Annotated in this window: 108 protein-coding genes (1 of these 108 running past the window's edge); 46 read left to right on the plus strand and 62 right to left on the minus strand. The window is 63.9% G+C overall.

From position 1 onward, the window contains the following. The 5 genes in view from CBY09_RS00715 to CBY09_RS00735 are tightly spaced (at most 14 nt apart) and all read right to left on the minus strand, a layout consistent with a single transcriptional unit that may run on beyond the window. Positions 1-209: the start of an FAD/NAD(P)-dependent oxidoreductase gene (locus CBY09_RS00715; protein WP_094285454.1), read on the minus strand. Its footprint begins 1,195 nt before the window's first position; 209 of the gene's 1,404 nt are visible here — the first part of the coding sequence; the start codon lies at positions 207-209; the stop codon falls past the left edge of the window. Beyond that, complete coding sequence (locus tag CBY09_RS00720; protein ID WP_094285881.1) at positions 206-502, minus strand: (2Fe-2S)-binding protein; 297 nt, start codon at positions 500-502, stop codon at positions 206-208. The genes CBY09_RS00715 and CBY09_RS00720 overlap by 4 nt, the downstream gene beginning before the upstream one ends. A 14-nt stretch (positions 503-516) precedes the next feature. Then, on the minus strand, positions 517-1,311 hold the full coding sequence (locus tag CBY09_RS00725; RefSeq protein ID WP_094285455.1) for an ABC transporter permease: 795 nt from the start codon (positions 1,309-1,311) through the stop codon (positions 517-519). Between the two features lie 5 nt (positions 1,312-1,316). Then, positions 1,317-2,216 (minus strand): ABC transporter permease, encoded by a 900-nt coding sequence (locus tag CBY09_RS00730; RefSeq protein WP_094285456.1) that lies wholly within the window; start codon positions 2,214-2,216, stop codon positions 1,317-1,319. Continuing rightward, the gene (locus CBY09_RS00735) at positions 2,213-3,301 is read right to left on the minus strand and encodes an ABC transporter ATP-binding protein (protein WP_094285457.1); all 1,089 of its coding nucleotides are present in this window, start codon (positions 3,299-3,301) and stop codon (positions 2,213-2,215) included. Before CBY09_RS00735 ends, CBY09_RS00730 begins: the two co-directional genes overlap by 4 nt. 321 nt (positions 3,302-3,622) lie before the next feature. Here CBY09_RS00735 and CBY09_RS00740 point away from each other — a divergent pair, with 321 nt between their 5' ends. The 3 genes from CBY09_RS00740 (at position 3,623) to CBY09_RS00750 (ending at position 5,786) form a co-directional block, all read left to right on the plus strand. Further along, positions 3,623-4,483: an IclR family transcriptional regulator gene (locus CBY09_RS00740; RefSeq protein ID WP_094285458.1), complete on the plus strand. Its 861-nt coding sequence runs from the start codon at positions 3,623-3,625 to the stop codon at positions 4,481-4,483. 258 nt (positions 4,484-4,741) lie between these two features. Then, positions 4,742-5,128, plus strand: coding sequence for a TipAS antibiotic-recognition domain-containing protein (locus CBY09_RS00745; RefSeq protein ID WP_094285459.1), 387 nt, complete (start codon positions 4,742-4,744; stop codon positions 5,126-5,128). 76 nt (positions 5,129-5,204) lie between these two features. Beyond that, positions 5,205-5,786, plus strand: coding sequence for a GNAT family N-acetyltransferase (locus CBY09_RS00750; RefSeq protein WP_165773854.1), 582 nt, complete (start codon positions 5,205-5,207; stop codon positions 5,784-5,786). A gap of 9 nt (positions 5,787-5,795) precedes the next feature. Here the strand turns inward: CBY09_RS00750 and CBY09_RS00755 are convergent, their stop codons facing one another. The 3 genes from CBY09_RS00755 to CBY09_RS00765 form a co-directional block, all read right to left on the minus strand. After that, positions 5,796-6,482 (minus strand): DUF4336 domain-containing protein, encoded by a 687-nt coding sequence (locus CBY09_RS00755; protein ID WP_094285461.1) that lies wholly within the window; start codon positions 6,480-6,482, stop codon positions 5,796-5,798. A gap of 91 nt (positions 6,483-6,573) precedes the next feature. Beyond that, positions 6,574-6,834 carry a hypothetical protein gene (locus CBY09_RS00760; RefSeq protein ID WP_094285462.1) on the minus strand — a complete coding sequence of 87 codons (261 nt, stop codon included), beginning with the start codon at positions 6,832-6,834 and terminating at the stop codon, positions 6,574-6,576. 212 nt (positions 6,835-7,046) lie between these two features. Continuing rightward, complete coding sequence (locus CBY09_RS00765) at positions 7,047-7,958, minus strand: LysR family transcriptional regulator (RefSeq protein WP_205734072.1); 912 nt, start codon at positions 7,956-7,958, stop codon at positions 7,047-7,049. A gap of 244 nt (positions 7,959-8,202) precedes the next feature. On the opposite strand from CBY09_RS00765, the gene amaB reads away from it, so the two are divergent. The 10 genes from amaB to CBY09_RS00815 all read left to right on the plus strand — a co-directional run bounded on the left by amaB (position 8,203) and on the right by CBY09_RS00815 (position 18,897). Next, positions 8,203-9,738 (plus strand): L-piperidine-6-carboxylate dehydrogenase, encoded by a 1,536-nt coding sequence (gene amaB, locus CBY09_RS00770; protein ID WP_094285463.1) that lies wholly within the window; start codon positions 8,203-8,205, stop codon positions 9,736-9,738. A 23-nt stretch (positions 9,739-9,761) separates the two neighbouring features. Next, a complete protein-coding gene (locus CBY09_RS00775) occupies positions 9,762-10,958 on the plus strand; it encodes an NAD(P)/FAD-dependent oxidoreductase (protein WP_094285464.1) in 1,197 nt (398 codons plus the stop codon). 74 nt (positions 10,959-11,032) lie between these two features. Further along, positions 11,033-11,950 (plus strand): amino acid ABC transporter substrate-binding protein, encoded by a 918-nt coding sequence (locus CBY09_RS00780; protein ID WP_094285465.1) that lies wholly within the window; start codon positions 11,033-11,035, stop codon positions 11,948-11,950. Continuing rightward, positions 11,947-13,173: a pyridoxal phosphate-dependent aminotransferase gene (locus CBY09_RS00785; protein ID WP_094285466.1), complete on the plus strand. Its 1,227-nt coding sequence runs from the start codon at positions 11,947-11,949 to the stop codon at positions 13,171-13,173. Before CBY09_RS00780 ends, CBY09_RS00785 begins: the two co-directional genes overlap by 4 nt. 23 nt (positions 13,174-13,196) lie before the next feature. Then, positions 13,197-14,882, plus strand: a complete 1,686-nt coding sequence (locus CBY09_RS00790; RefSeq protein WP_094285467.1) for a thiamine pyrophosphate-binding protein — start codon at positions 13,197-13,199, stop codon at positions 14,880-14,882. A gap of 161 nt (positions 14,883-15,043) precedes the next feature. Next, the gene (locus CBY09_RS00795) at positions 15,044-16,273 is read left to right on the plus strand and encodes a Y-family DNA polymerase (protein ID WP_094285885.1); all 1,230 of its coding nucleotides are present in this window, start codon (positions 15,044-15,046) and stop codon (positions 16,271-16,273) included. A gap of 115 nt (positions 16,274-16,388) precedes the next feature. Continuing rightward, positions 16,389-17,024, plus strand: a complete 636-nt coding sequence (locus CBY09_RS00800) for an RNA polymerase sigma factor (RefSeq protein WP_094285468.1) — start codon at positions 16,389-16,391, stop codon at positions 17,022-17,024. Continuing rightward, positions 17,021-17,809 (plus strand): anti-sigma factor, encoded by a 789-nt coding sequence (locus CBY09_RS00805; RefSeq protein ID WP_094285469.1) that lies wholly within the window; start codon positions 17,021-17,023, stop codon positions 17,807-17,809. The genes CBY09_RS00800 and CBY09_RS00805 overlap by 4 nt, the downstream gene beginning before the upstream one ends. Positions 17,810-17,973: 164 nt before the next feature. Beyond that, a complete protein-coding gene (locus tag CBY09_RS00810) occupies positions 17,974-18,462 on the plus strand; it encodes a tetratricopeptide repeat protein (RefSeq protein WP_094285470.1) in 489 nt (162 codons plus the stop codon). A gap of 168 nt (positions 18,463-18,630) precedes the next feature. After that, complete coding sequence (locus CBY09_RS00815) at positions 18,631-18,897, plus strand: hypothetical protein (RefSeq protein ID WP_094285471.1); 267 nt, start codon at positions 18,631-18,633, stop codon at positions 18,895-18,897. Positions 18,898-18,905: 8 nt separating this feature from the next. On the opposite strand, the gene queF is transcribed toward CBY09_RS00815, so the two are convergent. The 4 genes from queF to CBY09_RS00835 form a co-directional block, all read right to left on the minus strand. Continuing rightward, positions 18,906-19,751, minus strand: coding sequence for an NADPH-dependent 7-cyano-7-deazaguanine reductase QueF (gene queF / locus CBY09_RS00820; protein ID WP_094285472.1), 846 nt, complete (start codon positions 19,749-19,751; stop codon positions 18,906-18,908). Between the two features lie 77 nt (positions 19,752-19,828). Beyond that, positions 19,829-20,737 (minus strand): 2OG-Fe(II) oxygenase, encoded by a 909-nt coding sequence (locus CBY09_RS00825; protein WP_205734073.1) that lies wholly within the window; start codon positions 20,735-20,737, stop codon positions 19,829-19,831. Between the two features lie 45 nt (positions 20,738-20,782). Continuing rightward, positions 20,783-21,568, minus strand: a complete 786-nt coding sequence (gene yaaA / locus CBY09_RS00830; protein WP_094285473.1) for a peroxide stress protein YaaA — start codon at positions 21,566-21,568, stop codon at positions 20,783-20,785. Positions 21,569-21,820: 252 nt separating this feature from the next. Continuing rightward, the gene (locus CBY09_RS00835; protein WP_094285474.1) at positions 21,821-24,940 is read right to left on the minus strand and encodes an Rne/Rng family ribonuclease; all 3,120 of its coding nucleotides are present in this window, start codon (positions 24,938-24,940) and stop codon (positions 21,821-21,823) included. Between the two features lie 599 nt (positions 24,941-25,539). Between CBY09_RS00835 and CBY09_RS00840 the strand changes: the two genes are divergently transcribed. The 4 genes from CBY09_RS00840 to CBY09_RS00855 all read left to right on the plus strand — a co-directional run bounded on the left by CBY09_RS00840 (position 25,540) and on the right by CBY09_RS00855 (position 28,784). Then, on the plus strand, positions 25,540-26,541 hold the full coding sequence (locus CBY09_RS00840; RefSeq protein WP_094285475.1) for an RluA family pseudouridine synthase: 1,002 nt from the start codon (positions 25,540-25,542) through the stop codon (positions 26,539-26,541). A 27-nt stretch (positions 26,542-26,568) separates the two neighbouring features. Then, the gene (locus CBY09_RS00845; RefSeq protein WP_094285476.1) at positions 26,569-27,243 is read left to right on the plus strand and encodes an HAD family hydrolase; all 675 of its coding nucleotides are present in this window, start codon (positions 26,569-26,571) and stop codon (positions 27,241-27,243) included. A 21-nt stretch (positions 27,244-27,264) separates the two neighbouring features. Continuing rightward, positions 27,265-27,642 carry a Rieske (2Fe-2S) protein gene (locus CBY09_RS00850; protein ID WP_094285889.1) on the plus strand — a complete coding sequence of 126 codons (378 nt, stop codon included), beginning with the start codon at positions 27,265-27,267 and terminating at the stop codon, positions 27,640-27,642. A gap of 95 nt (positions 27,643-27,737) precedes the next feature. Further along, a complete protein-coding gene (locus tag CBY09_RS00855; protein ID WP_094285477.1) occupies positions 27,738-28,784 on the plus strand; it encodes a S49 family peptidase in 1,047 nt (348 codons plus the stop codon). Between the two features lie 111 nt (positions 28,785-28,895). Here the strand turns inward: CBY09_RS00855 and CBY09_RS00860 are convergent, their stop codons facing one another. The 3 genes from CBY09_RS00860 to CBY09_RS00870 form a co-directional block, all read right to left on the minus strand. Further along, positions 28,896-30,083: a toxin-antitoxin system YwqK family antitoxin gene (locus tag CBY09_RS00860; protein ID WP_240515525.1), complete on the minus strand. Its 1,188-nt coding sequence runs from the start codon at positions 30,081-30,083 to the stop codon at positions 28,896-28,898. Position 30,084: 1 nt separating this feature from the next. Continuing rightward, positions 30,085-30,861 (minus strand): SAM-dependent methyltransferase, encoded by a 777-nt coding sequence (locus CBY09_RS00865; protein ID WP_094285479.1) that lies wholly within the window; start codon positions 30,859-30,861, stop codon positions 30,085-30,087. Between the two features lie 154 nt (positions 30,862-31,015). Then, the gene (locus CBY09_RS00870; RefSeq protein ID WP_094285480.1) at positions 31,016-31,615 is read right to left on the minus strand and encodes a Maf family nucleotide pyrophosphatase; all 600 of its coding nucleotides are present in this window, start codon (positions 31,613-31,615) and stop codon (positions 31,016-31,018) included. 25 nt (positions 31,616-31,640) lie between these two features. Here CBY09_RS00870 and CBY09_RS00875 point away from each other — a divergent pair, with 25 nt between their 5' ends. From CBY09_RS00875 to nagZ, 21 genes are all read left to right on the plus strand, one after another. Next, positions 31,641-32,189 (plus strand): YceD family protein, encoded by a 549-nt coding sequence (locus CBY09_RS00875; protein WP_094285481.1) that lies wholly within the window; start codon positions 31,641-31,643, stop codon positions 32,187-32,189. A 110-nt stretch (positions 32,190-32,299) separates the two neighbouring features. Continuing rightward, complete coding sequence (gene rpmF, locus CBY09_RS00880; RefSeq protein ID WP_005794249.1) at positions 32,300-32,482, plus strand: 50S ribosomal protein L32; 183 nt, start codon at positions 32,300-32,302, stop codon at positions 32,480-32,482. A 104-nt stretch (positions 32,483-32,586) separates the two neighbouring features. Then, a complete protein-coding gene (plsX, locus tag CBY09_RS00885; protein ID WP_094285482.1) occupies positions 32,587-33,639 on the plus strand; it encodes a phosphate acyltransferase PlsX in 1,053 nt (350 codons plus the stop codon). Further along, positions 33,639-34,616, plus strand: coding sequence for a beta-ketoacyl-ACP synthase III (locus tag CBY09_RS00890; protein WP_094285483.1), 978 nt, complete (start codon positions 33,639-33,641; stop codon positions 34,614-34,616). The genes plsX and CBY09_RS00890 overlap by 1 nt, the downstream gene beginning before the upstream one ends. A gap of 61 nt (positions 34,617-34,677) precedes the next feature. Next, positions 34,678-35,628 (plus strand): ACP S-malonyltransferase, encoded by a 951-nt coding sequence (gene fabD / locus CBY09_RS00895; RefSeq protein WP_094285484.1) that lies wholly within the window; start codon positions 34,678-34,680, stop codon positions 35,626-35,628. Then, the gene (gene fabG / locus CBY09_RS00900) at positions 35,625-36,383 is read left to right on the plus strand and encodes a 3-oxoacyl-ACP reductase FabG (protein ID WP_094285485.1); all 759 of its coding nucleotides are present in this window, start codon (positions 35,625-35,627) and stop codon (positions 36,381-36,383) included. The genes fabD and fabG overlap by 4 nt, the downstream gene beginning before the upstream one ends. Before the next feature lie 103 nt (positions 36,384-36,486). Then, positions 36,487-36,726 carry an acyl carrier protein gene (acpP, locus tag CBY09_RS00905; RefSeq protein WP_003058049.1) on the plus strand — a complete coding sequence of 80 codons (240 nt, stop codon included), beginning with the start codon at positions 36,487-36,489 and terminating at the stop codon, positions 36,724-36,726. 47 nt (positions 36,727-36,773) lie between these two features. Beyond that, on the plus strand, positions 36,774-38,018 hold the full coding sequence (gene fabF, locus CBY09_RS00910) for a beta-ketoacyl-ACP synthase II (protein WP_094285486.1): 1,245 nt from the start codon (positions 36,774-36,776) through the stop codon (positions 38,016-38,018). A gap of 651 nt (positions 38,019-38,669) precedes the next feature. After that, complete coding sequence (gene rpoE / locus CBY09_RS00920) at positions 38,670-39,296, plus strand: RNA polymerase sigma factor RpoE (protein ID WP_094285487.1); 627 nt, start codon at positions 38,670-38,672, stop codon at positions 39,294-39,296. 9 nt (positions 39,297-39,305) lie between these two features. Further along, complete coding sequence (locus CBY09_RS00925) at positions 39,306-39,974, plus strand: sigma-E factor negative regulatory protein (RefSeq protein ID WP_094285488.1); 669 nt, start codon at positions 39,306-39,308, stop codon at positions 39,972-39,974. Between the two features lie 39 nt (positions 39,975-40,013). Further along, positions 40,014-41,096: a MucB/RseB C-terminal domain-containing protein gene (locus CBY09_RS00930; protein WP_276208239.1), complete on the plus strand. Its 1,083-nt coding sequence runs from the start codon at positions 40,014-40,016 to the stop codon at positions 41,094-41,096. A gap of 161 nt (positions 41,097-41,257) precedes the next feature. Continuing rightward, positions 41,258-42,727 (plus strand): Do family serine endopeptidase, encoded by a 1,470-nt coding sequence (locus CBY09_RS00935; protein ID WP_094285490.1) that lies wholly within the window; start codon positions 41,258-41,260, stop codon positions 42,725-42,727. 510 nt (positions 42,728-43,237) lie between these two features. Beyond that, complete coding sequence (gene lepA / locus CBY09_RS00940) at positions 43,238-45,046, plus strand: translation elongation factor 4 (protein WP_094285491.1); 1,809 nt, start codon at positions 43,238-43,240, stop codon at positions 45,044-45,046. Beyond that, on the plus strand, positions 45,046-46,020 hold the full coding sequence (gene lepB / locus CBY09_RS00945) for a signal peptidase I (protein ID WP_094285492.1): 975 nt from the start codon (positions 45,046-45,048) through the stop codon (positions 46,018-46,020). Before lepA ends, lepB begins: the two co-directional genes overlap by 1 nt. A 39-nt stretch (positions 46,021-46,059) precedes the next feature. Beyond that, positions 46,060-46,422: a DUF4845 domain-containing protein gene (locus tag CBY09_RS00950; protein ID WP_094285493.1), complete on the plus strand. Its 363-nt coding sequence runs from the start codon at positions 46,060-46,062 to the stop codon at positions 46,420-46,422. Beyond that, entirely contained in the window at positions 46,423-47,106 is a 684-nt protein-coding gene (gene rnc, locus CBY09_RS00955) for a ribonuclease III (RefSeq protein WP_094285494.1), read from the plus strand. Further along, entirely contained in the window at positions 47,103-48,107 is a 1,005-nt protein-coding gene (gene era / locus CBY09_RS00960; protein WP_094285495.1) for a GTPase Era, read from the plus strand. The genes rnc and era overlap by 4 nt, the downstream gene beginning before the upstream one ends. A gap of 83 nt (positions 48,108-48,190) precedes the next feature. Further along, complete coding sequence (gene recO / locus CBY09_RS00965; protein WP_094285496.1) at positions 48,191-48,958, plus strand: DNA repair protein RecO; 768 nt, start codon at positions 48,191-48,193, stop codon at positions 48,956-48,958. Next, positions 48,955-49,743 carry a pyridoxine 5'-phosphate synthase gene (locus CBY09_RS00970; RefSeq protein WP_094285497.1) on the plus strand — a complete coding sequence of 263 codons (789 nt, stop codon included), beginning with the start codon at positions 48,955-48,957 and terminating at the stop codon, positions 49,741-49,743. The genes recO and CBY09_RS00970 overlap by 4 nt, the downstream gene beginning before the upstream one ends. A 61-nt stretch (positions 49,744-49,804) precedes the next feature. Next, positions 49,805-50,197, plus strand: coding sequence for a holo-ACP synthase (gene acpS / locus CBY09_RS00975; RefSeq protein ID WP_094285498.1), 393 nt, complete (start codon positions 49,805-49,807; stop codon positions 50,195-50,197). A 75-nt stretch (positions 50,198-50,272) separates the two neighbouring features. Beyond that, positions 50,273-51,364, plus strand: a complete 1,092-nt coding sequence (gene nagZ / locus CBY09_RS00980) for a beta-N-acetylhexosaminidase (RefSeq protein ID WP_094285499.1) — start codon at positions 50,273-50,275, stop codon at positions 51,362-51,364. 102 nt (positions 51,365-51,466) lie between these two features. Here the strand turns inward: nagZ and pdxA are convergent, their stop codons facing one another. Both pdxA and CBY09_RS00990 read right to left on the minus strand, forming a co-directional pair. Next, positions 51,467-53,281 carry a 4-hydroxythreonine-4-phosphate dehydrogenase PdxA gene (gene pdxA, locus CBY09_RS00985; RefSeq protein ID WP_240515527.1) on the minus strand — a complete coding sequence of 605 codons (1,815 nt, stop codon included), beginning with the start codon at positions 53,279-53,281 and terminating at the stop codon, positions 51,467-51,469. Next, a complete protein-coding gene (locus CBY09_RS00990) occupies positions 53,278-54,480 on the minus strand; it encodes a four-carbon acid sugar kinase family protein (protein WP_094285501.1) in 1,203 nt (400 codons plus the stop codon). Before CBY09_RS00990 ends, pdxA begins: the two co-directional genes overlap by 4 nt. A 113-nt stretch (positions 54,481-54,593) precedes the next feature. Here CBY09_RS00990 and CBY09_RS00995 point away from each other — a divergent pair, with 113 nt between their 5' ends. After that, on the plus strand, positions 54,594-55,499 hold the full coding sequence (locus tag CBY09_RS00995) for a LysR family transcriptional regulator (protein WP_094285894.1): 906 nt from the start codon (positions 54,594-54,596) through the stop codon (positions 55,497-55,499). On the opposite strand, the gene CBY09_RS01000 is transcribed toward CBY09_RS00995, so the two are convergent. From CBY09_RS01000 to CBY09_RS01135, 28 genes are all read right to left on the minus strand, one after another. Further along, positions 55,490-56,188: a mechanosensitive ion channel family protein gene (locus CBY09_RS01000; RefSeq protein WP_240515545.1), complete on the minus strand. Its 699-nt coding sequence runs from the start codon at positions 56,186-56,188 to the stop codon at positions 55,490-55,492. The genes CBY09_RS00995 and CBY09_RS01000 overlap by 10 nt on opposite strands. A 62-nt stretch (positions 56,189-56,250) precedes the next feature. Further along, positions 56,251-57,285 carry a GGDEF domain-containing response regulator gene (locus CBY09_RS01005; RefSeq protein ID WP_094285896.1) on the minus strand — a complete coding sequence of 345 codons (1,035 nt, stop codon included), beginning with the start codon at positions 57,283-57,285 and terminating at the stop codon, positions 56,251-56,253. 79 nt (positions 57,286-57,364) lie between these two features. After that, positions 57,365-58,912 (minus strand): lysine--tRNA ligase, encoded by a 1,548-nt coding sequence (lysS, locus tag CBY09_RS01010; RefSeq protein WP_094285502.1) that lies wholly within the window; start codon positions 58,910-58,912, stop codon positions 57,365-57,367. A gap of 37 nt (positions 58,913-58,949) precedes the next feature. Beyond that, positions 58,950-60,194: a DegT/DnrJ/EryC1/StrS family aminotransferase gene (locus CBY09_RS01015; RefSeq protein ID WP_094285503.1), complete on the minus strand. Its 1,245-nt coding sequence runs from the start codon at positions 60,192-60,194 to the stop codon at positions 58,950-58,952. A 19-nt stretch (positions 60,195-60,213) separates the two neighbouring features. Continuing rightward, positions 60,214-60,846 carry an acetyltransferase gene (locus tag CBY09_RS01020; protein ID WP_094285504.1) on the minus strand — a complete coding sequence of 211 codons (633 nt, stop codon included), beginning with the start codon at positions 60,844-60,846 and terminating at the stop codon, positions 60,214-60,216. Then, the gene (locus CBY09_RS01025; RefSeq protein ID WP_094285505.1) at positions 60,843-61,436 is read right to left on the minus strand and encodes a sugar transferase; all 594 of its coding nucleotides are present in this window, start codon (positions 61,434-61,436) and stop codon (positions 60,843-60,845) included. The genes CBY09_RS01020 and CBY09_RS01025 overlap by 4 nt, the downstream gene beginning before the upstream one ends. Next, positions 61,433-62,674 (minus strand): glycosyltransferase family 4 protein, encoded by a 1,242-nt coding sequence (locus CBY09_RS01030; protein WP_094285506.1) that lies wholly within the window; start codon positions 62,672-62,674, stop codon positions 61,433-61,435. Before CBY09_RS01030 ends, CBY09_RS01025 begins: the two co-directional genes overlap by 4 nt. 7 nt (positions 62,675-62,681) lie before the next feature. After that, complete coding sequence (locus CBY09_RS01035; RefSeq protein WP_240515528.1) at positions 62,682-64,442, minus strand: glucosamine 6-phosphate synthetase; 1,761 nt, start codon at positions 64,440-64,442, stop codon at positions 62,682-62,684. Positions 64,443-64,535: 93 nt separating this feature from the next. Continuing rightward, a complete protein-coding gene (locus CBY09_RS01040) occupies positions 64,536-65,642 on the minus strand; it encodes a glycosyltransferase family 4 protein (protein WP_094285508.1) in 1,107 nt (368 codons plus the stop codon). A 61-nt stretch (positions 65,643-65,703) separates the two neighbouring features. After that, positions 65,704-66,465: an AglZ/HisF2 family acetamidino modification protein gene (locus CBY09_RS01045; protein ID WP_094285509.1), complete on the minus strand. Its 762-nt coding sequence runs from the start codon at positions 66,463-66,465 to the stop codon at positions 65,704-65,706. Next, on the minus strand, positions 66,458-67,075 hold the full coding sequence (hisH, locus tag CBY09_RS01050; protein WP_094285510.1) for an imidazole glycerol phosphate synthase subunit HisH: 618 nt from the start codon (positions 67,073-67,075) through the stop codon (positions 66,458-66,460). Before hisH ends, CBY09_RS01045 begins: the two co-directional genes overlap by 8 nt. 9 nt (positions 67,076-67,084) lie before the next feature. After that, on the minus strand, positions 67,085-68,917 hold the full coding sequence (gene asnB, locus CBY09_RS01055) for an asparagine synthase (glutamine-hydrolyzing) (protein ID WP_094285511.1): 1,833 nt from the start codon (positions 68,915-68,917) through the stop codon (positions 67,085-67,087). 5 nt (positions 68,918-68,922) lie between these two features. Next, complete coding sequence (locus CBY09_RS01060) at positions 68,923-70,059, minus strand: N-acetyl sugar amidotransferase (protein WP_094285512.1); 1,137 nt, start codon at positions 70,057-70,059, stop codon at positions 68,923-68,925. Between the two features lie 30 nt (positions 70,060-70,089). Then, entirely contained in the window at positions 70,090-71,211 is a 1,122-nt protein-coding gene (locus CBY09_RS01065; RefSeq protein WP_094285513.1) for a hypothetical protein, read from the minus strand. Between the two features lies 1 nt (position 71,212). Beyond that, entirely contained in the window at positions 71,213-72,472 is a 1,260-nt protein-coding gene (locus CBY09_RS01070; RefSeq protein ID WP_094285514.1) for a lipopolysaccharide biosynthesis protein, read from the minus strand. A gap of 17 nt (positions 72,473-72,489) precedes the next feature. After that, positions 72,490-73,302: a formyl transferase gene (locus CBY09_RS01075; protein WP_133066216.1), complete on the minus strand. Its 813-nt coding sequence runs from the start codon at positions 73,300-73,302 to the stop codon at positions 72,490-72,492. An 11-nt stretch (positions 73,303-73,313) separates the two neighbouring features. Then, complete coding sequence (locus CBY09_RS01080) at positions 73,314-73,733, minus strand: hypothetical protein (RefSeq protein ID WP_133066217.1); 420 nt, start codon at positions 73,731-73,733, stop codon at positions 73,314-73,316. Positions 73,734-73,804: 71 nt separating this feature from the next. After that, the gene (locus CBY09_RS01085; protein ID WP_094285520.1) at positions 73,805-74,764 is read right to left on the minus strand and encodes a class I SAM-dependent methyltransferase; all 960 of its coding nucleotides are present in this window, start codon (positions 74,762-74,764) and stop codon (positions 73,805-73,807) included. Next, complete coding sequence (locus tag CBY09_RS01090; protein ID WP_094285522.1) at positions 74,761-75,546, minus strand: phosphocholine cytidylyltransferase family protein; 786 nt, start codon at positions 75,544-75,546, stop codon at positions 74,761-74,763. The genes CBY09_RS01085 and CBY09_RS01090 overlap by 4 nt, the downstream gene beginning before the upstream one ends. A 45-nt stretch (positions 75,547-75,591) precedes the next feature. Further along, positions 75,592-76,425: an SAM-dependent methyltransferase gene (locus CBY09_RS01095; RefSeq protein WP_094285524.1), complete on the minus strand. Its 834-nt coding sequence runs from the start codon at positions 76,423-76,425 to the stop codon at positions 75,592-75,594. 23 nt (positions 76,426-76,448) lie between these two features. Further along, on the minus strand, positions 76,449-77,096 hold the full coding sequence (locus tag CBY09_RS01100) for a gamma-glutamyl-gamma-aminobutyrate hydrolase family protein (RefSeq protein WP_094285526.1): 648 nt from the start codon (positions 77,094-77,096) through the stop codon (positions 76,449-76,451). Between the two features lie 2 nt (positions 77,097-77,098). Further along, positions 77,099-80,155 (minus strand): PEP/pyruvate-binding domain-containing protein, encoded by a 3,057-nt coding sequence (locus tag CBY09_RS01105; RefSeq protein ID WP_133066218.1) that lies wholly within the window; start codon positions 80,153-80,155, stop codon positions 77,099-77,101. Between the two features lie 19 nt (positions 80,156-80,174). Then, positions 80,175-81,266 carry a DegT/DnrJ/EryC1/StrS family aminotransferase gene (locus CBY09_RS01110; protein WP_094285530.1) on the minus strand — a complete coding sequence of 364 codons (1,092 nt, stop codon included), beginning with the start codon at positions 81,264-81,266 and terminating at the stop codon, positions 80,175-80,177. A gap of 18 nt (positions 81,267-81,284) precedes the next feature. Beyond that, complete coding sequence (locus CBY09_RS01115) at positions 81,285-81,869, minus strand: acyltransferase (protein WP_094285532.1); 585 nt, start codon at positions 81,867-81,869, stop codon at positions 81,285-81,287. Continuing rightward, complete coding sequence (locus tag CBY09_RS01120) at positions 81,869-82,927, minus strand: Gfo/Idh/MocA family protein (RefSeq protein ID WP_094285534.1); 1,059 nt, start codon at positions 82,925-82,927, stop codon at positions 81,869-81,871. The genes CBY09_RS01115 and CBY09_RS01120 overlap by 1 nt, the downstream gene beginning before the upstream one ends. A gap of 8 nt (positions 82,928-82,935) precedes the next feature. Next, a complete protein-coding gene (locus CBY09_RS01125; protein ID WP_094285536.1) occupies positions 82,936-84,231 on the minus strand; it encodes a nucleotide sugar dehydrogenase in 1,296 nt (431 codons plus the stop codon). After that, entirely contained in the window at positions 84,228-86,177 is a 1,950-nt protein-coding gene (locus tag CBY09_RS01130; RefSeq protein ID WP_094285538.1) for a polysaccharide biosynthesis protein, read from the minus strand. Before CBY09_RS01130 ends, CBY09_RS01125 begins: the two co-directional genes overlap by 4 nt. A 13-nt stretch (positions 86,178-86,190) precedes the next feature. Further along, positions 86,191-86,832, minus strand: coding sequence for an LON peptidase substrate-binding domain-containing protein (locus CBY09_RS01135; protein WP_094285540.1), 642 nt, complete (start codon positions 86,830-86,832; stop codon positions 86,191-86,193). Positions 86,833-86,929: 97 nt separating this feature from the next. Here CBY09_RS01135 and CBY09_RS01140 point away from each other — a divergent pair, with 97 nt between their 5' ends. Continuing rightward, the gene (locus CBY09_RS01140) at positions 86,930-87,478 is read left to right on the plus strand and encodes a YggT family protein (RefSeq protein ID WP_094285542.1); all 549 of its coding nucleotides are present in this window, start codon (positions 86,930-86,932) and stop codon (positions 87,476-87,478) included. Between the two features lie 119 nt (positions 87,479-87,597). Here CBY09_RS01140 and accD read toward each other — a convergent pair whose 3' ends face one another. From accD to CBY09_RS01205, 13 genes are all read right to left on the minus strand, one after another. Continuing rightward, positions 87,598-88,470, minus strand: a complete 873-nt coding sequence (gene accD, locus CBY09_RS01145; RefSeq protein ID WP_094285898.1) for an acetyl-CoA carboxylase, carboxyltransferase subunit beta — start codon at positions 88,468-88,470, stop codon at positions 87,598-87,600. Positions 88,471-88,599: 129 nt separating this feature from the next. Further along, a complete protein-coding gene (gene trpA / locus CBY09_RS01150) occupies positions 88,600-89,409 on the minus strand; it encodes a tryptophan synthase subunit alpha (protein ID WP_094285544.1) in 810 nt (269 codons plus the stop codon). After that, positions 89,406-90,683, minus strand: a complete 1,278-nt coding sequence (trpB, locus tag CBY09_RS01155) for a tryptophan synthase subunit beta (protein ID WP_094285546.1) — start codon at positions 90,681-90,683, stop codon at positions 89,406-89,408. Before trpB ends, trpA begins: the two co-directional genes overlap by 4 nt. Beyond that, positions 90,661-91,422: a phosphoribosylanthranilate isomerase gene (locus CBY09_RS01160; protein WP_094285548.1), complete on the minus strand. Its 762-nt coding sequence runs from the start codon at positions 91,420-91,422 to the stop codon at positions 90,661-90,663. The genes trpB and CBY09_RS01160 overlap by 23 nt, the downstream gene beginning before the upstream one ends. Next, positions 91,419-92,240 carry a tRNA pseudouridine(38-40) synthase TruA gene (truA, locus tag CBY09_RS01165; protein ID WP_094285550.1) on the minus strand — a complete coding sequence of 274 codons (822 nt, stop codon included), beginning with the start codon at positions 92,238-92,240 and terminating at the stop codon, positions 91,419-91,421. Before truA ends, CBY09_RS01160 begins: the two co-directional genes overlap by 4 nt. Positions 92,241-92,293: 53 nt before the next feature. Further along, positions 92,294-94,924, minus strand: a complete 2,631-nt coding sequence (locus CBY09_RS01170; protein ID WP_240515531.1) for a motility hub landmark protein FimV — start codon at positions 94,922-94,924, stop codon at positions 92,294-92,296. Positions 94,925-95,222: 298 nt separating this feature from the next. After that, positions 95,223-96,353, minus strand: coding sequence for an aspartate-semialdehyde dehydrogenase (gene asd / locus CBY09_RS01175; RefSeq protein WP_094285554.1), 1,131 nt, complete (start codon positions 96,351-96,353; stop codon positions 95,223-95,225). A gap of 373 nt (positions 96,354-96,726) precedes the next feature. Next, positions 96,727-97,803 carry a 3-isopropylmalate dehydrogenase gene (gene leuB / locus CBY09_RS01180; protein ID WP_094285556.1) on the minus strand — a complete coding sequence of 359 codons (1,077 nt, stop codon included), beginning with the start codon at positions 97,801-97,803 and terminating at the stop codon, positions 96,727-96,729. 77 nt (positions 97,804-97,880) lie between these two features. Continuing rightward, positions 97,881-98,531, minus strand: a complete 651-nt coding sequence (leuD, locus tag CBY09_RS01185) for a 3-isopropylmalate dehydratase small subunit (protein ID WP_094285558.1) — start codon at positions 98,529-98,531, stop codon at positions 97,881-97,883. Between the two features lie 14 nt (positions 98,532-98,545). After that, positions 98,546-98,671 (minus strand): entericidin A/B family lipoprotein, encoded by a 126-nt coding sequence (locus tag CBY09_RS01190; protein ID WP_094285560.1) that lies wholly within the window; start codon positions 98,669-98,671, stop codon positions 98,546-98,548. Between the two features lie 12 nt (positions 98,672-98,683). Further along, complete coding sequence (leuC, locus tag CBY09_RS01195; protein ID WP_094285562.1) at positions 98,684-100,105, minus strand: 3-isopropylmalate dehydratase large subunit; 1,422 nt, start codon at positions 100,103-100,105, stop codon at positions 98,684-98,686. 17 nt (positions 100,106-100,122) lie between these two features. After that, positions 100,123-101,100: a LysR family transcriptional regulator gene (locus tag CBY09_RS01200; protein WP_094285564.1), complete on the minus strand. Its 978-nt coding sequence runs from the start codon at positions 101,098-101,100 to the stop codon at positions 100,123-100,125. 139 nt (positions 101,101-101,239) lie between these two features. Then, complete coding sequence (locus CBY09_RS01205) at positions 101,240-102,604, minus strand: MBL fold metallo-hydrolase (RefSeq protein ID WP_094285566.1); 1,365 nt, start codon at positions 102,602-102,604, stop codon at positions 101,240-101,242. A 289-nt stretch (positions 102,605-102,893) separates the two neighbouring features. Here CBY09_RS01205 and CBY09_RS01210 point away from each other — a divergent pair, with 289 nt between their 5' ends. Continuing rightward, entirely contained in the window at positions 102,894-103,793 is a 900-nt protein-coding gene (locus CBY09_RS01210; protein WP_240515532.1) for a lytic transglycosylase domain-containing protein, read from the plus strand. Positions 103,794-103,830: 37 nt separating this feature from the next. Here CBY09_RS01210 and dnaJ read toward each other — a convergent pair whose 3' ends face one another. The 3 genes from dnaJ to grpE all read right to left on the minus strand — a co-directional run bounded on the left by dnaJ (position 103,831) and on the right by grpE (position 107,658). Then, positions 103,831-104,976 (minus strand): molecular chaperone DnaJ, encoded by a 1,146-nt coding sequence (gene dnaJ, locus CBY09_RS01215; RefSeq protein WP_055399485.1) that lies wholly within the window; start codon positions 104,974-104,976, stop codon positions 103,831-103,833. A gap of 83 nt (positions 104,977-105,059) precedes the next feature. After that, the gene (gene dnaK, locus CBY09_RS01220; protein ID WP_094285571.1) at positions 105,060-107,012 is read right to left on the minus strand and encodes a molecular chaperone DnaK; all 1,953 of its coding nucleotides are present in this window, start codon (positions 107,010-107,012) and stop codon (positions 105,060-105,062) included. Positions 107,013-107,106: 94 nt separating this feature from the next. Beyond that, positions 107,107-107,658 (minus strand): nucleotide exchange factor GrpE, encoded by a 552-nt coding sequence (gene grpE / locus CBY09_RS01225; protein WP_094285573.1) that lies wholly within the window; start codon positions 107,656-107,658, stop codon positions 107,107-107,109. Between the two features lie 329 nt (positions 107,659-107,987). Between grpE and rpsF the strand changes: the two genes are divergently transcribed. From rpsF to dnaB, 5 genes are all read left to right on the plus strand, one after another. After that, positions 107,988-108,377: a 30S ribosomal protein S6 gene (rpsF, locus tag CBY09_RS01230; RefSeq protein ID WP_094285575.1), complete on the plus strand. Its 390-nt coding sequence runs from the start codon at positions 107,988-107,990 to the stop codon at positions 108,375-108,377. Positions 108,378-108,392: 15 nt separating this feature from the next. Continuing rightward, positions 108,393-108,683 (plus strand): primosomal replication protein N, encoded by a 291-nt coding sequence (gene priB / locus CBY09_RS01235; RefSeq protein WP_094285578.1) that lies wholly within the window; start codon positions 108,393-108,395, stop codon positions 108,681-108,683. A 17-nt stretch (positions 108,684-108,700) separates the two neighbouring features. After that, positions 108,701-108,982, plus strand: coding sequence for a 30S ribosomal protein S18 (gene rpsR, locus CBY09_RS01240; protein WP_005795932.1), 282 nt, complete (start codon positions 108,701-108,703; stop codon positions 108,980-108,982). A gap of 12 nt (positions 108,983-108,994) precedes the next feature. Then, the gene (gene rplI / locus CBY09_RS01245; protein WP_094285580.1) at positions 108,995-109,447 is read left to right on the plus strand and encodes a 50S ribosomal protein L9; all 453 of its coding nucleotides are present in this window, start codon (positions 108,995-108,997) and stop codon (positions 109,445-109,447) included. 194 nt (positions 109,448-109,641) lie between these two features. After that, the gene (gene dnaB / locus CBY09_RS01250) at positions 109,642-111,063 is read left to right on the plus strand and encodes a replicative DNA helicase (protein ID WP_094285582.1); all 1,422 of its coding nucleotides are present in this window, start codon (positions 109,642-109,644) and stop codon (positions 111,061-111,063) included. Positions 111,064-111,134: 71 nt separating this feature from the next. Here the strand turns inward: dnaB and CBY09_RS01255 are convergent, their stop codons facing one another. Continuing rightward, entirely contained in the window at positions 111,135-112,895 is a 1,761-nt protein-coding gene (locus tag CBY09_RS01255) for a PhoH family protein (protein WP_094285584.1), read from the minus strand. Between the last annotated feature and the right edge of the window lie 166 nt (positions 112,896-113,061).

Consider the following 113,061-nt stretch of genomic DNA (forward strand, 5'->3'; position numbering starts at 1 on the left):
ACGGCGGTGGCGCGCGCGGCCTCGGTGCCATACAGCGTGGCTGCGGCGCGTGTGAAATGTGCGGGTGGTCGGCGATAGATCTGCCCGCCGCCGCGCGCGGCTTCGTCGATCAGCACGGGACGCACGCTGTGGGCGGCCAGCGTCTGCGCGGCGCGGATTCCGGCAGGGCCTGCGCCCACGATCACGGGTTGCAAGGTGGGGAGCGTCATGCTGGTCCTCCGGTCGTGAGGTCCATGCCCTCCGTCACGAAGGTGGTGCAGGCACGCAGCCGTTCGCCACTTGCCGCCATCACCCAGCAGTCCTGGCAAGCGCCCATCAAACAGAAGCCTGCGCGGGGCTCGTGGCTGAATTCATTGCGGCGCAGCTGCGCGCGCTGGGTCAGGATGGCGGTCAGCACCGTGTCGCCTTCCAGCGCAAGGGCAGGCTGACCGTCAATGGCGAAATGCACGGGCGCTCGGTTCTTTTCAGCCATGCGGTGCAGCAAGGCGGGGCTTGAATTCATGGTTTCAAAGGGCATCATTTCCGTCCCACCAGCACACGATCGAGCCCGTAGACGCGGTCCAGCAGCACCATGGCAAAGGCCGTGACTGCCACCATCAGCGCCGACACGGCGGCCATCAGCGGGTCGATGGACTCGGTGGCATACATGTACATGCGAACCGGCAGCGTCACCGTGCTGGGCGAGGTGACGAAGATCGACATGGTCACTTCGTCAAAGCTGTTGATGAAGGCCAGCATCCACCCGCCTGTGACGCCGGGCAGGATCATCGGTAGCGTGATGCGTGTGAACACCGTGGCCTGACTGGCACCCAGTGACAGGGCGGCATGCTCGGCACTGCGATCGAACCCCACCAGCGCCGCCACCACCAGCCGCAGCGTGTACGGCGTGACGATGAGCGCATGCGCAAACACCAGCCAGCCAAAGCTGCCCGTGCCGCCGATCAGCGCAAACAGCCGCAGCAGGGCCACGCCCAGCACCAGATGCGGAATGATGAGCGGCGACAAGAACAAGCCGTTGAGGAAGCCGCGCCCCGGAAAGTCGTAGCGCGTGATCGCGATGCCCGCTGGCACGGCCAGCACTGTGGCCAGCGTGGCCGATGCCAGCGCCAGCCACAGGCTGTTCCAGAAAGACTGAACGAAATCCGAATGTTCGAACACTGCCTTGAACCAGCGCAGCGAGAACTCGGTAGTGGGCAGGGTCAGCGTGTTGTGCGGCGTGAAGGCCACTATGCACACCACCAGCAAGGGGGCGAGCATGAAGGCGATGACGAGCGCGTTGAACGCGAGGGCGATGGGGCCGTTTTTTTGCATCTTGGTTATCCCAAAGATTTCTTGTAGCGGCCTTCGACCAGCCGGTTGTAGCTCAGCATGACAACGAGGTTGGCCACCAGCAGCGTGAGCGCGATGGCGGCGCCCAGCGGCCAGTTCAGCTCATGCAGGTACTCGTCGTACACCACCGTGGCCACCATCTTCAGGCGCCGACCGCCCAGCAGGCCGGGGATCGCGAACGAGCTGGCTGCGAGGCCGAACACGATAAGGCTGCCGGACAGGATGCCGGGCAGCACCTGCGGCAACACGATGCGCCGCAGCGTGGTGAAGGGTGTGGCCTGCAGCGACAGGGCGGCGTTCTCCACGCCCGGGTCCAGCTTCTGCAGCGAGGTCCACACGGGGATCACCATGAAGGGCAGCATCACGTGCACCAGCGCAATCACCACCGCAATCTCGGTGTAGAGCATCTTCACCGGGCCGATGCCCACCAGGCCAAAGGCCGCGTTCACCAATCCTTCAGGGCCCAGCAGCATGCTCCAGCCAAAGGCGCGCACCACCACCGACACCAGCAGCGGCGCCAGCACCACCAGCAGCAAGATGGAGCGCCACGGGTTGCGCATGCGGCTGAGTACATAGGCCTCAGGTGCGCCTATAAGCACGCAGATCAGCGTGACCAACCCAGCAATCCAGAACGTGCGCCAGAAGATGGCGTGGTAGTACGAGTCAGCAAACACATGGCCGTAGTGCTCCAGCGTGAACTCGCCCGCCTTCACGCCCGTGGCCGGGTCAAAAGCGTTGAACGAGAGCACGGCCGTGAGGCCCAGCGGCACCAGCAGCAGCACCGTGAACAGCAGCAGCGCCGGGCCGGACAGCCACCAGGGCAGGGCCTTCTTGCCCAGCAGCGGGTGGTGCGTTACTGCCGCCGTTGTTGTCGTGGCGCTTGTCATGGCGTGGCCTCGGCGTCGGCCAGGGCGGCCTCTTGGGCGGGCAGCAGGCGCATGCAGTGGTCAGGCCAGTCCAGGCCTGTGCGCTCGCCTTCTTCCAGTGCGCTGCGGCCATCGTTGGGGGCCAGCACCATCAGATCGCCCATGCCCGTGCCCACGCGGTACAGCCACTGGCTGCCCAGGAAGAAGCGCTCGCACACCTCGCCGTCAATACGGCCTTGCACTGCGGGCACCAGCTGCAGCTTTTCGGGGCGCACGCTCAGCAGCACGGCCGCACCGGGGCGAAACTGTGCGCCCTCCACCCGCACTTCAATAGGCCCCGCGCCCACATGCGTGTGGGTGGCGCTGGCCGTGGTTACCTGGCCCGGCACCAGGTTGGCCTTGCCCACAAAGGTGGAGATGAATCGTGTGCGCGGATGCTCGTACACCCGGTGCGGGTGGTCAATCTGGGTGGCGCGGCCCGCCTCCATCACCACCACACGGTCGCTGATGGACATGGCCTCGCTCTGGTCGTGGGTCACCATCACCGTGGTAGTGCCCACCTTGCGCTGGATCTGGCGCAGCTCGAACTGCATCTCCTCGCGCAGCTTGGCGTCGAGGTTGGACAGGGGTTCGTCCAGCAGCAGCACGGGCGGCTCGATGACCAGCGCACGCGCCAGGGCCACGCGCTGGCGCTGCCCGCCCGACAGCTCGCGCGGGTAGCGGCCCGCGTGTTTCTCCAGGTGCACCAGACCCAAGGCCTGAGCGACGCGCTCCTTGCGCTCGGACTTGGGCACCTTGCGCATCTCCAGCCCAAAACTCACGTTGTCGGCCACCGTCATGTGCGGGAAGAGCGCGTAGCTCTGGAACACGATGCCCAGCCCGCGCGTGTTGGCCTTGGCGTGGGTGATGTCGCGCCCGGCCAGTGCGATGCGGCCACTGCTCACCGCCTCGAAGCCCGCCACCATCTGCAAGGTGGTGGTCTTGCCGCAGCCCGAGGGGCCGAGCAGGGAGACGAACTCGCCTTTTTCCACCGAAAGGTTCATGGACTGCACCGCACAGGTGCTGCCATAGAACTTGGTCACATCCGTGAGCTGGAGGAAGGACATGCGTGGGCCTTTCTTTCTGCCTGTTTGTCTATCGATCTGTTCTTGCGGGCCAGCCGCCCGTCTTCTGTAAAAAAAGCGCGGGCCACTGCGGTGTATCGGAACGCCGGGCGCCTTGTATTCCAGTGCGTGGGGCCGGGTGCACCGCTGTGGTGCGCCTGCTTGCATGAAATAGAACGTAACCGGCTTTGTTAATTCACTCTATTGCAATATGCGAACCAGGTTGAGTCGGGTATTCCATTAATCAGAATTTTTCTTCAATTTATTCCGATAAATGGAATATGAAGATTAGAATACAAGCCATCTATTCCGCAGGAGTGACGCATGGAAGCAGCATCCGCAGGCACGGGCGGCGTACCCCGGGTCTTTGCCCTCATCCGCGCCCTGGTGGCCGTGCAGGCCGAGGGCGGCCGAGTCACCCAATTGGCGCGTGCCATTGGCCTGACGCAGGGCACCACGCACCGTTTGCTGCAATCGCTGGTTGCCGAGGGCATGGTCGAGCAGGATGAGCGCAGCAAGCTCTACCGCCTGTCCACCGAGTTCTTTGCGCTGGCCGCCAAGGCGGGCAACCCCGGCGACCTGCGCAGCATCTGCCGGCCCGCGCTGCTGCGCCTGAGCGCCAGCCTGGGCGACAGCATCTTCCTTTTGGTGCGCAGCGGGTTCGATGCGATCTGCCTGGACCGCAGCGAAGGGCCGTTTCCCATCCGCTCGTTCACCGGCGACATCGGCGGCCGCGTGGCGCTGGGGGTGGGGCAGGGCGCGCTGTCCATCCTGGCCTTTTTGCCCGAGGCCGAGCGTGAAGAAGTGATCCGCTTCAACCTCTCGCGCGTGCGCGAGTACGGCGTGTACGACGAGGTCTACCTGCGCACCGAGATCGAGCGTGTGCGCCAGACCGGCTATGCGGCTCGCAATACTGGCCTGCTCGAAGGCATGGCTGGCGTGGGCGTGCCCGTGCTCGACCGCGAGGGCCGCGCCGTGGCCGCGCTGAGCGTGGGCACCATCTCCGCCCGCCTCAACGAAGACCGCCTGCCCACGGTGGTGGAGCTGCTCAAGCGCGAAGCGGCCGCCATCGGCCCGCGCATCCACCCCTTCGACGCCACCCTGCGCCGCCCCGCACAAAGCCTGGCCGGGCAGCCGTCCGAGCAACTGCTGGCGCCGCCCGGCGCCGCCAACCCTTCGGTGTGAGGGCGCGTGCGTGCTGCATCTGACGTGCGTTTTACTGCGGTGATGGATGGGATGTGACCTGCTGTTCCATTGCGCAGACTGCCCGCCCAGCCGCCACACAAAAGCGCCAACGCCGTGAGGTGTGGTGCCGATAAAACGCTGCACTACCAAGGTGGCTTTGCGTCGCTATAGTCCGCGCTTTCCTGTGCGCAGGCAGCTCCACCCGCAGGTGGAGCACATTGCGGCACTGCCACCCTTGCATCGAGCCAACGCGACACCATGAGCCTGCAGCAAACCACCCCCGAGTACCTCGACCAATGCCGCGCCGCACAGCGTGCCGAACAAGAGCGATCCCTGGCCACCACCGACAACTGGGCGCATGTGGACAAACCGAAGGTGCATGCCGACTTCGACGCCTTCTACAAAGAGCTGGCGCCGCTGATCGACGCCAATGCCCCCGAGTCCGAGGTGATTCAGGCGCTGATGGACAAGCACTTTGCCATCGTTGCGCGGTTCTACGTGCCATCGCGCGATGCTTATGTGGGTACCGCGCTGTTCTATGCCGACAACGCCGATATGAAGGCGTTTCACAACACCTACCACCCGCGCATGGTGGAGTTTCTGGGTGACGCCGCGTACACCTACGCACTGCAGAACCTGCAATAGAGCTCTTTGGCTGCCCATGCAACCACACCCCACTCCCTCGCGGCCCCTTACCTGCGCCCTTGAATCATTTCCGCCTGTGTGCGGCGCACTGGCCGAAGCGCTGAAGGACGACGCGTTCTACCAGGCAGTCACCATCGACCATGTGGGCGACCCCGCTCTGCGGCACCGCGTGTTGGCCCACTACTTTGTGCTGGCGCTGGACGAAGCCCGCGCGGTGGGTGAGGTGCATCTGGCCGGTGATGATGGCGCGGCCCTGTGGCTCACCCCCGATGCCCCAGCCAGCCACCGCGCCTTGCACAGCGAGCGCCGTACCCAGGCGCTGTCGCGCCTGCTCGGGCCCGCCGGGTTCGGCCACTACCAGCACATCGGCACCACCATGGAGGCGCAGGTGCCCGCCGACCTGCACGGCGCGTGGTACCTCTCCATCCTGGGCGTGCGCCCAGCTGCGCAGGGCCAGGGGCTGGCGCAGCGGCTGCTGCAGCCAACGCTGGCGCGCGCAGACCAGGCGCGTGCCACCTGCTATCTGGAAACCTTCAACCCGCTCAGCCTGCCGTTTTACCGGCGCCTGGGGTTTGTGCGTGTGGTCGGGTGTGTGGAGCCCGTCTCTGGTCGCCCCTACTGGCTGATGGCGCGCGAGGCCGTGCAGTCGCGGTCCTGACGCCTGCGGTCAGAACACCGCCAGCGCCCGGGCCACCTGCGCGCGCGCATCGGTGTCGATGATGCAGTTGTGGGCCACCACCACCCGCGCAAAGGGCCAGCGCAGCAAACGCTCAGCACTGCGGGCCGCCGCAGCCCGGTCCCGCACCAGCGCGCGCACCGTGAGCGGCACGGCCAGCTGGCTGCGCGCCCCCGTCAGCGCGGCATACACCCGCGTGGGCCAGGGCAGATCACCTGCCATCCACTGCAGCAGGTCCGTCACGATCAGCGTGGCTGACGGCCGGTGAAACCAGACCGACTCATTGCCCGCCGGAATGCCCTCGAATGCAAAGTGCTCCAGGTCTGGTAGCCACTCGGGGAGGTCGCCTGCAGGGAGCGTACGCAATGTTGCGGCCAGGCCTGGTCGCTTCTGTGCAAGCCCTTGCGGGCCGTAGACCGCCGCGCCCGGGAAGGCCGCCGCGCAGGGCGCCAGAAACAGGTGGTGCATCTTGTTCGGCGCCACGATATAGGTCACGCTGCCGAGGTCTTGCACCTGGCGCAACAACGCGCTGCCGGGCGGCATCGGAATGGGCGAGTGGATCAAAAGCTTGTGCCCTGGCAGCCGCACCACCGTCATGCGCGTGGTGATGGGAAGGCCGTTGGCCTTGAAGGCGTGGGTGGCGTGCCAGAGGTGGGTGTCGAGGGGTTCAAGTTGCATGGCGCGGGATGGTGCCCGGGCGAGGAGGTGGGGTCTTGAACGAAATCGACATGGGGCGGAGTTCTGCTTTGGGCCCATACCTGCCGCTGCATCAAACATCCGAGCCTTCGTTTTTGAGCAGATGTAGCCGCTCTGCAAAATTGATGGTCCAACTGAGTCCGAACAGGAACAGTCGAATAGTGACCGTGAATGTGGCGAGCATGCTGAGTGGCGCGCTTATCAATGCCAGTCCCAAGCTTGGTGTGCTCAACCTACCCACGAGCCAATAAAGACCAAAGTAGCCGTACCAAAAAACGGCGCAGAGAATCAATATCTGCAACACGGCGACCGTCGCGACAAGAAGGATTCGCATGCTGGATTTGTTCCGATAGGACTAGGCGGCGAAGTTCCGCTTTTGGCCGTTAGCTGCCGCACAAGCTCCCGGTATGGGCATGAAGTATCAGGTGTTTTGTGTCAATCTTGATGAGCTGTGGCCGCTTTGCAATATGGCGCTACAGGCCATTTTGATTCCTGCCCCATTCTCTTGGCGATACGCCCCGGTCGCTTGGTATGAGCGCTCGGCCCTCACCCTTGCCGCTGCCCCGAACACTCCCCCACCACCCAGTCCCTGAACGCCTTCACCAGCGGCGTCTGCGCCCGTGCCTCCGGGTACACCAGGTAGTACGCATCGGTGCTCGTCAGCACTTGGTCTGACAGCTCCACCAAACTCCCGGCCGCCAGCTCTTGCTCAATCAAAAAGCGCGGCAGCAGCGCCGCCCCCAGGTGGGAGACCGCAGCCTGCGCAATCATGGCGAAGTGTTCGGACTGCGGGCCGCGCAGCGCCAGTGCCGTGGGCACGCCCGCCAGCTCGAACCACTCGGCCCACTGTGTGGGGCGGGTGCTTTGCTGCAGCAGCACCACACGGGTCAAATCCTGTGGGGTGCGGATGCCGTGGCGGTCGCGGTAGGTGGGGCTGCACACGGGCACGGTTTCTTCGTGCATCAGGTATTCGCACACGGCGCCCGCCCAGTGCGGGGTGCCGAAGTGGATGGCGGCGTCGAACGGTGTGCCCGCAAAGTCAAACGGCTCGGTGCGGGCCGAGAAGTTGACCATGGCCTCGGGGTGCAGCGCCATGAAGCCGCCCAGGCGTGGGATGAGCCAGCGGGTGCCCAGCGTGGGCAGCACGGCCAGGTTGAGCAGGCCGTCGGTGCTGGAAAACGCCATGGCTTTTTGCGTGCTGGCCGACAGTTGCTGCAGCACGTTTTGCACGTCGGCCGCGTAGACCCGGCCCGCGTCGGTCAGCACCACGCGCTGGCGCACGCGGTGAAAGAGGGCGGTGCCGATTTGCTCTTCCAACTGGCGGATCTGGCGCGACACGGCACTTTGGGTGAGGTGCAGCTCTTCGGCCGCGCGCGACACGCTCTGGTGACGGGCGGCGGCCTCAAAGGCCAGCAGGTCGGCGGTGGAGGGCAGGAAGGCGCGGCGCAGCAGGGTCATAGCGGGTTATGCATTGGGGGAATGATGATGGATGCCAAAAATTGAGCCTTTTGAGCCTCTTCCGCGCATTGGGTATGGGGTAGAAGTCCTGATATTTTCAGGCACTTCATTCTGATTTGTGATCAAGTAGTTCCATTTTTTTGCTATCCAGCACGGCGTGATTGGCGGATATTGGCGCATTCATTGCGTGTGTTCTCCCACGCTGTTTCCCTTTCTCTGCCTCCACCCACGCTAGCGAGCCGCCATGTCCGCCACCCCTGCCGCCACACCCCTTGTGTCCGAAGTCGATCAACTGCTGCAAAGCCTGGGCGTGCCCCGCGCTGCGTACAACGGAGGCACGCTGGCGGCGCGTTCGCCCATCACGGGCGAGGTGCTGGCCCAGGTGCCACAGCAAAGCGCGGCCGACGCCACGGCCGCCATCGGCCGCGCGCATGCGGCATTCACCGCGTGGCGCAATGTGCCCGCGCCGCGCCGGGGCGAGCTGGTGCGCCTGCTGGGCGAAGAGCTGCGTGCCGCCAAGGCCGACCTGGGCCTGCTGGTGACCATCGAGGCGGGCAAGATCCCGTCCGAAGGCCTGGGCGAGGTGCAGGAGATGATCGACATCTGCGACTTTGCCGTGGGCCTGTCGCGCCAACTGTACGGCCTGACGATTGCCACCGAGCGCCCCGGCCACCGCATGATGGAAACCTGGCACCCGCTGGGCGTGTGTGGTGTGATTTCTGCCTTCAACTTCCCCGTGGCCGTGTGGTCGTGGAACGCCGCGCTGGCGCTGGTGTGCGGTGACTCGGTGGTGTGGAAGCCGTCGGAAAAGACCCCGCTCACCGCTCTGGCCACGCACGCGATTGCGCAGCGCGCCATCGCACGCTTTGGCGCCGATGCACCCGAAGGCTTGCTGGAGCTGATCGTGGGCCAGCGCGACATTGGCGAGGTGCTGGTGGATGATGCCCGCGTGCCGGTGTTGTCAGCCACCGGCTCCACCGCCATGGGCCGCGCCGTGGGCCCGCGCCTGGCAGCGCGTTTTGCGCGCGGCATTCTGGAGCTGGGCGGCAACAACGCGGCCATCGTGGCGCCTACGGCGGACCTGAACCTGGCACTGCGCGGCATCGCGTTTGCCGCCATGGGCACGGCCGGCCAGCGCTGTACCACGCTGCGCCGCCTGTTTGTGCACGAAAGCATTTACGACCAGCTGGTGCCCCAGCTGGCCAAGGTGTACGCCAACGTGCAGGTGGGCGACCCGCGCACCGCTGGCACGCTGGTGGGCCCGCTGATCGACCGCATGGCCTTTGACGGCATGCAAAAGGCGCTGGAGCAAAGCCGCGCGCTGGGCGCCACGGTGCATGGCGGTGGCCGTGTGGAAGGCGTGGGCGGTGCGGATGCGTATTACGTGCGCCCTGCGCTGGTCGAACTGCAAAAACACGAAGGCCCCGCGCTGCACGAAACCTTTGCGCCCATCCTGTACGTGGTGCGCTACAGCAGCATTGATGAAGCCATCGCCATGAACAACGCCGTGGGCGCGGGCCTGTCGTCGTCGATCTTCACACTCAACGTGCGCGAGGCCGAGTTGTTCATGTCGGCCGCAGGTTCGGACTGCGGCATTGCCAACGTGAACATCGGCCCCAGCGGCGCCGAAATTGGCGGCGCGTTTGGCGGCGAGAAGGAAACCGGCGGTGGCCGCGAGGCGGGATCGGACAGCTGGAAGGCCTACATGCGCCGTGCGACAAACACCATCAACTACTCCACCGCACTGCCGCTGGCGCAGGGCGTGACGTTCGACGTGTAACCCACGCGCTGGTTGCCCCGTTCATGTTGATTGCTAAGGACTCACACCCCATCGTCATCATTGGCGGTGGTGTCATCGGCAGTGCGATTGCGTACTTCCTCACGCTGCAGCAACCGGGCTGCGAGGTGGTGGTGATCGAGCGCGATCCGACCTACGCGCGTGCCTCGTCGGCCCTGTCGGCCAGCTCCATCCGCCAGCAGTTTTCTACCGACATCAACATCCAGATCTCGGCGTTCGGCATCGGCTTTCTGCGGAACGTGGGCCAGCTGTTGGCGTGCCATGGTGATGCGCCCGACATCGGTCTGCACGAAGGCGGCTATCTGTACCTGGCCACCCAGGCGGGCGAGGCCACGCTGCGCGAGAACCATGCACTGCAGAAGCAGCACGGCGCCGATGTGGCGCTGCTGAACCCGCAGCAACTGTCCGAGCGTTTTCCGTGGCTGGCGCTGCAGGATGTGGCGCTGGGCTCGCTGGGCCTGTCGGGCGAGGGCTGGTTTGATGGCTACCTGCTGCTGACGGCCTTGCGCAAGAAGGCGCAGAGCCAGGGCGTGCGCTATGTGGCCGATGAGGCGGTGGGGCTGGACACTGCGGCCAGCGACGGCGTGTTGCATGTGAACGCAGTACGCCTGCAAAGCGGCGCCGTGCTGCCTTGCCGCTACGCCGTGAATGCGGGCGGCCCGTGGGCGGCTGCCATTGCGGGCTGGGCTGGCATTGATTTGCCCGTGGTGGGCAAGCGCCGCACGGTCTTCAATCTGGCCAGCCCCGCAGCGCTGCCGGGCTGCCCACTGCTCATCGACACCAGCGGCATCTGGCTGCGGCCCGAGGGCAAAGGCTTCATCTGCGGCTTTGCGCCTGATGCCGACAACGACGCCGACTTTGCCCCGCTGGAGCCGGAGTACGCCGCGTTTGACAACCTCATCTGGCCCACGCTGGCCGAGCGCATCCCGGGCTTTGAGGCACTGCGCATGCAGGGCGCCTGGGCGGGCTACTACGAGATGAACACCTTCGACCACAACGCCATCGTGGGCCTACACCCGGCGTGCGACAACCTGGTGTTTGCCAACGGCTTTTCGGGCCATGGCCTGCAGCAGTGCCCTGCGGTGGGGCGCGGCCTGGCGGAGTGGATGTTGACGGGCGGCTACCAGAGCCTGGACCTGTCGCCGCTGTCCATCGAACGCATTGCGCGCAACGCGCCGCTGCTTGAAAAGAACGTGATCTGAGCACCATCGTTACTGCCAGTTTTTCCTCACCCCTTTCTCAACCTGCCAACCACAAAACATACGGAGACAACGACATGGCAATTTCCCGCAAGACCTTCACAGCGCTCGCTGCAGGCCTGACCCTGGCCTGCATGGCCACGGCCCCCGCGCTGGCGCAGACGGTCACCCAGCCCACGCTGGAGAAGATCAAGTCCAGCGGCAAGGCCGTGCTTGGCGTGCGCGAGACTTCGCCACCCATGGCCTACGCACTCGGCGCCAACGAAAAATACGTGGGCTACCACGTGGAGCTGTGCGAGCGGGTACTGAAAGAAATCGCGCCCGACGCCAAGCTTGAATACATGGCCGTGACGGCGCAGAACACGCTGCCGCTGGTGCAGAACGGCACGCTGGACATCGGCTGCGGCCCCACCACCAACAACACCGCGCGCCAGCAGCAGGTGGCGTTTGCGGTGACCACCTATGTGAGCGAAGTACGCATGGCGGTGCGCAAGGATTCGGACCTGAAGTCCATCAACCAGCTCGCGGGCCGCACCATTGCGGCATCCACCGGCACCACGGCCGTGCAACTGCTGCGCAAGCAAGAACGCGCGCTGGGCGGCGCCCCCATCAAGACCGTGCTGGGCAAGGACCACCACGAGAGTTTTCTGCTGCTCGAATCGGGTCGCGCCGATGCCTTTGTGCTCGACGACAACCTGCTGGCCGGGATGATCTCCAACTCCAAGGACCCCTCGGCCTACCGTATCGTGGGCGAGCCGCTGGGCGCCGAGCCGATTGCACTGCTGTTCCGCAAGGACGACCCCACCTTCAAGGCGGCGGTGGACGGTGTGCTCACCAAGCTCATGCAGTCCGGTGAGATGGAAAAGATCTACACCAAGTGGTTTGTGAACCCCATTCCGCCCAAGAACGCGAGCCTGAGCCTGCCACTGGGCACCACGCTGCGCCAGCTGTTCGCCACCCCCAACGACAAGCCCCTGGAGACTTACCAGCAATGAACGCTCCCATCCCCGCCACCGCCTTCCGCGCGGCCGACCGCCTGGGCGCCATCGGTGTCTCGGAGATCGTGCGCCTGACGCAAGAGGCCAACCAGCTCAAGCGCCAGGGTCAGCCCGTGATCGTTCTGGGCCTGGGCGAGCCCGACTTCGACACGCCCGCGCACATCCTGGAGGCCGCGCAGCAGGCCATGGCACGGGGGGAGACGCACTACACGGTGCTGGACGGCACGGCCGAACTCAAGGCCGCCATCCAGCACAAGTTCAAGCACGACAACGGGCTGGACTTTCAGCTCAACGAGATCACCGCAGGCGCGGGTGCCAAGCAGATCCTCTACAACGCGCTGATGGCCTCGGTGAACCCTGGCGACGAGGTGATCCTGCCCGCCCCGTACTGGACGTCATACGCCGACATGGTGTTGATTGCGGGCGGCGTGCCGGTGGTGGTGCCCTGCACCGAGGCCAACGGCTTTCGCATCACACCCGAGCAGTTGGAGGCCGCCATCACCCCGCGCACGCGCTGGGTGTTCATCAACTCGCCCTCCAACCCCAGCGGGGCCGCCTACAGTGCCGAGCAGCTGCTCCCCGTGCTGGACGTGGTGGAGCGCCACCCGCAGGTGTGGCTGCTGGCGGACGACATCTACGAACACATCCTGTACGACGGTCGGGCTTTTGCCACGCCCGCCGCCGTGTTGCCCTCGCTGCGCGATCGCACGCTGACGGTGAACGGTGTCTCCAAGGCCTATGCCATGACGGGCTGGCGCCTGGGCTACGGCGCAGGCCCCAAGGCGCTGATTGCCGCCATGGCGGTGGTGCAGAGCCAGGCCACGTCCTGCCCCTCGTCCATCAGCCAGGCGGCGGCCGTGGCGGCGCTGACGGGGCCGCAAGACGTGGTGCGCGAGCGCTGCCAAGCGTTCCAGGACCGGCGTGACCTGGTGGTGGCGTCGCTCAATGCCTCGCCGGGCTTGCGCTGCCGCGTGCCTGAGGGCGCGTTCTATACCTTTGCCAGCTGCGAAGGTGTGTTGGGCCGCACCACGCCGGGCGGCATGCTGCTGCGCACCGATGCCGACTTCTGCGCCTACCTGCTGCGCGAGCACCATGTGGCCGTGGTGCCCGGCGGGGTGCTGGGGCTGGCGCCATACTTCCGCATCTCGTACGCAGCCTCTACCGCCGATTTGCAAGAGGCCTGCGCACGCATCCAGCGCGCCTGCCAAGCCCTGTTCTGAATTTCTGACCCGATACCGTTGATATGACCACGACCTCCCTCACCCCCCGCACCGGCGGCCAGATCCTGGTGCAGCAGCTCATCACCCATGGTGTGAAGCAGCTCTTTTGTGTGCCCGGCGAAAGCTACCTGGCCGTGCTTGACGCGCTGCACGATGCCGACATCGGCGTGACGGTATGCCGCCAGGAGGGCGGGGCGGCCATGATGGCCGAGGCGCAGGGCAAGCTTACCGGCCAGCCCGGCATCTGCTTTGTGACGCGTGGACCCGGTGCTACCAATGCATCGGCAGGCATTCACATCGCGCACCAGGACTCGACCCCCATGATCCTGTTCGTAGGCCAGGTGGCGCGCGGCGCCATGGGGCGCGAGGCGTTTCAGGAACTGGACTACAGCGCTGTGTTCGGCACCATGGCCAAGTGGGTGGTGCAGATTGACGACCCGGCGCGTGTGCCTGAGCTGATCTCGCGCGCATTCCATGTCGCCACCTCGGGCCGCCCTGGCCCCGTGGTGGTGGCGCTGCCCGAAGACATGCTGACCGAGGCCGCCACTGTGGCCGATGCGCTGCCCTACCAGGTGACGGAGACCCACCCTGGCACTGCGCAGATGGCCGAGCTGGCGCAGCGCCTGCAAGCCGCCAAAAATCCCGTTGCCATCCTGGGCGGCAGCCGCTGGTCTGAGCAGGGGGTGCGCGAGTTCACCGCGTTTGCCGAAGCGTGGTCCATTCCGGTGTACTGCTCGTTCCGCCGCCAGATGCTGTTCCCGGCCACACATGCTTGCTACGGCGGTGACCTGGGCCTGGGCGTCAACCCCAAGCTGCTGGCGCGCATCAAGGCCTCCGACCTGGTGCTGGTGGTGGGCGGGCGCCTGTCCGAAGTGCCGTCGCAGGGCTACGAGCTGTTCAACATCCCCACGCCCGCGCAGCCGCTGGTGCACGTGCATGCCGATGCGGATGAGCTGGGCAAGCTCTACCGCCCCACGCAGGCCATCCACGCCACGCCACAGGCGTTTGCTGCAGCGCTCAATACGGTGCGCCCCACGACCGCTGTACCCTGGAATGCGCACGCCGAGGCCGCTCATGCCGAGTACCTGGCCTGGAGCGACACGGCGCCCATCCGCATCCCCGGCAACCTGCAAATGGGCCAGGTGATGCAGCACCTCAAGGAAGTGCTGCCCGCTGACACCATCTTCTGCAATGGCGCGGGCAACTTTGCCACCTGGGTCCACCGCTTCTGGCCCTTCACCACCTACGCGAGCCAGCTAGCGCCCACCAGCGGGTCGATGGGCTACGGCCTGCCCGCAGGCGTCGGTGGTAAGCGCCTGTGGCCCCAGCGTGAGGTAGTGGTCTTTGCGGGCGACGGCGACTTCCTGATGCACGGCCAGGAATTTGCGACTGCTGTGCAATACGGCCTGCCCATCATCGTGGTGCTGCTGGACAACGCCATGTACGGCACCATCCGCATGCACCAGGAGCGTGAGTACCCCGGCCGCATCAGCGCCACGCAGCTCAAGAACCCCGACTTCAAGGCCTACGCGCAGGCCTTTGGCGGCCATGGCGAGCGCGTGGAACGCACCGAGGACTTCGCCCCGGCCCTCGCCCGCGCGCGCGCCAGCGGGCTGCCCAGCGTGCTGCATTGCCTGATCGACCCCGAGGCGATCACGCCCACCGGCACGCTGCAGGGCATTCGCAAAGCCGCCCTGGAAAAACAGTGATGGTGACCCGGCGATAGCGCTAAAGTGCGGGATGGCAGCAGGCTGCCACCCCGCCGCGCACAATAGCGGGCGTGACCGTTCCCGCATCTGAATTTGCTGAAAGCGACCCGGCAACCCCGGCCCAGACCGGGGGCAAGCTGCGCCGCATTGCGCACCTCGACATGGACGCCTTTTTCGCGTCCGTCGAGTTGCTGCGCTACCCGCAGCTCAAGGGCCTGCCCGTGGTCATTGGCGGCGGGCGGCGCAAGGTGGACGAGCTGCTGCTGCGCGGGCCCGACGGCACGGCCGAGCGCGAGCGGCGCTTCATCCCGGTAGAGGATTTCCCGCTGCTCAAGGACTATGTGGGCCGGGGCGTGATCACCACCGCTACCTATGCCGCGCGGAAGTTTGGTGTGGGCTCGGCCATGGGCATGATGAAGGCGGCCAGGCTGTGCCCGCAGGCCATCGTGCTGCCGGTGGATTTTGACGAGGTGCGGCGTTATTCGCGCACCTTCAAGGCCGCCATCACCGAGATCGCGCCGGTGATGCAGGACCGGGGTGTGGACGAGGTGTACATTGACTTCACCGACGTGCCCGGCGGCCAGCGCGAGGGCGGGCGGGTGCTGGCGCGGCTCATCCAGAAAAGCATCTTCGACAAGACGGGGCTGACCTGCTCCATCGGCGTTGCGCCCAACCGGCTGCTGGCCAAGATGGCGAGCGAGTTCAACAAGCCCAATGGCATCTCCATCGTTTACGAGGAAGACCTGCAGGAAAAAATCTGGCCGCTGAACGTGCGAAAGATCAACGGCATCGGCCCTAAGGCGGGAGAGAAGCTGGCGCGGTTGGGCATCGAGACCATCGGCCAGCTGGCGGCGCAGGATCCGCAGTGGCTCATCGGCCATTTCGGCAAGTCCACCGGCGCCTGGATGCACCGCGTGGCCTGGGGCCGCGACGACAGCCCCGTGGTGACCGAAAGCGAACCCGTGAGCATGAGCCGCGAGACCACCTTTGACCGCGACCTGCACGCCGTGCGCGACAAGGCGGAATTGGGCGCGATCTTCACCGACCTGTGTGTGCGTCTGGCCGAGGACCTGCAGCGCAAGGGCTATGTGGCGCGCACCATTGGCATCAAGCTGCGCTACGACGACTTCAAGATTGCCACGCGGGACCACACGGCGGGCATCTACACGGCCGATGGCGCCACCATCCGTCAGTTGGCGGGGCAGTGCCTCAAGCGCGTGCCTTTGGACAAGCGCCTGCGGCTGCTCGGTGTGCGGGCCAGCACGCTGGCGCGGCGGGGTGAAGAGCCCGTGCTGGAACCCCGGGCTGGGGCAGCGGCAGAAACACGCCGACGCAAGCCAGGCACCACCGATGGCACCGACGGTGTGGGGGGCACTGCCCAGCTTTTTTAGCGCGGGCTGGCCCACTTCTGCCACGCCACGGCCCGGCGGGGCCGTGGCAATCGGCGTAAACACCCAGGGCGCGGGCTGGCTGCAACAGCTGCCGCGTTTCTATACTCGCGCGCATATGGCCACTGCCACTGATCGCTCCTCCGCCAACCTGCAGGCATTGATCCGCGCGGCCGCCGCGGGTGATCATGCCGCCTTCGCGCAGGTCTACCAGCGCACCCATGTGCATCTGTTTGGCGTTGCCGTGCGTATGTTGGGGCAAGGACAGGCGGCAGAGGACGTGCTGCAAGAGGCGTATGTGAGCATCTGGAAAAACGCTGGAAGCTACCGCAGCGAAGTGGGTGGGCAACCTGTCCAGCCCATGACATGGCTGATTGCCATTGTGCGCAACAAGGCGCTGGACGCTTTGCGCGCCCGTGCGCGGCGGCCCGAAAGCGCCTGGAACGACACCACCGAGCCCGCAGGCGGTGAGGCGGAAGGCAGCGACGCGCCGGATGCTGCATCTGCATGGGCCACCGCACCCAGCGCGCAGCACCTGCTTGAGCAGGCCACCCAGGCGCTGCGCATCGACGGCTGCATGAATGCGCTGGACGGGAGCCACCGGCAAAGTCTGGCGCTGGCCTATTACCAAGGCCTGTCGCATTCCGAGGTGGCGGCGCAGATGGGCGCGCCACTGGGCTCTGTCAAGGCGTGGATTCGGCGGGGCCTGGAACGTCTGAAAAACTGCCTGGCCGCGCAAGGGGTGGGCGCATGAGATACACCCATCCCGCGCTGCTGGACCACCTGGCGTCTGCCTATGTGCTGGGCACCCTGGGCGGCGGTGCGCGCCGCCGGTTTGTGCGGCTGCTGAGAGATCGCAGCGACTTGCAGTTGCTGGTGGCGCAATGGGAAGCGCGGCTGGGCCTGTTGGCCAGTTCGGTGCCGATGCAGCAGCCACCGCCGCGCGTGTGGGCCGCCATTGAGGCGCGCACCCGGCCGCGCGATTTGAATGTGAAAGAAGCCGCCCTGCAGGGCGGTTGGATGGGCGCGTTGTGGCGGCGCCATGGGGTGTTGCAGGGCTTGGCGGGCTTGGTGCTGGGGGTGGCGGCCACCGTGGCGCTGGTGGCTGCGGTGCCCACCTGGTTTGTGTCGAGCGACCAGGTGGCCTTGCGCGCCGGGGACAAGCTGCCGCAGGCCTATGTGGGCTTGCTGACGGACGCGGCTGGCAATGGCAAGGTGCTGGTGAGTTCGTTGCGCCATGGGCGCACGCTGACGGTGAAGGCCATCGGGCCCATCACGCTTCCAGCGATGCCCGCGGCTCCTGCCACGATGGCGGGCGCTGCCCCCCAGCTGGTGCTGTGGGCGGTGCCCGCCGACGGTGCCCCATTTGTGCTGGGTACGGTGCCGATGACGGGCTCTGCGGTGTCGGCATTGCCCGATACGTCAGAGAAGCTGCTACTCAAGGTCAGCAAGCTCATGGTGACACTGGAGACATCGGCAACGCCCCCGGTGCCCAGTGGCACCGTGCTTTTCACTGGCAACTGCGCCAAGCTGTGGTGAGCGGGGGCGGGGCGAGGCCGCCCCTGGCGTCGCCAAGAAAAAATTTTCCGGGCACTGCATCCGTTTGGCTCTCCGTGGCGTTTGTCCAAGGTGCCGTTGCGCGGCATGGGGCCGGTGCGGCCTCTCACCCCTTTTTTCTTGTCTGCTTTTTCAGGAGTCTTCCTATGCCTTCCTTTTCTGTTCGCCGTTGGATGTCCACGCCCCTGCTGAGCCTGGCATTGGCGGCGGCGCCCCTGTGGGCGCTGCACACTGCCCACGCCGCCGATACACCCACCACGCCGGTCGAGAACACCCGCATTGACGACTTTGCCGTGGGCAAAAAAGCCATCGAAGCCAAGAACTGGGCGCTGGCGGCCAGCAGCTTCAGCAAGGTGGTGGCCCAGAACCCGCAGAACGCCGATGCCTACAACCTGCTGGGCTACTCCAACCGCTGGCTGGGCAAGTACGACGAGGCGTTTGCCGCCTACAACAAGGCCCTGGCGCTGGACCCCCGCCACAAGGGCGCGCTGGAATACTCGGGCATGGGCTACCTCAAGGTGGGCCAGAAGGCGCAGGCCGAAGCCCAACTCGCCAAACTGCAGGCCATTTGCGCGCAGTGCGAGGAAACCACTGATCTGGCCAAGGCCATCGCGGCGTACAAGCCTGCGCAGTGAACGGGGGCGCTGGTGTGCCGGGGGGCGGGGCGCTGGCGGGCTGCTGGAGCGAGCAGGCAAGCCGGGGGCTTTGTCACCCCCACGGGAGAGGCGATCTTCATCCCGGTATTCCTTGACGAAGCCTTACTCGTAACTTACATTGAATCACCCGTTTTCCGGGAGATTCCCATGACGCTGGACGAGCTGCAACGCATCAAGCAATGGCATGTTGCGCACAAGGGTGACCACCCGCTGGAGTACCACCTGTGGGACCTGGTGCTGACGCTGTGGGTGCTGGGCTGGGTGGGCTGGTTTCCCATCTGCGCCTTTGGCGAGCCGCTCACCGCCCCACTGAGCCTGATCGGTATCTTTGTGCCCAGTCTGTATGTGACCTGGCGCACCCGCGCACATTTGCGCCATACCCTGCGGTGTGACTGGCTTGATGTGCGGGGCTGATGGCGGGCTTACTGCCGCGCCGTGCGCACATTGCGCGGCAGGCCCTGCGGGTGGCTGGTGCGCAGGGGGTTGATGTCCAGCCCCCCCCGGCGCGTGTAGCGCGCATACACCGTGAGCTTGATGGGTTTGCAGCGGGCCCACAGGTCCATGAAGATGCGCTCCACACACTGCTCGTGGAACTCGTTGTGGTCGCGAAAGCTCACCAGGTACTGCAGCAGGCCTTCCTGGTTGATCTGCGGGCCGCTGTAGCTGATCTGCACGCTGCCCCAGTCGGGCTGGCCGGTCACCAGGCAGTTGCTTTTGAGCAGGTTGCTGGTCAGCGTCTCCGTCACGGGCGCTTCGTTGAATTCGGCCGTCAGCAATTCGGGTGCGGGCTGGTAGCGCGTGCATTCCACATCCAGCCGGTCCAGGCTCAGGCCATCCAGCTCGTGCACGGGTTCCTGGTCGAACAGCTCGGGCGCGACGAGCTTCACACCCACGGTGGCAGGGTGTTCTGCGCCGCGCCACACGGCTTCGCTGATGTCGGTGCGGATGCGGGCCTGCACCTCGGCCATGTCGGCAAACCGTGTGTTGTTGAAGCTGTTGAGGTACAGCTTGAACGATTTGCTTTCAACGATGTTGGGCGTCTCGCAGGGCACGGTGATGTGCGCCAGCGCCACCTGCGGCTTGCCGCGCGCATTCAGCCATGACAGCTCGAAGGCCGTCCACAGATCGGCGCCGAAGAAAGGCGCAGCGCCGGTGATGCCGATCTCGGCCCGTTTGCCTGCGCGGGGGATGGGGAACAGCAGCGTGGCATCGTACTGGTCTACATAGGCCGAGGCCTTGCCCAGCTGGGATTGTTCTGGCGTGTTCATGCTGGTTTGGTTGTATGGATGTTTGCTATTGTTTTGATAGCTATTAAGGCAATATGGACGGGCGGAGAGGCCTGTTTTTATTTGAATTCCCGCTCACGCAGCCACTTGGTGGCGATCCACTTCTCGCCCGCGATCACGGGGGCGCCGCCGTGCAGGGTGCGGGTGGAGGTGTGGGGGCGCTCGTAGCTGAAGAACACCGCGTTCCCGCGCTGCGGGCCCACCTCAAGATGCACGTCGGGGAAGGTGGTGCCGCCGCCTTTTTCGGGGGTGTTGAGGTACATCACCAGCGTGCCCACGCGCTGCCCGCCGCGCTTGACGATGGTGGCCGTGCCGGGCTCGGCGGGGTCGAAGTAGTCGTAGTGCGGCTTGTACTCGGCGCCGGGACGGTAGTGCAGCACCTGCAGGCCTTCGCCGTTCTCGATGGGCCAGTTCAAGAGGCGGGCGATGCGCTCTTCGATGCGCTGGATCAGCGGGGTTTCGCCGCGCTGGAAGAACATGCCGTCGCTGGTGCGGTCGGCGTTGATCTCTTCGCCACCCGTCTTGGTGGCCACGGTGAGCGAGCGCGCCAGGCGGGGTTCGGCGTCGGCAATCAGGGCGTCGCATTCCTCGGGCGACAGCAGGTTGCCAAACACCACGATGCGCGGCTGGGCCATGGCCAGCAGCACGTTGACCATGCGGTCGCCGCAGTCCACCTGCGAGGGCGATGCATCGAGCTGCGGCTCGGGCACGGGCACGGCCGAGGGCAGGCCCTGCTGCACGGCCAGCTCGTTCAGGTGGTCCTGCAGCGTGATCTCCAGCGCGTCGGCAGCCACGTCCTCGTCCCAGCCCGCGTCGCGCATGGACTGCAGCACCACGGGCGCGGCGTGGCCGGCCTGTGCCTGCTCGATGATCCAGCGGCGCAGCTCGGGCGTGATGGCCTGCCGCGCCGTATGGTTGCGCTGGGCCGTGGTGGTGCTGTCGGAATGCGTGTCAGAGCGTGATGCCATGGCGGTCCTTCAACGGGGTACGGTGGGGAGGCAGAACAATTCAATTCATGCGGCAGGTGCCGCCTTGCGCCGGAACACCAGGCGTTCCGGGTCGGATGATGCCGGGGCAAAGGCATAGCCGTCCAGATCAAAACCTTCGAGCTTGTGCGGCGTGGCAATGCGGTGGGTGATGGCATAGCGTGCCATGAGGCCGCGCGCACGTTTGGCAAAGAAGCTGATGATCTTGTAGTTGCCGCCCTTCCAGTCCTCGAACACACACTCGATGACGCGGGCCTTGAGCGCCTTGCGGTCCACGGCCTTGAAGTATTCCTGCGAGGCCAGGTTGACCACCACGGGCGTGGTGTCGGAGCGCAGCCGGGTGTTGAGGTGTTCGGCGATCTGGCTGCCCCAGAACTGGTAGAGGTTGCTGCCCGCGCCGGTGGCCAAGCGAGTGCCCATTTCCAGGCGGTAGGGCTGCATGCGGTCCAGCGGCCGCAGCACGCCGTACAGGCCGCTCAGGATGGCCACATGGCTCTGCGCCCAGTCCAGGTCGTCAGGGCCCAGGCTGCGGGCTTGCAGCCCGTCGTAGACATCGCCATTGAAAGCCAGCACCGCCTGGCGTGAGTTGCTGGCCGTGAAGCGGGGCCGCCAGGCCTGGTAGCGTGCCACGTTCAGCGCCGCAAGCTGGTCGCTCAGCTCCATCAGCGAGGCGATCTGCTGCGGGGACTGCGTGCGCAGCACCTCGATGAGGGCCGTGGATTGGGGCACAAACTGCGGCGTGCTGTGTGGCAGGCCTTCGGGCAGGGGCGTGTCGTAGTCGAGCGATTTGGCAGGGGACAGCAGGAACAGCATGGGGGCGAAAAGCTCTTGGGTCTATAGGGGGGCGGTTTGCCAGCGGCTGTGCGGGCTATGCGGGCTATGCAGGAAATGGTACCTGCTCCATCCCGGTTGCCGATCGCTCATGGGTATTGGCGGGCACGCGCTGCCAACGCTGAACAAGGCGCTGGGCCTTGCTCGCGCGACCCCCCCAAAAAAAGAAGGCGGCCGGAGCCGCCTTCTGGGTTCACAGCCACCGCCAGGGGCGGGAGCCATGTGCTGCGGGCTTCAAGCCGCTGGTGGCTGCTCAAAAGGCAGGGGCATGGCCGACAGGTCGCGGCGGGTTTCCACCAGCACCAGCGGGCCTTCGTCCACTACCACCACAGGAGGCCGTTCGCGGGGCACGTGGATGGGCTTGGGTTCGGCGGCAATCGCGGCCTGCACGGCGGCGATCTTTTCTGCATCGGAGTTCACCCATTGCAGGCCCGACGAAGCGGCCACTTGCTGCAGTGCATCGACCGGCAGCGTGAACGCCTGTACGCGGGGCAGGCCGCTCTGGGCTGCTGCGGTTGCGGGGGCCGCTGTGGCAGCAGCCGGGGCCACTGCCGCGGGTGCCGCAGGGGTGGTTGCTGCGGCGACAGGTGCGGCGGCGACCACTGGCGCGGGCGCAGGCACGGCGGCCACGGGCGCTGCAGCGGGTGCCACGGCTTCGGCCTCTGCCGCCACCGGAGCGGTGGGCGCAGTGGCCGGGGCGCTGAAGTAGCTGCGGCGTGGGGGCTCGTCCTGAGATGCCGTGGCTGCTGCGGGCGCGGCCTGGGTCAGGTCGAAGTCCAGCATGGCGGGTGCAGCAGCGGCTTCGGTACCGTTGCCATCGCGGGGGCCACGTTCACCGCGTTCACGGCGGTCGCGGCCATAGCGGTCGCGTGAACGGCGTTCGCGGCGCTGCTCTTCTCCACCTGCGCCTTGGCCGTTGCCGGGAGCGTCATTGCCGCTGAGGTCCAGGTCGGGCAGCGAGGCCAGGGGCGCTGTGTCGGCAAAGTCGCCGGGCACGGCAGGGGCCTGTGCCGCTGCCGCTTCCTGGGCTTCCACGGCGCGGGGTGCGCGTTCGCCACGGGGGGCGCGGTCACCACGTTCGCGGCGGGGGCCGCGTTCACCACGGGGCTGCTGGGCTGGTGTGCCTTCGGCGCCCTGGTTGCCCGGGCCTTCCACCTGTGCGCTGGCGGCGGTGTTGTCGCCGTTCAGGGCCACATTCTGTTGGCGGGGCTCGGCATCGCGGCGGCCACGGCCACCGTCGCGTCCATCGCGTCCGCTGCGGCCACCACCTTCACGGCCTTCGCCCTCGGGGCGGCGGTCGGTGTCACGCGGTGGGCGGCTCTCCACGTCGCGGGGGGCGCGGCCTTCGGCCGAACGCTCGCCACGGCGGCCACGGCCTTCGCCGTTGCCAGCTTCGCGGTTGCCGTCACGGCCACCTTCACGCTGGCCTTCACGGTTGCCATCGCGGCCACCGCTGCGGCGGCCACGGCCTTCACCGTTGCGGCCTTCGCGGCGGGGTTCGCCACGGCCAGCGGGCTCGGCGGCCGGTGCGGCGGCAGGAGCTGCCACCGGGGCAGGTGCCGCAGCGGGCGCGCTGCCAAAGCCGAACAGGCTCTTGAGCCAGGCAAAGAAGCCTTGTTCCTGCGGCGCGGCCGGGGCAGGAGCTGCCACCGGGGCCGGTGCGGGCGCTGGTGCGGCAGCACCGCGTGGGGCCTGGCCAGCACGTGCTGGGCGGGCCGCGCCTTCAGGGCGGGGCTCGACCTGCGGAGCGGGCGCGTCAGGCAGCACGCCCTTGATTACCGGGGTCTGCTTGTTGGTGGGCTCTTGCGAGCGGCGCGTCACGGCCGTGGGGTCTTCCACTTCCTCGGCAAGCTTGTAGCTGGCTTCGATGTGGTCCAGGCGCGGGTCGTCGTGCTTGAGGCGTTCCAGGCGGTAGTTGGGGGTTTCCAGTGTCTTGTTGGGCACCATCAGCACGGCCACACGCTGCTTGAGTTCGATCTTGGCGATCTCGGTGCGCTTTTCGTTGAGCAGGAACGAGGCCACCTCCACCGGCACCTGGCAGTGCACGGCGGCCGTGTTGTCCTTCATCGATTCTTCTTGAATGATGCGCAGGATCTGCAGCGCTGAGGATTCGGTGTCACGGATGTGGCCCGAGCCGCCGCAGCGGGGGCAGGGGATGGACGAGCCTTCGCTCAAGGCGGGCTTCAGGCGCTGGCGGCTCATTTCCATCAGACCGAACTTGCTGATGGTGCCGAACTGCACGCGCGCACGGTCCTGGCGCAGTGCGTCGCGCAGGCGGTTTTCCACTTCGCGGCGGTTCTTCGACTCTTCCATGTCGATGAAGTCGATCACGATCAGGCCGCCGAGGTCGCGCAGGCGCATCTGGCGGGCCACTTCATCGGCGGCTTCCAGGTTGGTGCGGGTGGCGGTTTCCTCGATGTCGCCGCCCTTGATGGCGCGGGCCGAGTTCACGTCCACGGACACCAGCGCTTCGGTGTGGTCGATCACGATGGCGCCGCCGGAAGGCAGGCTCACGGTGCGGGCATAGGCCGATTCGATCTGGTGCTCGATCTGGAAGCGGCTGAACAGGGCGGCGTCGTCGCGGTAGCGCTTCACGCGGGCGGCATGCTCGGGCATGACGTGCGCCATGAACTGCTGCGCCTGTTCGTAGATGTCGTCGGTATCGATGAGGATGTCACCGATGTCGTTGTTGAAGTAGTCGCGGATCGCGCGGATCACCAGGCTCGATTCCTGGTAGATCAGGAACGCGCCCCGGCCACCCTTGGCGGCGCCGTCAATGGCGTTCCAGAGCTTGAGCAGGTAGTTCAGGTCCCACTGCAGCTCAGGGGCGGTGCGGCCAATGCCCGCAGTGCGCGCAATGATGGACATGCCGTTGGGGTATTCCAGCTGGTCCATCGCCTCCTTGAGCTCGGCGCGGTCCTCGCCCTCGATGCGGCGCGAGACGCCACCACCCCGGGGGTTGTTGGGCATCAGCACCACATAGCGGCCTGCCAGCGAGATGAAGGTCGTTAGGGCAGCGCCCTTGTTGCCGCGCTCTTCCTTTTCGACCTGGACCAGCAGCTCCTGGCCTTCCTTGATGACTTCGTTGATGCGCGCCTGGCTGGGCGAGACGCCGGGGGCAAAGTACTGGCGCGAGATTTCCTTGAAGGGCAGGAAGCCGTGGCGGTCTTCGCCGTAGTCCACAAAGCAGGCTTCCAGCGAGGGCTCGACGCGCGTGACGACGGCCTTGTAGATATTGCCCTTGCGCTGTTCGCGCCCTTCGATCTCGATTTCGTAGTCGAGGAGTTTTTGTCCATCGACGATGGCCAGGCGCCGTTCTTCGGGCTGCGTGGCGTTGATGAGCATCCGCTTCATGATGCGATTCCTTCAGTGTTTCGCGGACAGCAGCGGTGCAGCCGACCTGACCCACAGGGACGGGCTGCGCGGGCTGCCGCCCACAGTTTCCAAACCAATACAACAAGCTCTACAGGAGCTGTGAATGCCTGGACTGACGCATCGAAACGAAGGGAATTGCCGGGGATGCCAATGATCTGCCGCGCTCTAGCGCAGCATCGTGAGGCAGGGGCGCGTGGATGGGGGCGAGTGGTAGGAGCGCAGTTTTGCTAGCAAAAAAGTAGCTGAATGCGCTTGCTGGCTGGGCGCTGAAGGCGATTTTGAGCATGCAGCCAAAGGCCGCAGCCTCCGCCACAGGGTCTCTATCCATGCCATCAACAACCACATGCTCGCTTTGATCCGCTGGCAGGCTGCGCCCGGGTAGGGAACATCTGCCAGCTTGGGGGATTCCGTATCAGTGTTTCAATCTGTCAGCCCGCCGCGTGGCATGCGGGCCACCACAGGCATCTGGCCTGCAATCTGCGCGCACGACACCCGCTGGCATCGACCTGCCTGCACGGGGCAACGGGCTGTGTGGACTAAACTCCAGACAAATCAACCACTTACATGACAACGCGCAGGTGAAACACATTATAGGGGCCAAACCGCCCGCCGCTCCTGCGGGCCTTCCCGCAGCCCGCATGGTGGAGGTCGATGAAGACTCCGCCGGCCAGCGGCTCGATAACTTTTTGATACGCCACCTGAAGGGCGTGCCCAAGACGCATGTCTACCGCATCATCCGCAGCGGCGAGGTGCGCATCAACAAAGGCCGCGCGAGCGCCGACACCCGGGTGGAGGCGGGCGATCTGGTGCGCCTGCCGCCCGTGCGCATCTCCGACAAGGTGGCCGAAAAGGCCGAGCGCCCGGCACCCGCGCGTGAATTCCCCATCCTGCTCGAAGACGAGCACCTGATCGCCCTCGACAAACCTGCGGGCGTAGCGGTGCACGGCGGCAGCGGCGTGAGCTTTGGCGTGATCGAACAGCTGCGCCAGGCGCGCCCGGGTTCCAAGTTCCTGGAGCTCGTGCACCGGCTGGACCGCGAGACCTCGGGCATCCTGCTGGTGGCCAAGAAGCGGTCAGCGCTCACTCACCTGCAAGACCAGTTCCGCGAGCGCGAGACGGGCAAGACCTATCTGGCGCTGGTCACCGGCACCTGGCCCGCCAACAAGAAGGTCATCGACCTGCCGCTGCACAAGTACCTGCAGGCCGACGGCGAGCGCCGCGTGCGCGTCACCACGGCCGACGACCCGGACGGCATGCGCTCCATCACCCTGGTCAAGGTGCGCAGCACGGCGGCGGCCCGGCCGGAGCAGGGCCTGCCGGCAATGTCGCTGCTGGAGGTGACCATCAAGACCGGCCGCACCCACCAGATCCGTGTGCATCTGGCCAGCCAGGGGCACGCCATCGTGGGCGACGACAAATACGGCGACTTCGACCTCAACAAGCGCCTGCAGAAGCAGGGGATGAAGCGCATGTTTCTGCATGCGTGGCGGTTACAGTTCAACCACCCCGCCTCGGGTGAGCGTGTGCAGCTGATTGCCGAACTGCCCCCCGAGCTGGCCGAATTTGTCCCCCCCGCCTGACGATCCAGCGCGAAAACCTCTGCTTCCATGTCTGTCAAAAACTTCCGTCCGCGCCGCTTCGACCTCATCGCCTTTGACTGGGACGGCACCCTGTTCGACTCCACCGCCATCATCGTGCGCTGCATCCAGGCGGCGGTGCGCGACGTGGGCGGCACCGTGCCCACCGACAAGGAGGCGGCCTACGTGATCGGCATGGGCCTGATGCAGGCCCTGGCCCATGCAGCGCCGGATGTACCCCCCGAGAAGTACACCGAGCTGGGCAACCGCTACCGCTTTCACTACATCCAGCACCAGGACGACCTGAGTCTGTTCGAGGGTGTGCTGCCTCTGCTGAACGACCTGCGCGAGCGCGGCCACCTGTTGGCCGTGGCCACGGGCAAAAGCCGGCGCGGGCTGGACGAGGCGCTGCACACGGTTCAACTCAAGGGCGTGTTCGACGGCTCCCGCACCGCCGACCAGACCGCTGGCAAGCCCCATCCGCTGATGCTGCAGGAGCTGATGGCCGAATTTGACGTGGTGCCCGAGCGCCTCTTGATGATTGGCGACACCACCCACGACCTGCAGATGGCGGTCAACGCGGGCTGTGCGAGCGTGGGGGTGAGCTATGGCGCCCACGAGCCCGATGCCTTCCACGCGCTGAACCCGCTGTCGGTGGTGCATTCGGTGCGCGAGCTGCACGACTGGCTGCTGCAGCATGGCTGAGAAGGTGTGAACGAATCCGCCATGTCCACGCCCCCCGAACAATCCCTTCCCCTGTGCAACAGCGCCGACCTGGTCGATGGTGGCCGGGCGGTGGCATTTGATGTGCGTTATGCGGGGCAGACCTGCCGCGCCTTTGCCATCCGCTACCGGGGCGTGCCCCATGCCTACCTCAACCGCTGCACCCATGTGGCGATGGAGATGGACTACCAGGAAGGCCATTTTTTTGATGACACCGGCCAATGGCTGCTGTGCTCCACCCATGGGGCGGCCTACCTGCCCCACACGGGCCAGTGTGCCGGCGGCCCCTGCCGGGGCGGGCTGGTGAAAATTGCTTTGTCAGAAAGCGATGGTGTGGTGCACTGGCATACTGCCCACCACCTGCAGCCCGTGGAGTTCTAGACAATCCAGATGGAAAGCCTGGACTCACGCCATCTGCCACCCGCCGCCTGTGTGGGGGCGCCGGCCGCAGTGGTGCAGTGCCCAGGACACAAGACATGACCGACCCCCAATCGCCCGGACCCTCGGGCTTTGACCCCAAAAGCAACCCCGCGCCCGACCTGTGGGCGCAAGCAGCTACAAATTCAGGAGCATCTGTGAGCGATCCATCGCGTGAACCTGGCTGGGAACGCGCCACGCTGGAAAAGCTGGCCTTCTCCGCCCTCCAAGAACAACGCAGCGCCCGCCGCTGGAAGATCTTCTTCCGCCTGGCCTGGCTGGTGTTGATTGCCGCCGTCGCCTTCACGGCCCTGCGCCAGGCATCGCCCAGCGCCAGCAAAAGCACGCCCCACACGGCCGTAGTGGACATCAAGGGCGAGATCGCCAGTGGCGCCGAGGCCAGCGCCGAATTTGTCGTGGCCGCCATGCGCAGCGCGCTCGAAGACGAAGGCTCGCAGGCGCTGGTGCTGCTCATCAACTCGCCCGGTGGCAGCCCGGTGCAGGCGGGCATCATCAACGACGAGATCATTCGCCTCAAGGCCAAGCACAACAAGCCGATCTACGCCGTGGTCGAGGAAACCTGCGCCTCGGCGGCCTACTACATTGCCGCAGCCGCCGACGACATCTATGTGGACAAGGCCAGCATCGTGGGCAGCATTGGCGTGCTGATGGACGGTTTTGGCTTCACTGGCACCATGGAAAAGCTGGGCGTGGAGCGTCGCCTGCTCACTGCGGGAGAGAACAAGGGTTTCCTTGACCCCTTCAGCCCGCAGACCGAAAAGCAGCGCGCCTACGCGCAGACCATGCTCGACCAGATCCACCAGCAGTTCATCGCCGTGGTGAAAGCAGGCCGGGGCGACCGACTCAAGACCACGCCCGACACCTTCAGCGGCCTGTTCTGGACCGGCCAACAGGCCGTGGAAATGGGCCTGGCCGACAAGCTGGGCAACCTGGACTACGTGGCGCGCGAAGTGGTAAAGGCCGAGGAAATCATCGACTACACCCGCCGCGACAACGTGGCCGAGCGCCTGGTCAAGCGATTTGGTGCTGCGATTGGTGTGGGTGCGGTGAGGTCGCTGTCACTGGCGGGCCCTCAGCTGCGCTGACCGCCTCCCACCCGGCCTGGTGGCCGATGGCAGAAAAAATGCCCCGGATGGAGTTTCCATTCGGGGCATTTTGCGTATGGGTTGCTGGTCTGGGTGGCACGGACGGCGTCTTCAGCTGTCCACCCCACCCGCCTTGCGCTGGCGTGATCCGTCTTCCAGGATGGCGTCGTCTGCAGTCAGCTTGCCGGTGTCATCCCACTGCTTGCGCGCCGTGAGCCGGGTGCGCCCTCGGCCGTCGGGGTCGGAATACTGCTCTTCCAGCGCCAGGCGGCCGTTGTCGTGGAAGGCCTGCTGGGTGCCCACAGGCCACTGGTCGGCGTTGAGCTGCTCGCGCCGGGCCAGTTTGCCGTCGTCGCGGTACATCTCGCGCAGCAGGCGGGCGTCCTTGCCGGTGCCGCTCCAGGCGCTGCGCTCGCGCACTGCGCCGTTCAGGTACCAGCGCTCCACCTGCACCTCGCGGCCCTCGGCAAAGCTGCGCTGCTCGATGAGCTGGCCCGACGCGCCATAGCGTTTGGCGCTTAGTAATTGGCCGCGCGTGTCCCGCAGCGTGCGGTCGTCCGGCGCGAAGACACGCTCCTCGCGCAGCACGCTCTTGCCGCCTTCGGTGGTGAAACTCTTGTGCACCCGCCGGCCGTCCACCACCAGTTGCTGGGCAGAGACGATGCCGTCGGTGGTCCATTCGGTGGCGTTCAGCAGGCGGCCCTGGTCGTAGCGCAGTTGCGCCGACCGCGTGCCGCTTTCGGTAAACAGTGGGGTGTCGGCGGCGCCATCAAAACCGCAGAGCTTGCGGTCCTCGGGCAGCACGCTGGTGCGCGGGCACAGCAGGCGCGCTGGCTGGCCCTTGCTGGTGTACTCCACGTAAAAAAGCTCCTGCCCCTCGCCGTGAAAGGACACGCGCTCCACCCGGCCTGAGGCATCGAAGCGCCGCACCGCGCCCTGGGTGCGGCCGTTGTCGGCGGTTTCCTCGCGGCGCACCTGGCCGTTGGGCCAGAACTCCGCCATCCGGCCGTGGCTGTTGCCGCGCTCGTTCACGTTGCGTTCGCGCTGCAGGCGGCCTTCGCGGTCGAACATGCGCTCCAGGCCCATGAACTTGCCGTTCTGCAACTGCTGCTCGCGCTGCACGTGGCCGGTGTTCTCGTCACGGCAGCGCACCAGGCCGGACTGGCCTGCGGTCTCGGCACCGTTGGAAATATTGATCGCCTTGCCATTCAATTCACAACGAATAATGGCCTCTGCGCTCGTTCCATAAGCGCTGATAGCTATCAAAAATATAGCAAAAGGGTAGGAATGCTTTGCCATGCTAGCGGCCTAGTGCAAACACGACCGGGGTGCGGTTGTCGGGCGGTGCGGGTTGCTGGCGCCATTGCCGCACCAGCTGGCTGTGGATGCGTGCCTCGGGCAGTGTCAGCCCGCTGGCCAGCGCCAGGCGCGTGTGGGGCTGCAGCGTCTGCACCAGGGCTTGCCATAGGGCTGGGTTGCGGTAGGGGGTTTCGATGAACAGCTGGGTCTGGCCCGTGCGCAGCGCGATGCTCTCCAGCTCCTTGATGCGCTGGGTGCGCTCCTGGCCGTCCTGAGGCAGGTAGCCCACAAACGCGAAGTTTTGCCCGTTCAGCCCACTGGCCGCCAGGGCCAGCAGCAGCGACACCGGGCCCACCAGGGGGACAACGGGGATGCCCAGGTCGTGCGCGGCGCGGACCACTGACGAGCCCGGGTCGGCCACAGCAGGCATGCCCGCTTCACTGACCAGGCCGATGTCGTGCCCGTTCAGTGCTGCCGCGAGCAGCGGGCGGGCGTCGAACGGGGCCGAGCCCTTGTCGCCGTGGTCGCCCTTCTTGTGGACTTCGCGCGGCAGCTCGGTGATCTGCTGCTGCTGCAGGGAGGCGGCCAGGGGGTGCAGTGCGTCGATGCGCTTGAGGTAGGCGCGTGTGCTTTTGGCGTTTTCACACACCCAATGGGTCAGGCGTGCGGCCGTCTGCAGCGTGGCTGCGGGCAGGGCGTCCTGCAGCGGGGCCTGGGTGTCGCAGCCAAAGTCGAGGGGGGCGGGGACCAGGTACAGCGTGCCGGTTTTCGCATTCATCGTTGGTCTCCATAGCGCTGCGCAGTGTCCGGTGCCGGAGAAACTGACGCGGTGCAAGCCCGCGCACCCGTGGAGCTGGCTTGGTCAGGCCACTGGGTGTGTCTCCTTCCCGAAGGGGAGGGGGAGGGCGCGAAGCGACTCAGGGGGTGCTTCATCACGGCAGCACCAGCCCTGCAGCGCGCAGCATGCGGCAGGTGCGGATCAGCGGCAGGCCAATGAGGGCCGTGGGGTCGTCGCTGTGGATGGCGTCGAGCAGCGCAATGCCCAGGCCTTCGCTTTTGGCGCTGCCCGCGCAGTCGTAGGGCTGCTCGGCGCGCAGGTAGCGCTCGATTTCTTCATCGGACAGGGCGCGGAACCGCACTTCCACGGAGGCCAGTTCCACCTGTTCAAAACCCGTGGCAGCACACACCACGGCCACGGCGGTCTGGAAGACCACGGTCTGGCTGCTCATCTGGCGCAATTGCTGCACGGCGCGTTCGTGCTGGCCCGGCTTGCCCAGGGGCTCTCCCGCGAGGTCGGCCACCTGGTCGGAGCCAATCACCACGGCCCCGGGGTGCTGCTGCGCCACGGCGCGCGCCTTCGCCAGCGCCAGGCGCAGGGCCAGATCGCGCGGGGTTTCGCTGGGCAGGGGGGTTTCGTTCACATCCGGGGCTGCGACCTCGAAAGGCAGGTTCAGCCGCTCTAGCAATTCACGCCGGTAGCGCGAGGTGGAGCCCAATACCAGAGGGCGTTGCTGGGGGGGGGATTGATGCATGCGCCGATTCTCTTACACTGCCGCCATGACCAAGGAATTCTCCCCGCAGCGCCTGGACGTGAAAGCCTTCGCACAGGCGGGCGGTCGGCTGGCGGGCCACGACTCGCTGCTGAAGTACGAACGCCTGGCCCAGGAGGCCAAGGGCCTGCACCCCGACCTGCTGGTGGACTGGGAGGCCGTGGGCGAAGTGCGTACCGCGCTGGGTGGCATGGGGCAGGTGTGGTTGCACATCAAGGTGCGCGCAAGTTTCCCTATGGAATGTCAGCGCTGCATGACCCCCGTGGACGTGCCGCTGGAGGTGGACCGCGAGTTCCGTTTTGTGGCGGACGAAGCCACCGCCGAGGCGCTGGACGACGAGAGCGAGGAAGACCTGCTGGCCCTCAGTCGCGAATTCGACCTGCACGAACTCATCGAGGATGAGCTGCTGATGGCCTTGCCCGTGGTGCCCAAACACGATGAATGCCCCACGGCTGTGCCGCTGGCCTCGTCCGACGATGATTTTGAAGAAGCGAACGCCGAAAAGCCCAACCCTTTTGCCGCGCTCGCCGGGCTGCGCAAGGATCCCAAGGGGTGATTGGCTGACCCAAAAATCATTTAGGTTATAATCGTGGGCTTCACGCGAATCCCATCGTGTCTTTTGGGCTGATCGCGTTTTTACCAACCTACTCAAGATCAGGAGCCATCATGGCCGTTCAGCAAAACAAAAAGTCCCCTTCCAAGCGCGGCATGCACCGCTCGCACAATGCCCTGAACGTGCCAGGCATTGCTGTGGAACCCACCACCGGTGAAACCCACCTGCGTCACCACATCAGCCCCAACGGTTTCTACCGTGGCCGCCAGGTGCTGAAGAACAAGTCTGAAGCCTGATTTCAGCACCCATCAAGGCCCGCAACTACGTCGCGTAGTGCGGGCCTTTGTTTTGACCGTCGTATTTTTCTTCCGGCCCCATCTGCTGGCCGGACAAGTCGCCCATGATCACACTGGCTGTTGACTGCATGGGGGGCGACCATGGCCCCCGCGTCACGCTCGCGGCGTGCCGCCAGTTTCTCGAACACCATCCCGACGCCCGTTTGCTGCTTGTAGGTCTGCCGGCCAGCCTGCAAGCGTTTGCGCACGACCGTGCCGCCATCGTCCCCGCTTCCGAGGTGGTGGCCATGGATGACCCGGTGGAGGTGGCCTTGCGCAAGAAGAAGGACTCTTCGATGCGTGTAGCCATCCAGCAGGTCAAGGACGGCGCGGCATCGGCGGCGGTTTCGGCGGGCAACACCGGCGCGCTGATGGCCATCGCCCGCTATCTCCTCAAGACGCTGGACGGCATTGACCGCCCGGCCATCGCCACCCAGTTGCCCAACGCCACGGGCGGTGCCACCACGGTGCTGGACTTGGGGGCCAATGTGGACTGCTCGGCTGAGCATCTGCTGCAGTTTGCCGTGATGGGGTCGGCGCTGGTGTCGGCCCTTCAGGAGGGTGGGGAGCCCACCGTGGGCTTGCTGAACATTGGTGAAGAGGTCATCAAAGGCAGCGAAGTTATTAAAAAAGCAGGTGAACTGCTGCGATCTGCGGCCAGTTCCGGTGATTTGAATTTCTTTGGCAATGTCGAAGGCAATGACATTTTCAAGGGCACCGTGGACATCGTGGTGTGTGACGGTTTTGTTGGCAATGTCGCGCTCAAGGCCAGCGAGGGTGTCGCCTCGATGATCATTGGAGCGCTCAAGACCGAGTTCTCCCGCCATATCTTCACGAAAATGGCGGCAATCATCGCCTATCCGATCCTAAAAGCGCTCATGAGGCGCATGGACTACCGTCGATACAACGGCGCGGCGCTGCTGGGCCTGCGCGGACTGGTGTTCAAGAGTCACGGATCGGCCGACGCGATGGCCTTCGAGCAGGCTTTGAACCGGGCGTATGATGCAGCCCGCAACAACCTGCTCGACCGTGTCCGGACCCGGATTGCGCATGCGGCGCCGCTTCTGGTGCCTGCAGATGCCCAGCCCCAGCCTGGCGTTGCGGCGACCGCACAATAATGAGACGTTATTCCCGTATTACCGGCACCGGCAGTTATCTGCCGCCCCGCCGGTTGACCAACGCCGATCTCGTGGCCGAACTGGGCCAGCGCGGCATCGAAACCTCTGACGAATGGATTGTGGAGCGCACCGGCATCCGGGCGCGCCATTTTGCGGCCCCCAATGTGGCCAGCAGCGATCTGGGTGTGGAGGCTGCTCGCAATGCCTTGCAGGCGGCCGGGCTGCAGCCGACGGATATCGACCTGATCATCGTGGCCACGTCCACGCCCGACATGGTGTTTCCCTCCACCGCTTGTATCTTGCAGAACAAGCTGGGGGCCAATGGTTGCCCGGCGTTTGATGTGCAGGCGGTCTGCAGCGGTTTTGTGTACGCGCTGTCGGTGGCAGATGCCATGATCCAGACGGGGGCGGCCAACCGCGCCCTGGTGATCGGCGCCGAGGTTTTCAGCCGCATCCTGGACTTCAATGACCGCACCACCTGCGTGTTGTTTGGTGATGGGGCCGGGGCTGTGGTGCTGGAGGCGTCCGAGACGCCCGGCATCCTGTCGAGCGACCTGCACGCCGATGGCAAACATGTGGGCATTCTGTGTGTGCCGGGCAATGTGTCGGGTGGCCAGGTGCTGGGGGATCCGCTCCTCAAGATGGATGGGCAGGCGGTTTTCAAGCTGGCAGTGGGGGTGCTGGAAAAGGCCGCCCATGCCGCATTGGCCAAGGCCGGGTTGACCGAGGCCGATATCGATTGGCTGATTCCGCACCAGGCCAACATCCGCATCATGCAGGGCACGGCCCGCAAGCTGAAGCTGTCCATGGACAAGGTGGTGGTCACCGTGGACCAGCATGGCAACACGTCTGCGGCGTCCATTCCACTGGCGCTCGACCATGCCGTGCGCTCCGGCCAGGTTCAAAAGGGTCAGACCCTGCTGCTGGAAGGTGTGGGTGGTGGCTTTACCTGGGGCGCTGTGCTCCTGAAGTTGTAGCTATCAGGCCAATGTGGACAGGCGGTAGCGCCCAATTTCTCTCAAATTTCTGGATTTTTTCATGACGTCTTTTGCATTTGTCTTTCCCGGACAAGGCTCCCAGTCCGTGGGCATGCTCAATGGGTGGGGCGACCACCCTGTGGTGGCGCAGACCCTGCAAGAAGCATCGGATGCCCTGGGTGAAGATGTGGGTGCCCTGATCAAAGAGGGTCCCAAGGAGGCGCTGGCGCTGACCACCAACACCCAGCCGGTGATGCTGGTGGCGGGTGTGGCGGCCTGGCGTGTCTGGCGTGCTGAGGGCGGGGCTGCCCCTGTGGCAGTAGCCGGGCATTCGCTGGGCGAGTATTCGGCCCTGGTGGCGGCCGGCGTGCTGACGCTGGCACAGGCGGCTCCGCTGGTGCGGCTGCGCGCTGCGGCCATGCAAGAGGCTGTGCCGGTGGGCACCGGCGCCATGGCCGCCATCCTGGGTATGGAAGCCTCCAAGGTCATCTCCGGGTGTGCCGAGGCGCTGGCATCGTTCGGGCCCGGCACCACCGAGGTCGTCGAGGCTGTCAATTTCAACGACCCTATCCAGACCGTGATCGCCGGAACCAAGGCCGGTGTGGACAAGGCCTGTGAAGTGCTCAAGGCGGCCGGCGCCAAACGTGCGCTGCTGCTGCCGGTGTCGGCCCCTTTCCACTCCAGCCTGATGAAGCCCGCAGCGGAAAAGTTGCGCGTGGCGTTGGCTGATGTGGCGCTGGCTGCGCCCCAGATTCCAGTGCTCAACAACGTGGACGTGGCGGTGCAGCAGGACGCGGACGCCATTCGCGACGCGCTTTACCGCCAAGCCTTTGGCCCGGTGCGCTGGGTCGAATGCGTGCAGGCGCTGAAAGGCCGTGGCGTGACGCACATTGTTGAATGTGGCCCTGGCAAGGTGCTGGCTGGCCTGACGAAGCGCATCGACCCCGAACTGGTTGGCGCAGCATTGTTTGACTCGGCCACCCTGGCCGAAACCCGGGAGTTGTTTGCATGACGGAATCGACCCAGACAGCAGTGCAGGCAGCGCAAGTGGCGCTGGTGACCGGTGCATCGCGCGGCATCGGCGCGGCGATTGCCTTGGGGTTGGCTGCGCGTGGCTACCAGGTGGTGGGCACGGCCACCACCGACGAGGGTGCTGTGCGGATCAGTCAAGCGTTGGCGGCCTATCCGGGCTGCCGGGGTGCCAATCTGAATGTGAACGATGTGGCAGCGGTCGAGGCCTTGATGGACTCCATCGTCAAGCAGCAAGGCGGCCTGCACGTGTTGGTGAACAACGCTGGCATTACCCGCGACACCCTGGCCATGCGCATGAAAGACGACGACTGGGATGCGGTGATGGACACCAATCTCAAGGCTGTATTCCGCGTGAGCCGCGCCGCGATCCGCCCGATGATGAAGCAGCGTTTTGGGCGCATCATCAGCATCACCAGCGTGGTGGGTGCATCGGGCAATCCTGGTCAGGCCAACTATGCCGCCGCCAAGGCGGGTGTGGCGGGCATGACGCGCGCACTGGCCCGTGAGCTGGGCAGCCGCAGCATCACCGTGAACTGCGTGGCGCCTGGTTTTATCGAGACCGACATGACCTCCGTGCTGCCCGAAGACCAGCAAAAAGCACTCAATGCGCAGATCCCGCTGGGTCATATGGGCAAGCCAGCGGACGTCGCGCATGCGGTGGCTTACCTGGCTTCGCGCGAAGCAGGCTATGTGACGGGGCAGGAGTTGCATGTCAATGGCGGCATGTACATGTAATTAAGACAAGTTAACGCCGGTTCATCCGGACGGCGGGTCGTTTAGGGGCTTCTCCTTAAGCGGCTAGAATCGCGGATTCATTCACAACCCCCAGAGGGAAACCATGAGCGATATCGAAGCACGCGTCAAAAAAATCATTGCCGAACAACTCGGCGTGGAAGAGTCCCAAGTCACCAATGAAAAGGCCTTCGTGGCAGACCTCGGTGCCGACTCGCTCGACACGGTGGAACTGGTGATGGCTCTGGAAGACGAATTCGGCATCGAGATCCCGGACGAAGACGCCGAGAAGATCACCACGGTGCAAAACGCCATCGACTACGCCAATACCCACCAGAAGGCCTGAGCGGCGCCCTGCGCCTGACTCAAGCGATCAGCAGAAGGTTTTTACGCATGAGCCGTCGTCGCGTTGTCGTGACCGGCCTGGGTTGCGTCAGCCCCGTGGGTAACACGGTGGCCGATTCCTGGGCCAACCTCCTTGCCGGAAAGTCCGGCATTGATCTCATCACCAAGTTCGATGCGTCGAACTTCGCCTGCAAGATCGCGGGGGAGGTCAAAGGTCTTGACCTGGAGTCGTACATCAGCGCCAAGGATGCGCGCGCGATGGACACCTTCATCCACTTCGGCATTGCCGCTGCTGCGCAGGCCGTGCAAGACGCCGGTCTGCCCACGGGCGAGGCGCTCAGTGAAGAGTTCGCTACGCGCATTGCCTGCGTGATCGGCTCTGGCATTGGCGGCCTCCCGCTGATCGAAGACACCCATGCGGAACTGGCCAGCCGTGGGCCTCGGCGTATCACGCCGTTTTTTGTGCCTGCGTCCATCATCAATATGGTGGCAGGCCATGTGTCCATGCGCTTTGGTTTCAAGGGGCCGAATCTGGCCGTGGTGACGGCCTGTACAACGGGCCTGCACTGCATCGGAGAAGCGGGCCGCATGATCGAATACGGGGATGCGGATGTGGTGGTGGCTGGTGGCACGGAGTCCACGGTGTCGCCGCTGGGCATTGGTGGCTTCGCCGCCATGCGCGCCCTGTCCACCCGCAATGACGACCCCCAGACTGCCTCCCGCCCCTGGGACAAGGACCGTGATGGTTTTGTGCTGGGCGAAGGTGCCGGCGTGATGGTGCTGGAAGAGTACGAACACGCCAAGGCCCGTGGCGCCAAGATTTACGCCGAACTCAGTGGCTTTGGCATGAGTGCGGATGCGGGCCACATGACGGCCCCCAACATGGATGGCCCCCGCCGTGCCATGCTCAGCGCCTTGCGCAATGCAGGCGTCAATGCCGACCAGGTGGATTACCTGAATGCGCATGGCACCTCCACTCCGCTGGGTGACATCAACGAGACCAACGCGATCAAAGCGGCCTTGGGTGCACATGCCTACAAGACCGTTGTCAGCTCCACCAAATCCATGACGGGCCATCTGCTCGGTGGTGCCGGGGGGATTGAAAGTGTTTTCACTGTGCTGGCCCTGCACGAGCAGAAGGTGCCTCCCACCATCAATCTGTTCAACCAGGATCCCGAGTGCGATCTCGACTACTGCGCCAACACGGCGCGTGACATGAAGATCGACGTGGCCGTCAAGAACAACTTCGGTTTTGGCGGCACCAACGGCACGCTGGTTTTCAAGCGCATCTGATCCTGCGGGCTGCGTTTTCCATCGTGGCATCAATGCCCATGGACGCCATAGGTCGAGCTCGCAGAATGTCCGCCCCTTGTTCCGCAGGGTGGCGGGATGGCGCGTGCTGTGGCGCAGTTACAGCTTGACCTGTATGCCATGATCCGGCCCACACGGCGTGCGCCTGCAGTGTTGTACCCCGTGCGGCGCAGCATGGCCTTGGGCGCCGTTTTGGCGGTGTTGTTGTTTGCGGGGGCTGCGGTGCTGTGGGCCTGGCTCGCGGAATCAGCGACGCTATCCTGGATGTCTGCAAGCACTGCTATTGGCCTTTGGCTGGCGGCTGCGGCAGGTGCGGTGCATTTCTGGCGCCAGCAGTTCGTGGGATCCCTGCGCTGGGACGGGCAGGGGTGGGTTCTGGAAGGCGAGGGGCCTGAAAAAATAATCCGGGCACTTTCTGCACCGCCTGAAGTCCTTCTTGACCTGCAGGCCCATCTTTGGGTGTGTGTGTCTCCCTGGGGGCATCGCCGCACCTGGCTTTGGCTGGAGCGTGCGAGCCAGCCCGAGCGCTGGCTGGACATGCGCCGTGCGGTATATTCGCGCGCCGTACTAGGCGCTGACAACCCTGAAGCAAACGCCCCGGCCACGTCTGTGGGGCGTGAATCCTGAGTATCCATGACTGTAATTTCGCCTTCTCCCTCCGAAGACAGCGATCTCCACCTGGTGGAGCGCACGGTAGCGGGCGATCAGCGCGCTTATGAGTTACTGGTCATCAAATACCAGCGCCGCATCGAGCGCCTGATAGGGCGGATGGTGCGCGACACCGATCTTGTCCAGGACATTGCCCAGGAGACCTTTATCCGCGCCTACCGGGCGCTGCATCAGTTCCGTGGGGATGCGCAGTTCTACACCTGGCTGTACCGCATTGCCGTCAATACCGCCAAAAAGGCGCTGATGGACATGAAGCGCAACCCGGTCATTTCAGAAAACGCCTTCCGAGGCAGCGAGGATGAGGATGAAACTTCCCGCCTCGGACATGAACTAACCAGCGACGAAACCCCCGAGACCGTTCTGGCCGCCCAAGAGATTGCGCAGGTGGTGAACGCGGCCATGGAGGCATTGCCCGATGACTTGCGCCAGGCGGTGACGCTGCGTGAGATTGAGGGTTTGAGTTACGAAGAGATCGCGGCGGCCATGGGATGCCCCATTGGCACAGTGCGGTCCCGGATTTTTCGGGCGCGCGAGGCCATCTCGGCCAAAGTGCGTCCTCTGCTTGAGAACCAGTCAGGCAAACGGTGGTGAGGTGATGGAATGAACAAGGCTGAAACAGGTATCAATGGACTGGCGGGCGGCTCTGTGGACCAAGGGATGGACCATCGGGAGCGGCTGTCTGCGCTGGCCGATGGCCAACTTCAGGGTGAAGAGCTGAATGCTGCATTCGCGTACGCGGCGGACGACGAGGAAGGGGCCAAGACCTGGCAGCTGTACCACTTGGTGGGTGATGTGCTGCGTTCGGCGGACCTGGCGCAGCCTGCCAACCCGGCATTCATGGCCCGTTTGCGTGAACAACTGGCCCAGGAGGCGCTGCCTGAGCGTCCCCAGGTCCCGGTCCCCGTGGCAATGGTGGCGGCCGGGCTGCCCGAGGCCGCCAATGCGTCTGTTTTCCGCTGGAAGATGGTGGCGGGCTTTGCTTCCCTGGCTGCGGTGGCGGCGATAGGTTGGACATCCCTGGCCAGTTTGCAAGGAGCTGGCGCTGGCCCTGCAGCTGGCGCTCAGTTGGCTGCGGCGCCCGAACACAGCAGCCCGGCCCAAGGGGCGCCTGTGGTGGCTGTGGCTGATGCCGATGGGCAGCAGGTGATGCTGCGGGATCCCCGTCTGGATGAATTGCTGGCGGCCCACAAGCAGTTTGGCAGCACTTCGGCACTGCAGATGCCGGCGGGTTTTCTGCGCAATGCCACCTTTGAAACCCCTGGCCGTTGAGTTGGGAATAGGGATGCCTGCTCCAGGCGGTGAGATCGCATGATGAACACATTGGGAGTGCTGGGCGCTGCTGAAGTCTTTCGCAATCGGTGGCTGATGTGGTGTGGGGTGGTGGTTGTGTGGGGCCTGGTGGCATCGGCAGCCTTGGCTGCGGGCCCTGGCGGAGGCAATCCTGCTGCGTCTTCCTCGGAAGCGATATCGGTCCCTGCCGAGCGCGATGTGGCGCAGTGGATTGAGCGCATGCACAGTGCGCCCTGCCGCAAATCCTACGCCGGGGTGTTTGTGGTGATGTCGGCCAACGGGGCCATGTCCAGCTCGCGCATCTGGCACGCCTGCGACGGGCTCCAGCAGATGGAGCGGGTGGAGTCGCTAAGCGGCACGCCGCGCACTGTTTTTCGGCGCAACGATGAGGTGCGTACCTTTTTGCCGCAGGCGCGTGTGGTGCGCACGGATCGGCGCGATGCGGCCGGGCTTTTCCCGCGTGTGCCGGTGGTCAGTGGCACATCCACGGCCCAGTTTTATACCTCTCAGTTGATGGGCCAGGAGCGGGTGGCGGGGTTGGTGTCCGACGTGGTGTGGTTCAAGCCTCTGGATGCCCTGCGCTTTGGCTATCGCCTTTGGGTGGAGCGGGACACCGGGCTGGTGGTGAAGCTGCAAACCCTGGCCTTGGACGGGCGGGTTCTGGAGCAGGCTGCGTTTTCTGAGCTTGACTTGAATGCGTCGGTGCGGGTGGAGCAGCTCTCCCGCTCGATGGATTCGACAACGGGCTACAAGGTGGTCGCCCCCGCCGTTGTGAAGACGACGGCCCAGGCCGAGGGCTGGGTACTGCGGCTGCCGGTGGCGGGGTTCGTGCCTGTCAGTTGCCATCGCCGGGCGGTTTCTGGTGCAGACGATGCACAAAGTGTGCTGCAGTGTTTGTATTCCGATGGTCTGGCTTCTGTGTCCTTGTTCCTGGAGTCCTTTGACCCGCAGCGCCACCCGGCGCAATCCCAGGTGTCGGGCATGGGCGCAACGCAGCTCCTGGCGCAGCGGGTGTCGCCGGATACCTGGGTAACCGCTGTCGGCGAGGTGCCCTTGCAGACGCTGCGCCTTTTTGCAGGACTGCTGGAGCGCGCCCGCTGAGCGGCGTCCGTCCTCGCGGGTTGTGAAAGCCCCTTTCTGGCCTTGTTGGCTCACGGGGAGGCGAAGAACCTGGGTCTTTGCCGGGAACCATTTCGCGGCACACTCTTCACAGTCACACCAAGTTGATGGACAGCATTTGCACAATTCACGAAAGGTCGAAGATGCCGAAGTTCGATGGAAGTAAGCTGCGCTCTGTAGCGCTCGCGTGCATGTTTGCCGGGTTGGGCGGTGCCGTGGCGCTGCCTCAGGCGGCGTGGGCCCAGCCAGCGGCCGTTGTCCGGGGCCTGCCGGACTTCACGGAGCTGGTGGACCAGGTGGGGCCGTCGGTGGTCAATATCCGCACGGTCGAAAAAGCATCCTCCCGCGCCGGCGCCAATGGCATGGATGAGGAGATGCTGGAGTTCTTCCGGCGTTTTGGTGTGCCCATTCCCAACCAGCCCCGCCAGCAGCGCCCCCAGAGACCGCAGCAGGAAGAGGAGCAGCAGCCACGGGGTGTCGGTTCCGGTTTCATCCTGACGGCGGACGGGTTTGTCATGACCAACGCCCATGTGGTGGATGGTGCCGATGAGGTCATCGTGACGCTCCCGGACAAGCGCGAGTTCAAGGCCAAGATTGTGGGCGCGGACAAGCGCACGGACGTGGCAGTGGTCAAGATCGAAGCCACGGGCCTGCCTGCGGTGAAGGTGGGAGATGTGAGCCGCCTGCGTGTGGGTGAGTGGGTGATGGCAATCGGCTCCCCTTTTGGGCTGGAGAACACCGTCACGGCGGGCATCGTGAGTGCCAAGCAGCGCGACACGGGGGACTATCTGCCGTTCATCCAGACCGATGTGGCGATCAACCCCGGCAATTCGGGCGGCCCGCTCATCAACATGCGCGGCGAGGTGGTGGGCATCAACAGCCAGATCTATTCCCGCTCAGGTGGCTTCATGGGCATCTCGTTTGCCATCCCCATGGATGAGGCCATGCGGGTGAGCGAGCAGTTGCGCGCATCGGGGCGTGTGACGCGTGGACGCATTGGCGTACAGATTGGCGCGGTCACCAAAGATGTGGCCGAGTCCATTGGCCTGGGCAAGGCGCAAGGTGCGCTGGTCACGGGTGTCGAGGGCGGGTCGCCCGCCGACAAGGCCGGCGTGGAAGCCGGTGACATCATCACGCGTTTTGACGGCAAGCCCATCGAGAAGGTGGCAGACCTGCCGCGCCTGGTGGGCAATACCAAGCCCGGAAGCAAGAGCACGGTGACGGTGTTCCGCAGGGGAGCGTCGCGTGATCTTGGCATCACCATTGCAGAAATCGAACCAGACAAGCCTGCTACCAAGCTGGCCGAGCGCGAGGAAAAGCCCAAGGCTTCTGCAGCCGCGCAACAGTTGGGGCTGTCGGTGACGGAACTGACGGACGCGCAGAAGAAGGAGTTCAAGCTCAAGGGCGGCGTGGTGGTGGCCGCTGCCACCGACGCTGCTGCCCGTGCGGGACTGCGCGAGGGTGACATCATTCTGTCGGTGGCCAATACCGAAATTTCGGGCGTGAAGGAGTTCGAGTCGGTGCTCGCCAAGGCCGACAAGAGCAAGTCCATCAACGTGCTGTACCGGCGCGGTGAGTGGGCCCAGTACGCCCTGATCCGGGCTGGTCGCTGACGCGGTGATGTCGGGAGAGGGCTGCCCAACACCGGGCTGATTCCCCTCTTCCCTGATCGGGCCTTTGGGCGATAGATTTAATTTTCGGCTTTTTTGCCTCGCCCTCGGAAGAGGACTAGATGTTAGCTTTTGCTAACTTTTGGAGAGCCTATCAACCAGATTCGATAGAATAGAGGCTTTCGTTAAACGCTTATCTGCATATTGACTGGCGTCGGGTTCACGATGCGGGATGGTTCTGTGCAATGCACAGCTGATCCACAGCTCACCCACAAGTTGTCCAGCGTTGTTGTTGTGCCAACTGTGAATAAACTGTGTATAAAATCCCTGTTGCAGACCGGCAACTCCCCCTCAGTGCAGTCGGGCGGGCTTTTCCAAGCGGCCTTTTTGCCTACAATGAAGCTCCAACTATCGCAGTTGCCAATGATTGTTGGTTCAGGGCGCGTCGCCACTCGACGCGCCCTTTTTTCTTGTGGGCGCCGTTTTAATTCAATCACTTGACGCTTTCCGTTGATGAATCACATCAGAAATTTTTCCATCATTGCGCACATCGACCATGGCAAGTCGACGCTGGCCGACCGCTTGATCCAGCGGTGTGGAGGGCTTGCGGAACGCGAGATGGAGGCCCAGGTCCTGGACTCGATGGACATCGAAAAAGAGCGTGGGATAACCATCAAGGCGCAGACCGCCGCGCTGCAATACAAGGCGCGTGATGGACAGGTCTACAACCTCAATCTGATCGACACACCGGGCCATGTGGACTTCTCCTACGAGGTCTCTCGTTCGCTCTCTGCATGTGAGGGCGCACTGCTCGTCGTCGATGCATCGCAGGGCGTGGAAGCACAGACCGTGGCCAACTGCTATACCGCGCTGGACCTGGGCGTCGAAGTGTTGCCGGTGCTGAACAAGATGGACCTGCCGCAGGCCGATCCCGAGACTGCCAAGGCCGAGATCGAGGATGTGATCGGCATCGATGCGACGGATGCGATCCCGTGTTCCGCCAAGACCGGCATGGGCATCGACGAGATCCTTGAACTGATCGTTGCCAAGGTGCCCGCGCCCCGGGGCAATCCCGAGGCGCCGTTGCGCGCGATGATCATCGACAGCTGGTTCGATCCCTACGTGGGCGTGGTGATGTTGGTGCGTGTGGTCGATGGCCGTCTGCTCAAGGGCGAGCGCTTCAAGATGATGGCATCGGGAGCCGCATACAACGCCGATAACCTTGGTGTCTTCACGCCTGCCAATGAATCTCGCGATGCATTGCACGCAGGGGAGGTGGGCTACATCATCGCGGGCATCAAGGAGCTCAAGGCCGCGAAGGTAGGTGACACCATCACGCTGGAAAAGAAGCTGCCCAACAACATGGGGCCAGCCGAGCAGGCGCTGCCGGGCTTCAAGGAAATCCAGCCGCAAGTGTTCGCGGGGCTCTACCCCACGGAAGCCAGCGAGTACGACCAGTTGCGCGACGCGCTGGAGAAGCTCCAGCTCAACGATGCCTCGCTGCACTTCGAGCCCGAGGTGTCACAGGCGCTGGGCTTCGGCTTCCGTTGCGGCTTCCTGGGCCTCTTGCACATGGAGATTGTGCAGGAGCGCCTGGAGCGCGAGTTCGACCAGGACCTGATCACCACCGCGCCCAGTGTGGTGTACGAAGTGGTCAAGGGCGACGGCGAAGTCATCATGGTCGAGAACCCCTCGAAGATGCCCGACCAGGGCAAGATCCAGGAGATCCGCGAGCCCATCGTCACGGTCCACCTGTACATGCCGCAGGACTATGTGGGCCCGGTGATGACGCTGGCCAACCAGAAGCGGGGTGTGCAGATCAACATGGCTTACCACGGTCGGCAGGTGATGCTCACCTATGAGCTTCCGCTGGGTGAGATCGTGCTCGACTTCTTCGACAAGCTCAAGTCGGTGTCGCGTGGCTACGCGTCGATGGACTATGAGTTCAAGGAGTACCGCGCATCCGATGTGGTGAAGGTGGACATCCTGCTCAACGGCGAGAAGGTCGATGCCCTGTCCATCATCGTGCACCGCAGCCAGTCGGCCTACCGGGGCCGTGCCGTGGCGGCCAAGATGCGCGAGATCATCAGCCGCCAGATGTTCGACGTGGCCATCCAGGCGGCCATTGGTGCCAACATCATCGCGCGCGAAACCATCAAGGCCCTGCGCAAGAACGTGCTGGCCAAGTGCTATGGCGGTGACATCACCCGCAAGCGCAAGCTGCTCGAAAAGCAGAAGGCGGGCAAGAAGCGGATGAAGCAGATCGGTTCGGTCGAGGTGCCGCAAGAAGCATTTCTGGCCATTTTGCAGGTGGAAGATTGATGCAGTTCATGCAAATTCTCACGTCTTTGGTGCTGGCCGGTTTTGCCGGCTATATCGGTGCCTGGTACTTTGGCGCCATCGAGGGCAACTTTGCATTGCTGCTGTTCCTGGCCACGGTGGTTACCGGGGCCTACTGGCTGGCGGAGCGGTTTTACTTTTTGCCAAGCCGCCGCCGCGCAGCGCAAGCGATAGAAGACGCCGCCGTGGCACGCCGCGCCGAACTGGACCGCATGGGCATCCAGAAGGTGGATGTGGATGTGCAGGAGGCCAAAGGCCAGATTCTCATGCAGCCTTGGTGGCTGGACTGGACCGCCGGGCTTTTCCCCGTGATCGTGGCGGTGTTCTTCCTGCGCTCGTTTTTATTCGAGCCTTTCAAGATTCCGTCGGGCTCCATGATTCCGACCCTGCTGGTGGGCGATCTGATCCTGGTGAACAAATTCACCTATGGACTGCGCCTGCCGGTCATCAACACCAAGATCACGGAGGGCAACAAGCCGGAGCGTGGCGATGTGCTGGTGTTCCGTTATCCGCCACAGCCCAGCATGGACTACATCAAGCGGGTGGTGGGCGTGCCCGGGGACGAAGTGGCCTATATCAACAAGCGCCTCACGATCAATGGCAAGGCTGTCGATACGAAAGCACTCCCCGATTTCTTTGAAGAAGATGCGATGCGCTACTTCAAGCAGTTCGAGGAAACACTGGGTGACAAGCCCCACCGTTTGTTGAACAACCCCGATGTGCCAGCGTTTGTGCAAGGCGCCAGCAATTTTGCTTACCGCGAAAACTGCCGCTACAGTGTCGAAGGCGTCGCATGCAAGGTCCCCGAGGGCCACTATTTCATGATGGGCGACAACCGCGACAACTCGCTGGACTCCCGCTACTGGGGTTTCGTGCCAGAGGGCAACATCGTGGGCAAGGCCTTTTTTGTCTGGATGAATTTCGGTAACCTCAAGCGCATTGGTTCGTTCCACTGACGCGCAGTTGCCGCACACCACATAGTGAGGGGGTTATTTATGAACAAGAGTCGCACCGCAAGCCGTTCGCGCCAGCGTGGCCTGTCTTTTTTTGGCCTGATCTTTATCGGCTTGATCGCAGTGGCTGTGTTTGCCATCGGGGGGCAGTCAGTGCCGATCTTCCTGGAGTACACGTCCGCGAAGAAGGCCATTGAAAAGGCCAAGGTCGAGAGCACTGTGCCCGGCGTGCGGGCTGCCTTTGACCGCGCTGCAGCCATCGACGACATCCGCTCCATCCAGGGCAAGGATCTGGAAGTCACCAAGCGCGGCGACAAGGTCGTGGTGTCGTTCAAATACGCCCGTGAGATCCCTCTGGCGGGGCCGGCCTATCTGGTCTACCGCTTTGAAGCGCAGACCAACTAGGTGCAGCCCGGTCTTGTAGCGCTGCAGGCTCGCCTGCAGCATGTCTTTTCTGATCCTTCGCTGCTCCAGCGTGCCGCCACGCACCGCAGCTTTTCTGCGGACCACAACGAGCGGCTCGAATTTCTGGGCGACTCCGTCCTGAACCTAGCGGTTGCCAGCCTGCTGTACCAGCGGCTGTCTGCGCTGCCCGAGGGCGATCTGTCCCGAGTGCGTGCCAACCTCGTCAAGCAGGATACCTTGCACCAGTTGGCCCTGCGCTTGAAGGTCTCCGAGGTGCTGCGCCTGGGTGAGGGCGAGGCCAAGTCGGGCGGGCAGCAACGCCCCTCCATCCTTGCCGATGCCCTGGAAGCCCTGATTGGCGCCGTGTACCTCGATGCGGGGTATGTCCAGGCCGAGGCACTGGTGCACCGCCTTTTCGAAGGGGTGGAAATCAACCCTCAGATGCAGGCCGCGTCCAAGGATGCCAAAACCGCGTTGCAGGAGTGGCTCCAGGGCCGCAAAATGAAGCTGCCGCAGTACCGGGTGGTGGCGACCGTGGGCGCGGCCCACCGTCAGACCTTTGACGTCGAGTGCGATATTCCCGAACTGGGCCTGACCGAACGTGGCATCGGTGGCTCGCGCCGGGCCGGCGAGCAGGCGGCAGCTGCCGCCATGCTGGCCACATTGAAAGCAAAGAATTTATGAATGATGCTACTAAAAATGTAGCTGGTGACGAGGGTGCAGAAAGCGCCCCCGTGCAAAACGATCTGGAGGCCATGCTGGCCGCCGCTGCGGTGCCTGCGGCTGTGCCCGGCCAGCGCTGCGGCGTGATCGCCATTGTGGGCAAGCCCAACGTGGGCAAGTCCACGCTGCTCAACGCCCTGGTGGGGCAGAAGATCAGCATCACCTCGCGCAAGGCGCAGACCACGCGCCACCGCATTACGGGCATCCGCACGCGGGAGCAGACGCAGTTCATCTTTGTGGACACGCCGGGTTTCCAGACCCGCCACGCCACCGCGCTCAACAAGTCGCTCAACAAGACCGTGATGGGCGCGATCGGCGATGTGGACCTGATCCTCTTTGTGGTCGAGGCCGGCAACTTCACGCTGGCCGATGCCAAGGTGCTGTCCCTGTTCAAGCCTGGCATCCCCACGCTGCTCGTGGCCAACAAGCTCGACATGGTGCACCGCCGTGCCGAGATCGCGCCCTGGCTCAAGAGCATGCAGGAGCGCCACCCGTTTGCCGAGTTTGTGCCCATGTCGGCCAAGAACAAGGGCGACATCGAACGCCTCTTCGGCATCTGCGAAAAATACCTGCCCGAGCAGGGTTGGTGGTATGCCGAGGACGAGCTGACCGACCGCAGCGAGAAGTTCCTGGCCTCCGAAACCGTGCGCGAGAAGCTCTTCCGCTTCACGGGCGATGAGCTGCCCTACACCTCGACCGTGGTCATCGACAAGTTCGACGAGGAAAAGAGCAAGCAGCACAAGCGCCTGGTCAAAATTGCCGCCACCATCGTGGTCGAGCGCGACAACCACAAGATGATGGTCATTGGCGACAAGGGCGAGCGCCTCAAGCGCATTGGCACCGAGGCCCGCCAGGAGCTGGAAAAACTCATGGATGCCAAGGTGTTCCTCGAACTCTGGGTCAAGGTGCGCTCTGGCTGGGCCGACGACGAAGCGCGTGTGCGCTCCTTCGGCTACGAATGAGCCCCGCCCGGATGATCTGCTGGTCACCCGACGCGGTAGCCGGTTTTTTCTGACCCCTCTCGCACCACTTCCCAATCAGCACCGTGGCTGCCGCCAAGCGCATTGCCGATGAGCCCGCCTTCGTGCTGCACAGCTACGACTGGAGCGAGTCCAGCCTGATCCTGGAAGTCTTCTGCCGCCGCCAGGGGCGTGTGGCCCTGGTGGCCAAGGGCGCGAAGAAGCCCAGCTCCAACTTCCGCCCCGTGCTGCTGCCGCTGCAGCCGCTGCTGCTCACCTACACCCTGGCGGGCGACGGCACGGCCGACATCCACACCCTCAAGGGCGCCGAGTGGGTGGGCGGCCATGTGATGCCCACGGGTGATGCGCTGCTCTCGGGCCTGTACCTCAACGAACTGCTGCTGCGCCTGCTGGCGCGGGCCGATGCGCACACCGCACTGTTCGATGCCTACGCCGGTGTGGTGCGGGTGCTGGCCAGTGAGCATGGCGACGCGCTGGAGCCCGTGCTGCGCAGCTTTGAATTGCTGCTGTTGCGCGAGATCGGCCTCCTGCCCAGCCTGGATGTGCAGACCATGACGCTGGAGCCGCTGAAGGCCGACGCCCGCTACACGCTGGTGGCCGAAGGCGGTTTGCGGATGGCCTCTGCCGCCGACCGCGCGGCGCTGCCAGGGCGCCAGTGGATCGCCCTGCAGCGCGCGCTGGACGATGACGCTGCCAGCTACACCGCCACGCTGCGCGCCTGTGCCCCCGTCGCGGCGGAACTCAAGCCCCAGCTGCGCACCGTGCTGCAATACCATTGCGGCAGCCCCATGCTGCGCACCCGCCAGCTCATGATCGACCTGCAGGCCCTATGAACCAGCCATCCAACGCTTCGCACCCGACCACCGCCCTCTCGGTCAACGTCAACAAAGTCGCGCTGCTGCGCAACACGCGCCACCTGGGCATCCCCAGCGTCACCCGTGCGGCCGAACTGTGCCTGCAGGCGGGTGCCCAGGGCATCACCGTGCACCCCCGGCCCGACGAGCGCCATATCCGCAGCCATGACGTGTTCGAGCTGGCCGCGCTGATGAAGGCCTGGCCGGACCGCGAGTACAACATCGAAGGCAATCCGTCGCAGAACCTGATGGACTTCATTCGCCAGGTGCGGCCCCACCAGGCCACCTTTGTGCCCGACAGCGAAGACCAGTTCACCAGCGACCACGGCTGGAGCTTTCCGCAAGATGCCGAGCGCCTCACGCCGCTGATCGCGGAATGCAAGGCCTTGGGTGTGCGCGTGAGCCTGTTCATGGACCCGGTGCCCGAGCAGATGGCTGCCGCCCGGGCCGTGGGCGCCGACCGGGTGGAGCTGTACACCGAACCCTACGCCGCCGCCTGGGGCACGCCGCAGCATGCGGTGGAACTGAAGCGCTACGCCGCCGCCGCGCAGGCCGCGCTGGATGCAGGCCTGGGCGTGAACGCAGGCCATGACCTCAACCGCGACAACCTGGCCGCCTTTGTGCGCGAGGTGCCCGGCGTGCTGGAGGTGTCGATTGGCCATGCCCTCATTGCCGACGCGCTGGAGCTGGGCTACACCGCCACGGTCCAGTCCTATCTGGCGTGTATCCAGGCGGGGTTTGCAGGTTCGGCCAAAAACTCCTGATTTGATAGCTGCCAAGGCATGATGGAAGAGCGGTAGCAGCCATTTTTATTCAAAAATTCTCATGATCTACGGCATTGGCACCGACATCTGCGACGTGCGCCGCATCGCCGCCAGCCTGGAGCGCCACGGCGAACGTTTTGCCCAGAAGGTGTTGGCCGACGGCGAGCTGGCCACCTGGCGTGAGCGGAGTGGCCGCTGGCCCGACCGGGGCCTGCGCTACCTGGCCACGCGCTTTTCGGCCAAGGAGGCGTTCAGCAAGGCCATTGGCCTGGGCATGCGCATGCCCATGACCTGGCGCCATTGCGAGGTGGTCAAGCTGCCCACCGGCCAGCCGGTGATCGTGCTGCACGGTGCGCTCAAGGAATGGTTCGAGGCCCGGGGGCTGAAGGCGCACCTGAGCGTGACCGACGAGACCGACTACGCCGCCAGCTTCTGCGTGGTCGAGAAAATTTAAAGAAAATAGGCCTCTGCCGCTCGACTGCTATGCCTTGATAGCTATATTTTTGATAGTAAATTCTGACGGACCCTGATGACTGAACACGCACCCCTGATCCTCGACGTGGCGGGCACCACACTCACCGACGTGGACCGCCGCCGCCTGGCCCACCCGCTGACCGGCGGCGTGATCCTGTTTGCCCGCAACTGGGACAACCGCGCACAGCTGCTGCAGCTCACCAGCAGCATCAAGGCCGTGCGCGACGACCTGCTCATCTGCGTGGACCACGAAGGCGGCCGCGTGCAGCGCTTTCGCACCGACGGTTTCACCCACCTGCCGTCCATGCGCGCTTTGGGCGAGATGTGGATGGATGACGGCCCCGGTGCCAAGGCGGTGCCCGGCAGCGGCGCGCTGCGCGCCACCAATGCGGCCACGGCGGCGGGCTACGTGCTAGGGGCCGAACTGCGCGCCTGTGGTGTCGATTTCAGCTTCACGCCCGTGCTCGACCTGGACTGGGGCGAAAGCGGTGTGATTGGCGACCGCTCCTTTCACCGCGACCCGCGTGTGGTGGCGCTGCTGGCCAAGAGCCTCATGCACGGCCTGCTGCAGGCCGGCATGGCCAACTGCGGCAAGCACTTTCCCGGCCATGGTTTTGTCAAAGCCGACTCGCACACCGAAGTACCCGTGGACAAGCGCAGCCTCAAGGCCATCCTGGCCGACGACGCGGCGCCGTACCCCTGGCTCAGCAGCACGCTCACCAGCGTGATGCCCGCCCACGTGATCTACCCCAAGGTGGACAGCCGCCCCGCCGGCTTCTCGCAACGCTGGCTGCAGGACATCCTGCGCCGCCAGATGCGTTTTGATGGCGCCATCTTCAGCGACGACCTGAGCATGGAAGGCGCGCGCCGCCTCGATGGCCAGGTGGTCAGCTACACCGACGCCGGGATTGCGGCGCTGCAGGCGGGCTGCGACCTGGTGCTGCTGTGCAACCAGAGCCTGGGCGACGGCCAGGCCGTGGACGAACTCATCGATGGCCTGGAAAAGGCCGGGCAGCAGGGCCGCTGGCAGCCCAGCGTGGACAGCGAATCGCGCCGCCTGGCGCTGCTGCCCGAAACCCTGCCCCAGCCCTGGGACGAGCTGATGTACCAGCCGGCCTACCTGCAGGCGCTGGATCTGCTGCCCTGAGGGGGCTGTTCACGGCTGCGGGCGTTGCGCGTGGATTGCGGCCCGCACCATGTGCGCGCCAGCCGCAAGCCTCGGTTGCTAGTTGTCAGTTTTTCACTGCCGTCAGCGCGCCCCGCTGCACTGCGGCTCCTTCCCCGCAGCGTCCAGCAGGCCCCGGATGCAGCGCAATTGCGCTGCCAGCCCGGGGGCCGGGGCTGGAAACACGCCGTCCAGCGCTGCGGTCCCCACCGTCAGTCCGGCGGCGCGGCCTGCGACGGCAGCCTCAATCCGTTCAGCCCGGTCAATAGAGCCCGCGATCACCACCGGCTTGTCCACCGCCGCAACCACGCGGTGGATCAGTGCTGGCACGTCACCTGTAAACCGATAGGCCAGCAGGTCCAGCCCATGTACGCCCTCCAGGGCTGCCATGCGTCTTGCGCTGGCCACGATGTCGTCGATGGAGCCGCCCAGCACGCTGGGGTGGCCGGTCACCGCGCCGGGGAACGGGTAGTAGCGGATGGGCGTGCCCCGCAGCAGGGGCAAGACGGCCTCGGGCCGCGTGCCGCCCATGAGCACATCCACCCCCAGTGCTACAGCGGCCTGTGCTGAGGCGGTTTCGCTGGCCTCGTCCAGGCTCACCACCTCCAGGTAGCTCACGGCCCCGGCGGCGCGGATGGCGTCGGCCAGCTGCTGCAGGCCGGGCAGTGGCAGGCCCACGTCCTTGAAGCCGATGTGCTGCACGCCAGCGTCCAGCACCTCGGGCAAGAGGTCCATGGCGTTGGCGACGGTGCGGTCCTGGCGGGTCAGCATGAAGATGAAGTCGGGGCATGGGCGCCGGACGGTGGCTGGAGCGCGGCGATGCAGCACCGGCATGGGCGCCGGTGCGCTGATCGTGGTGGCTGTGCGGGTCGTGGCGCCCATGGCGGCTGCGTACTGCAGCGCCTGCACCAGGCTGCTGGCACTGGCCCGGCCGGTTCCTGCAATGTCGAAGGCCGTGCCGTGGTCCACCGAGGTCCGTATGAAAGGCAGGCCCAGGGTGATGTTCACCCCTTGCTCCACGCCCAGGTACTTCACCGGGATCAGGCCCTGGTCGTGGTACTGCGCCACCACCACATCGAAGTCGCCCTGGCGGGCGCGCATGAACACCGTGTCCCCGGGCCAGGGGCCGGAGGCGTCAATGCCCTCGGCGCGTGCCGCGGCAACGGCGGGCGCAATCACCTGCTGGTCCTGGTCGCCAAACAGCCCGTTCTCTCCCGCATGGGGGTTGAGCCCGGCCACCGCCACGCGCGGGTGGGTCAGCCCCAAGCCCCGGCAGGCGGCGTGGGCGAGTCGGATCGCGCGCAACTCGTTGTCGGGGGTCACGGCGGCAATGGCTTCGCTCAGCGCCACGTGGATGGAGACCAGCACCACCCGCAGTTCCGGGTTGGCGAGCATCATCGCGAAGTCGCGGGTGCCGGTGCGGGCCGCCAGGATCTCGGTGTGCCCGGGGTGGGTGATGCCTGCGGCGCGCAGCGCGAGCTTGTGGATGGGGGCGGTCACGATGCCACGCACACGCCCTGCCAGCGCCAGGTCGATGGCCCGCTGCACATAGGCGTGGGCGGCAGCCCCCGCACGCGCATCCACCTGACCGGGGACAAGGTCCTGGGGCAGGGGCGCCCCGGTGGGCAGAACGGGGATGGCCCCCTGGGCCAGCGCTTGCGTGAGCCCGTCAAAGTTCTCCCCGATGGGCATGATCGGGCAGGATCCTCCGATGGCATCGACCGCCCGCTGCAATGCACCGGCGTCGCCAATCACCACATAGGGCAGGTCAGGGCGGCGGGTGTCTTGCGCCAGCTTGGCGATGATCTCCGGGCCGATGCCCGCCGGGTCGCCCATGGTGATGGCGAAGGGAAGGCTGTTGTGGTCGGGTAGCGGTGGGGGAAGGGAGGGGTGGGTCATGGGCTTGGAATCTCCGTGGTTGGCAGGGTGTGCAATTGCTCAATGCAGCGGCGCAAGGTGTCTGGCTGGCCAAAGCCCCCGGCCTTGGTGGCAAAAGCCAGTGTTCGTGTGGGCAGCTGCAGCGCGCCGTAGGGCACGCCGGGCGCCACTTCGCCCAGCAGGTCGAGGTGGGTCGCCTGCAACACCTCGATCACGCGCCGGGCCGTGTCGCCACCGGTGGCCACCAGCCCGTCCCACTGCGCTGCGCATTGCCCGGCCAGCCACGCGAGCTGCTGTGCAGGCTGGGCTGAGAACCCGGGGGCGGGCGGCGGGGTGTGTCCGGGCGGCGTGGCGCTGGTCAGGCACACAACTGGGTGTGTGGCCAGGGCCTGGGTCAAGACGTTCTGCAGGGCCTGGAGCGCGGCCATGGCCAGGCCAGGCTCGCCCGGTGGGGGCGGGAGGCGCACCACAGGGATGCCTGCGCGCTGCAGTTCCCCCACCTGCCCGCCGTTGGCGGGGTGCAGGCTGCCCACCACCACCAGGGTGCACCGGGGCCGCCCCAGGTGCGGTGGGCTGGTGTGGCGTGCGGGGGGCGCTGGGCATGGGGGCGCCCCGTGGGCGCGGGCGAGTGCACTGGCCAGCCCTGGCGACCCCACCCAGAGCAGGTCTGGCCGGCGTAGGCCGGTGGTGGCGACGACGGCATCCAGGTCGGCATCGGTGGTGGCGTCGTGGATGCGCAGTCGCTGCGCGGGCACGCCGCGTGGTCCCCCCATGCGGGCCATCACCACGCTGGATGTGATGGGCGTGCGCTGGTCGCTGGCAAACACGGTCTGCTCCAGCGGCATGCCGTGCAGCCATTGGCGTCCTTGTTGTGTGGTGCGCCCGGCCGCCGGGAAGGCCGGAGCCACCAGCGCCTGCTGCCGGCCCGCCCCATCCAGGGCACCGCAGGTCTCGGCGCCCAGGTGGCCGCGCAGGGTGGAGTCAATGGTCTTGAGCAGCACGGGCGCGTGTCGCAGTGCTTGTGCGGCGTGACGGAACCGCGCCTGCGCGCGCAGCGGGGACACAAACCGGGTGTCGAGGTCGATCGCCAGCACGTCAGAGCTGTGCGGCCCTGCCAGCGCGTTGGGATGCAGCAGCACACGTGCAGACCGCCCGCAGGCGGCAAAGGGCGCCGCACCGTCGAGGGCACTGGTCAGGTCGTCGGCCAGGATGGCGATCATGAAGGTTTCTTCTTGCTCAATGAATTCTGGGTACTATGCTTTTTTGAAGAAAATAAAAAAATCGATTTCGACTCAAGGTTTTATTGAGTGAAAGTCAATTGAAGAGCGATGTGATGGATACGATTTCCAGGCTTCCCCACCTCTCGGCCCTGCGTGCGTTTGAAGCCACCGTGCGCCATGGCAGCGTCTCGCGCGCGGCGCGAGAGCTGCATCTGACGGATGGCGCTGTGAGCCGTGCCGTGCGTGACATGGAGGGGGCCCTGGGCTTTGCGCTGTTTCAGCGCGGCAACCGGGCGGTGGTGCCCACTCCTACCGCACGGGTGCTGGCCGACGATGTGGGGGCGGCACTGGGCCGTTTGCATGCCGCCATGGAGCGTGCGCGCCGGGCCGAGGGCGTGGGCAGGCCGCTGGTGCTGTCGTGCGAGCCCACCTTTCTCATCCGCTGGTTGATTCCCCGCCTGGCGCTGCTGCAGGCGGCGGTGGGGCCGGAGCGGGAGCTGCGGTTGGTATCGGCCGGTGGGCCGGTGTTTTTCAGCCGCGATGGCATCGACCTGGCGATTCGCCGCAGCGACTTTCCCTTGGCGCCCGATGTAGTGGCCGAGCCGTTTCTGGACGAGCGCATCGGCCCTGTGTGTCGACCCGATCTGGCGGCGGCCTGCGCGCAGCGGGATGAGGTGTTGCAGGCCGTGCTGCTGCACACGGCCACCCGCCCCGGTGCCTGGGAGGGTTGGGCCGGGTTGACCCACACGCGGCTGCAGGCCCAGCGGGATGTGCGGTTTGAGCACTTCTACCAAAGCCTGCAGGCGGCGGTCGCCGGTGCGGGCATCGCCATCGGCCCGGTGGCCCTGGTGGCTGACGACCTGGCCACCGGTGTGTTGTGTGCGCCGCGCGGTTTTGTGGCTGATGGTTCCCGCTACCTGCTCATGGCGCCGACGGGGGAGGGGGATCGGGCAGCCTTTGCCGCAGTTCTGGCCTGGCTGCGTGGGGCCTGCCAGTCGCTTCCGGCTGGTCAGCCCTGAGAGCCGTTTGCGGAACCGGCGCCCGCCGTTGTGGGGGCTGCGGCGGCTGTTGTTGGCGCCGGTGGGGTTGGCGCCTCTGTAGCCTGTTCGGGCGCTGCGGGAGGCTGCGGCACTGCAGCCGGAACAGGTGGCACGCCCTGAAAGCGCCGCACCACCCGCTGGAATACCAGCGAATTCGGGATCTGCAGCCAGGCCACATGCTCGGCCGTGGCGCCATGGTCTTCCAGCGTGGTGTAGAGCAGGTTGATGTCCACCACGCGCCCCTTGGCGCCGGGTTTCTCTGCGGTGTCCAGCACCTCGATGTAGTCGCCGATGCGGAATGGCCGCACCGTGAAGATCAGCAGAGCGCAGAACAGGTTGGACAACACGCTCCAGGCGGCAAAAAACGCCACCGCACCCACCGTGGCAAAACCGGTGAACGCCGTCCAGAGCACGGTGGCGGAGACGCCCATGCGCTCCAGCACCAGCAGCAGCGCACTGGCCACGATGATCCAGCGGATCAGCCCGTTGAGGGGCACGACCAGCTCGTCCGGCACCTGGTAGTGGCTGCTGGCGCGGCGCACGATGCGGCGCAGCACGCGCTGCAGCAGCCAGGCCACAAAGAGGATGAGCAGGATCTGCGTGCCGGGGATGATGACCTCCAGCCAGTCCTGCACCCAGTCGGGCAGGCGGGTTTTCAGCAGCTGCATGCGGGAGGCCACGGTGCGCGCGCTGCGCTCGGTGGCATCAAACGAGAAGGCGGAAAAGAAACTCAATTGCGCAGTTGCTCCACGGTGTCCATCTGCATTTCAAAACTGAAGAAACGGTTGCGGCCCTGGGCCTTGGCCGCGTACAGGGCCTGGTCGGCGCGCATGATCATGCTTTCGGCATTGGTGCTGTCGTCGGGCACGCAGGTGGTGATGCCGCCGGACAGCGTAAGGATGTCGCCCAGGGGCGAATTGGCATGCGCGATGGCACGCACCTTGAGCAGCTGCCCCAGGGCCCGCGCGAAGGTCATGGCCCCCGAGCGGGGCGTGTTGGGCAGGATGAGGGCGAATTCTTCGCCGCCGTACCGCGAGGCCACATCCCGGGGGCGCACACACACTTCGCGCAGCAGGCGGCCTACCTCCTTCAGGCAGGCGTCGCCCTGCACATGGCCGCTGGTGTCGTTGAAGAGCTTGAAATGGTCCAGGTCGCACAGCATCAGCGTGAGCGGCGTGCCATCCCGCCGTGCGGCCAGGATCTCGTTGTGCAGGATGCGGTCGAAGCCCCGGCGGTTGACCAGGCCGGTGAGCGCATCGATCTCCACCATCTCGTTGAGCCGCTGGTTGGCGGCATGCAATTCGGCCGACATCAGCACCAGCCGGCGGCGCATGTCCAGCAGTCGTCGCATGGCGCGCAGCTTGGCCATGAGCACGATGGGCTTGACGGGTTTGACGAGGTAGTCGTCGCCCCCCACCTCAATGCCACGCCACACGTCCAGCTCGTTGTCCAGGCCCGACAGGAAGATGATGGGTGTCCAGTCGCCCGCCTCGCTCTCGCGCATCTGCTGGGCCACCCAGTAGCCGTCCTGGCCGGGCAGCTTGATGTCGAGCAGCACCAGGTCCGGGCGGTGGGTCTTGAAGAGGTGCAGCGCCGCCTGGCCCTCGGGCGCCTCGAAAATCTTGGATACGCCTGCGCGCCGCAGCTCGGCCACCAGCGCTGCGCGCACGGAGCCCTGGTCTTCGACCACCAGCACCGAGAACGCATTGCCCGAGGGCAAGGGCTCGGCGGCGGGGTAGGGGGCGTTGCTGGAGCTGAAAGGCACAGGGGTCTCCTTGGGCGCCGTCGTCAAGCGGCGCGGTCTCGGGCTCCCGGAGTGCATCGCTCCGGGGCTTCGCTCAGGCTCAGGACTCGCGGCGCAGCGCCGGGAACAGGATCACGTCGCGGATGCTCGGGCTGTCGGTCAGCAGCATCATGAGGCGGTCAATGCCAATGCCGCAACCCCCTGTGGGGGGCATGCCGTACTCCAGCGCGCGCACGAAGTCGTGGTCGTAGAACATGGCTTCGTCGTCGCCGCTGTCCTTGGCGGCCACCTGGGCGTGGAAGCGCGCGGCCTGGTCTTCGGCGTCATTCAGCTCGCTGAAGCCGTTGCCGAACTCGCGGCCGGTGATGTACAGCTCGAATCGTTCGGTCACCTCGGGGCGGTTGTCGTTGGCGCGTGCCAGGGGCGAGATCTCCGTCGGGTGCTCCATGATGAAGGTGGGCAGCCACAGCTTGTCTTCCACGGTTTCCTCGAAGTACAGCACCTGCAGGCTGGCCAGCGAGCGGGCCGAGAGCTTGTCCTTCTCTTCCGTCATGCCCAGCTTCTTCAAGGCGCTGATGAGCCAGGCGGCATCGTCCACATGGGCACCCGCCTCGGTGTACTGGAAGATCGCTTCGCGGATGGTCAGGCGCGCAAACGGCTGCGACAGGTCCACCGCGCGGCCTTGGTAGGTCAGCTGCAACGATCCGGTGGCCTTGAGTGCAACCTCGCGAATCAGCGTCTCGGTGAAGTCCATCAGGTCCAGATAGTTCCAGTACGCTGCGTAGAACTCCATCATGGTGAACTCGGGGTTGTGGCGCACCGAGATCCCTTCGTTGCGGTAGCTGCGGTTGATTTCGAACACGCGCTCGAAACCGCCCACGATCAGGCGCTTGAGGTAGAGCTCGGGTGCGATGCGCAGGTACATCTCCTGCTCCAGCGCGTTGTGGTGCGTCACGAACGGCTTGGCATTGGCACCGCCCGGGATGGGGTGCAGCATGGGCGTCTCGACTTCGAGAAAGCCGTGGCTCACCATGAATTCGCGCAGGCCGCTCACGGCCTTGCTGCGGGCCATGAAGCGCTTGCGGGCGTGCTCGTCGGTGATCAGGTCCACATAGCGCTGGCGGTACTTCTGCTCCTGATCGGCCATGCCGTGGAACTTGTCGGGCAGAGGGCGAAGGCTCTTGGTCAGCAGGCGCAGGCCAGTCACCTTGATCGACAGCTCGCCCGTCTTGGTCTTCATGAGGGTGCCCTCGGCGCCCACGATGTCGCCCAGGTCCCAGTGCTTGAAGGCGGCGTACAGCTCTTCGCCCACCGCATCGCGTGTGACGTAGAGCTGGATGCGGCCACCCACCTCGCCCAGCGAGCCGTCCTGCACCGTGGCGAAACTGGCCTTGCCCATCACACGCTTGAGCATCATGCGGCCGGCCACGCTGACGGTGACGGGCGTGGCTTCCAGTGCCTCGTTGGCCGTCTCGCCGTGGTCCTGGTGCAGCTGGGCCGCCTTGTGGGCGGGCTTGAAGTTGTTGGGGAAGGCCACGCCACCGCCATTGGCTTGCACTTCGCGCAAGGCGCGGAGCTTTTCGCGGCGCTCGGCGATGAGCTGGTTGTCGTCCTGGGGGGCGGGGTGGTTTGGTGAAGTGTCAGGCATGGCGCGCTCAGTGGGCGAGTGGAGCAAACCTTCTATTTTAGTTTCTATCGCTACGGGCCTGAGAAAGCACTTTGGCTGCGACGGTCGCGGTCCTTTCAATTTCTGCCGCAGTAAGGGTAGGGTGGACCAGAAACATCAAGCTGGACTCTCCAAGATCTCTGGCCGTGGGCATCGGCTTAGAAGGGCGCCAGCCCGTCCCTTCAAACGCTTTCTCTAGGTAGACCTCAGAACAGCTGCCGTGGTAGCAAGGCACTCCGGCGTTGTTGATTGCATCTGCTACGCGATCACGGTTCCAGCCAGGCGCTAGGTGCTGCTGCTGCACATACAAATAGAACCTGTACTGTGCGTGCAAACAGCCGCAAGTGGGTGGAGCGGGGGGGGCGTGGAGAGTTTGACAAGACTCACAGCTACTGAAAACAGGAAGCCGTATTGGTCCTCGTGTACCCGAAAACTCTGAAAGAGTCGTACGCAGTGCTTCAGCGTGAGCGTTGCGCTGGCGGGTCCATTCAGGCAACCGGTGCAATTGAATCCGGCCGATTGCTGCCTGCATCTCCAGCATGCGCCAGTTGGTGCCGAAGCTCTCGTGCAGCCAACGGAAACCCGGCGGGTGCTGGCGCTCGTACACAGCAGCGTAGCTCTTGCCGTGGTCCTTGTAGGCCCACATGTCGCGCCACAGTTGTTCATCGTTCACGGTGACCATGCCGCCCTCGCCCCCGGTGGTCATGATCTTGTCCTGACAGAAACTCCAGGCCCCGACGTGGCCGATACTCCCCACGCTGCGGCCCTTGTAGAGGGCACCATGCGCCTGCGCGCAGTCCTCGATGACCTTGAAACCGTGCTGCGCGGCCAACGCCATGATGGGGTCCATGTCGCAGGGCCAGCCCGCCAGGTGCACGCAGATCACGGCCTTGGTGCGCGGCGTGAGCACCTGCGCGATGGTGCTCGCGGACAGGTTGCCACTATCGGCATCGACGTCGGCGAACACCGGCGTCGCGCCCGCGTTGACCACGCAGGACACGCTGGCAATGAAGGTGCGCGGCGTGACCACCACCTCGTCGCCAGGGCCAATCCCGAGACCCTTGAGCGCCAGATCCAGAGCCAGGGTGCCGTTGGACAGCGCGATGGCATGGCGCGTCCCGCACCAGGCGGCGAATTCACGCTCGAACTCGCGACATTCGTTGCCGGTCCAGTAATTGACCTTGTTGGACAGCAGCACCTGCTGCACGGCCCGAGCCTCTTCCTCGGTGTAGCTGGGCCAGGGGGAGAAAGGCGTGTTCAGCATGATCTTGATGACTCTGCGCTCATGTTTTGCCTGCGCCCTTAAGCACGGCGGGGTTACCGACGACCGTGAGCCCGTCAGACACGGCCTGCACCACCACAGCGCCTGCGCCCACCATGACACGCTCGCCAAGGATCATGCCCTGCTTGACGGCGGCTCCCACACCCACCCAGCTGCCGTGTCCAACCTGGACATGACCCGAAAGGTGCGCGCCCGGACAGATATGCACGGCGTCTCCCAGGCGGCAGTCATGGTCCACCGTAGCACCTGTGTTGATGATGCCGGCCTGGCCCACGACGGCGTCGATGTTCACAACCGCGCCGGCCATCAACACGGTGCCTGCGCCCAGCACGGCATGAGGACTCACCACGGCGGCGGGGTGCACCACGGTCACCAGCGGTGCGCCTGCGGCCTGCAGGGTTTGGTGCTTGGCCCAGCGCACAGCGCAATCGCCTATGGAAACGATCACCCCCTGGAATTCCTGAAGCCGCGCCAGCAGCGCGGCGCTGTCACCCGTCACAGGCCAGGGGCCGTTGCTCTGACGCTGCGGCCAGGCATCGTCAAAGAACTCTACGGCACCCCAGCCGCCGGCCAGGGCTGCATCGGCGACCACCTTGCCGTGGCCGCTGGCACCGAGCAGGGCCAGACGTTTCATGGCTTATTCCCCGTGAAGCGGGGCATGGTGGCCTCGCCTTGCGCGCTGATGCCTTCGCGCACGATGACCTTGCGCACCGTGAGCCAGAGGATGCGCAGATCCAGCCAGAGCGAACGGTGGTCGACATACCAGATGTCAAGCTTGAAGCGCTCTTCCCAGCTGAGGGCGTTGCGCCCATTCACCTGGGCCCAGCCGGTGATGCCCGGGCGCACCTCATGGCGCCGCGCCTGCTCTGGCGAGTACAGCGGCAGATACTCCATCAGCAGGGGCCGCGGTCCCACCAGGCTCATCTCACCGCGCAACACATTCCAGAGCTCGGGCAACTCGTCCAGGCTGCTGGCTCGCAGGAAACGGCCAAAGGACGTCAGGCGCTGAACATCCGGCAACAGTTCGCCATCCGCGCCGCGTTCGTCCGTCATGGTGCGGAACTTGACCATCATGAAAGGCCGCCCGTGCTGGCCGGGGCGGATCTGGCGGAACAACACCGGGCTGCCGAGCTTGCAGCGCACTAGGCCCCACAGCAACAGCAGGGGCAGGGCCAGAGCCAGCAGAAGCCCGAACGACAGCAGCAGGTCAAAAAGGCGCTTCATCGCACCGCCCCTGCTTCCGCCGGACCGAACAGGATGGCCAGGTAGTTCCTGGCCAGCGTCTCGTAGCGGCGATGCGCCAGGATCCATTCGCGGCCACGCCGGCCGATGGCCTCGCGCTGTGCGGCGTCCATGGCTGCATAACGCTGGAGTTCACGGCGCAGCGCCGTCACGTCGCCGGCCGGCACATAAGTGCCGCAATCGGCCTCGTTGATCATCGAGGGGAAGCCGGTGTACGAGGCCACAACCGGCTTGCCGGCCAGCATGTAGTCGATCACCTTGTTCAGGGACTGTCCGTACTTCCAGACCGTCGAGACGTGCACGGAGAAGTACAGCAGGTCGCAGTGCGAGAGCACGGACTGCACCATCTGCTTGGGTACACGCGGCGCGAAGGTGAGGTTGCTCAGGTGCGCGTACTTGCGCTGGTAGTGCGCGCGCAGGTCACCCTCTCCGACGACGAGGAAGTGGACCCCGGGGTCGTCCTTCATGGCCTCGGCGCAGTCGAGCATGGTGTCCAGCGCGTTGGTGATGCCTATGGTGCCGGCATGCGCCACGATGAACTTGCCCTTGGGGATGTACTTCTCGACGTAGTCGGCCGGCAGCGCCTCCCCCGGACCCAGGGCCGCTTCGTCGACGGCCATGGGGATGCAGTGGGTGGTCTTGGGCCGCCCCAGCGCACCGGCCACGTGCTCGCCGAGGTTGGGCATGGTGCCCACGATGGCATCCGCGTGACGGTAGCCCAGCTTCTCGATGAAGCCCAGGCCCAGCACCAGCGGATTCCAGCGGCTGAAACCACCCTCCTCCGTGATGGTCAGCGGCCAGATATCGCGGATTTCGAGCACCAGACGGCACTTGTAGCGCCGACGCAGCAGAAAGCCATTGAGGATAGTGAGCAACGACAGACTGGAGACGATCACCACGTCGGGCGCGGGCAATCTGTCCTTGGGCAGGCGCCAGAGCCGCCACTCGAAGTCCAGCCAGCTCAGAATGCGCCGCAGCGACTTGGCCACCGTGTACTTCATGGTCCGCACCCAGCACAGCCGCATGCCGTCGACCTCCTGGAAGAGATAGGGCTCCTCCAGCACAGGCACCTCGGTAAGCTGGTTGGAATCCGAGGTGATGATCACGCTCTGATAGCCCATACGCGCAAACTCACGCATGATGAGATAGCCGCGTCCGCCCGCACCGACCTTGGCCGGCGGCGCCACGTATTTGGAAACGTACCAGATGCAGGGCTTCACGGGCGGCTCAGTACAGCTTCGGGATGGCGTTCACGACCTGGATCGCTTCCTTGAAGTCCACGCCCACGGCGTCCAGATACCACTTGATGTTGGGATAGCGCGGCGTGTTCTCCTCTTCGACCATCTCCAGGGCTTCGGCGCGCGTCAGGTCGCCCTCGCGAATCTGGTTGCTGCGGAAGGTATCGTGCTCGGTGAAGCCCGCGACCGTGTAGTAGACGTAGTTGTAGAAGGCAGCCGTACCGTCGCCGATGCGCCAGGTGGTCTTGGTGTCGGGTGCTCGCTCCCAGTCGTAAGTGGCCAGCGTGTCGTCGATCTGCTTCTCGTCCCAGCGCCAGTAATCGAAGATATGGTAGTAGTCCGTCTTCTTCGTAAAACTGCGGTAGTACTCACCCGACAGCGTGTCCCACAGGGAGCTGTTGAAGTAGCCGGGACTCTGAAGCATGGCGCCCAGGCGCAGGCCCTGGTAGCGCAGCTGCTTCATCACGCCGTGCGAGTAGACCCGCTTTTCCTCGAAGTCGGGCGGCACGCCCAGGAAACCGGCCTTGAAATGCGTGACCTCCAGCGGGTTGATGCCCCACAGGTTCAGGCTGATGCCGGTCTGCTTCTTGATGGTCTCGATATGCCGGAAGAAATGCTTGTCGCCCGCCGTCAGGATGCTGATCATGCCCAGGTGCGGAGATTTGAGCCAAGCCCGCAGGTTCTTGGCGATGTACTCGCGCTTCTTGGTGATGTCATCCGCGACAATGATGTTCTCGACGCCCAGCTCGGCGCTCATGCGGCTGATGTTGCGCCGCCCCAGGTCCGTCACCATGCCCCAGTCGTAGGTATAGGTGATGGGCTTCATCTGCAGCTCCTTGACGATCAGGTGCAGACCGAAGCAGCTGTCGCGCCCGCCGGAGAAGGGCACCAGGCAGTCGTCGCCGTGTACGCGACGATAGGACTCGACAAGCTTGAACAGTTCCTCCCTCGGCTGCGGCTTGTTGCGCGGCTTGTAGTGTCTACAGTAGTTGCAGACACCGTCAGCATCGAAGTTGATGAAGGGCATAGTCTCGGTTAGCAGGCACTTGGTGCAGCGACGACCTTGATACCTTCGGTAGCTGAGCAGTTTCTCCTCTTCTGCCGCTCCCGACAGTGACAGAGCCGGGATCAGGTCGGTCTTGCGTTCCTTGCGGTCGGAGATGTCCAGCGCTGCCTGCGAAGAGGGGATATCAACAAACACCGCCTCACGAACCTGATCGATCTCGCCGCAGCCGATGGCGGTCAGTGGATAACGCTCCGAAGCAAAGAAGGTCGCATCACCCTTGCGACCAACGTAAAGACTGCCGTTGTTCGAGAACAGGCAAAGCTTGCCCAAGCGTGGGAGGATGAGCGCGCAGGCCACGATACCGCGGCACAGGCTCAGGATGCGCACTGGCAGCTGCTCCAGAGCGCCGCCCGAGTCCAAATGCGCGGTCGCGATGCCAGCGATGATTTCGGTGTCGATCTGTAGGGTCCGCTCCTTGCCGATCTCGGCCCAGAGGGCTTCATCGTTGACGACGATGCCGTTGTGCAGAACGGCCACGCCATCGCGCGCGATAGGCTGGTTGTCACCCAGGCCGTTGGTGACCAGCCGGCTGTGCCCCAGCACGACATGACTGGCCTGCTGCCGGACTTCCTTGAGTAGGTGGGTAATCGGGTAATCGGCGCGGTAGATATGGTAAACGCCGTGGAGGAAGGTCACCAGTCCGCTGGAGTCGCGCCCCCGCTGCTGGGCGTGCTTGACCAGCACAGTCAGCTCATCCTCATTCACCAGCGAAGATGAAATGACCCCGAAAATTCCGCACATTTGATTGATCCAACAGATGTAGTGGGCAGCCCGCTCTCAAGCGGACGGAAACCGATCATAAAACTCGATCAGCTTGATTTCTTCCCGAGCCCAGTTGTAACGAGACAGGACGGCCTGCCGTCCATTTCGCCCCATCTTCTCCGCCTCTTGTCGATGATTTATCAGGTAGTCAATGGCAGAGGCGATCGCGGCCGGGTTCAAAGGATCCACGCACAGACCGCATTGGCTTTCCTGAACAATTGTCCGCCACAAATCGAAGTTAGAGGCAATGACGGGTATGCCAGCAGACATGTACTCAAACATCTTGATTGGCAGCGCATCCAAGTAATTGGGGGCCGGATGCAGCGTCACCAACCCAGCCACAGAGCGCCCGAGCACATCACGCACGCCCAGGCGATCCTGGACACCCAGGGCATGGACCCTGCTCCAACCCGGGTACGTTCGGACTTCGGTTTCGACTCGCGCCTCAGCAAAGCCGCCCACCAGATTCAAGCGGGTCGGTGTCTGCGTGGATTCCAGCGCGCGCACCAACTCCTTGATCCCGCGAATCTGCGCGATGCTCCCGACATAGCAGACCTCGTTTGCCTTGTCCTGCCATGACACCGCATTTTCCAGCTCGCCGATCATCGGGAAATTGTTGATATCGACGGATCGCGGATTGATCGCCAGGAACTTATCTCGAATATATGGCGTGGCGGTGACGACCCCGTCGAAACGTCTGCATGCGTAATGCTCGAAATGTGCAAAACCCCAGGACAGAATGCGCCGAACCCACGGGTAGAGATAGTGCTTTCCAAGGATCTGCTTTGGCACATCCTCGTGCGCGTCGAACACTACTGTCTTGCCCCGGCGCTTGAGTTTCAGACCGACCGGGAGCAACTCCGGGTCGTGCAGATGATAGACGTCTGCATCCAGCTCCACTGCTTTCCGATAGACCCTGCGAGTCACCTTTAATATCCTTTCGACCCGCCCCTCCGATCGACCGACATCCATCACGGCAACCCCGTCCCTGGCTTCATCTCCACGCCCATCCGCCACCACCAGCGATACGGCGTGGCCGTGCCGCGCCAAGCTGCGGCATTCCTTGACAAATATTCTTACGTCACTGCGCGGATGCGCTGACGTCAGGTGCGCAATTTTCATGGACCCTGAAACCTCTTGAGCATGCGCATTCGCGTATGGCGGCGCGGAGACAAGCCCGCCATTACTTGAGCACCCGCGCGAGTACGGCTCGCTCAGGATAGTTGATCAACACGGCACGATGCGGCCCCACAAACACAAACATGCTCCCCGCAGCCACGGCGTCGGCCTGCCCCGTTTCCACGGCAGCCACGAAATCGTTGACTCCGGCCGCACCACCACAGGCAACGACCGGAACCTTAACGCAAGCCCGGACCTGTTTCAGCAGCTTGAGGTCGTACCCGGACATGGTGCCATCTCGATCCACAGAGTTCACCAGCACCTCGCCAACACCGGCACGCTCCAGCGCTGCGAGATGCTCGGCCAGTCCGACAGGCTCCTTCTTGCGTCCTCCTTGGGACCGAAGCTCATACCCCCCCCATAAACCTGACTTCACATCAATCGCTCCGACGATGCTCTGAGAGCCAAAGATCGCGGCAGCTTCAGAAATCAATTCCAGCCTCCGATAGGCCGCCGTATTGATGATGATTTTTTCGAAGCCCAGGCCAAAAATCTTCTTGATCTGGTCGAGCGAAGACACGCCTCCGCCGTATGCCATCGGCATGAAGGCTTCGCCTGCAATGTCCTTGAGCAGGTCAAACTGGGGGGCACGCCCCTCTGGAGAAGCCGTGATGTCAATGAACACCAACTCATCAACTTCCTTTTCATTGAAGATCCGGATGGCATTGATCGGGTCTCCGATGTATTTCGGATCCTTGAACTTGGCTGTCTTGACCAGTCCGGTACCGCGCAGGAGCAGCACAGGAATAACGCGCGTCTTATTCATCTGGCGTGAACTCTGCAAACGCTCGCATCACGGCCAAGCCGTGGCGCAATGACTTTTCCGGGTGAAACTGGACCCCGAATACATTGCTCCGCTGAACCGCACTCGTGAATGTCATGCCATGCTCCGACACGCCAACCACATCAGCGTCATCAATGCACTGCATGTGGTACGAGTGCACAAAATAGTACCTTGCATCCGCTTCAGCATACTTGAACAAGGGCGATGTCCTGCGCATCTCGACCTGCGACCACCCCATGTGAGGCACCCGCAGTTCAGGATGCACAGGGAAACGCCGACACTCCATATCGAGCCACCCCAGGCCAGGAACTGCTCCCTCCTCGCTCCCGCGCCCAAGAATCTGTGCGCCAAGACAGATGCCCAGCACCGGACGCTTCCTGCCAAGCGCGAACTCATCCAACTCCTCTCTCAGCCCCGACGCATTCAGCATCTTCATGCCATGGTCGAAGTGCCCCACACCTGGCAGGATCACACGATCGGCCATGCGTATATCAGCCGGACCTTCGGACACCCGAGCTTCTACACCGACCTTACGCAGCATGTTGCACACCGAAGCAAGGTTCCCGACCCCGTAGTTTGCGATGATCACCATAGCCTATGCTCAATCCAAGACGACATCAAAAGTGCGCGCCCACGCCGACACGATATACAACCGCCACTGGGTTAGCGGATTGAGGTTCTCGTATCGATGCGCCAACGCCCCTGGACGCCCCAGCTCACCCAGTACGGGCGATCCCAGAACTGATTCACGCATGATCTGGCGATGCTGCGTAAACCACTTGGAAGTCGGTGCCTCAAACCCCAACTTGTTGCGCCGCCAGACTATGGAATCGGGCATACGGCCTGCCATGGCCTTGCGAAGCGCGTATTTGGTCCACCCATCGGCAATCTTGGCGTCACCCGACAGCGACAGCGAGAATTCGACAAGGCGATAGTCCAGGAAGGGCAGACGGGTTTCGATGGCATGCCACATGGCATTCTTGTCTTCATATCGCAGCAGCGCCGGCAAGTTAGTCTTCTCGATCTCCAGCTTCTGCAGGTCGAAGACATTTTTGCCCGCCGCTTCATACTCCTTGAGCCCGGATAGCATGTCCGGCAGTTCACGCAGATAGCTGCTCCGATGACGGTACATCCCCCAGCGCAAGCGCGCCGAATTGAAATAGGCAAAATAGGCCATGACACGCCACGGCGCCATCAAGGCATTGTTCCTGCTGTTGCGAATCACGCTACGCAGGGTATGCGGCCAGCCACCGGTCTTTGCTTCGGCCAGGTAGTGCGCAGCAAAATAGCGCTCATAGCCCAGCAGGGTCTCATCCCCCCCCTGCCCGTCCAGCAGCACCGTCAGGCCATGTTGCCGCGCAGTCTTCATGACGAAGTACTGCATGACGATGGAAGGGGATGGGAACGGCTCTTCCTGGGCCCGAAGGACATCATCCAGTGAGCCCGCAAAATCAGGGTACTCCGGTCGCACCAGATGCCAGCGCAACTGATTATGCTGGACGACCTGGCGCGCGTAGTCCGTTTCGTCATTTGCGGCCAGTTCCGACGCGGCCGTGATCGCCGCGAAAGGGCCATCGGCAACTGCGTGATATTGCGCTGCCGCCAGCGTAGCCACCGTGGAGCTGTCCAGCCCCCCACTCAAGCAGGTCCCCACCGGCACATCCGCCCGCAAACGGACGCGGATCGCATCCTTGAGCAGATCCGAAAAACGCTCCACCGCTTCACCCAGGCTCAGACTGGCGACGGAGGCATCGCGACGCAATTCATGGTATCGGGAAATGGTGGACTGGCGACTGCCCAGATCCAGGGTCAGGTTGTACCCCCCAGGCAGCTTGCGGACCCCCTCGTAAAAAGTCTGATCCACAGGCTCGGCTACTGCCCCGACCAGGAACTGCAACAGCGTTTCGCGATGTGCCTGCCGCTTCGTCAGGAAAGGTAACAGCTGCCGGATCTCCGATCCAAAGGCGAAGTATCCGCTGGTCCGAATGTAGTAGAAAGGCTTTTTCCCGAAGCGATCCCGCGAACAGAACAGCCGATTTCGCCGACGGTCCAGGATGGCAAACGACCACATGCCATTGAAATGCGAAACACAATCCTCGCCCCATTGCGAATAGGCGGCGAGGAGAACCTCCGTATCCGATCGGCTCGTAAACACGTGCCCTGCACGCTCCAGCTCAAGCCGCAACTCGACATGGTTGTAGATCTCGCCGTTGTAGACAACCGTATGGTCACCTCTCCTGTTCGTCATCGGCTGATGCCCATCGGGTGTCAGATCGATGATGGCCAGCCGACGGTGCCCCAAACCGACATTACCCTCCAGCAGCAGCCCCTCGCCATCCGGCCCGCGATGGGCGATACGATCAACCATGCCGGCAAGCATGTCGCGCGCAATGGGTTGGCCCTCCAGGCCGATAACGCCCGCAATACCGCACATAGGCGTCAGGAGTTGGGGCGAACCGCGATACCGCGGGATGCCAGCCAGTCACGCGCTGCCGTCTTCAGATTGAACAGCGCGTAGTTGGACGGATAGTCACGGAAGGTCCTGGGAGGCTGATCCATGATCTGCCGGAACTCCTCCTCGCTGATGGCGAGTTTTTTCAGGATGTACTCTGTGTCCTTCTCGGCTTGGCGCTCGTTTTCGACATCACCAGCCAGGGCAGCCAGAGCCTCTCCCCGCGTGGACTGCTCCGAAAGTATCAGACTGGAAAGGTAGGCCCTGCGCTCGTCGTAGCCGAACTTGCGTGGCCGGTAGAAAAGCTGCTGCCACTTCGTGAACCGCGACTCGAAATGCTTGCCTCCGTAGTACTGGAAGCCCAGTTCACGCTCCAGCGTTGCGATGGCCTCATCCTTCACATACGGCAGATAGTTCAGGGGGCGCACCACGCACATACGTTTGACGTAGCGATTCCAGAAGTAGTAGCGGAAGAAATTTACCCTTGGGAATGAGCGCAGGCGCCCATTCCCGAAGCGGCTGTGCACGGCCTCCAGATGACGCAGGTCCATGGCGTTGTAGGCCCACTCCGTCGGCATGACCGACTCGGTCGAGATATTGCCTCCGCTGAGAACGTAGCGCAGCCCGTAGGACTGAGCATTGCTGTACAACGCCGCGAAGAAGGCGTGGTCCTGCGGCACGTCCTGATTGGCCAGACCCGCGCGCAGGAAGGCACGCTGGAGATCCTGCATTTCCTCCCAGTCCACGACATAGGTATGGAGATCGATGTCGAGCTTGCGCACGATGTTCTCGATGTTGCGGGTCGCCAGCTCTGAATTCCAGCCGCCGTCCACGTGCACGGCCAGCAGACGCAGCCCCAGCTCCTTGCGCGCCACATAGGCAAGGTAGGAGCTGTCCACACCACCACTCAGGCCGATGGCACAGTCATAGGGCCTGCCCTGCCCTTCGCGCTTCATCTGCGCAACGATCCCGTCCAGCGTGCGTCGCCCCGAAGCATCCGGATGCCAGTTCGGGAGCATGTTCTGATCGAAATTGCGGCAGTGGTTGCAGACACCGGCAGCATCGAACTCGATGTTCGGATCACTGGTATCCATGATGCAGCGGGTGCAGATCTGGTAAGTCATAGACGTTGGGGCTGTAGGTTTTCTATTCTCTCATTGCCGAACTTCGCCCAGCATGCGCACCAGCTCCTGGGCGCAAGCCTCGCCAAAGTGGCCGAAATTCGCCCAGTGGCGCTCGCGCACCCGCTCAATTGCACCTGGCCATCGCGCCGAATTGCCCTGCAAATCGACAAGGCCGGTGATCACCGCGTCCACCTCAGGCGCAACGACCACACCGATGTGCTCCCGTACCGTCAGTTCCAGCGGCACCGGGCCAAGGGCCTGCCAGCCGGGATTCAGGACCTTGGGCGGCACGTTTACATAGAGCACCGGTTTGCCGCGCATGAAGGCGAATTCCATGGCAAAACCGGAGTAATCGGCAATCATCAGATCGGCCGTCCACAAAGCAGCACTCTCCTCGACCGAACTCTCCAAACAAAAACCGGGATGTGCCAGGAAGGACTCCACCAGGGGACGGATCTGCTGATCGCCGAAGATGAAAAAGGACGGGTGCGGGCGCAAGGTAACGCGATAGCCCTCGTCCAGCAGGCGCGCGATCAACGCCGCACCCATGGTCTCGAGAATATTGCCTGGCCCCCAGGACGGCCCGATCAGCACATGCCGGCCACCGTCTCCACGCACAACGGCGGCGGCAGGCCGGGTGGTTTCAAGGCGCTCTGACTTGCCATAACCGATCAGCACAGGTCGACGCCCGGTGACGTTGTAATGGCGATTCATGGCCTTGACCTCATCGACATGATGTTCACCGCAACAAAAAATATCGGTGTATCCATCGAAAGTGCCCGCTGGATACACCATGTGCATGCTGACCAGGGAGTGCAGCACAGCCACGCGGCGGGCACTGCGTCTGGGCATGCGCGCTGGCGTCAGTCCGGTGGTGGCCGTCGCGAACAAGGGCGCGCGGAAAAAGCGCAGCACGTGCATGGAGATGTCGTAGTAGACAGCCCCTTGTGGAACGCGCAGACCTGGGCCGGCAAAGGCACAGCGCAACCCCCGTTTCGTCGCAGCCTCATAGGCCGGGATGACCCACTGCAGATCCACTTGGCTACCGGCAGCAAACAGAACTTCGGGCGCGGGCTTAGACAGATGCTGTAGAAGCGAAAGGATATCGTGGCGGGCTCGATGACCCAGTATGTATTTCAGCGCGCGCAACATGCTAGCTCGCAATCACCTTGCACTCGACAAGCACCTTGTTGATGTCACGCAGCAGGAGCATGTAGCGCAAACAACCGAGCAATGAAAGCAACAAGAAGCCAAGCCAAGCATTACCGAATAGAACAGCAAACCCGAATGCCAGCAATGAAATTGCAAAATACTGAGCTTGTGACTTGAGCTCGTACTTCTGCTTTGAGAAAACATTCAGCGCCACCGATTGCGATGTCAGATACAGCATCGCAGCAAATAGGGGTGCAAAGATCACGGATATCCAACCTGCAGTCATCCAGCTCTCCCCGAGTACGTAGCGAAAGCCCAGGGGATAAAGCAGCGCAATACACACGGCGGATGCCAACGCCGCAAAACCAATATGGCGTCGCGCGCGCAGAAACTGGGCAAACATTGCCTCGTTACCTGTGCGTGCAGCTTCAGCTAAGAAACCGTAAAAAACCTGGTACAAAGTCCCACCAATCAACCCCACGGGCCCGAAACCAAAACGCAATACATAGGCATACTGCGCCGCCAGCTCCGGGCCGAACCAGTGCCCAATCACCAGAACCGGCAGGTTGTAGGCTGCCAGATTCAGCAGATTGGACGGCATCAGGTACAGCGGCGCATTGACCGACTTGCGCAGCGTTGCGCCCATCATGGCCATCGTGTGCCGCGTGAACAGGACGGTGCGAGGAAGTGTCAGACTGGCATAAGCCAGCCCCTGCACCAGTGTGAGGCCGGCCTGCCAGTCGATCAGGCGGTCTATGCCCTGCACGTCCAGCCAGACGAACGCCAGCAGCAGCAGGGCCATCATGAAGGGCGGCGCCAGCCTGGCCACGCTGATCCAGCGAAAACGGTTCGCACGCACGTTGTGCATCTCGGCCAGCCTCTGGATTACCGTCCCGGCCACCCACAGACCGACGGCCTGGGCATGGCCGTAGGACAGCAGCATGGCCAGCAGACCCAGCAACACCGCCATCGGCAGCAGCAGCAGCAACATGGCCTTGAGATAGGGGCCGAGATCTTCGTCTGACCTCCCGGGGATCAGCATGTCGTAGCCCAGCAGAGCCACGGGCGCCACGGTTCCGACGATGGCGGCGAAGACGCTGTACACGCCCACCTCGGTCAAGGTATAGAGCTTGGCCAGTGCAACGAAGTTGAGCAGCTGGACTGCCTGCGCGAGGACCGTCCCCGACGTCAACACCCCCAGCCGGCGCAGGAGCGCCGAATGACGCCAGCGCGTCAGCCAGGCCGAAAAGAAGCGCTTCATCGCCATCCTGCCTGCCGTCACAGACACAGCCGAGCCAGCGTACGTGCGCGCAGCTCCGGATGCATGGTGTAGTAATGCCCGCCAGGCGCATGCGGCTGTGCGGCGGCTTCCAGTTCTGCGAGGTCCTGCCCCGGTGCCAGGCGCTCCAGCAGAGACACAAGCAAAGAGGCGCGCAGATGAGGGTCATAGCAGTAGAGCAGGGCCTGGTAAAGACTGTCCGGCGTCGCCCGCAGACCGGGCCAACGCGGCGGATCGAACTCCGCGGTGGCAATCAACCGCCCGGTATCGATGCCCGCATCCATGTAGAAGCAGCTGGCCCCGGGGCGCCCACGCGCCAGCAGGGACCAGAGCAGACCGTCGGATCCTCGAACGAAAGGCACCACGCCCGGATGGATGTGCAGGATGCGGAAGTCCTGCTGGAACAGGCTCGCGGGCACACGACCGCCAGAACAGTAGAGAAACGTCCGGACCCCGCAATTGCGCATGGCGTCCAGCAGCCGAGGATCCGCGTAACTGTCCACCGTCAGACGCAGCACCCGCTCCGCCGCCACTTCGTAGTCGGGCTCCCGACCGGGCGTCAGTTTCACCGGCCAACCCTGCTGAACCGTGGCCGCCAGGTCTGCCGGCACGCGCGCAGCGCGATTGCGACGCAGACGGAGCAGGCGCGCGGCCAGGCGCTCGCCCAGCAGCCGGCGCAGCTGTTGAGCCCGCGGCCCCTCACCCACATAGTCCACCGCCAGGATCAGCGCTGGCTGCATGCCGTGCAGGCGCAAATAGTCAAGATAGGCCTGCGTGACGGGGCAGCCGCCACGAAAAACCAGAAGAGCCAAGGGTATCGTTCTCATGCTGCAGAGGGAGCCTCAGGCACCATGACATTCAGTGTCGAGGTCACCAGAGAGCGCACATCCTGCGAAAAGACGCAATCATCTCGCTCCAGAACCCCGTCCATCAACTTGAGTGCCGAATTCAAGTACCGAGCATCGCGCCAGACCAGGGCAGCCTTCAGGAGCAGAACAGACAAGCACTGGATGGCTGCAAACGACAACGGCGTCGCTGCAGCCGGACGGGACAGATCGGGAAGGTAATAACGGCTCAACTTGTGCGCCACCTCAATTTTTTTGCGCAGGCGGTCCAGCCGAGGTACCGTTTCTGGGGCTAGCTCCTGCCACGCCTGGGTGTACACGACCTGCTCCAGATCAACGACTGCATCTGAACGCTGGTCCCGCGCGAGATCCGTGATGGCTCCCGTTTGAAACGTCAACAGCCAGTCATCTATCCTCACGAGCAGCTTGATGCTAGGCCCGTCAATACCTGAGGAACAAACGGACACACTCACCCCTTGCGATAGACTAGGGCAACACGCCACTGCACAACATCCTGCTCTCCCCCAGTCTTGAAAAAGGTTCCAGCCTCGAAATAGCGACGGGCAAAAGGCCGCAAGGACCAGTGCAGACTGTAGGGGCCGCGATTCCAATGGAAGGATCCCTCATCGAAACGGGCGCACGGCAACATGCCAGCTGCTACGGCCGCCTCAGTCAAGTGGGCTTCTGTGTACTGTCGCAGATAGGTGTAGTCATCAAACATCCAGCGCAACAACACTGCGCGAGATGCTGGACTGAAGGAAACGTAGAGCAGCCCCCCGGGCGTCAAAAGGGATGACAAGCTGCGCATCAAAGCGGGGACATCCAAGCAGAACCCGATCGAGTAGCGTACAAAAATGTAATCGAACGGACCGCCACCCTCTGACTCGATTTTGCGAACAATATCGTCTGTATTGAAATCGTACGTCAGGGTCTTAACGCCAAGATGCTCCGTCATCGCACGCGCTACATCATCCGCAAAAGCCGAGACCCGGATGTCCGCGCCCTCCTGCATCAGATCCTGCGCAAAGAAGCCCGGCTCTCCACTGATCTCCAGCACGCGCTTGCCAGACCAGTCCTGTAACAGCCCTGCACCGCGCAGCTCCGTCGTCACCATGTCCGACTGTCCCGCCCACGAACCACGCTCACCCGATGCAAGCTGTGCCGAGTAATACCGATAAAAATCGACACCCTGCTTTTTGCGGCCCAGCGAGGACAAGAAACCATTCAGCTTCGGGACACAACGAAACAGTGGCAAAAGTGCCGAGACCAAGGCTTCAAATGGGTACCGATCTTTCTGCTCGCGGGAGTAGCACCCGCAGCTTCCACAAAAAAACCAGGTCGACTTGTAGGTATCGATCTCACTGACCACTCCCGTTTTGTGGCAAATGGCGCAGGCCTGTTCTTTGCGAAAAATGGGGGGCTCCATCATGCTGTTTCCATCAAGTTAAAAAAAGTTTTCAGGGAGCCATCCATTGCCATGGCTTCGTACCGTTGAAGATCGCTGACGCTGTCAACCTCCAGCCAGCCATTGTCAGTCTCGGCCACGCGGACGTCCCAGGCGTGATCGATCAGGTACTGGATGAAACTGGTCATGTACATATTGTCGAAGTCCTTGCCATCGTACGTCGCGGCGCGGTCCATCGATGCGTAGACCTGCTTGAACTTCGCCACATGGTCGGCGCGGATCTTGATCAGACCCATGTACTGGCCTTCGATCTCGCCGTAATCGCGCGGCTTCTTCCCCAGTTCGCGCAGACGTCCGCCCGGGCCGAGCTTGAGCGTCTCGGCGTCGGTCAGCGGATCGTCCAGGCGCAGGCGCCAGTAGCGCAGCCACTGCCGGTCAATCATCACCGTGACCGGCGCATCGACCGCAAGCAGGGACGACAACACCCGCCCTTCGTAGACGATGTCGCCGTAGCAGATCAGCAAATCCTGTCCGTCCACCATGAGGTCCGCGGCGCTGAACAAGGTCGCAACCATATTGGTCGAGGCATAGCGGGGATTCACGTGCGTGGCGAAACCGCGGGCGGCGATCTGATCAGCACGGTAACCGGAGACCACTGTCAGGTCCTGAACGCCCGCGCGACGCAGCACTGTGGCCTGCCGCTCCAGCAGGTTCTTGCCAGCGAGCTCGACCAAGCACTTGGGACGATCATCCGTCAGGGGGCGCAGCCGGGTGCCCTGGCCGGCAGCGAGTATCAAGGCTTTCACTTCAGACTCCTTCGGTGGTCATGCGTCGATTGCGACGATCAGCGCTCACGCAGCAAGACGGCGCATCAGATAGAGCTCGCGCGTGCCCTTGGCCATCAGCCGCCGGCCTTCCCACGAGAAATGCGCACGCATCTCCTCGAGCGCGGCATAGAACTCGGCATTGCCGACATCCGCAGAATGCGACTCGAAGACCAACAGACCGCCATTGGCCATCATGCCGTGGATACGCAGCAGATGGTCCTGCAGACGCACGCGGTAGTTTCGGTCGTCTGTCCAGTGCGTCGCGAACGAAAGCACGACCGTGTAGACCTGCGCAGGCCGGTAGTCCTGGAAAGGCTGGGCCACGAGCTTGACCCGGTCCTGCAGCTGGAGGAATTCGGTGCAATGCTGACCGATGCGGATCATGTAGGGATTGATATCGATGCCGTCGGCGCGGCACCCCGTGCGAAACGCCGCGTAGAGCGCCATGAAGCCGCAGTTGCAACCGATATCCAGCAGGCGATCTTCGGGACGCACCAGGTCAGCCAGGCCGTAGGCATCGAAACGCTCTTCCGTTCCGCGCTCGCCGAAGACGTCGAGGATCGCTAGGGCCTGGTAAGGGTAGCCGTGGAAATAGGAATAACTGTCGTAATCGCGGCGCTGCATCGCCAGTTCCCGCCTGATCTTGCGATGCAGCTCGGGCAGCTCCATGACGAAGCGGTCAGACGTCGTGTCAATGGTGTGGCGCTCGGTCAGTCGTACCAGCCGGCGCGCGGACACCAGGAAAAAGACCCCCAGCCTGTGCAACCACGAAGCGACGGCCACCATGACATGACGCGCAACCTGTTTCAGGGCGGAAAGCGGGCGTCTGATGTATGCGATCTGTGGGCTACTACTCATTGCTGCACATCCATTTCATGGGTTCATCGAGAAGAAGTCAGACCCAGCGCCGCGGACAGGAAGACCAGGGTGGCCGGTCCCAGTTCGGTCTCGCGCTCGGGATGCCAGACGATGGCATCGATCCGCGCCTGGGGAGCCCGGAACGCTTCCACCGTGCCGTCGCGCGCCCAGGCCAATGCCTCCATGCCGGACGCCAGGCCGTCTGCGGGGATAGCCCAGCCGTGATAGCTGTTGACCTCGGCCGGCCGCTCCCAGTAGGCCGGCGACGCATCGGCCCAGACCAGGTCATGACGTGTCCCGACATGCCCGGACACCCGCACCAGGCGGCCTCCGGCCAGGTGGTTGATCATCTGCGCACCGCGGCAGACCCCGAGCACCGGTTTGCCTCGCTGCAGAAAGTGGCGATAGGCCTCGGCCTCGAAACGATCGCGCTCCGGGGCGACGTCGGCCGCATCGGGGAGCATCGACAGGTCGTTGCCGCCGGTGAGGATCAGCGCATCCAGATTCAGCGCGTCCAGATAGGCGTCGACATCCCCCACGCTGTTGGACAGCGGCAGCGGGCAGCCGCCCAGGCGCTCAATCAACGCGGCCCAGCGCTGGTCCAACATGTCGCGCCGTTCGGCGTAACCTTGTACGGCGTGCGAGCGCTGGGTCAATCCGATGCGTTTCATGATCAGGCCTGTATCTCGATTCTGCGCACCGCGCAGTCAAGCACGATGAGCCGGGCGGCGGCCAGGCGCTCAAACAGTGCTTCGCCCACGCCGATGGCGGCCGGCAGGCCGAGTTCGGCAGCGCGGATCGCCATGTGCGAATTGGCGCCGCCGTACTGCGTGACCAGCCCGCCGATGCCGTGCGCGAACAACCAGTCATAGCCAGGGTCGGCACGCGGGATGGCCACCACCTTGCCCTTCAACTCGACCGAGGTACTGGCTTCGCCATCGGCCAGCACGGCCACTTCGGCCGCGACCCTGCCTTGGCTGACGAAATTGGGTTCGCTCGCAGGACGCTCGAAGCAGGTGAAATCGCCCGCCTCGGCTATCAGCGGCGGGAGCTCTATTGCCCGCGTCAGCTCGTGTTCGGCCGCCCCTTCCTCGGCGCGTGCCGCAAGCCAGCCCGCCACGTCGGTAGGATGCGCGCCGACGCGCAACTTGTAGAGATCAGCGATATCCAGATGCGAGACGGCTTCGCGGTCCAGGCCGTAATGCGCCCCCGCGGACGCCAAGGCCGTCAAGCCGGCGCTGAGATTACGGCTGAACATGAACTTGGCGTACTCCCGGCCTTCGATGGCACGGCGCAGAAAACGCTCGAAGGCATCGACATCAGGTTCGAGCCCATGCTGATGAAGCAGGGTCTCGATGCGCACACGCGCCTCGGGCGACCATGCATAAGGCTGCCCGGCCGACGCATGCGGCTTGATCATGGGCTCAAGATAGCGCTGTGGATCGTCTGCGTAGGCATCCGAGGTGATCTCGTAGGTGCCGGGACGCAAATGGCCATAACGCGCAGTAAACGCATCGCGCCCCAGTGCACCGGCGTGCACGCGTGAGCCGTCGATCTCGAAGGCGCGGGTCACGGACGCCAGCGAGGCCAGAAATGCGCTGGTGTCCTGACCCGTGGTCACGCCGACACGCTCGAGTGAACGCAGCAGGCTGACGGCCACAAAGGCGCTGCGCGCCAGATGGGCAAATGGCAGGGTGCCGAAGCGGCGGCAATCCTCGAAAAGTTCGAAAGCCAGATCCAGCGGCGCCAAGCGCCGCTGCAGCAGCTGCTCATGGCGGCGGTCGAGCTCGGCGATCACGGCATAATCGGACTCGATACGCGCCATCCCCTGACGCGTCACCTCGCGCAGGGCCGAGCCCAGCGCAGCCATGTCGGCTGCCGAAAAGCCGGCCGGGCCCAGCCTTTCGCGGGCTCGCTCCTCGAAATCGAAAGTCAGGCAGGTGAAGGCCACTTCGAACTCGACCTTGTCGTGCAGTTCCGGACGCTGGGCCAGACGCTGCAGATAGTGCTCGACCAGCCGGGTCGCCAGCCCCTCGTCCAGAGCGGCTGGCACGAAGGAGTTAAAACTGGCGCGGATGTCCACATAAGGATGACCAGCGAAGTTCACGATGAGCGGGCAAGGACGCACGTCGCGATAGCCGTAATCAGCGCGCTGGGTGGCCCAGACCTCGTCGGTGATAAGGTGCCGGTACAGCGACATGGCCAGGCGCCGCGGCTTGGTGCCGACGATCTCGGCTGGATTCCAGTCGCTCATGACGCCGAACAGCATGCGCTCACCTAGCAGGCGGCTGCCGCGTTCACGCGCACCGGCAAACCAGGCCGCGGCCTGCGCCAGCGCCGACTCGACGTGCTCGTCCGATACATTGGACAGGCCGTGCCGCACGGCGATGGGCCGCAGTTGCAGAACGTGCACAACACCATCGCGATCCAGAGCGAATTCGATGTCCAGTGAGGTGTGTCCCACCAGGTCTTCCAGCTCCGCGATGGCGTCGAGGACGGCCGCGATGCGCGGATCGAGCCGGTCCACGCCGGAGCGACAGCTGCGCTGGACAAACAGAGTGCGCAGCCTGCGGCCGTTGCCGGACGTGACGCTGTCGGTCCGTGAGCTGCTGTCATCGTAATTGATGACGTAGTACGGCGCACCATGGGTCAACGTGCGCGTAAAAGCAACGCCGCTGAGCAGCACGCCGCGAAGCATAGCCTGCACCAGCACCTGGTCCTGCGGATCGCCGCGGCCGTAACTGGCGATGACGCGGCCCACCGCCTCCGTGATGCGTGCCGTGTCCTGCGCCGGCACGTTGAGCACACTTTCGTAACCGCCAGCGTTGGAGGCTGCCCAACCATCCTCGGACTGCGCGCTGCTGCGCACCACGACGGAAGTCGCACCGAATTTCTGCTGGGTCGCCGCGATGACGGCGCCACCGTCGCGGCGCCAGTCGTCAGCGGTAAAGCATATCTGCTCGCCGATGCGGCTGGCCTGCACGAGAGGACGCAGCCGCTCCAGCGTCTCCGCCTTGGTGCCCAGCACGAAGCGCGCCAGATCCTGCGGTGCGTTCAGTTCGGCCCAGCGCCCCGGGTTCTCGACCATGCCGACGCTCAGGCCGCGCGACGCCAGCCGGCTGAAGAGGCTCGGCATGTCGCCGCGGCCGAAGTCGCTGTCGGCAAGCTCCCGTCCCAGCTCCTTGACCGCCATGACGGCGTGCGCCGAGAAACGGAACACACCGACCAGCTCACCGTCTGCGACGGCCGGATCAATCCGCCGCCCGAGTTCCATGCTTCCATCAGAATGCACGGATATCTTTTCCGCCCGCGCCAGATCCTCGGCTGAACGACCTTCGTAACGCACACGCCATTGCCGATCGATGCACAGCGCGATGTCGGTGGTGTCAGCTTCAAGCGCCGACACCACCTCTGGCGAAAACACGGTATCAGCGTAGCAAACGTAGGCTGCGCGCCCAGTATCCAGCGGCGCCGACAGCAGCGAGCCCACCGCGCCACTGCGCTTCCACTCCGGATTGACAGAAAAATAGATATTGGGATACCGCGCCACCACTTCTTCGAGCCGGTAGCCGCCCACGAAATGGAACTCGGCCTCGCCCAGTACGGCGAATGCGTCGAGCAACCAGTCCAGCACGCGACGACTGGTCCAGGGCGCCTCGACCAGTGCCGACGGACGCTCGCCCGAAAAAGGCTTGCCAGCACCTAGAATAATGACTTGAGGCTTGTTCAAAGCAGACACTCGACCCCCATCACGCCGCCTCAGCTTCCTTGAGCGCAGCGACCACCCGGGACTGGTCCGCCTCAGTCAGGTACGGGCTCATGGGCAGACTGAGTACCCGCTGCGCAACCGCATCCCCCACGGGCAACCGGGCTTGAGCATCTGCCACGGCCGGCTGCCCGTTCAGAGGAATCGGGTAGTGCACGGCTGTCGGTACCCCGGCTTCGCCCAGATGCTTCTGCACGATATCGCGCTTGGTCACTTGGATGGTGTATTGAGCCCAAGCACTAACGTTGTGGGACTCGATCACCGGTATGGTTTTCAGCCCAACCTCCCCTAGCAACCGGGCATAACGCGCGGTGACGTCCTGGCGTTGCGCAAGCTCCTCGTCCAGCACTGCCAACTTGGGCAACAGTATGGCGGCCTGCAGCGTGTCGAGGCGGCTGTTTACCCCAACGCGCACGTGATGGTAGCGGCGATCCTGGCCGTGGCGTGCGATCTGACGCATGACCTTGGCCAGTTCGTCGTCGCTCGTAAAGATGGCGCCACCATCGCCGTAGCAACCCAACGGCTTGCTCGGAAAGAAGCTCGCACAGGCGATGGTGCTGAGGTTGCAGCTCTTGCGCCCCTTGTAGCTGGCACCGAAACTCTGCGCAGCATCTTCAATGACAGGGATGCCGTGGCGCCCCGCGATGGCATTGATGGCGTCGAAATCAGCGCACTGGCCGTAGAGACTGACCGGGATGATGGCCTTGGTGCGTGGCGTGATAGCGGCTTCGAGCAAGGCCGGATCGAGGTTGTAGGTGCGAGCGTCAATGTCCACGTACACCGGCTTGGCGCGCAGCAGCGCCACGGTCTCGGCGGTGGCGATGTAGGTGAAGCCCGGGGTGATGACTTCGTCACCCGGCCCCACGCCCAGCACCATCAGCGCAATCTGCAACGCATCCGTTCCGTTGGCCACGCTGATGCAGTACTTGGCACCCGTGTAGGCGACCAGCTTTTCCTCCAGCTCGGCCACTTCAGGGCCAAGGATGAACTGGCCATGTTCCATCACGCGCTGGACCGCTGCGTCGATCTGAGGCTTGAGCCGCTGGTACTGGCTCTTGAGGTCAATGAATTCCATGAGGTCCCTGTTCTGTTTTCAGCCCACGAGACGGCAGCGGCCGTCGCGCAGCTCGTAGCGCTTACCCGTCTGCTCGCAGACAGTCTCGGCATTTCCGTTCAGTGGCAGGTTCAGCCGTTCGCCGTGCTGGCTCATCCAGCCGATCTGGCGCGCAGGCACGCCCACCATCAGGGCGTAATCAGGCACATCGTAGTTGACCACGGCGCCCGCACCAACAAAGGCGTATTCGCCGACCGTCACACCGCAGACGATGGTGGAATTGGCACCCAACGTCACGCCGCGCCGGATCAGGGTACGCCGGTACTCATCCTTGCGGATGACTGCGCTGCGCGGGTTGTAGACGTTGGTAAACACCATGCTGGGACCGCAGAACACGTCGTCCTCCAGCGTGACGGCGTCGTAGACGCTGACGTTGTTCTGGACCTTGACGTTGTTGCCAATGACCACGTCGTTGCCGACGAAAACGTTCTGGCCGAAGGAGCAGGCGCGGCCGATGCGCGCACCGGCACAGATATGCACCCAGTGCCAGATACGGCAGCCTTCGCCGATCTGCGCGCCTTCGTCGACGATGGCCGAGGGATGGACGGTGTAGTTCGCGCCCATCACAACTCCAGCGGCAGGCCCACGCGCACGCCGTCGCGCGCCGAGCGGTATGCCGCAATCAGCACCTCCAGCGATTTCAGGCCTTCGCGGCCGTCGACGTCGGCTTCGGCTTCGCCGCGCAAGGTCTTGATCACATTGTCGTAGTACAAGGGGTGACCGAAGCCGTAGACACTGGTGGTCTCATAGCTGGCCGCCTTGATCTGTTCATCTTCGGGACGGCTGTCTGCGAATTGCCACTCCTGGATTTCGTTGACGGCCACACCGCCCACGCGCACCGTACCTTGCTCACCCAGGATGGTGATGGAGCCCTCGAGGTTCTTGGGGTAGGTCAGCATGGTGCAGTTGAGCGAGCCCAGGGCGCCGTTGCGCCAGCGCACGCTGAGCACGCCGCTGTCCTCGGCCTCGATGTCGCGCGCCAGCGTGGCCGTGTAGGCATGCAGGGAGTCGATGGGGCCGATCAGCCACTCCAGCAGGTCCACGTAGTGGCTGGCCTGGTTCATGAAGGCGCCACCGTCGAGCTCCCAGGTGCCACGCCACTTGGCTTGGTCGTAGTAACCCGCCTGAGGCCGCTGCCAGAAGACGTTGAGCGTCACCATGTAGATCTGGCCGAAGCGCTTCTGGCTCACGGCCCGCTTGAGCAGCTGCAACGTGGCGTTCTTACGGTTCTGCTTGACGACAAAGAGACGCACGCCGACCTCCTCGCAGGCGCGCACCATGCGCAGGCCGTCCTCCCACTTGGTGGCCATGGGCTTCTCGCTGAGCACGTGGCGGCCGGTACGGGCCACCTCGATGGCCTGCTGCGGATGGATGCCGCTGGGCGTGGTCAGGATGACGCAGTCGGCCGTGGTCTTCTGCAGCAGGGCCGAGAGGCTGGCATGCCCGACGGCGCCCGTGGCCTGGACGGCGCGCTCCAGGGCTGCGGGATCGATGTCGCAGACATCCACCAGCTCGGCACGGTCGGCGTGCTGGCGGATGGAGTCGAAATGGTTCTTGGAGATGCGGCCGCAGCCCACGAGGGCGAAGCGGATCTTGCGGTCAGTGATCGAGGGGGGGCTCATGTTGGAACTCACAATCGGAACACGGTAAAACCAAGGGCTTCGGCTGCATGACGGTCGTACAGACTCTTTACGTCAGCAAGCACTGGATTTTTACCACGGCATATTGCGCGAAGGTCTTGCAATTTGGCTTCTCGATACTCACTGTGGCCTACCGCGACAACCAGAGCGTCTACCGGATGGGAGGTATCGATAGTGCCTAATTCCAACCCATACTCGTGTCTTACTTCTTCAGCATTGGCCCAGGCATCTGTCAAAACAACCTCAACTCCCCACTCCTTGAACTCACGCACCATATCCGCTACTTTACTGTTGCGGATGTCTGGACAATTTTCTTTGAAAGTGATTCCCATCACCCCCACTCTGCAACGCGGTACGTCTAGGCTGTTATGCAACATGAGCTTGATAGTATTGCGCGCAACATAGCGCGCCATGTTGTCGTTGATGCGGCGGCCCGCAAGAATAACTTGTGGATTGTAACCCACCGACTCGGCCTTGTGCGTCAAATAATAAGGGTCTACTCCGATGCAATGCCCTCCTACCAAGCCTGGGCGAAAGGGCAGAAAATTCCATTTGCTACCAGCGGCCTCTAAAACGTCCAGTGTGTCAATGTTGAGGCGTGAAAATATTACAGATAGCTCGTTGATGAGTGCGATATTTAAATCTCTTTGCGTATTTTCAATTACTTTTGCCGCCTCGGCAACCCTGATGGTGGGCGCTTGGTGGGTTCCTGCGCTTATTATGGAGAGATATAATTCATCGATTTCTTTGGCTGCTTCTGCAGTGCTTCCGCTCGTGATTTTTTTGATTTTCGTGAGTGTATTTATTTTGTCGCCTGGATTAATTCGCTCAGGGCTGTATCCACAAAAAAAATCTCGATTAAATTGGAGTCCTGACGTTTTTTCTAGAATCGGAACGCAAATTTCCTCTGTTGCGCCGGGGAAAACGGTAGACTCATATATGACGATTGCACCCGGACTCATTTGGCGTCCCACTGTTTCGCTTGCTTTTTTAAGTGCGGAAAGGTCGGGGCGATTGGCTGAGTCAACTGGTGTTGGAACGGTAATGATAAATATTTGATGGCCGCTTAGATCCTCTTCGCTGTCAGAGAATTGAAGATAGATGGATTGGTTTAGCTGTGATGGGGTCACTTCCAGCGTGTCATCCTGACCTTTTTTTAATCTTTCAATGCGATGGGTGTTAATGTCGAAGCCCATTACATTTCTCTTTTTCCCGAATTCAATGGCAAGTGGTAATCCAACGTATCCGAGTCCTATGATGGCAATTTTTTTGATTTCTTTGCTCACTTTTTCTCGTCCTGATGATTTTGTTGTTGCGATGTGTAACCGGGAACCATTTTTTGTAGGATTTGTTTGATTTTATCTGTGTTGTTGGATCTTGCGGCTTCTTTGAGATCTAAAAGAAGGGGGGATAATTCATTCCAAGGTTTATATTCTTCTCGCGCACGAAGAATTCTGGGGTGTGCAGTGGGAAAGGGCTGATCGCTTATTAGTAGTTCTTCATATAGTTTTTCGCCGGGTCGTAAGCCGGTGAAAATTATCTCTATATCTCCACTTGGATGCATTTTATCCTTGACTGTTAGTCCTGATAATGCCACCATTCGTCGAGCCAACTGCTCAATGCGAAGAGGCGCCCCCATATCGAGCAAAAACAGATCCCCGCCCTCTGCCATCGCGCCTGCTTTAAGTACCAATTGTGCTGCTTCGGAAATGGTCATGAAGTAGCGAGTCACCTCGGGATGGGTAACTGTTATTGGTCCTCCTGCAGAAATTTGCTGCCGGAATAATGGTATAACGCTACCGCTGGATCCCAAAACATTTCCAAAGCGGACGATTGAAAATCGCGTGGTACAACGCCATGGCATTTGTTGCGCTGTCCTGGGGGTGCTAGCATTAAATGGCATTTGATCAGATGCTGAAATTGCCTGCAAAATTTGCTCGGCTACCCGCTTGCTAGCACCCATAATGTTGGTGGGTCTTACGGCTTTATCTGTTGAGACAAGGACAAAATTTTTGATGTCGTTTTTGATTGCAAGATGCACCAAATTTAACGATCCGAAAACATTATTTAAAATTCCTTCGCCTGCATTGCTTTCCACCATTGGTACATGTTTATATGCGGCTGCGTGGTAAATTGAGTGGGGCTTGTGTGTGTGAAAGACCGATTTCATGCGATCTTCGCTGCAGACGTTTGCTAGCAAGGGTATTAGCGTGCAGTTGTGTAATTTTTTTTTCTTTAGTTCAAGAAGTTCTTGGTGAATGGTGTACAGGGCATATTCGCTATGGTCAATCAGAAGTAATGTATCGGGGTGTTCGAAAGTAATCTTTCGACAAAGTTCGCTGCCTATGCTTCCGCCCGCACCAGTTACCATTACTATTTGGCCAATCAAGTGCGGTCCTATAAGGTCAGAGTCGGACGCGATGGGCTCACGACCTAGCAAATCCTCAATTCCCAACTCTTGGAAATCTGTTAAAGTCACACGGCCACTTGCCAAATCTGAAAGCCCAGGTAGGGTCCGAATGTGCACTGGTAGTTGCCGCACGCTTTCGATAATTTGATGACGCCTTTTCCTGGTGACGCTAGGTATCGCCAGCAGGATATCGGTTACGCGTTGCTTGTAAACGAGGTCAGGCAGTTGTTTGGGTGCATAAACATGCAATCCATTAATGCTGCGTCCTATTTTCTTAGGGTCATCATCAACAAAGCCTAACAATTGGCTCTGCGAGATTGCGGCAATGCCGGCTGCGGTTTGGGCACCTGCACTTCCTGCACCATAGATTAACAAGCGATGTGTTGGCCTTGCTGTGCCGTGGGTGAGCCATAACCATCCAAGCGCACGGCTGGCTCCCACCAACAGAAGAAAAATCAACGGTTGCAGTAAGCCGACACTGCGAGGAATATCATCCCAGCCCACGATAAAAAGAACGGTCATTAGCAGTGCACCGTACCAGGCAACAGCTTTTGCTGTGACTAGAAGTACTCTGATTCCGGTATAGCGAAAAATTGCACGATATAGCCCTCGGGTCACGAACAGGGGCAGTGCAAGCAAGGGGGCCATTGCGTAGACTAACCATTGCATTCCCTGAGGCGTATGCGGTGTATCTAGTCTTAGCGTAAAGGCGATCCACATAGCGAGTAAGCTCATGCAGAAATCTAGCGCAAGTACGAAAAGCTGTTTGGCGCGACGTGGCCACTTCAGGATGCCGCGCAAAAAGGTGCAAGAGGAGAGCATCTACTACTAATATTTATTGGAAGGGCGCAATTCCCGTCCTCTCCAACACATCCCCCACCAACTCCAGCCGCACCAGAGGGTTGTCGAGTTCCATTAGGCGCTGCTTGAGTTCCAGAGGTACGGGCAACAGTTCGCACCAGCGGTTGGACACCCAGCTGCAATCGTCCAGTTGTGCTTCGGTGGGCATTATGGCGCTGGGGGTTTCGGGGTCGCGCTGCCGGAGTGTGTGCAGCACCTGTGCAAGTGCGGTGGCGGCCTTCTTGAGGTCGCCCGGGACGGGTACCGGGAGGTCGGAGTCTACGTGGTCTACGTCTGCAGTCCACAGGCCGTGGGGTAGATGATGGCGCTGGGTGATGCGAAAACGTTGGCTGGCGCGGCACAGTAGGGTGATCAGGCCTGGCTGGGGGTGATCCAGCTGTTCGATGATCGCGAGGGTGCCGACGTCGTTGAAGCGCTCGTCGGGTGCGCCCGCCTGGCGCACTTCGTGGCCGTGGGTGAGGGAGACCACGCCAAACGGCGCACCTGCCTGGTGGCATTTGCGCACCATGTCCAGGTAGCGCACCTCGAACACGCGCAGCGCCAGCACGCCACCGGGGAACAGCACGGAGTTCAGCGGGAAAAGGGGCAGGGATGACAGTGTGAGGGCTTGGGACATGAGCGGGGTGAGGCGCCTTGGCCCGCTATCATCCCACGGCGCAACCCGCTTTCAGTCCCGCCCTTGTTTTTTGTTCCCTCCGCCCCTTTTTCCACCCATGCTCTTTCAGATCGCTTCTTTCCTGCTCGATGTTGTTGGTGGCTTGCTCACGGGTGCCTGTCTGCTGCGGCTGTACATGCAGTGGCAACGTGTTCCGTTCGCCAACCCGGTGGGGGGGGTGGTGTTTGCCCTGACCGATTGGCTGATCATGCCGCTGCGCCGGGTGATTCCTCCGGTGGGGCGTTGGGATGTGTCGAGCCTGGTGGCTGCTGCATTGCTGCAGCTGGTGCAGTACTCCCTGCTGACTTTGTTGCTTGGGGCTGCTTCTGCATGGGCCTGGCTGCCGTGGCTGGCCCTGTTTGGCCTGGCGCGGGTGGCGGTGTCGGGGCTGATCGGCCTTTTGATTGTCTACGCCGTGATGTCCTGGGTGCAGGCGCGTTCACCGCTGTCCGATGTGATTGCCCGGTTGTGCGAACCGGTCCTGCGGCCGTTTCGCCGGATTATCCCGCTGGTGGGGGGTATCGACCTGTCGCCCCTGGCCGTGCTGGTGTTGCTGCAGGTGGTCATGATTGTGCTGGGCCATTTACAGGCCAGCGTCATGCGTTGAGCCGGAAGAGCTACTTAAAAACGGCCCCTGCGCGCAATGGGTAAGCCTGAGTAGCTATCAAAAAAGAGCGGCCGCGCCAGATAGGCGGGGCCGCTCGCTCTGCATCTGCGGGCTTTTAGTTACATCACTGCATCCGCCGGCAGCCGCTGCAGCATGGCCAAGCTGCTGGCCACGGTGTTGCGCAGTTCGCGGCGGTCGCAAATGAAGTCCACGGCGCCCTTGGTCTGCAGGAATTCGGCGCGCTGGAAGCCCTCGGGCAGCGTCACGCGCACAGTCGATTCGATCACGCGCGGACCGGCAAAGCCGATCAGGGCCTTGGGCTCGGCGATCACGATGTCGCCGACGAAGGCAAAACCAGCAGAGACGCCGCCCATGGTCGGGTCGGTCAGCACGCTGATATAGGGCAGGCCCTTCTTGGCCAGGCGGGTGAGAGCGGCATTGGTCTTGGCCATCTGCATGAGCGACAGCAGGCCTTCCTGCATGCGCGCGCCGCCGGTGGCGGTGAAGCAGATGAAAGGCACCTTCTGCTCGATGGCGGTTTCCACGCCACGCACGAAGCGCTCGCCCACCACGGAGCCCATGGAGCCGCCCATGAAGTCGAACTCGAAGCAGGCCGCCACCACGTTGATACTCTTGACCGCGCCACCCATGACGATGAGCGCATCGGTCTCGCCAGTGTTCTCCAGGGCTTCCTTCAGGCGCTCGGGGTACTTGCGGCTGTCCTTGAACTTGAGTGCGTCGACCGGCAGCACTTCCTGGCCGATCTCGTAGCGGCCTTCCGCATCGAGGAAGGCGTCCAGGCGCGCACGGGCACCAATGCGGTGGTGGTGGCTGCAGTGGGGGCAGACGTTCTGGTTGTGCTCCAGGTCGGCCTTGTAGAGCACCGTCTCGCAGCTTGGGCACTTGATCCACAGGCCCTCTGGCACCTGGCGGCGCTCGGTGGGGTCGGTTTGCTGGATCTTGGAGGGCAGAAGTTTTTCGAGCCAGGACATGGTGTTCTCCTCTTCGGTGGCTCGGCCTGTGGGGGCGCTTGAAGCGCCAGGGGCAGGCCGGGTGGAATCTGTGGCGCGCCGCACCGGGTGGGGTGCGGGCGCGCCGGGCTGCATTATGCGTCCAGGTGTCTAGGCGTCCAAAGCCTTGCGAATGCCGCGCAGGAAGTCGATGGTCAGGGGCACCACCTTGGCATGCTCCTGGTCTTCGATCAGCTGAATGATGCGGCTGCCGATGACCACGGCATCCGCCACCTTGCCAATCGCCTGGGCCGTGGCTGCGTCGCGGATACCAAAACCCACGCCCACGGGGATGGTCACATGCTGGCGAATACGGGGCAGCATCTGCTCCACGGCCGAGGTGTCGAGTGCGCCCGAGCCGGTCACGCCCTTGAGCGACACGTAGTACACATAGCCGCTGGCCACGCGCGCCACCTGGGCCATGCGCTCATCCGTGCTGGTGGGCGCCAGCAGGAAGATCAGGTCCATGTTGTGCGCGCGCAGGCTGGCGGCAAACTGCTCGCACTCCTCCGGCGGGTAGTCCACGATGAGCACACCATCGACCCCGGCTTCGGCGCTGTCACGCACGAAGGCGCCCTCACCATGGACTTGGTCATAGCGCTCCACCGGGTTCGCGTAGCCCATCAGCACCACGGGGGTGGTGCTGTTGCGCTTGCGGAACTCGCGCACGTGGTCGAGCACCTGCACCATGCCGACGCCAAGGCTCAGTGCCTTTTCGCCGGCCTTCTGGATCACGGGGCCGTCGGCCATGGGGTCGGAAAACGGCACGCCCAACTCGATCACATCGGCGCCCGCCTCCACCATGCCGTGCATGAGGGCGGGCGTGATGTCAGCAAACGGGAAGCCTGCGGTGACGTACGGGATCAGTGCCTTGCGGCCCTGGGCTTTCAGCTGTTCAAAAGTGGTCTGGATGCGGCTCATGGCTTGGCGTCTCCTGGGGCGCCCTTGACGGTCAGGCCGCGCATGGAGGGTCGGTCATAGAAATCTTCACCCGACAAATCGGCCACGGTGCCAATGTCCTTGTCGCCCCGGCCCGAGAGGTTGACCAGGATGGACTGGTCGGGTCGCATGGTGGGCGCGAGCTTCAAGGCGTGGGCAAAGGCGTGGCTCGATTCGAGCGCCGGGATGATGCCTTCGGTACGGCACAGATGGTGGAAAGCGGCGAGCGCCTCCCTGTCGGTGATGCCCACATATTCGGCGCGCCCGATCTCTTGCAACCAGGCGTGTTCGGGGCCCACGCCGGGGTAGTCCAGTCCTGCGCTGATGCTGTGGGTCTCGGTGATCTGGCCGTTGGCGTCCTGCAGGATGAAGGTGCGGTTGCCGTGCAGCACACCCGAGCTGCCGCGCTGCAGCGATGCCGAGTGCTTGCCACTGTCCAGGCCCTCGCCGGCCGCCTCCACGCCGATCAGGCGCGTTTTCTCGAATGGGATGTAGGGGTGGAAGATGCCCATGGCGTTGCTGCCGCCGCCCACGCAGGCGATCACGGCATCGGGCTGCTCGGCGGCGATCTTCTGCTCGGCCAGCATGGCGGGCATTTGTTCGATGGACTCCTTGCCGATCACACTCTGGAAGTCGCGCACCATCATCGGGTAGGGGTGCGGGCCCGCCACGGTGCCGATGATGTAGAAGGTGTTGTCCACATTGGCGACCCAATCGCGCATGGCCTCGTTCAGCGCGTCTTTCAGCGTCTTGCTGCCCGATTCGACCGGCACCACGGTGGCGCCCAGCAGCTTCATGCGGAAGACGTTGGGGCTCTGGCGCTTGACGTCCTCGGAGCCCATGTAGACCACACATTCGAGGCCATAGCGCGCGCAGATCGTGGCCGTGGCCACGCCGTGCTGCCCAGCGCCGGTCTCGGCGATCACGCGGGGCTTGCCCATGCGCTTGGCCAGCATGGCCTGGCCGATCACATTGTTGATCTTGTGGGCGCCGGTGTGGTTGAGGTCTTCGCGCTTGAGATAGATCTGCGCGCCACCCAGCTCGCGGCTGGTGCGGGCAGCATGGTAGACCGGCGAGGGGCGGCCCACGAAGTGCTTGAGTTCGTAAGCGAATTCGGCCAGGAAATCCGGGTCGTTCTGGTAGCGGGCGTAGGCGTCGCGCAGTTCCTGGATCGCGTGGGTAAGTGTTTCGCTGACGAAGCTGCCGCCGTAAGGGCCGAAGTGGCCCGAAGCATCAGGTTGCTGATAGGAATTCATGAGGGTTCTTTGCAAGTTGGGCATCGGCCGCACGCACAGCGGCGATAAACCTTTGGATCTTTCCGGCGTCTTTGATGCCCTTCAGGGGCTGACCATCGGGACTGTTCGGGTCCGTGGCCTCGACGCCGGAGCTGACATCAACCGCCAGCGTTTTGCAACGCGGGCGGACTTGCAAAATGCCATCGGTCACGTTTGCAGGCGTGAGTCCACCAGACAAAACGAGGTGAGAGCTGACGCTTGGTGGAAGGAGTGACCAATTGAATGCCTTGCCGCCGCCACCATAACCTTCGACATGGGCGTCGAGCAGGATGGCCTGGGCGTGAGAATAATCGTTCGCGTATTTTACGAGGTCGAACCGGGCGGCACCATCACCCAGGGGAATGCGTGCTGCGCGCAGGTAGGGCCTGACGCCCTGGCCGGTGGCTGCAAGGCAGTCCTCGGGCGATTCATCACCATGAAATTGGATGGTTGCGCCCGCTACCAAAGCGCTCGCAGCTATCACATTGGTAGCGGTCTCGTTCACGCAGAGCAGCACCGGGGTCACAAACGGAGGCAGGCGTTTGGCCAGCTGGGCTGCGCGCTCAGGAGTGACCGCACGGGGGCTGGGGGCGTAGAGCACAAAGCCGATCGCATCGGCACCTGCGGCCACGGCTGCATCCACGTCCTCCTCGCGGGTCAGGCCGCAGATCTTGATGCGGGTGCGGGCGGGGGGAAGGGGGGCGATGTCTTGGGCTTTCATGGCAGCCAATCATACGCAGCCGTGCGCTGGGGCAGGCCCCAGCGGGCTTCATAGACCGGGCCCTGAAAATACAGCCCGTCGGGCGAAAACGTTGGTGCGGCAGCGTCGCGTGACTGTGCAGCTAGCACCTGGGCCATCCATTCGGGCGGTTGGTCCCCCCGGCCCACGGCAATCAGGCAACCCATGATGTTGCGGATCATGTGGTGCAGAAAAGCGTTGGCTTCGAATTCAAAGCGCCAGTAGCAGGGGCTCCAGCCCAGTTCCGGGTGGGGGTCGCCGAGGCCCCGGCGGGTGATGTCGATGCGGTGCAGCGTCTTGACGGGCGACTTGGCCTGGCAGGCAGAGGCGCGAAAGGACGTGAAGTCATGCTCGCCCAGCAGGATGTCGGCCGCTTGCCGCATAGCGCCGTGGTCCAGCGGGTGGAACACCCAGCCCACGCGCCCGGCATCCACGCTCGGCCGCACAGGCGATTGCAGTAGCACGTAGGCATAACGACGCGCCACAGCGCTGGCGCGGGCGTGGAAATCCGATGGGACGGGTTGTGCCCACTGAACGGCAATGTCGGCCGGGAGAAAGGTGTTGGTGCCCCGCACCCAGGACGATGCAGGCCGCTGAAGCAGAGTGTCAAAGTGCACCACCTGCATCAGCCCATGCACCCCTGCATCGGTGCGGCCAGCGCACAGGGTGCTCACGGGATGCGTGGCAAAGCGGCCCAGGGCCGCTTCGAGTTTGTCCTGAACCGTGTTGCCCGACAGCTGGCTTTGCCAGCCGCTGTAGGCCTGGCCGTTGTAGCTGACACCCAGTGCCACCCGCGTCATGGGGTGGCCTGGGGACGGGGTGGGAGGGGTTGTGCGTGCCTGAGGGGGCAGCATCAGCCCAGTTCGGCCAGCATGCGCTGGGCGCGGGTCTTGAGGGCGCCGCTGGATTCCGCAACCACCTCTTCAATCAGCGTGCGGGCACCATCGGTGTCGCCAATGGCGTTGAACTCTTCTGCCAGCGCCAGCTTGGTGGCCAGGGGGTCGTCTTGCGCGGCGGCGGAGCCGTCATCCGAGGAGTCGGCCACCGGGGCTGGTGCCTTGGCTGCTGGGGCTGCCATGGGCTTGGTGGGCGCATTCAGGTCCAGCGACAGCTCGCCCAGGTCGAATTCCATGGGGCTGGAGTCCTTGGTGTCACCCGTCAGCGGCATGGGTCCGGAAGGGGCCATGCTCAGGTCGTCAGCGCTGGGGAAGTCCAGGTCGGCCACCGGAGGGGGCGCCATGGGGCTGGGCGATGTGTCAGGGCTGTTCCATGCGGCGGGAGGCTCTGCGGACGGTGGGGGCAGATCCAGTTCAGGGCGCAGGGTGGGGGGCTCGTCCGCGTCCGACGGCATGTTGCCACGGGCACTGGTGGCAGCGGCAGCCGCCGCAGCAAATCCGCCGGGAGCAGCGGGAGGTGCGTCGGTCAACGCATCGTCGGGCAAGTCCAGGTCGAGATCCAGGTCCAGGTCGGGCGGCAGGGCTGCGGCAGGGCTGCCTGCGCCGGTGAAGGTGCTGGGGAAGCCGCCAGGGGGCAGCGATGGCGACTCGTCTTCGCCCATGCCTGGGCGGCCGCCAGGCTGGTACAGCCGGTTGTCGGGCTCCAGGTCGCGGCCCAGTTCGGCGATGCGTGCCCAATCCGGGCCCTCGCCTTGGGTCAGCTTGAAGACCTCGCCGGCCACGGCCTCCAGGGCCTTGCGGTCCTGGCGCTTGGCGTAGATTTCACCCAGCTTGACATGCACGGAAACACGGCCCGGGTTGTGGCGAACGGCTTCTTTCAGAATTTCTTCGGCCTGCAGGTCGCGGCCATAGGCCAGGTAAACGTCGGCCTCGGCCACGGGGTCCACATCGCCGCCGGCGTCCAGCTGGCTCGGCGAGTAGGCCATGGACGAGCCAGTGGTCATATCGCTGTTGGCCGTGTCCACACGCTGGCCACCGCTGGCGCCAAAGAAGGAGTCGGGCTGGATGCGGCTTTCCAGGAAGGAGCTGTCCACGCCGTTGTTCTGGCGGCGACGCTGGACTACGCGGTAGGCGCCATATCCCAGCAGACCCGCCAGCACGATCCCGCCACCGATCGGCAGCAGTGGATCATCCATCAGGCCGGCCAGGAAGCCGGGCTCCTCGACCGGTGCGGGGGCCGGGGCTGGCTTGGGCGCAGGTGCTGGGGCTGGGGCTGGAGCCGGTGCAGGGGCGGACGCTTCGGCTACAGGTGCCGAGGCGGCCGCTTCTGCAGGAACCGATGCTTCTGCAGGTGCGCTGGCTGCGGCTGCAGGCGCCGATGCCGGAGCCTCGGGGGCGGTTGGGGCTGTGGGCGTGGCAGGTACGGCGGGTGCTTGCACAGCCACGCCAGCGGGAGCACTGGCAGCGCCTGCGGCTGCAGGGGCGGCACTGCCACCTGCGGCGGACGAGGCTGCGCCTAGCTTGTTCAGGTCGGTGATGTTCTTGGACAGCTCGGCCATCCGGGTGGCGGCTTCACCCGCCTGCTTGTCCTTGGCGACCTGCTCTTCAGCGGCCTTTTGGCCCTTCACTGAGCCCTTGGAAAGCGTGAGCTTGTCGGGCGCCGCTGTGGCGGGTTTTTTGTCTTCCACCCGGGTTTGCACAGAGCCAGAGGCCGAGCGCTGTGCGGCTGCCACTTCGGTGGACGGGGCTGCACCAGCAAGCTTGCGGCGGAAATCGTTGAAGTCGCGCGCCTGCGCCGCGAGGATCTGGCGTGCCTCGGGTGCCGTTGTCGACTGGGCTGCGGCCTCGTCGGGCATTTGCAGCACAGCGCCCGCCTTGATCCGATTGACATTGCCCTGGATGAACGCATCGGGGTTGGCGCGCATCATGGCGACCAGCATCTGGTCCAGCGACACGCCTGCGGGCTTGTAGGCATTGGCGATGCGGCCGGCCGTGTCGCCAGCCTGGACGGTGACGCCATCCGTGGGGGTGGGGCGCGGTGGGGCTGCAGGACGGGGCGCAGCCGGTGCGGCGGCGGATTCGGTGGGCCTGGGTGCCGCTGGCGCACGCACGGCAGGCGCGGCTTGTACTGCGGGGGCGGAAATCTGGGGCGAGGCTGTGACCGCAGGCGCAGGGCGGCGCAGGGCCGGTGGGTCGAACAGCATGGTGTAGCTGCGCACCAGGCGGCCGGTGCCCCAGTTGGCATCCAGCACCAGGTCCAGGAAGGGCTCGTTCACGGGGCGATCACTGGTCAGGCGCAACACGGCCGTGCCATCGGGGCGGCGCTGCAGCTGGATCTGCAGGTTGTTCATGGCCTGGGTGTACTCCATGCCCTGGGCGCGGAACACTTCGGGGGCGGCTGCCGTGGCGCGCAGCGTGTCGGCTTCGGCCGGGGTGATTTGGGGCAGGTCGATTTCTGCACGCAGCGGTTCGCCCAGGGCCGACTGCACGGTGATACGGCCCAGTGCCAGGGCTGATGCATCGCTGGCGTAAAAACCAGAGCAAGCCACGGCCGCAGCCGCCAGGACAGAGAATTTCCAACGATGCATGTTTGCCAACAACTGATGAGGATTTTGTGCGGCTCGGACGAGCGGTGCTTTTTTTGTCATGGTCTGATCCCGCCCCGGCGCGTGAAAATATGTAAAAAGCACCATAGCATCAATGTTTTGCACTGACAAGCTGAGGTGGCGCCGAAGCTTTGAGAGGGGTGTCGGGGCCCCAACTTGGGGCATCCGGTTGTTGCCAATTGCCAACGTCCCGTAACGGAGTGTGTCTGGTGTCTGGACGTGAAAAAGCGCGCATACGGGGGTATGCGCGCTTTGGGGGGAGGGCCATTGGGCCCTGGAATCAAGCGTCCAGCAGGATGCGCAGCATGCGGCGCAGCGGCTCGGCGGCGCCCCACAGCAGCTGGTCGCCGATGGTGAAGGCGCCCACGTACTCGGGGCCCATGGCCAGCTTGCGGATGCGGCCCACGGGGATGGTCATGGTGCCGGTCACGGCCACGGGCGTCAGGTCCTGGATGGTCGCTTCGCGCGTGTTGGGAACGACCTTCACCCACTCGTTGTCGGCAGCGATCATGGCTTCGATGTCGGCCACGGGCACGTCCTTCTTGAGCTTGAAGGTCAGCGCCTGGCTGTGGCAGCGCATCGCGCCCACGCGCACGCAGAAGCCGTCCACGGGGATGGCGGCAGAGTTGAAGCCTTCGCCCTGGCCCAGGATCTTGTTGGTCTCGGCCATGCCCTTCCATTCTTCCTTGGACATGCCGTTGCCCAGGTCCTTGTCGATCCAGGGGATCAGCGAGCCGCCCAGCGGCACACCGAAGTTGGCGGTTTCGGCACCGGTCAGCGCGCGCTGCTTGGCGATCACCTTGCGGTCGATTTCGAGGATGGCGCTCTTGGGGTCATCCAGCAGGGCGCGGACTTCGGCGTTCAGTGTGCCGTACTGGGTGAGCAGCTCGCGCATGTGCTGGGCACCGCCGCCCGAAGCGGCCTGGTAGGTCTGGGTGCTCATCCATTCGACGAGGCCCGCCTTGTACAGTGCGCCCACGCCCATCAGCATGCAGCTCACGGTGCAGTTGCCGCCGATCCAGTCCTTGCCGCCGTTGGCGAGCGCGTTCTTGATGACGGGCATGTTCACCGGGTCGAGCACGATGACGGCGTTCTTTTCCATGCGCAGGGACGAGGCGGCGTCGATCCAGTGGCCGTTCCAGCCCGCTGCGCGCAGCTTGGGGTACACCTCGTTGGTGTAGTCGCCGCCCTGGGCGGTGATGATGATTTCGCAGCGCTTGAGGGCCTCGATGTTGAACGCGTCCTGCAGAGCAGTCTCGTTCTTGGCCTGGGCAGGGGCCTTGCCGCCTGCATTCGAGGTGGAGAAGAACATGGGCTCGATCAGATCGAAGTCCTTCTCTTGTTCCATGCGGTCCATCAGGACCGAGCCGACCATGCCGCGCCAGCCGACCAACCCTACCAACTTGCTCATTTCAACGCCCCTTTCAGTGTAAGAAACAGTGCCCGACCGGGACTGCTCGCCTGGCTCGTCTGGCCAGGAAGGGCGCACGACGAACCAGGCTGAGTCAGCCCTTAATGGTCGTGGTTTTGGTGGTGATTGCGCGCACGGCCACGCCTGCCAGGGCGGCAGAAGCGGTGTTCAGGGCGAACGGGCGGGCGGCAAACATAGAACGAGATTGTAGCGGATAAGGCCCCATCACCGTGTTTTGAGCGCTTTTTGCCCAGATTTCCCGGGCCGGGCGATGCTTTCAGGACACAGCGGGATGGAGGCGCCCATAAAAAAGCGCCGCAATGCGGCGCTTTTTGGGGGGCGGGGCAGGCCCGGCAGGCCTGCGTCCACTGCATCACTGTGCGGCCAGCGCCTTCACCACCGCATCGCCCATCTGCGCGGTGCCCACCTTGGTGGTGCCTTCGCTGTAGATGTCGGGCGTGCGCAGGCCCTGCGCCAGCACCTTTTGCACGGCGGCTTCGATGCGCTGGGCGGCGGCTTCCTGGTTCAGGCTGAAGCGCAGCATCATCGCGGCACTCAGGATGGTGGCCAGCGGGTTGGCGATGCCCTTGCCCGCGATGTCGGGAGCGCTGCCGTGGCTGGGCTCGTACAGGCCCTGGTTGCTGCTGTTGAGCGATGCCGAAGGCAGCATGCCGATGGAGCCGGTGAGCATCGAGGCTTCGTCCGACAGGATGTCGCCGAACATGTTGCCGGTCACCACCACGTCAAACGCCTTGGGCGCCTTGACCAGTTGCATGGCCGCGTTGTCCACGTACATGTGCTGCAGTTCGACGTCGGGGTATTCCTTGTGCACGTCGGTGACCACGTCCTTCCAGAACTGGAAGGTTTCCAGCACGTTGGCCTTGTCCACGCTGGTGACCTTCTTGTTGCGCTTGCGGGCGGCCTGGAAGGCCACGTGGGCGATGCGCTCGATCTCGGGGCGGCTGTAGCGCATGGTGTCGAAGGCTTCTTCGGCACCGGGGAAGTGGCCGTCCACTGCGGTACGGCGGCCACGCGGCTGGCCGAAGTAGATGTCGCCCGTCAGCTCGCGAATGATGAGGATATCGAGGCCCGCAATCAGTTCGGGCTTGAGGCTCGAAGCGCCCACCAGCTGTTCGTAGCAGATGGCGGGGCGGAAGTTGGCGAACAGGCCCAGGTTCTTGCGCAGGCCTAGGATGGCCTGCTCGGGGCGCAGGGGGCGGTCGAGCTTGTCGTACTTCCAGTCGCCCACAGCGCCGAACAGCACGGCGTCAGCCGCTTTGGCGAGGTTGAGCGTGGACTCGGGCAGCGGGTGGCCGTGGGCTTCGTAGGCGGCGCCACCGACCAGGGCGGACTCCATTTCGAACTTCAGGTCGAGTGCCTTCAGGACCTTGACGGCCTCGGCGACGATTTCGGTGCCAATGCCGTCACCCGGCAGAACTGCGATTTTCATTGGTTTGCTTCTATTTTGATAGCTGATTGGGCAATCTGGTTGCGCGCAAACGGCCATTTTGATGGGTATTTTTAGGCTCAGGACACCATGGTGTGTGCCAGCCAGGGCTTGGTAGCCAGACGTTGGGCCTCGAATGCCTTGATCTTGTCGGACTGGCGCAGGGTCAGGCCGATGTCGTCAAAGCCGTTGAGCAGGCAGTACTTGCGGAAGGCAATCACATCGAACGGGATTTCTTCGCCCTGCGGCCGCACCACCACTTGGCGCTCCAGGTCGATGGTGAGCTGGTAGCCGGGGAAGGCCGCCACTTCGTCGAACAGCTGGGCCACGGTGGCTTCGGGCAGCACGATGGGCAAGAGGCCGTTCTTGAAGCAGTTGTTGAAGAAGATGTCGGCAAAGCTGGGTGCAATCACGGCGCGAAAGCCGAACTGGTCCAGCGCCCAGGGCGCATGCTCGCGGCTGGAGCCGCAGCCGAAGTTCTTGCGGGCCAGCAGGATGCTGGCGCCTTGGTAGCGAGGCTGGTTCAGCACGAAGTCGGGGTTGGGCTTGCGCTGGCTTTCGGGGATGCCGGGCTCGCCCTTGTCCAGATAGCGCCACTCGTCAAACAGGTTGGGGCCAAAGCCCGTCTTCTTGATCGATTTGAGGAACTGCTTGGGGATGATGGCGTCGGTATCGACGTTCTCGCGGTCCATCGGGGCCACCAGGCCCTTGTGCACGGTGAATTTCTGCATGGCGTTCTCTGGTCCTACTTGGCGGCCCGCTCGATGGCGCTGCCGGCTTTGCCGATGTCCTGGCCCACGCCCTTGACGGTGTTGCAACCGGCCAGCACGAAGGCGAGGGTCAGTGCGATGAGGGTGACGGTGTTTTTCATGACAAAGCTCCTTCAGGCAAATTGGCGGATGTCCACAAAATGGCCGTGCACGGCGGCGGCGGCGGCCATGGCGGGGCTGACGAGATGGGTGCGGCCACCGGCGCCCTGGCGGCCTTCGAAGTTGCGGTTGCTGGTGGATGCGCAGCGCTCGCCGGGCTCCAGGCGGTCGGCGTTCATGGCCAGGCACATGCTGCAGCCGGGCTCGCGCCACTCAAAGCCGGCGGCCTTGAAGATCTGGTCCAGGCCCTCGCGCTCGGCCTGCTCTTTGACGAGGCCCGAGCCGGGCACCACCATGGCCAGCTTCACATTGCTGGCCACCTTGCGGCCCAGGTTCTTCACCACGGCGGCGGCTTCGCGCATGTCTTCGATGCGGCTGTTGGTGCACGAGCCGATGAACACCTTGTCGATGGTGATGTCGTTGATGGGCTTGCCGGGCTGCAGGTCCATGTAGGTCAGCGCGCGCTCGATGGCGCCACGCTTGTTGGCGTCTTTTTCCTTGTCGGGGTCCGGCACGCGGGCGTCCACGCCCAGCACCATCTCGGGGCTGGTGCCCCAGGTGACCTGCGGCACGATTTCGGCTGCGTCGAGCTTGACCACGGTGTCGAACTTCGCGTCGGCATCGGAATGCAGCGTCTTCCAGTACGCCACGGCCTGGTCCCATTCCACGCCCGTGGGCGACAGGGGGCGGCCCTTGACGTATTCGATGGTCTTGTCGTCCACCGCCACCAGGCCTGCGCGCGCGCCACCTTCGATGGCCATGTTGCACACGGTCATGCGGCCTTCCATGCTCATGGCGCGGAAGACGGAGCCTGCAAATTCGATGGTGTAGCCCGTGCCGCCCGCCGTGCCGATCTTGCCGATGATGGCCAGCACCACATCCTTGGGGGTGACGCCCTTGGCCAGCGTGCCGTCCACCTGCACCAGCATGTTCTTGGCCTTCTTGGCCAGCAGGGTCTGGGTGGCCATTACGTGTTCGACCTCGGAGGTGCCGATGCCGTGGGCCAGTGCACCAAACGCGCCGTGCGTGCTGGTATGGCTGTCGCCGCACACCACGGTCATGCCGGGCAGGGTGGCGCCGTTTTCAGGGCCGATCACGTGCACGATGCCCTGGCGCTTGTGCATGAAGGGGAAGAACGCGGCGGGCGAGATCGTCGCCATGTTGTCGTTCAGCGTGGTGATCTGCTCTTTGCTGATCGGGTCGGTGATGCCGTCGTAGCCGTTTTCCCAGCCTGTGGTGGGCGTGTTGTGGTCGGCCGTGCCCACGATGGAGCTCATGCGCCACACCTTGCGGCCCGCCTCGCGCAGGCCTTCGAACGCCTGGGGGCTGGTGACCTCGTGCACCAGGTGGCGGTCGATGTAGAGGATGGAAGTGCCGTCCTCTTCTGTGTGGACGACATGCTCGTCCCAGATCTTGTCGTACAGGGTGCGTCCCATGGCGTGGCTTTCTACTTTCAGGTGGGGGATTGGATTTTAGTGTCGGGGGCTTGGTTCACTGGTGCCGGGCCGGGGTGTGGCGCGAGGTGTTCCACCAGCAGGCGCGCGGTGACGGGCAGGGCGTCAAAGTCGCGGGCCACCACGCGCAGTTCGCGGTGGGCCCAGGCGTCGGTCAGCGGGATGGCCTGCAGCTGGCCCACGCCGCGCATCAGTGCAAAAGCCCGGTCGGGCAGCAGGCCCACGCCCAGGCCGTTGTCGATCATGCGGCACATGGCATCGAGCCCCGTGACCTGGATGCGCTGGCGCAGCGGGCGCCCGGCAGCGGCGGCGGCGGCGCGCATGGCCAGGCTGATGCTGCTGTTGGCATGCAGGCCGACGATGTCCCAGTCCAGCACCTCTTCAAAATTGATAGCTGCCTGGGCAGACAGGGTATGCCCAGAGGGCACTACAAGCATCAAACGGTCGGACCGGTAGGGGCGGCTTTGCAGGGCGGGGCTGCCCCCGGCGCTGGCCATGCCGATGTTGCAGATGCCCAGGTCGGCCGCGCCTTCCTGCACGGCGTGCAGCACGTCGCTGGAGAGGTGCTCCTGCAGGTCGATCTTGATCTGGCTGTGCTCGCGCGCAAAGGCGCCCAGGTCTTCGGGCAAAAACTGGAAGATGGCCGAGATGTTGGCGTGCATGCGCACATGGCCGCGCACGCCGTCGGCGTATTCGCTCAGCTCGCCCTGCATGCGTTCGAGGCCAAACAGCACGGTGCGGGCGTGGTGCAGCAGGCTCTCGCCTGCCGGGGTCAGGGTCACGCCCCGGCTGTGGCGGTACAGCAGGGCCGTGTCCACAGCGGTTTCCAGGTCCGACAGGCGCTTGCTGACGGCCGATGCCGCGATGAATTCGCGCTCGGCCGCGCGGCCGATGCTGCCAAGCTCGCACACCGCCACAAACAGTTGCAGCGAGGTCAGGTCAATACGGCGCGCAAAACTGCGCTCGGAGCTTTTCATGGGGTGTTTGTCTTCTCGAAATGAGAAGGATCGTTATTTTCTCCCCATTATTCGTTGGTTGTCATCGCCATGCGAGATGGCTGGGTTGCCCGTCTGCGGTTTGCCCGCTGCGCAAGGGGGCGGGTTCGTTCACACCTTCTCAGGCCACACAGGTGCTGCCATGCTCTGGCACCGCCGCATTCCAGCGCAGTTCGTGTGCGATCCGCTGGCGCAGGTGGTCGGCGGCGCCCATTTCGCCATGCACCACATACACCTGGTCGGGCGCGTGGCCCATGCTGCGCAGCCAGGCGATGAGCTGGTTGCCATCGGCATGGGCCGAGGCGGACGACAGCCGCACCACCTCGGCACGCACAGCCACATCCTGGCCATGGATGCGGATGGTCTTTTCGCCCTCGGCCAGCCGCGCGCCGCGTGTGCCCGGCGCCTGGTGCCCGGTCAGGATGATCATGTTGCGGTGGTCGCCCGCGTGCAGTGCCAGGTGGTGCAGCACGCGGCCGCCGGTGGCCATCCCGCTGGCCGACAGGATGACCATGGGGCCATGCAGCCGGGCCAGACCTTTGGACTGTTCCGTTGTCTGAACCATGGTGGCGCCGTGTTCCAGCGCTTGCACTTCGCGTCCACTCAGTCGGTGTTCCTGCATGTGGTGCTGGAACAGCCCGGTCGTGCTCACAGCCATGGGGCTGTCCAGGAACACCTTGAGCGACGCAGGCACCACGCCCTGTGCCTTCAGCAACCCGATGGCGTGCAGCACAACCTGTGCGCGGCCCACGGCGAACACAGGCACCACGGCGATGCCCCCGCGTGCTGCCAGCCGCTGCAGCGCGGGGCCCATTTCATCCAGCAGGCCTTCGGACGGGTGCTCGCGGTCGCCGTAGGTGGATTCGATGAGCACCGTGTCGGCCGGGGGCGGCGCATCGGGCGGGTTCATGAGCAGGTCGTCGGGCCGCCCCAGGTCGCCCGAGAACAGGATGCGCCGTCCACCCACCTCCAGCAACACGCTGGCCGCGCCCAGGATGTGGCCTGCCGGAGAGAACGTCACCCGCCAGCCGGGCAGGGGCTCGAACGCCTTGTGGAAGGCATGGATCTGGAATTGTTTAAGGCAGTGCAGCGCATCCAGCCGGGTGTACAGCGGCAGGGCCGGGCTGTGGCTACTGAGCTGGTGGCGGTTGAGGAAGGCGGCATCTTCTTCCTGCAGGTGCCCGCTGTCGGGCAGCAGGATGGTGCACAGGTCGCGCGTGCCCGGCGTGCAGTGGATCGCACGGGTGTAGCCGTCGCGCGCCAGCAGGGGCAGGTAGCCGCTGTGGTCCAGGTGCGCGTGGGTCAGCACTACCGCGTCGATCTGGTGCGGCGTGACGGGCAGGGGCTGCCAGTTGCGCAGGCGCAGCTGCTTGTAGCCCTGGAAGAGTCCGCAGTCCACCAGCAGGCTCTTGCCGTTGTGGCGCACCAGGTATTTGGAGCCGGTGACCGTGCCCGAGCCGCCCAGGAAGGTGATGTTGACGTTCATGCCGATGCCCCTTGTCCCGTTGTTGCCTTTTCCCCGGATTGCGGCCCCCAAAGACCGCCTGGCGGGCTTTCATGCTACGGCGCAGGGGGGCCGGGGGCTACCGCAGGCGGGTGGATTCTTGCCTCAGATCAAGAAATCACCGCTGGCAATGTTTTTCTGTTGCAAATCCTCCAGCGGTACTACAGTGGGCAGCCCATCTCCTGATGCCCCGTCTTGGCGGGACCTTCATCCAACAGGTTGAGGTATGCAGCCCCGGTTTTCCTTTCACGCCCATGGCGCCTTGCTGGCAATGGCTTTGCTGGCTGGCGGCTGGCAGGTGCGCGCGCAGCCGCTGGACGACCCGCCCGAATGGGCCGACGAGCCCCCTGTGCTGTCGCGCTGGCTGGAGGAGGGCTACGAGGCCGAAGTGCGGCGCCAGCCGCACCGCGCCGCGCAGCGCTACTGCGATGCCGCACGCTATGGCAGCGTGGAGGCCCAATACCGCCTGGGCCGCCTGCTGATGCGGGGGCGCGATGTGGTGCCGGATCCGGCAGCGGCAGCCACCTTGCTGGCCCTGGCGGCGCAGCGGGGGCACGAGAAGGCGCGCAGCCTGGCCGAAGGCCTGGCGCCGGGCGAGCAGCTGCCGGACTGCCTCACCACGGGTGACGCCCCCCGGCTGGAGGTGCGCGATTCTGCCCAGGAGGTTGTGCCCCACGAGGTGGTAGACCGCTATGTCAGCAACCTGCCCGATGAAAAACGCCGCCACGCCGAGCTGGTGCAGCGGCTCGCACCCCGCTTCGAGGTAGACCCGCGCCTGGCACTGGCCATCGTGCGGTCGGAGTCCAACTTCCAGGCCCGGGCGCTGTCGCCCAAGAACGCGCAGGGGCTGATGCAGCTGATCCCCGAGACGGCGGATCGTTTTGGTGTGCGCGACGTGTGGAACCCCGAGCAGAACGTGCGTGGCGGGCTGACCTACCTGCGCTGGTTGCTGGACCGCTTTGGGGGCGATGTGGCACTGGCCTCGGCCGCCTACAACGCGGGTGAGAAAGCGGTGGAGCGGCATGGCGGCGTGCCGCCCTACAGCGAGACGCGTGAGTACGTGCGCCGCATCCTGGGCTTTTACCGCGCGCCCCAGCACGAGCGGCCGGGCAAGGCCACGGGGCTGGCCGTGCAGCCCGTAGCGCGCATGAAAAAACCGCCCGGGCCGTGAGGCCGAGGGCGGTTGGGGGAGGGGAGCAGGTGCTGGATCAGCTGAAGAAGTTCTTCAGCCGGTCCGTCCAGCTCTCGCCGCTGGGTGAGTGGCGGGCGCCGCCCTTCTTGAGCGAATCTTCCAGCTCGCGCAGCAGCTTGCGCTGGTGCTCGGTCAGCTTGACCGGTGTTTCCACCGCGATGTGGCAGTACAGATCGCCCGGGTAGCTGGCGCGCACGCCCTTGATGCCCTTGCCGCGCAGGCGGAACTGCTTGCCGGCCTGGGTGCCTTCAGGGATGTCGATCGCGGCCTTGCCTGCGAGCGTGGGTACCTCGATCTCGCCGCCCAGCGCGGCCGTGATGAAGCTCACGGGCACCTGGCAGTGCAGGTCATCGCCGTCGCGCTCGAAGATGTCGTGCTTCTTCAGGCGGATCTCGATGTACAGGTCGCCCGGCGGGCCGCCATTGGTGCCCGGCTCGCCATTGCCCGTGCTGCGGATGCGCATGCCGTCGTCGATGCCCGCAGGAATCTTCACTTCCAGCGTCTTCTGCTTCTTGAGCTTGCCCTGGCCATGGCAGGTGGTGCAGGGCTCGGGGATGATCTTGCCCGTGCCACGGCAGTGCGGGCAGGTCTGCTGCACGCTGAAGAAGCCCTGGCGCATCTGCACTGTGCCTGCGCCCTGGCAGGTGCCACAGGTCTTGGCGCTGGTGCCGGGCTTGGCGCCGCTGCCGTGGCAGGTGTCACAGCTCTCCCACGAGGGGATGCGGATCTGCGCGTCCTTGCCGCGTGCGGCTTCTTCCAGCGTGATCTCCATGGCGTAGCTCAGGTCGCTGCCCCGGTACACCTGGCGGCCACCCGCACCGCGCCCACGCCCGCCCTGCTGGCCAAACATGTCGCCGAAGATGTCGCCGAAGGCCTCGGCAAAACCGCCAAAACCTTCTGCCCCTGCACCGCCGGGGCCGCGCATGTTGGGGTCCACCCCGGCGTGGCCGTACTGGTCGTAGGCGGCACGCTTTTGCGGGTCAGAGAGCATCTCGTAGGCCTCCTTGGCCTCCTTGAACTTCTCTTCGGCAGGCTTGGCCGCATCCCCCTGGTTGCGGTCAGGGTGGTGCTTCATCGCCAGCTTGCGATAGGCCTTCTTGATTTCTTCGTCCGAGGCGTTCTTGGGAACGCCCAGGATTTCGTAAAAGTCTCGTTTGGACATAGTGATTCAGAACCCGGTTGGAACAGGAACGCCGCGCAGCCCCTGTAGGCATTGCGCGGCGGCTCGGGTCAACGGGGGCTCGCTCAGCCCTTCTTGACTTCCTTCACTTCGGCATCGACGACGTTGTCGTCGTCAGCGGGCTTGGCCGAAGAAGCGGAGGCCGAGGCACCTGCCGCATCGGCGCCACCGGCGGCCTGGGCGGCTTGTGCAGCCTGGGATTCGGCGTACATCTTCTCGCCCAGCTTCTGGCTGGTGGCCATCAAGGCCGTGGTCTTCTCGTCGATGGACGCCTTGTCCTCACCCTTCAGGGCTTCTTCCAGGGCCTTCACGGCGGCCGTGATCGCGTCCTTTTCGCCAGCGTCGAGCTTGTCGCCGTGCTCGGCCAGGCTCTTGTTCACGCTGTGCACGGCGGCTTCGCCTTGGTTGCGGGCTTGCACCAGTTCCAGCTTCTTCTTGTCGTCGGCGGCGTTCAGCTCGGCGTCCTTCACCATCTTCTGGATTTCTTCTTCCGACAGGCCGGAGCTGGCCTTGATGGTGATCTTGTTCTCCTTGCCGGTGCCCTTGTCCTTGGCGCCCACGTGCAGGATGCCGTTGGCGTCGATGTCGAACGACACTTCGATCTGCGGCACACCGCGCGCTGCGGGCGGGATGCCTTCGAGGTTGAACTCGCCCAGCAGCTTGTTGCCCGAGGCCATCTCGCGCTCGCCCTGGAACACCTTGATCGTCACGGCGGGCTGGTTGTCGTCGGCCGTCGAGAAGGTCTGCGCGAACTTCGTCGGGATCGTGGTGTTCTTGGTGATCATCTTGGTCATGACGCCGCCCAGGGTCTCGATGCCCAGGGACAGGGGGGTCACGTCCAGCAGCAGCACGTCCTTGCGGTCGCCCGACAGCACCTGGCCCTGGATGGCAGCGCCCACGGCCACGGCTTCGTCAGGGTTCACGTCCTTGCGGGGGTCCTTGCCAAAGAACTCCTTCACCTTCTCCTGCACCTTGGGCATGCGGGTCATGCCGCCGACCAGGATCACGTCGTGGATGTCGGACACCGACACGCCAGCGTCTTTGATGGCCGTGCGGCAAGGCGCGATGGTGCGCTCGATCAGCTCCTCCACCAGGGCCTCCAGCTTGGCGCGGGTCAGCTTGATGTTCAGGTGCTTGGGGCCCGAGGCATCGGCCGTGATGTAGGGCAGGTTGATGTCGGTGGAGGCCGAGTTCGACAGCTCGATCTTGGCTTTTTCGGCGGCTTCCTTCAGGCGCTGCAGGGCCAGCACGTCCTTGGACAGGTCCACGCCCTGTTCCTTCTTGAACTCGCTGATGATGAAGTCGATGATGCGCTGGTCGAAGTCTTCGCCGCCCAGGAAGGTGTCGCCGTTGGTGGACAACACTTCGAACTGCTTTTCGCCGTCCACGTCGGCGATTTCGATGATGGACACGTCGAACGTGCCGCCGCCCAGGTCATACACGGCGATCTTGCGGTCGCCCTTTTCCTGCTTGTCCAGGCCGAAGGCCAGGGCCGCAGCGGTGGGCTCGTTGATGATGCGCTTGACTTCCAGGCCCGCGATGCGGCCGGCGTCCTTGGTGGCTTGGCGCTGGGCGTCATTGAAGTACGCAGGCACGGTGATCACGGCCTCGGTCACGGGCTCGCCCAGGTAGTCCTCGGCGGTCTTCTTCATCTTGCGCAGGATGTCGGCCGACACCTGCTGGGCCGACAGCTTGCTGCCACGCACTTCCACCCAGGCGTCACCGTTGTCGGCGGCCACGATGGAATAGGGCATCAGGTCGATGTCCTTCTGCACTTCTTTTTCGGTGAACTTGCGGCCGATCAGGCGCTTGATCGCGTACAGCGTGTTCTTGGGGTTGGTCACGGCCTGGCGCTTGGCCGAGGCGCCAACGAGGATCTCGCCGTCTTCCTGGTAGGCCACGATGGAGGGCGTGGTGCGCGCGCCTTCGCTGTTCTCGATCACGCGCGTGGTGTTGCCTTCCATGATGGACACGCAGCTGTTGGTGGTGCCCAGGTCAATGCCGATGATTTTTCCCATGATTTTTCTCCGAATGCTTGAATGGTTTGGATGGCTAGTAACTTGTGGATAACTCGTGGGGGTTCAAGTCATCCGCGCTGATTTATTTGAAGATTTACTTCGGGGCCGTGACGGTGACAAGGGCCGGGCGCAGCACACGTTCGGCAATCACATAGCCCTTTTGCAGCACGGCCACGACGGTGTTGGCCTCTTGTTCGGCGGGCACCACGCTGATGGCCTGGTGCTGGTGCGGGTCGAACTTGGCGCCAGCGGCAGGGTTGATGGCCAGCACCTTGTTGCGCTCCAGGGCCGAGGTCAGCTGGCGCAGGGTGGCGTCGGCACCTTCGCGCAGCTGTTGCGGCGTGGCTTCCTTGATGGCCAGGGCGGCGTCCAGGCTGTCGGCCACAGGCAGCAGGCTTTCGGCAAAGCTCTCGATGCCGAACTTGCGGGCTTTGGCCACTTCATCATCAGCGCGGCGGCGGGCGTTCTCCGCCTCGGCCTTGGCGCGCAGGAACTGGTCGGCCAGATCGGCGCTCTTGGCCTTCAGCTCGGCCAGCTCGCCTTGGAGGCGGGCCAGCTCGTCAGAGGCGTGGGCAGCCATGGCGGCTTCGACTTCTTCGGGGGCGGGGGCGCTCTGGGGCGGGGTGGTTTGGCTGTGGTCTGACATGTCTTGGTCTGAAGGTGAGTGAAACGGTACGCGCGGGACTTGGGGGCATGCCGTCACAAATCAAGGTCTGTACCAGGGATTTGTGATTCTGGGCCCTGCGCGCAGTGCTCCGTAGTGGTAAGCAAGTCGGTCCAACCCCGGGTATTGCAAGGGTTGAATATCCGTTCAGGCACCATCAGGCGCCTTTTATTGGACGCCTTTTGCGCGTGCCCAAGGGTTGACGGAAAACGCTGAGTGTACAAGCGGCGGCGGCCGGGCTATAATCGCAGGCTTTCCCTTGCCACACCACTTCTAGACGCGGTGGGTGGTCTCACCCAAAAGGAGTCTGCATGCGTCATTACGAAATCATTTTGTTGATCCATCCGGATCAAAGCGAACAAGTTCCAGCCATGCTGGAGCGCTACAAGGGCATGATCACCGCTGGCGGTGGCAAGGTGCACCGCGTGGAAGACTGGGGTCGCCGTCAACTGGCATACCTGATCAACAAGCTGGCCAAGGCCCACTACCTGTGCGTGAACATCGAAGCCGACCAGGCTGTGATGGCTGAACTGGAGCACGCCTTCAAGTTCAACGACGCCGTGCTGCGCCACCTGACGGTTCAGAAGAAGAAGGCCGACACGGGCCCATCTTCCATGATGAAGACTGTTGAGCGCGAAGAAGCCCGCAAGGCCAGCCAAGCTGAGTATGCAGCTGCCGGCGGTGAGCGCGGCGAGCGCTGATCCATCCTTTTTGGAGTGGAGAACCGCGTAGTCTTGACCGCCTGTATCGCAGAGGCTGAACCCCTGCGCTACACGCCCGCCGGATTGCCTGCCATCACCCTGCGGCTCGAACATGAGTCGCAGCAAACCGAGGCAGAACATCCCCGCGCAGTCAGGGCCGCCATCAAAGCCATGGCTTTCGGAGCAATGGCTGAGCGTCTGGCAAGGCAGAACATCGGAAGTCACTGGACTTTCCACGGATTTCTGGCCAACCCGCGCAATGGCAAGACCGCAGTGCTGCACATCCAGGATATTCAACAAAATTAATTTTCAAGGGGTCCGCAATGGCCACGTTCAAGAAGTTCAACAAAGACAAGCGCCCAAAGCGCAACACCCAGTCCCTGCTGTTCAAGCGCAAGCGCTTCTGCCGCTTCACGGTGACGGGCGTTGAAGAAATCGACTACAAGGATGTCGATACGCTGCGCGATTTCATCGCCGAAAACGGCAAGATCATCCCCGCACGCCTGACCGGCACGCGCGCCATCTTCCAGCGTCAGCTGAACACCGCCATCAAGCGCGCCCGCTTCCTGGCCCTGGTGCCTTACAGCGACCAGCACAAGATCTAAGGAGCACAACCCATGCAAATCATCCTGCTCGACAAGGTTGTGAACCTCGGCAACCTCGGTGAAATCGTCAAGGTCAAGGACGGCTACGCCCGCAACTTCCTGATCCCTTCGGGCCGTGCACGCCGTGCCACCGAAGCTGCCAAGGCAGAGTTCGAAGCCAAGCGCGCCGAACTCGAAAAGGCTGCTGCCGCCAAGCTGGCAGAAGCCCAAGCCCAAGGCGAAAAGCTGGCTGGCACCACCGTCAAGCTGACGCAAAAGGCGGGCGTGGACGGCCGTCTGTTCGGTTCTGTGACCAACCATGACATCGCCGAAGAGCTGAACAAGCAAGGCTACAAGGTTGCCAAGTCGCAGATCCGCCTGCCCAACGGCCCTATCAAGGTTGTGAGCGACAGCGCCGTGAGCGTGGCTCTGCACACCGACGTGGTGGTGGAAGTCAACGTGTCGGTCTACGGCGAAACCGCCTGATCGCCAGCGCGTAGATAATCTCTGCGCGACTCGCCGCGAAAGCCGCCTCCGGGCGGCTTTCGTGCTTTTGACCCAGCCCATTTGTACAGGGTTGCCCACCGGTCATCCACAGATTGTCCCAAGGCTTATCCATTCCGGCTGCTGCCCCTGGGGCCATGGGGTAACCGGTTTCTAGACCTGTCCCGGAGAAATCCATGTCCGCTGTTTTCCCTCCGCTCGACGAACAGGGTTCGCTGCCATCTGCCAGCGAAGACCAGGAAATTGCCAAGCTGCGCACGCCGCCGCACTCTATCGAGGCCGAGTCCAGCGTGCTGGGCGGCCTGCTGCTGGACAACAACGCCTGGGACCGGGTGGGGGACCTGCTCAAGGAGGGCGATTTCTACCGTTACGAACACCAGGCCATTTACGCGGCCATCGGCGCGCTGATCAATGCCAGCAAGCCAGCCGATGTGATCACGGTGTTCGAGCAGCTCAAGAACCAGGGCAAGGCCCAGGAGATGGGCGGGCTCACCTACCTGAACAACCTGGCGCAGTACGTTCCCAGCGCCACCAACATCCGCCGCTACGCCGAGATCGTGCGCGAGCGTGCCATCCTGCGCAAACTGGTCACGGCCAGCGATGAAATCTCCACCAATGCCTTCAACCCGCAGGGCAAGACGGTGGAGCGGATTCTGGACGAGGCTGAGGCCAAGATATTTGCCATCGGCGAAGAGGGCTCGCGCAACAAGCAGGGCTTCCAGTCGCTCGACAACCTGGTGATCGACCTGCTCGACAAGGTGCAGGAGATGGCCGACAACCCGGCCGATGTGACCGGTGTGCCCACCGGTTTTGCTGACCTGGACCGCATGACCTCCGGCCTGCAGGCGGGCGACATGATTGTGCTGGCCGCCCGCCCGTCCATGGGCAAGACCTCGTTTGCGGTGAACATCGCCGAACATGTGGCGCTCAACGAAGGCCTGCCGGTCGCGATCTTCTCCATGGAAATGGGCGCCGCCCAACTGGCGGTGCGTATCGTGGGCTCCATCGGCCGCGTGAACCAGGGCAACCTGCGCACCGGCAAACTCACCGACGATGAATGGCCGCGCCTGACCGAGGCCATCGAGCGGTTGCGCACCGTCTCGCTGCACATCGACGAAACACCGGGCCTGTCCCCGGGTGAGTTGCGTGCCAATGCGCGGCGGCTGGCGCGCCAGTGCGGCAAGCTGGGCCTGATCGTGGTGGACTACCTGCAGCTTATGAGTGGCTCTGGCGCCGGGAGCGCCGATAACCGTGCCACCGAACTGGGCGAGATCTCCCGGGGCCTGAAAATGCTGGCCAAGGAGCTGCAGTGCCCCGTGATCGCGTTGTCGCAGCTCAACCGCTCGGTAGAACAGCGCACCGACAAGCGCCCCATGATGTCCGACCTGCGCGAATCGGGCGCCATCGAGCAGGACGCGGACATCATCATGTTCATCTACCGTGATGACTACTACAACAAGGACAGCAAGGAGCCCAACGTGGCCGAGGTCATCATCGGCAAGCAGCGGAACGGCCCCACGGGCACCGTGAAGCTGTTCTTCCAGAAGAACCAGACACGCTTCGAAAACCTGGCCATGGGCGGTGGAGATGACTACTGACGTGCGGTGTTGACGCTCCAGTGAACAAGGCTCCTGCCATCGGCAGGGGCCTTTGCCTTTTCAGTGCGAGATCAGAGCACTTCGCTCGCAAAGTCCGCCAGGCGCGAGCGCTCACCACGCGCCAGTGTGATGTGCCCGCTGTGTGGCCATCCCTTGAAGCGGTCCACCGCATACGTCAGGCCCGAGGAGCCTTCGGTCAGGTACGGCGTGTCGATCTGTGCGAGGTTGCCCATGCAGATGATCTTGGTACCCGGGCCCGCGCGGGTGATGAGTGTCTTCATCTGTTTGGGCGTCAGGTTCTGTGCCTCGTCGATGATCACGTACTTGTTCAGGAAAGTGCGCCCGCGCATGAAGTTCATGCTCTTGATCTTGATGCGGCTGCGGATCAGCTCGTTGGTGGCGGCGCGGCCCCATTCGCCCGCATTGCCGCCGTCGCCTTTGGCCAAGAATTCGAGGTTGTCGTCCAGCGCGCCCATCCAGGGGCCCATCTTCTCTTCTTCGGTGCCGGGCAGGAAGCCGATGTCCTCGCCCACGCTCACGGTGGCGCGGGTCATGATGATCTCGGTGTAACGGCGATCGTCCAGTACCTGGGTCAGGCCTGCGGCCAGGGCCAGCAAGGTCTTGCCGGTGCCCGCCGTGCCGGTCAGGGTCACGAAGTCGATCTCTGGGTCCATGAGCAGGTTCATGGCGTAGTTCTGCTCGCGGTTGCGCGTGGTCACGCCCCACACGGCGTTCTTGGCCGAGCCATAGTCCTTGAGCGTCTGCAGCACCGCTGTTTTCTCGCGGATTTCGCTCACGCGCGCAAACAGGCTGGGCTCGCCGGGGGCCTCAAAGTACACAAACTGGTTGATCATCAGCTGCGGCACGATGGGCCCGCCGATGCGGTAGTAGGTGTGGGCGCCGCTCTGCCAGCTCTCCACGTTCTTGCCGCTCTTGGCCCAGAAGTCAGGGGGCAGGGCGAGCACGCCAGCGTAGAGCAGGTCGCCGTCTTCCAGCGTCTTGTCGTTCTGGTAGTCCTCGGCGTTCAGGCCCAGGGCACGCGCCTTGACGCGCATGTTGATGTCCTTGGACACCAGCACCACCTCGCGCGGGGCATGCAGCTTGCGCAGGGCTTCCACCACGCCCAGGATCTGGTTGTCGGCCTTGCCGGGGGGCAGGCTGGTGGGCAGGCTGTAATCCAGTGGCACCGTCTGGAAGAACAGGTGGCCACCCGCAGCACGCTGGCCTGTGGAGTCGAGCTTGAGGCCCTTGGCCATGTCGGCGCCCTGGGCAGCAGCCAGCGCATCCAGGGTGCGGCTGGCTTGGCGGCCATTGCGGGCCACTTCGGTCATGCCCTTCTTGTGGCCGTCCAGTTCTTCCAGCACGATCATTGGCAGGAAGATGTCGTGCTCTTCAAAGCGGAACAGGCTGGTGGGGTCATGCAGGAGCACATTGGTGTCTAGCACGAAGAGCTTGGTCGGGCCCTGTGGTGCGGCCTTTTTGCCCCGGGGCGCAGCGGTAGGGGCTGCAGCGCTGGGGCTTGCTGCCACGCTGGTCGTGCGTGCCTTGCGGGTGCCGGTAGCGCGGGCGACGGGGGTGGCCGGGGTGCCCGTGGGCTCGGGGGCGCGGACCTGGGTTTCGACCTGGATCAGCGGGGCTGCGACCAAGGCTGCAGGCGCCGCAGGTGCAACGCTGGCTGTTTTGCGTCCTGCGCGGGTGGCCGAAGCTGCGCGCACGGGTGCGGCAACGGGCTCGTTGGCCGAGGTTTGTGACACCCGTGGACGGGCCGTGACTTCAAAGGCTTCTGGCGCGAGGAGTGCAGCGCGCCGGCTGGGGGCGGGGGGCAGGGGCATGGTGGCAGGGCCTCGGTCGGTAAATGAAGAAAGACGGGTCAGAAAGCAAAAAGCCGCCTGGAGGCCGAGGCGGCTTTTTGGGGAGGGGCAAACGTCGCGATAACCAGGGGCATAAATCCATTATGCCCACTCTGGGTGTCTTGCCGAGGCAAAACCGATGGGGTGT

The sequence above is a fragment of the Acidovorax kalamii genome (genome assembly GCF_002245625.1).
In the GTDB taxonomy this organism is placed as follows: domain Bacteria; phylum Pseudomonadota; class Gammaproteobacteria; order Burkholderiales; family Burkholderiaceae_C; genus Acidovorax; species Acidovorax kalamii.

Coding starts and splice junctions, on each gene's coding strand:
- CBY09_RS01135 (WP_094285540.1), bottom strand. CDS start 86,832: ATGTCCCAAGCCCTCACACTGTCATCCCTGCCCCTTTTCCCGCTGAAC.
- CBY09_RS00845 (WP_094285476.1), top strand. CDS start 26,569: ATGTCTGTCAAAAACTTCCGTCCGCGCCGCTTCGACCTCATCGCCTTT.
- CBY09_RS01045 (WP_094285509.1), bottom strand. CDS start 66,465: ATGAATAAGACGCGCGTTATTCCTGTGCTGCTCCTGCGCGGTACCGGA.
- CBY09_RS00875 (WP_094285481.1), top strand. CDS start 31,641: ATGACCAAGGAATTCTCCCCGCAGCGCCTGGACGTGAAAGCCTTCGCA.
- CBY09_RS00755 (WP_094285461.1), bottom strand. CDS start 6,482: ATGCAACTTGAACCCCTCGACACCCACCTCTGGCACGCCACCCACGCC.
- CBY09_RS00740 (WP_094285458.1), top strand. CDS start 3,623: ATGGAAGCAGCATCCGCAGGCACGGGCGGCGTACCCCGGGTCTTTGCC.
- plsX (WP_094285482.1), top strand. CDS start 32,587: ATGATCACACTGGCTGTTGACTGCATGGGGGGCGACCATGGCCCCCGC.
- dnaK (WP_094285571.1), bottom strand. CDS start 107,012: ATGGGAAAAATCATCGGCATTGACCTGGGCACCACCAACAGCTGCGTG.
- CBY09_RS01205 (WP_094285566.1), bottom strand. CDS start 102,604: ATGAACGTCAACATCACCTTCCTGGGCGGCTCGGGCACGGTCACCGGC.
- CBY09_RS01190 (WP_094285560.1), bottom strand. CDS start 98,671: ATGAAAAACACCGTCACCCTCATCGCACTGACCCTCGCCTTCGTGCTG.
- CBY09_RS00970 (WP_094285497.1), top strand. CDS start 48,955: ATGAACCAGCCATCCAACGCTTCGCACCCGACCACCGCCCTCTCGGTC.
- CBY09_RS00785 (WP_094285466.1), top strand. CDS start 11,947: ATGAACGCTCCCATCCCCGCCACCGCCTTCCGCGCGGCCGACCGCCTG.
- CBY09_RS00935 (WP_094285490.1), top strand. CDS start 41,258: ATGCCGAAGTTCGATGGAAGTAAGCTGCGCTCTGTAGCGCTCGCGTGC.
- CBY09_RS00860 (WP_240515525.1), bottom strand. CDS start 30,083: ATGGCAAAGCATTCCTACCCTTTTGCTATATTTTTGATAGCTATCAGC.
- rpsF (WP_094285575.1), top strand. CDS start 107,988: ATGCGTCATTACGAAATCATTTTGTTGATCCATCCGGATCAAAGCGAA.
- CBY09_RS00790 (WP_094285467.1), top strand. CDS start 13,197: ATGACCACGACCTCCCTCACCCCCCGCACCGGCGGCCAGATCCTGGTG.
- grpE (WP_094285573.1), bottom strand. CDS start 107,658: ATGTCAGACCACAGCCAAACCACCCCGCCCCAGAGCGCCCCCGCCCCC.
- CBY09_RS00775 (WP_094285464.1), top strand. CDS start 9,762: ATGTTGATTGCTAAGGACTCACACCCCATCGTCATCATTGGCGGTGGT.
- fabD (WP_094285484.1), top strand. CDS start 34,678: ATGACGTCTTTTGCATTTGTCTTTCCCGGACAAGGCTCCCAGTCCGTG.
- CBY09_RS00810 (WP_094285470.1), top strand. CDS start 17,974: ATGCCTTCCTTTTCTGTTCGCCGTTGGATGTCCACGCCCCTGCTGAGC.
- CBY09_RS00930 (WP_276208239.1), top strand. CDS start 40,014: ATGATGAACACATTGGGAGTGCTGGGCGCTGCTGAAGTCTTTCGCAAT.
- CBY09_RS00800 (WP_094285468.1), top strand. CDS start 16,389: ATGGCCACTGCCACTGATCGCTCCTCCGCCAACCTGCAGGCATTGATC.
- CBY09_RS01000 (WP_240515545.1), bottom strand. CDS start 56,188: ATGCAGCTGCTGAAAACCCGCCTGCCCGACTGGGTGCAGGACTGGCTG.
- dnaJ (WP_055399485.1), bottom strand. CDS start 104,976: ATGTCCAAACGAGACTTTTACGAAATCCTGGGCGTTCCCAAGAACGCC.
- CBY09_RS00865 (WP_094285479.1), bottom strand. CDS start 30,861: ATGAATGCGAAAACCGGCACGCTGTACCTGGTCCCCGCCCCCCTCGAC.
- CBY09_RS01040 (WP_094285508.1), bottom strand. CDS start 65,642: ATGAAAATTGCGCACCTGACGTCAGCGCATCCGCGCAGTGACGTAAGA.
- CBY09_RS00855 (WP_094285477.1), top strand. CDS start 27,738: ATGACCGACCCCCAATCGCCCGGACCCTCGGGCTTTGACCCCAAAAGC.
- rplI (WP_094285580.1), top strand. CDS start 108,995: ATGCAAATCATCCTGCTCGACAAGGTTGTGAACCTCGGCAACCTCGGT.
- acpS (WP_094285498.1), top strand. CDS start 49,805: ATGATCTACGGCATTGGCACCGACATCTGCGACGTGCGCCGCATCGCC.
- CBY09_RS01110 (WP_094285530.1), bottom strand. CDS start 81,266: ATGGAATTCATTGACCTCAAGAGCCAGTACCAGCGGCTCAAGCCTCAG.
- CBY09_RS01160 (WP_094285548.1), bottom strand. CDS start 91,422: ATGAAAGCCCAAGACATCGCCCCCCTTCCCCCCGCCCGCACCCGCATC.
- CBY09_RS00760 (WP_094285462.1), bottom strand. CDS start 6,834: ATGCGAATCCTTCTTGTCGCGACGGTCGCCGTGTTGCAGATATTGATT.
- CBY09_RS01065 (WP_094285513.1), bottom strand. CDS start 71,211: ATGTTGCGCGCGCTGAAATACATACTGGGTCATCGAGCCCGCCACGAT.
- leuD (WP_094285558.1), bottom strand. CDS start 98,531: ATGCAGAAATTCACCGTGCACAAGGGCCTGGTGGCCCCGATGGACCGC.
- acpP (WP_003058049.1), top strand. CDS start 36,487: ATGAGCGATATCGAAGCACGCGTCAAAAAAATCATTGCCGAACAACTC.
- leuB (WP_094285556.1), bottom strand. CDS start 97,803: ATGAAAATCGCAGTTCTGCCGGGTGACGGCATTGGCACCGAAATCGTC.
- CBY09_RS00870 (WP_094285480.1), bottom strand. CDS start 31,615: ATGCATCAATCCCCCCCCCAGCAACGCCCTCTGGTATTGGGCTCCACC.
- lepB (WP_094285492.1), top strand. CDS start 45,046: ATGCAGTTCATGCAAATTCTCACGTCTTTGGTGCTGGCCGGTTTTGCC.
- CBY09_RS01070 (WP_094285514.1), bottom strand. CDS start 72,472: ATGAAGCGCTTCTTTTCGGCCTGGCTGACGCGCTGGCGTCATTCGGCG.
- trpB (WP_094285546.1), bottom strand. CDS start 90,683: ATGAATTCCTATCAGCAACCTGATGCTTCGGGCCACTTCGGCCCTTAC.
- CBY09_RS00950 (WP_094285493.1), top strand. CDS start 46,060: ATGAACAAGAGTCGCACCGCAAGCCGTTCGCGCCAGCGTGGCCTGTCT.
- leuC (WP_094285562.1), bottom strand. CDS start 100,105: ATGGGACGCACCCTGTACGACAAGATCTGGGACGAGCATGTCGTCCAC.
- asd (WP_094285554.1), bottom strand. CDS start 96,353: ATGAGCAAGTTGGTAGGGTTGGTCGGCTGGCGCGGCATGGTCGGCTCG.
- nagZ (WP_094285499.1), top strand. CDS start 50,273: ATGACTGAACACGCACCCCTGATCCTCGACGTGGCGGGCACCACACTC.
- CBY09_RS00815 (WP_094285471.1), top strand. CDS start 18,631: ATGACGCTGGACGAGCTGCAACGCATCAAGCAATGGCATGTTGCGCAC.
- era (WP_094285495.1), top strand. CDS start 47,103: ATGAATGATGCTACTAAAAATGTAGCTGGTGACGAGGGTGCAGAAAGC.
- CBY09_RS01015 (WP_094285503.1), bottom strand. CDS start 60,194: ATGCTGAACACGCCTTTCTCCCCCTGGCCCAGCTACACCGAGGAAGAG.
- fabF (WP_094285486.1), top strand. CDS start 36,774: ATGAGCCGTCGTCGCGTTGTCGTGACCGGCCTGGGTTGCGTCAGCCCC.
- rpmF (WP_005794249.1), top strand. CDS start 32,300: ATGGCCGTTCAGCAAAACAAAAAGTCCCCTTCCAAGCGCGGCATGCAC.
- CBY09_RS01200 (WP_094285564.1), bottom strand. CDS start 101,100: ATGAAAAGCTCCGAGCGCAGTTTTGCGCGCCGTATTGACCTGACCTCG.
- accD (WP_094285898.1), bottom strand. CDS start 88,470: ATGTCCTGGCTCGAAAAACTTCTGCCCTCCAAGATCCAGCAAACCGAC.
- CBY09_RS00725 (WP_094285455.1), bottom strand. CDS start 1,311: ATGCAAAAAAACGGCCCCATCGCCCTCGCGTTCAACGCGCTCGTCATC.
- yaaA (WP_094285473.1), bottom strand. CDS start 21,568: ATGCTGTTCCTGCTGTCCCCTGCCAAATCGCTCGACTACGACACGCCC.
- CBY09_RS00835 (WP_094285474.1), bottom strand. CDS start 24,940: ATGAAGCGGATGCTCATCAACGCCACGCAGCCCGAAGAACGGCGCCTG.
- queF (WP_094285472.1), bottom strand. CDS start 19,751: ATGAACACGCCAGAACAATCCCAGCTGGGCAAGGCCTCGGCCTATGTA.
- CBY09_RS00805 (WP_094285469.1), top strand. CDS start 17,021: ATGAGATACACCCATCCCGCGCTGCTGGACCACCTGGCGTCTGCCTAT.
- CBY09_RS01130 (WP_094285538.1), bottom strand. CDS start 86,177: ATGCTCTCCTCTTGCACCTTTTTGCGCGGCATCCTGAAGTGGCCACGT.
- CBY09_RS00780 (WP_094285465.1), top strand. CDS start 11,033: ATGGCAATTTCCCGCAAGACCTTCACAGCGCTCGCTGCAGGCCTGACC.
- CBY09_RS01210 (WP_240515532.1), top strand. CDS start 102,894: ATGGCTTTGCTGGCTGGCGGCTGGCAGGTGCGCGCGCAGCCGCTGGAC.
- pdxA (WP_240515527.1), bottom strand. CDS start 53,281: ATGACCCACCCCTCCCTTCCCCCACCGCTACCCGACCACAACAGCCTT.
- CBY09_RS00825 (WP_205734073.1), bottom strand. CDS start 20,737: ATGGCATCACGCTCTGACACGCATTCCGACAGCACCACCACGGCCCAG.
- CBY09_RS00730 (WP_094285456.1), bottom strand. CDS start 2,216: ATGACAAGCGCCACGACAACAACGGCGGCAGTAACGCACCACCCGCTG.
- CBY09_RS00735 (WP_094285457.1), bottom strand. CDS start 3,301: ATGTCCTTCCTCCAGCTCACGGATGTGACCAAGTTCTATGGCAGCACC.
- asnB (WP_094285511.1), bottom strand. CDS start 68,917: ATGTGCGGTATTGCGGGCGTTATCGGCCTGGAGGGCCAACCCATTGCG.
- amaB (WP_094285463.1), top strand. CDS start 8,203: ATGTCCGCCACCCCTGCCGCCACACCCCTTGTGTCCGAAGTCGATCAA.
- hisH (WP_094285510.1), bottom strand. CDS start 67,075: ATGGTGATCATCGCAAACTACGGGGTCGGGAACCTTGCTTCGGTGTGC.
- CBY09_RS00720 (WP_094285881.1), bottom strand. CDS start 502: ATGAATTCAAGCCCCGCCTTGCTGCACCGCATGGCTGAAAAGAACCGA.
- CBY09_RS00990 (WP_094285501.1), bottom strand. CDS start 54,480: ATGATCGCCATCCTGGCCGACGACCTGACCAGTGCCCTCGACGGTGCG.
- CBY09_RS01120 (WP_094285534.1), bottom strand. CDS start 82,927: ATGAGCCCCCCCTCGATCACTGACCGCAAGATCCGCTTCGCCCTCGTG.
- CBY09_RS00890 (WP_094285483.1), top strand. CDS start 33,639: ATGAGACGTTATTCCCGTATTACCGGCACCGGCAGTTATCTGCCGCCC.
- lepA (WP_094285491.1), top strand. CDS start 43,238: ATGAATCACATCAGAAATTTTTCCATCATTGCGCACATCGACCATGGC.
- CBY09_RS01060 (WP_094285512.1), bottom strand. CDS start 70,059: ATGACTTACCAGATCTGCACCCGCTGCATCATGGATACCAGTGATCCG.
- CBY09_RS00765 (WP_205734072.1), bottom strand. CDS start 7,958: ATGACCCTGCTGCGCCGCGCCTTCCTGCCCTCCACCGCCGACCTGCTG.
- CBY09_RS01025 (WP_094285505.1), bottom strand. CDS start 61,436: ATGAAGCGCCTTTTTGACCTGCTGCTGTCGTTCGGGCTTCTGCTGGCT.
- truA (WP_094285550.1), bottom strand. CDS start 92,240: ATGACGCGGGTGGCACTGGGTGTCAGCTACAACGGCCAGGCCTACAGC.
- dnaB (WP_094285582.1), top strand. CDS start 109,642: ATGTCCGCTGTTTTCCCTCCGCTCGACGAACAGGGTTCGCTGCCATCT.
- CBY09_RS01140 (WP_094285542.1), top strand. CDS start 86,930: ATGCTCTTTCAGATCGCTTCTTTCCTGCTCGATGTTGTTGGTGGCTTG.
- CBY09_RS00745 (WP_094285459.1), top strand. CDS start 4,742: ATGAGCCTGCAGCAAACCACCCCCGAGTACCTCGACCAATGCCGCGCC.
- CBY09_RS01170 (WP_240515531.1), bottom strand. CDS start 94,924: ATGCATCGTTGGAAATTCTCTGTCCTGGCGGCTGCGGCCGTGGCTTGC.
- CBY09_RS01100 (WP_094285526.1), bottom strand. CDS start 77,096: ATGAAACGCATCGGATTGACCCAGCGCTCGCACGCCGTACAAGGTTAC.
- rpsR (WP_005795932.1), top strand. CDS start 108,701: ATGGCCACGTTCAAGAAGTTCAACAAAGACAAGCGCCCAAAGCGCAAC.
- trpA (WP_094285544.1), bottom strand. CDS start 89,409: ATGAGCCGCATCCAGACCACTTTTGAACAGCTGAAAGCCCAGGGCCGC.
- rpoE (WP_094285487.1), top strand. CDS start 38,670: ATGACTGTAATTTCGCCTTCTCCCTCCGAAGACAGCGATCTCCACCTG.
- CBY09_RS00925 (WP_094285488.1), top strand. CDS start 39,306: ATGAACAAGGCTGAAACAGGTATCAATGGACTGGCGGGCGGCTCTGTG.
- CBY09_RS00995 (WP_094285894.1), top strand. CDS start 54,594: ATGGATACGATTTCCAGGCTTCCCCACCTCTCGGCCCTGCGTGCGTTT.
- fabG (WP_094285485.1), top strand. CDS start 35,625: ATGACGGAATCGACCCAGACAGCAGTGCAGGCAGCGCAAGTGGCGCTG.
- CBY09_RS01085 (WP_094285520.1), bottom strand. CDS start 74,764: ATGATGGAGCCCCCCATTTTTCGCAAAGAACAGGCCTGCGCCATTTGC.
- CBY09_RS01115 (WP_094285532.1), bottom strand. CDS start 81,869: ATGGGCGCGAACTACACCGTCCATCCCTCGGCCATCGTCGACGAAGGC.
- CBY09_RS01095 (WP_094285524.1), bottom strand. CDS start 76,425: ATGAGTAGTAGCCCACAGATCGCATACATCAGACGCCCGCTTTCCGCC.
- CBY09_RS01020 (WP_094285504.1), bottom strand. CDS start 60,846: ATGAAACGTCTGGCCCTGCTCGGTGCCAGCGGCCACGGCAAGGTGGTC.
- lysS (WP_094285502.1), bottom strand. CDS start 58,912: ATGCCTGACACTTCACCAAACCACCCCGCCCCCCAGGACGACAACCAG.
- CBY09_RS00850 (WP_094285889.1), top strand. CDS start 27,265: ATGTCCACGCCCCCCGAACAATCCCTTCCCCTGTGCAACAGCGCCGAC.
- CBY09_RS00795 (WP_094285885.1), top strand. CDS start 15,044: ATGGACGCCTTTTTCGCGTCCGTCGAGTTGCTGCGCTACCCGCAGCTC.
- CBY09_RS01255 (WP_094285584.1), bottom strand. CDS start 112,895: ATGCCCCTGCCCCCCGCCCCCAGCCGGCGCGCTGCACTCCTCGCGCCA.